The 115343-nt window shown below is 71.7% G+C and carries 96 protein-coding genes, 2 pseudogenes and 1 CRISPR repeat array (2 of these 99 running past the window's edge); of the genes and pseudogenes, 54 read left to right on the top strand and 44 right to left on the bottom strand.

The features are described 5' to 3' along the window. The 7 genes from tkt to ACIO1C_RS02445 all read left to right on the top strand — a co-directional run. Nucleotides 1-1247 carry the 3' portion of a transketolase gene (gene tkt, locus ACIO1C_RS02475; protein WP_401857482.1) on the top strand. The gene continues 1003 nt to the left of window position 1, outside the view, so only the last 1247 of its 2250 coding nucleotides appear in the window; its start codon lies beyond the left edge, outside the window; it ends in the stop codon at nt 1245-1247. 146 nt (nt 1248-1393) lie between these two features. After that, nucleotides 1394-1756, top strand: coding sequence for an STAS domain-containing protein (locus tag ACIO1C_RS02470; protein ID WP_401857479.1), 363 nt, complete (start codon nt 1394-1396; stop codon nt 1754-1756). Between the two features lie 71 nt (nt 1757-1827). Beyond that, the gene (locus tag ACIO1C_RS02465) at nt 1828-2478 is read left to right on the top strand and encodes a response regulator (RefSeq protein ID WP_401857476.1); all 651 of its coding nucleotides are present in this window, start codon (nt 1828-1830) and stop codon (nt 2476-2478) included. Further along, nucleotides 2475-3644, top strand: coding sequence for a PAS domain S-box protein (locus tag ACIO1C_RS02460; protein ID WP_401857473.1), 1170 nt, complete (start codon nt 2475-2477; stop codon nt 3642-3644). The genes ACIO1C_RS02465 and ACIO1C_RS02460 overlap by 4 nt, the downstream gene beginning before the upstream one ends. After that, complete coding sequence (locus tag ACIO1C_RS02455) at nt 3641-4045, top strand: response regulator transcription factor (protein ID WP_401857471.1); 405 nt, start codon at nt 3641-3643, stop codon at nt 4043-4045. The genes ACIO1C_RS02460 and ACIO1C_RS02455 overlap by 4 nt, the downstream gene beginning before the upstream one ends. Before the next feature lie 153 nt (nt 4046-4198). Beyond that, complete coding sequence (locus ACIO1C_RS02450) at nt 4199-4612, top strand: ATP-binding protein (protein ID WP_401857468.1); 414 nt, start codon at nt 4199-4201, stop codon at nt 4610-4612. A 57-nt stretch (nt 4613-4669) separates the two neighbouring features. Next, a complete protein-coding gene (locus ACIO1C_RS02445) occupies nt 4670-5221 on the top strand; it encodes a phosphatase PAP2 family protein (protein WP_401857465.1) in 552 nt (183 codons plus the stop codon). 54 nt (nt 5222-5275) lie between these two features. On the opposite strand, the gene ACIO1C_RS02440 is transcribed toward ACIO1C_RS02445, so the two are convergent. Then, nucleotides 5276-6835 (bottom strand): FAD-dependent monooxygenase, encoded by a 1560-nt coding sequence (locus ACIO1C_RS02440; protein ID WP_401857462.1) that lies wholly within the window; start codon nt 6833-6835, stop codon nt 5276-5278. 162 nt (nt 6836-6997) lie between these two features. On the opposite strand from ACIO1C_RS02440, the gene ACIO1C_RS02435 reads away from it, so the two are divergent. Further along, nucleotides 6998-7594 carry a TetR/AcrR family transcriptional regulator gene (locus ACIO1C_RS02435; RefSeq protein ID WP_401857459.1) on the top strand — a complete coding sequence of 199 codons (597 nt, stop codon included), beginning with the start codon at nt 6998-7000 and terminating at the stop codon, nt 7592-7594. A 40-nt stretch (nt 7595-7634) separates the two neighbouring features. Here the strand turns inward: ACIO1C_RS02435 and ACIO1C_RS02430 are convergent, their stop codons facing one another. Both ACIO1C_RS02430 and ACIO1C_RS02425 read right to left on the bottom strand, forming a co-directional pair. Next, the gene (locus tag ACIO1C_RS02430; RefSeq protein ID WP_401857457.1) at nt 7635-9431 is read right to left on the bottom strand and encodes a CHAT domain-containing protein; all 1797 of its coding nucleotides are present in this window, start codon (nt 9429-9431) and stop codon (nt 7635-7637) included. Continuing rightward, a complete protein-coding gene (locus ACIO1C_RS02425) occupies nt 9431-9850 on the bottom strand; it encodes a hypothetical protein (protein ID WP_401857454.1) in 420 nt (139 codons plus the stop codon). The genes ACIO1C_RS02430 and ACIO1C_RS02425 overlap by 1 nt, the downstream gene beginning before the upstream one ends. Nucleotides 9851-10341: 491 nt before the next feature. On the opposite strand from ACIO1C_RS02425, the gene ACIO1C_RS02420 reads away from it, so the two are divergent. Together ACIO1C_RS02420 and ACIO1C_RS02415 are read left to right on the top strand one after the other, a co-directional pair. After that, nucleotides 10342-11295, top strand: coding sequence for an SDR family oxidoreductase (locus tag ACIO1C_RS02420; RefSeq protein WP_401857451.1), 954 nt, complete (start codon nt 10342-10344; stop codon nt 11293-11295). A 2-nt stretch (nt 11296-11297) separates the two neighbouring features. After that, on the top strand, nt 11298-12143 hold the full coding sequence (locus ACIO1C_RS02415; RefSeq protein ID WP_401857448.1) for a helix-turn-helix transcriptional regulator: 846 nt from the start codon (nt 11298-11300) through the stop codon (nt 12141-12143). Between the two features lie 7 nt (nt 12144-12150). On the opposite strand, the gene ACIO1C_RS02410 is transcribed toward ACIO1C_RS02415, so the two are convergent. Then, complete coding sequence (locus ACIO1C_RS02410) at nt 12151-12921, bottom strand: TetR/AcrR family transcriptional regulator (RefSeq protein ID WP_401857446.1); 771 nt, start codon at nt 12919-12921, stop codon at nt 12151-12153. A 115-nt stretch (nt 12922-13036) separates the two neighbouring features. Between ACIO1C_RS02410 and ACIO1C_RS02405 the strand changes: the two genes are divergently transcribed. After that, nucleotides 13037-13351, top strand: coding sequence for a putative quinol monooxygenase (locus ACIO1C_RS02405; RefSeq protein WP_401857443.1), 315 nt, complete (start codon nt 13037-13039; stop codon nt 13349-13351). A 29-nt stretch (nt 13352-13380) separates the two neighbouring features. On the opposite strand, the gene ACIO1C_RS02400 is transcribed toward ACIO1C_RS02405, so the two are convergent. After that, nucleotides 13381-14010 carry a TetR/AcrR family transcriptional regulator gene (locus ACIO1C_RS02400; RefSeq protein WP_401857441.1) on the bottom strand — a complete coding sequence of 210 codons (630 nt, stop codon included), beginning with the start codon at nt 14008-14010 and terminating at the stop codon, nt 13381-13383. Between the two features lie 70 nt (nt 14011-14080). Here ACIO1C_RS02400 and ACIO1C_RS02395 point away from each other — a divergent pair, with 70 nt between their 5' ends. The 4 genes from ACIO1C_RS02395 to ACIO1C_RS02380 all read left to right on the top strand — a co-directional run bounded on the left by ACIO1C_RS02395 (nt 14081) and on the right by ACIO1C_RS02380 (nt 17507). Continuing rightward, nucleotides 14081-14959 (top strand): ketopantoate reductase family protein, encoded by an 879-nt coding sequence (locus tag ACIO1C_RS02395; protein WP_401857438.1) that lies wholly within the window; start codon nt 14081-14083, stop codon nt 14957-14959. 472 nt (nt 14960-15431) lie between these two features. After that, entirely contained in the window at nt 15432-15821 is a 390-nt protein-coding gene (locus ACIO1C_RS02390) for an SH3 domain-containing protein (RefSeq protein WP_401857435.1), read from the top strand. A 224-nt stretch (nt 15822-16045) separates the two neighbouring features. Beyond that, the gene (locus tag ACIO1C_RS02385; protein WP_401857432.1) at nt 16046-16609 is read left to right on the top strand and encodes a papain-like cysteine protease family protein; all 564 of its coding nucleotides are present in this window, start codon (nt 16046-16048) and stop codon (nt 16607-16609) included. Between the two features lie 10 nt (nt 16610-16619). After that, on the top strand, nt 16620-17507 hold the full coding sequence (locus ACIO1C_RS02380) for an LPXTG cell wall anchor domain-containing protein (RefSeq protein ID WP_401857429.1): 888 nt from the start codon (nt 16620-16622) through the stop codon (nt 17505-17507). A 105-nt stretch (nt 17508-17612) separates the two neighbouring features. On the opposite strand, the gene ACIO1C_RS02375 is transcribed toward ACIO1C_RS02380, so the two are convergent. Continuing rightward, complete coding sequence (locus ACIO1C_RS02375) at nt 17613-18026, bottom strand: DUF4190 domain-containing protein (RefSeq protein WP_401857426.1); 414 nt, start codon at nt 18024-18026, stop codon at nt 17613-17615. A 101-nt stretch (nt 18027-18127) separates the two neighbouring features. On the opposite strand from ACIO1C_RS02375, the pseudogene ACIO1C_RS02370 reads away from it, so the two are divergent. Next, nucleotides 18128-19246, top strand: a pseudogene (locus tag ACIO1C_RS02370) (5-methyltetrahydropteroyltriglutamate--homocysteine S-methyltransferase); the annotation flags it as partial. A 162-nt stretch (nt 19247-19408) separates the two neighbouring features. Further along, a complete protein-coding gene (locus tag ACIO1C_RS02365) occupies nt 19409-19999 on the top strand; it encodes an SRPBCC family protein (RefSeq protein ID WP_401857424.1) in 591 nt (196 codons plus the stop codon). 63 nt (nt 20000-20062) lie between these two features. Here ACIO1C_RS02365 and ACIO1C_RS02360 read toward each other — a convergent pair whose 3' ends face one another. Beyond that, nucleotides 20063-20662, bottom strand: a complete 600-nt coding sequence (locus ACIO1C_RS02360; RefSeq protein WP_401857421.1) for a TetR/AcrR family transcriptional regulator — start codon at nt 20660-20662, stop codon at nt 20063-20065. A gap of 108 nt (nt 20663-20770) precedes the next feature. Between ACIO1C_RS02360 and ACIO1C_RS02355 the strand changes: the two genes are divergently transcribed. The 3 genes from ACIO1C_RS02355 to ACIO1C_RS02345 are packed head-to-tail and all read left to right on the top strand — an operon-like array spanning nt 20771 to nt 23381. After that, the gene (locus tag ACIO1C_RS02355) at nt 20771-21643 is read left to right on the top strand and encodes an NAD(P)H-binding protein (protein ID WP_401857418.1); all 873 of its coding nucleotides are present in this window, start codon (nt 20771-20773) and stop codon (nt 21641-21643) included. Next, nucleotides 21643-22932 carry an alpha/beta hydrolase family protein gene (locus ACIO1C_RS02350; protein ID WP_401857415.1) on the top strand — a complete coding sequence of 430 codons (1290 nt, stop codon included), beginning with the start codon at nt 21643-21645 and terminating at the stop codon, nt 22930-22932. The genes ACIO1C_RS02355 and ACIO1C_RS02350 overlap by 1 nt, the downstream gene beginning before the upstream one ends. Next, nucleotides 22929-23381: a nuclear transport factor 2 family protein gene (locus ACIO1C_RS02345; RefSeq protein ID WP_401857412.1), complete on the top strand. Its 453-nt coding sequence runs from the start codon at nt 22929-22931 to the stop codon at nt 23379-23381. The genes ACIO1C_RS02350 and ACIO1C_RS02345 overlap by 4 nt, the downstream gene beginning before the upstream one ends. Nucleotides 23382-23451: 70 nt before the next feature. On the opposite strand, the gene ACIO1C_RS02340 is transcribed toward ACIO1C_RS02345, so the two are convergent. The 12 genes and pseudogenes from ACIO1C_RS02340 to ACIO1C_RS02285 all read right to left on the bottom strand — a co-directional run bounded on the left by ACIO1C_RS02340 (nt 23452) and on the right by ACIO1C_RS02285 (nt 39445). After that, the gene (locus ACIO1C_RS02340) at nt 23452-24543 is read right to left on the bottom strand and encodes a radical SAM protein (protein WP_401857410.1); all 1092 of its coding nucleotides are present in this window, start codon (nt 24541-24543) and stop codon (nt 23452-23454) included. Nucleotides 24544-24795: 252 nt separating this feature from the next. Next, nucleotides 24796-24915, bottom strand: a pseudogene (locus tag ACIO1C_RS02335) (pirin family protein); the annotation flags it as partial. Nucleotides 24916-25047: 132 nt separating this feature from the next. Continuing rightward, nucleotides 25048-25368, bottom strand: a complete 321-nt coding sequence (gene cas2e / locus ACIO1C_RS02330) for a type I-E CRISPR-associated endoribonuclease Cas2e (protein WP_401857407.1) — start codon at nt 25366-25368, stop codon at nt 25048-25050. Nucleotides 25369-25404: 36 nt separating this feature from the next. Then, complete coding sequence (cas1e, locus tag ACIO1C_RS02325; RefSeq protein WP_401857404.1) at nt 25405-26406, bottom strand: type I-E CRISPR-associated endonuclease Cas1e; 1002 nt, start codon at nt 26404-26406, stop codon at nt 25405-25407. Between the two features lie 6 nt (nt 26407-26412). Next, nucleotides 26413-27216 carry a type I-E CRISPR-associated protein Cas6/Cse3/CasE gene (locus ACIO1C_RS02320; protein ID WP_401857401.1) on the bottom strand — a complete coding sequence of 268 codons (804 nt, stop codon included), beginning with the start codon at nt 27214-27216 and terminating at the stop codon, nt 26413-26415. After that, complete coding sequence (gene cas5e / locus ACIO1C_RS02315; protein WP_401857399.1) at nt 27213-28058, bottom strand: type I-E CRISPR-associated protein Cas5/CasD; 846 nt, start codon at nt 28056-28058, stop codon at nt 27213-27215. The genes ACIO1C_RS02320 and cas5e overlap by 4 nt, the downstream gene beginning before the upstream one ends. Continuing rightward, a complete protein-coding gene (gene cas7e / locus ACIO1C_RS02310) occupies nt 28055-29278 on the bottom strand; it encodes a type I-E CRISPR-associated protein Cas7/Cse4/CasC (protein ID WP_401857397.1) in 1224 nt (407 codons plus the stop codon). Before cas7e ends, cas5e begins: the two co-directional genes overlap by 4 nt. 83 nt (nt 29279-29361) lie before the next feature. Continuing rightward, on the bottom strand, nt 29362-30042 hold the full coding sequence (casB, locus tag ACIO1C_RS02305; RefSeq protein ID WP_401857394.1) for a type I-E CRISPR-associated protein Cse2/CasB: 681 nt from the start codon (nt 30040-30042) through the stop codon (nt 29362-29364). A 200-nt stretch (nt 30043-30242) separates the two neighbouring features. Then, nucleotides 30243-31859 carry a type I-E CRISPR-associated protein Cse1/CasA gene (gene casA, locus ACIO1C_RS02300; protein WP_401857392.1) on the bottom strand — a complete coding sequence of 539 codons (1617 nt, stop codon included), beginning with the start codon at nt 31857-31859 and terminating at the stop codon, nt 30243-30245. Between the two features lie 330 nt (nt 31860-32189). Next, complete coding sequence (locus tag ACIO1C_RS02295; protein ID WP_401857389.1) at nt 32190-35108, bottom strand: CRISPR-associated endonuclease Cas3''; 2919 nt, start codon at nt 35106-35108, stop codon at nt 32190-32192. A gap of 132 nt (nt 35109-35240) precedes the next feature. Then, a CRISPR array of direct repeats spans nt 35241-37343; the repeat unit is 29 nt; unit sequence GTTCTTCCCGCGCAGGCGGGGGTGGTCCG. Nucleotides 37344-37550: 207 nt separating this feature from the next. Then, a complete protein-coding gene (locus tag ACIO1C_RS02290) occupies nt 37551-37676 on the bottom strand; it encodes a hypothetical protein (protein WP_401857386.1) in 126 nt (41 codons plus the stop codon). A gap of 803 nt (nt 37677-38479) precedes the next feature. After that, complete coding sequence (locus ACIO1C_RS02285) at nt 38480-39445, bottom strand: pirin family protein (protein WP_401857383.1); 966 nt, start codon at nt 39443-39445, stop codon at nt 38480-38482. A gap of 92 nt (nt 39446-39537) precedes the next feature. Here ACIO1C_RS02285 and ACIO1C_RS02280 point away from each other — a divergent pair, with 92 nt between their 5' ends. Next, nucleotides 39538-39906 carry a tetratricopeptide repeat protein gene (locus tag ACIO1C_RS02280; protein ID WP_401857380.1) on the top strand — a complete coding sequence of 123 codons (369 nt, stop codon included), beginning with the start codon at nt 39538-39540 and terminating at the stop codon, nt 39904-39906. Between the two features lie 82 nt (nt 39907-39988). On the opposite strand, the gene ligD is transcribed toward ACIO1C_RS02280, so the two are convergent. From ligD to ACIO1C_RS02255, 5 genes are all read right to left on the bottom strand, one after another. Next, nucleotides 39989-40927: a non-homologous end-joining DNA ligase gene (ligD, locus tag ACIO1C_RS02275; RefSeq protein ID WP_401857378.1), complete on the bottom strand. Its 939-nt coding sequence runs from the start codon at nt 40925-40927 to the stop codon at nt 39989-39991. After that, nucleotides 40915-43305, bottom strand: coding sequence for a phosphoketolase (locus ACIO1C_RS02270; protein WP_401857375.1), 2391 nt, complete (start codon nt 43303-43305; stop codon nt 40915-40917). The genes ligD and ACIO1C_RS02270 overlap by 13 nt, the downstream gene beginning before the upstream one ends. Before the next feature lie 68 nt (nt 43306-43373). Beyond that, nucleotides 43374-44765 carry an NADP-dependent succinic semialdehyde dehydrogenase gene (locus ACIO1C_RS02265; RefSeq protein ID WP_401857372.1) on the bottom strand — a complete coding sequence of 464 codons (1392 nt, stop codon included), beginning with the start codon at nt 44763-44765 and terminating at the stop codon, nt 43374-43376. A 141-nt stretch (nt 44766-44906) separates the two neighbouring features. Then, a complete protein-coding gene (locus ACIO1C_RS02260; protein ID WP_401858023.1) occupies nt 44907-45230 on the bottom strand; it encodes a WhiB family transcriptional regulator in 324 nt (107 codons plus the stop codon). Between the two features lie 232 nt (nt 45231-45462). After that, nucleotides 45463-46818, bottom strand: coding sequence for an NAD(P)/FAD-dependent oxidoreductase (locus ACIO1C_RS02255; protein ID WP_401857369.1), 1356 nt, complete (start codon nt 46816-46818; stop codon nt 45463-45465). A 319-nt stretch (nt 46819-47137) separates the two neighbouring features. On the opposite strand from ACIO1C_RS02255, the gene ACIO1C_RS02250 reads away from it, so the two are divergent. Further along, nucleotides 47138-47608 (top strand): DUF5709 domain-containing protein, encoded by a 471-nt coding sequence (locus ACIO1C_RS02250; protein ID WP_401858022.1) that lies wholly within the window; start codon nt 47138-47140, stop codon nt 47606-47608. 51 nt (nt 47609-47659) lie between these two features. Here ACIO1C_RS02250 and ACIO1C_RS02245 read toward each other — a convergent pair whose 3' ends face one another. From ACIO1C_RS02245 to ACIO1C_RS02225, 5 genes are all read right to left on the bottom strand, one after another. After that, entirely contained in the window at nt 47660-48190 is a 531-nt protein-coding gene (locus tag ACIO1C_RS02245) for an ATP-binding protein (RefSeq protein ID WP_401857366.1), read from the bottom strand. 245 nt (nt 48191-48435) lie between these two features. Further along, nucleotides 48436-48804 (bottom strand): hypothetical protein, encoded by a 369-nt coding sequence (locus ACIO1C_RS02240; RefSeq protein ID WP_401857363.1) that lies wholly within the window; start codon nt 48802-48804, stop codon nt 48436-48438. Nucleotides 48805-48873: 69 nt separating this feature from the next. Beyond that, nucleotides 48874-49407 (bottom strand): type 1 glutamine amidotransferase domain-containing protein, encoded by a 534-nt coding sequence (locus ACIO1C_RS02235; protein WP_401857360.1) that lies wholly within the window; start codon nt 49405-49407, stop codon nt 48874-48876. A 145-nt stretch (nt 49408-49552) separates the two neighbouring features. Further along, nucleotides 49553-50023, bottom strand: coding sequence for an SAV_915 family protein (locus tag ACIO1C_RS02230; RefSeq protein WP_401857357.1), 471 nt, complete (start codon nt 50021-50023; stop codon nt 49553-49555). 158 nt (nt 50024-50181) lie between these two features. Continuing rightward, entirely contained in the window at nt 50182-50709 is a 528-nt protein-coding gene (locus ACIO1C_RS02225; protein ID WP_401857354.1) for a winged helix-turn-helix transcriptional regulator, read from the bottom strand. Between the two features lie 103 nt (nt 50710-50812). On the opposite strand from ACIO1C_RS02225, the gene ACIO1C_RS02220 reads away from it, so the two are divergent. Further along, a complete protein-coding gene (locus ACIO1C_RS02220; RefSeq protein WP_401857352.1) occupies nt 50813-52264 on the top strand; it encodes an MFS transporter in 1452 nt (483 codons plus the stop codon). Nucleotides 52265-52273: 9 nt separating this feature from the next. Here ACIO1C_RS02220 and ACIO1C_RS02215 read toward each other — a convergent pair whose 3' ends face one another. After that, on the bottom strand, nt 52274-53305 hold the full coding sequence (locus tag ACIO1C_RS02215) for an amino acid ABC transporter permease (RefSeq protein WP_401857349.1): 1032 nt from the start codon (nt 53303-53305) through the stop codon (nt 52274-52276). Nucleotides 53306-53911: 606 nt separating this feature from the next. Here ACIO1C_RS02215 and ACIO1C_RS02210 point away from each other — a divergent pair. The 6 genes from ACIO1C_RS02210 to ACIO1C_RS02185 all read left to right on the top strand — a co-directional run bounded on the left by ACIO1C_RS02210 (nt 53912) and on the right by ACIO1C_RS02185 (nt 59460). Next, nucleotides 53912-55060, top strand: a complete 1149-nt coding sequence (locus ACIO1C_RS02210; protein ID WP_401857348.1) for an LLM class flavin-dependent oxidoreductase — start codon at nt 53912-53914, stop codon at nt 55058-55060. Beyond that, nucleotides 55057-55563, top strand: coding sequence for a GNAT family N-acetyltransferase (locus tag ACIO1C_RS02205; protein ID WP_401857345.1), 507 nt, complete (start codon nt 55057-55059; stop codon nt 55561-55563). The genes ACIO1C_RS02210 and ACIO1C_RS02205 overlap by 4 nt, the downstream gene beginning before the upstream one ends. Continuing rightward, entirely contained in the window at nt 55560-56501 is a 942-nt protein-coding gene (locus ACIO1C_RS02200; RefSeq protein WP_401857342.1) for an ABC transporter substrate-binding protein, read from the top strand. The genes ACIO1C_RS02205 and ACIO1C_RS02200 overlap by 4 nt, the downstream gene beginning before the upstream one ends. A 17-nt stretch (nt 56502-56518) precedes the next feature. After that, nucleotides 56519-57514: an amino acid ABC transporter permease gene (locus ACIO1C_RS02195; protein WP_401857339.1), complete on the top strand. Its 996-nt coding sequence runs from the start codon at nt 56519-56521 to the stop codon at nt 57512-57514. Nucleotides 57515-57594: 80 nt separating this feature from the next. Further along, nucleotides 57595-58347, top strand: a complete 753-nt coding sequence (locus ACIO1C_RS02190; protein ID WP_401858020.1) for an amino acid ABC transporter ATP-binding protein — start codon at nt 57595-57597, stop codon at nt 58345-58347. 123 nt (nt 58348-58470) lie between these two features. After that, nucleotides 58471-59460, top strand: coding sequence for an ABC transporter substrate-binding protein (locus ACIO1C_RS02185; protein ID WP_401857336.1), 990 nt, complete (start codon nt 58471-58473; stop codon nt 59458-59460). Between the two features lie 60 nt (nt 59461-59520). Here ACIO1C_RS02185 and ACIO1C_RS02180 read toward each other — a convergent pair whose 3' ends face one another. Both ACIO1C_RS02180 and ACIO1C_RS02175 read right to left on the bottom strand, forming a co-directional pair. Continuing rightward, on the bottom strand, nt 59521-60351 hold the full coding sequence (locus ACIO1C_RS02180) for a glutathione S-transferase C-terminal domain-containing protein (RefSeq protein WP_401857333.1): 831 nt from the start codon (nt 60349-60351) through the stop codon (nt 59521-59523). A gap of 156 nt (nt 60352-60507) precedes the next feature. Next, a complete protein-coding gene (locus ACIO1C_RS02175; RefSeq protein WP_327233060.1) occupies nt 60508-60618 on the bottom strand; it encodes a putative leader peptide in 111 nt (36 codons plus the stop codon). A gap of 385 nt (nt 60619-61003) precedes the next feature. On the opposite strand from ACIO1C_RS02175, the gene ACIO1C_RS02170 reads away from it, so the two are divergent. From ACIO1C_RS02170 to ACIO1C_RS02125, 10 genes are all read left to right on the top strand, one after another. After that, nucleotides 61004-62365, top strand: coding sequence for a bifunctional o-acetylhomoserine/o-acetylserine sulfhydrylase (locus ACIO1C_RS02170; RefSeq protein ID WP_401857330.1), 1362 nt, complete (start codon nt 61004-61006; stop codon nt 62363-62365). A 2-nt stretch (nt 62366-62367) separates the two neighbouring features. Continuing rightward, entirely contained in the window at nt 62368-63525 is a 1158-nt protein-coding gene (locus ACIO1C_RS02165) for a homoserine O-acetyltransferase (RefSeq protein ID WP_401857327.1), read from the top strand. Between the two features lie 214 nt (nt 63526-63739). After that, nucleotides 63740-65989 carry an APC family permease gene (locus tag ACIO1C_RS02160; RefSeq protein WP_401858018.1) on the top strand — a complete coding sequence of 750 codons (2250 nt, stop codon included), beginning with the start codon at nt 63740-63742 and terminating at the stop codon, nt 65987-65989. 162 nt (nt 65990-66151) lie between these two features. Further along, the gene (locus tag ACIO1C_RS02155) at nt 66152-66334 is read left to right on the top strand and encodes a hypothetical protein (protein WP_401857325.1); all 183 of its coding nucleotides are present in this window, start codon (nt 66152-66154) and stop codon (nt 66332-66334) included. Between the two features lie 92 nt (nt 66335-66426). Beyond that, nucleotides 66427-67089: a hypothetical protein gene (locus ACIO1C_RS02150; RefSeq protein WP_401857322.1), complete on the top strand. Its 663-nt coding sequence runs from the start codon at nt 66427-66429 to the stop codon at nt 67087-67089. An 83-nt stretch (nt 67090-67172) separates the two neighbouring features. Further along, entirely contained in the window at nt 67173-68096 is a 924-nt protein-coding gene (locus tag ACIO1C_RS02145; protein ID WP_401857319.1) for a DUF6895 family protein, read from the top strand. Next, the gene (locus ACIO1C_RS02140; protein ID WP_401857317.1) at nt 68093-69253 is read left to right on the top strand and encodes a serine hydrolase domain-containing protein; all 1161 of its coding nucleotides are present in this window, start codon (nt 68093-68095) and stop codon (nt 69251-69253) included. Before ACIO1C_RS02145 ends, ACIO1C_RS02140 begins: the two co-directional genes overlap by 4 nt. Nucleotides 69254-69402: 149 nt before the next feature. Further along, nucleotides 69403-69981, top strand: coding sequence for a hypothetical protein (locus ACIO1C_RS02135; RefSeq protein WP_401857314.1), 579 nt, complete (start codon nt 69403-69405; stop codon nt 69979-69981). 53 nt (nt 69982-70034) lie between these two features. Then, a complete protein-coding gene (locus tag ACIO1C_RS02130; protein ID WP_401857313.1) occupies nt 70035-70511 on the top strand; it encodes a cupredoxin domain-containing protein in 477 nt (158 codons plus the stop codon). 79 nt (nt 70512-70590) lie between these two features. Beyond that, nucleotides 70591-71097, top strand: a complete 507-nt coding sequence (locus tag ACIO1C_RS02125; RefSeq protein WP_401857311.1) for a hypothetical protein — start codon at nt 70591-70593, stop codon at nt 71095-71097. Between the two features lie 28 nt (nt 71098-71125). Here ACIO1C_RS02125 and nhaA read toward each other — a convergent pair whose 3' ends face one another. After that, nucleotides 71126-73015 (bottom strand): Na+/H+ antiporter NhaA, encoded by a 1890-nt coding sequence (gene nhaA, locus ACIO1C_RS02120; RefSeq protein WP_401857308.1) that lies wholly within the window; start codon nt 73013-73015, stop codon nt 71126-71128. A 174-nt stretch (nt 73016-73189) separates the two neighbouring features. Between nhaA and ACIO1C_RS02115 the strand changes: the two genes are divergently transcribed. From ACIO1C_RS02115 to ACIO1C_RS02105, 3 genes are all read left to right on the top strand, one after another. Further along, nucleotides 73190-74197, top strand: a complete 1008-nt coding sequence (locus ACIO1C_RS02115; RefSeq protein ID WP_401857306.1) for an iron-containing redox enzyme family protein — start codon at nt 73190-73192, stop codon at nt 74195-74197. A 6-nt stretch (nt 74198-74203) separates the two neighbouring features. After that, nucleotides 74204-74413, top strand: coding sequence for a CDGSH iron-sulfur domain-containing protein (locus ACIO1C_RS02110; RefSeq protein ID WP_401857303.1), 210 nt, complete (start codon nt 74204-74206; stop codon nt 74411-74413). 102 nt (nt 74414-74515) lie between these two features. Beyond that, nucleotides 74516-75670 (top strand): HoxN/HupN/NixA family nickel/cobalt transporter, encoded by a 1155-nt coding sequence (locus tag ACIO1C_RS02105; protein WP_401857301.1) that lies wholly within the window; start codon nt 74516-74518, stop codon nt 75668-75670. Here ACIO1C_RS02105 and ACIO1C_RS02100 read toward each other — a convergent pair. Next, nucleotides 75654-76142 (bottom strand): beta-class carbonic anhydrase, encoded by a 489-nt coding sequence (locus ACIO1C_RS02100; RefSeq protein ID WP_401857299.1) that lies wholly within the window; start codon nt 76140-76142, stop codon nt 75654-75656. The genes ACIO1C_RS02105 and ACIO1C_RS02100 overlap by 17 nt on opposite strands. A gap of 440 nt (nt 76143-76582) precedes the next feature. Here ACIO1C_RS02100 and ACIO1C_RS02095 point away from each other — a divergent pair, with 440 nt between their 5' ends. The 3 genes from ACIO1C_RS02095 to ACIO1C_RS02085 are packed head-to-tail and all read left to right on the top strand — an operon-like array spanning nt 76583 to nt 78175. Beyond that, nucleotides 76583-76825: a hypothetical protein gene (locus tag ACIO1C_RS02095; RefSeq protein ID WP_401857298.1), complete on the top strand. Its 243-nt coding sequence runs from the start codon at nt 76583-76585 to the stop codon at nt 76823-76825. A 19-nt stretch (nt 76826-76844) separates the two neighbouring features. Beyond that, a complete protein-coding gene (locus ACIO1C_RS02090) occupies nt 76845-77333 on the top strand; it encodes a hypothetical protein (protein ID WP_401857296.1) in 489 nt (162 codons plus the stop codon). A 56-nt stretch (nt 77334-77389) separates the two neighbouring features. Further along, nucleotides 77390-78175, top strand: coding sequence for a thioesterase II family protein (locus ACIO1C_RS02085; protein ID WP_401857294.1), 786 nt, complete (start codon nt 77390-77392; stop codon nt 78173-78175). Between the two features lie 97 nt (nt 78176-78272). On the opposite strand, the gene ACIO1C_RS02080 is transcribed toward ACIO1C_RS02085, so the two are convergent. The 7 genes from ACIO1C_RS02080 to ACIO1C_RS02050 are packed head-to-tail and all read right to left on the bottom strand — an operon-like array spanning nt 78273 to nt 98385. Beyond that, nucleotides 78273-80321, bottom strand: coding sequence for a beta-ketoacyl synthase N-terminal-like domain-containing protein (locus ACIO1C_RS02080; protein WP_401857293.1), 2049 nt, complete (start codon nt 80319-80321; stop codon nt 78273-78275). Further along, the gene (locus tag ACIO1C_RS02075) at nt 80318-83611 is read right to left on the bottom strand and encodes an amino acid adenylation domain-containing protein (RefSeq protein ID WP_401857291.1); all 3294 of its coding nucleotides are present in this window, start codon (nt 83609-83611) and stop codon (nt 80318-80320) included. Before ACIO1C_RS02075 ends, ACIO1C_RS02080 begins: the two co-directional genes overlap by 4 nt. Before the next feature lie 4 nt (nt 83612-83615). Next, nucleotides 83616-87620, bottom strand: a complete 4005-nt coding sequence (locus tag ACIO1C_RS02070) for an amino acid adenylation domain-containing protein (protein WP_401857289.1) — start codon at nt 87618-87620, stop codon at nt 83616-83618. Next, entirely contained in the window at nt 87617-92404 is a 4788-nt protein-coding gene (locus ACIO1C_RS02065; protein WP_401857287.1) for an amino acid adenylation domain-containing protein, read from the bottom strand. Before ACIO1C_RS02065 ends, ACIO1C_RS02070 begins: the two co-directional genes overlap by 4 nt. Continuing rightward, on the bottom strand, nt 92404-93456 hold the full coding sequence (locus ACIO1C_RS02060; protein ID WP_401857286.1) for a MupA/Atu3671 family FMN-dependent luciferase-like monooxygenase: 1053 nt from the start codon (nt 93454-93456) through the stop codon (nt 92404-92406). Before ACIO1C_RS02060 ends, ACIO1C_RS02065 begins: the two co-directional genes overlap by 1 nt. Then, on the bottom strand, nt 93441-97019 hold the full coding sequence (locus tag ACIO1C_RS02055) for an amino acid adenylation domain-containing protein (protein ID WP_401857285.1): 3579 nt from the start codon (nt 97017-97019) through the stop codon (nt 93441-93443). Before ACIO1C_RS02055 ends, ACIO1C_RS02060 begins: the two co-directional genes overlap by 16 nt. Then, a complete protein-coding gene (locus tag ACIO1C_RS02050; RefSeq protein ID WP_401857283.1) occupies nt 97003-98385 on the bottom strand; it encodes an MFS transporter in 1383 nt (460 codons plus the stop codon). Before ACIO1C_RS02050 ends, ACIO1C_RS02055 begins: the two co-directional genes overlap by 17 nt. Nucleotides 98386-98721: 336 nt before the next feature. On the opposite strand from ACIO1C_RS02050, the gene ACIO1C_RS02045 reads away from it, so the two are divergent. Beyond that, on the top strand, nt 98722-99162 hold the full coding sequence (locus ACIO1C_RS02045) for a hypothetical protein (RefSeq protein WP_401857281.1): 441 nt from the start codon (nt 98722-98724) through the stop codon (nt 99160-99162). Nucleotides 99163-99261: 99 nt separating this feature from the next. Continuing rightward, the gene (locus tag ACIO1C_RS02040) at nt 99262-99552 is read left to right on the top strand and encodes a hypothetical protein (protein WP_401857279.1); all 291 of its coding nucleotides are present in this window, start codon (nt 99262-99264) and stop codon (nt 99550-99552) included. A gap of 90 nt (nt 99553-99642) precedes the next feature. Here ACIO1C_RS02040 and ACIO1C_RS02035 read toward each other — a convergent pair whose 3' ends face one another. Further along, on the bottom strand, nt 99643-102654 hold the full coding sequence (locus ACIO1C_RS02035; RefSeq protein ID WP_401857277.1) for a BTAD domain-containing putative transcriptional regulator: 3012 nt from the start codon (nt 102652-102654) through the stop codon (nt 99643-99645). Nucleotides 102655-102928: 274 nt separating this feature from the next. Here ACIO1C_RS02035 and ACIO1C_RS02030 point away from each other — a divergent pair, with 274 nt between their 5' ends. Further along, nucleotides 102929-104296 (top strand): helix-turn-helix domain-containing protein, encoded by a 1368-nt coding sequence (locus ACIO1C_RS02030; protein ID WP_401857275.1) that lies wholly within the window; start codon nt 102929-102931, stop codon nt 104294-104296. Nucleotides 104297-104367: 71 nt separating this feature from the next. Beyond that, complete coding sequence (locus ACIO1C_RS02025) at nt 104368-105294, top strand: ornithine carbamoyltransferase (RefSeq protein ID WP_401857274.1); 927 nt, start codon at nt 104368-104370, stop codon at nt 105292-105294. A gap of 167 nt (nt 105295-105461) precedes the next feature. Here ACIO1C_RS02025 and ACIO1C_RS02020 read toward each other — a convergent pair whose 3' ends face one another. Then, nucleotides 105462-105674: an MbtH family NRPS accessory protein gene (locus ACIO1C_RS02020; RefSeq protein ID WP_161311378.1), complete on the bottom strand. Its 213-nt coding sequence runs from the start codon at nt 105672-105674 to the stop codon at nt 105462-105464. Nucleotides 105675-105815: 141 nt separating this feature from the next. Next, nucleotides 105816-106097: a hypothetical protein gene (locus ACIO1C_RS02015; protein ID WP_401857272.1), complete on the bottom strand. Its 282-nt coding sequence runs from the start codon at nt 106095-106097 to the stop codon at nt 105816-105818. A gap of 260 nt (nt 106098-106357) precedes the next feature. On the opposite strand from ACIO1C_RS02015, the gene ACIO1C_RS02010 reads away from it, so the two are divergent. The 5 genes from ACIO1C_RS02010 to ACIO1C_RS01990 all read left to right on the top strand — a co-directional run. Then, entirely contained in the window at nt 106358-106810 is a 453-nt protein-coding gene (locus ACIO1C_RS02010; RefSeq protein ID WP_401857270.1) for a cobalamin B12-binding domain-containing protein, read from the top strand. After that, nucleotides 106807-108309: a methylaspartate mutase gene (locus tag ACIO1C_RS02005; RefSeq protein ID WP_401857268.1), complete on the top strand. Its 1503-nt coding sequence runs from the start codon at nt 106807-106809 to the stop codon at nt 108307-108309. Before ACIO1C_RS02010 ends, ACIO1C_RS02005 begins: the two co-directional genes overlap by 4 nt. Next, nucleotides 108306-109322 (top strand): asparagine synthetase A, encoded by a 1017-nt coding sequence (locus ACIO1C_RS02000; protein WP_401857266.1) that lies wholly within the window; start codon nt 108306-108308, stop codon nt 109320-109322. Before ACIO1C_RS02005 ends, ACIO1C_RS02000 begins: the two co-directional genes overlap by 4 nt. Continuing rightward, nucleotides 109319-110587, top strand: coding sequence for a glutamate synthase-related protein (locus tag ACIO1C_RS01995; RefSeq protein ID WP_401857264.1), 1269 nt, complete (start codon nt 109319-109321; stop codon nt 110585-110587). The genes ACIO1C_RS02000 and ACIO1C_RS01995 overlap by 4 nt, the downstream gene beginning before the upstream one ends. 161 nt (nt 110588-110748) lie before the next feature. Beyond that, on the top strand, nt 110749-115343 hold the 5' portion of the coding sequence (locus tag ACIO1C_RS01990; RefSeq protein ID WP_401857262.1) for an amino acid adenylation domain-containing protein. Its footprint extends 6772 nt past the window's final position; 4595 of the gene's 11367 nt are visible here — the first part of the coding sequence; the start codon lies at nt 110749-110751; its stop codon lies beyond the right edge, outside the window.

Raw genomic sequence — 115343 nt, 5'->3', positions numbered from 1 at the left:
TCGGCGAGCGGGGCCGGGAGGAGCGGGCCGCCTGGCAGTCCGGCTACGACGCGTGGCGCCAGGCCAACCCCGAGCGTGCCGTGCTGCTGGACCGGCTCCTGGCCCAGCGGCTGCCCGACGGCTGGACGCGGGCGCTGCCCGAGTTCCCCGCCGACGCCAAGGGCATGGCCACCCGCAAGGCGTCCGGGGAGATCCTCACCGCGCTCGCCCCCGTGCTGCCGGAGCTGTGGGGCGGTTCGGCCGACCTGGCGGGCAGCAACAACACCACGATGGAGGGGGAGCCCTCGTTCGTGCCCTCCGAGCGGCAGACCGAGGAGTTCCCCGGCGGCCCGTACGGGCGGACGCTGCACTTCGGCATCCGCGAGCACGCCATGGGCTCGATCCTCAACGGCATCGCGCTCCAGAGCCTGACCAGGCCCTACGGCGGTACGTTCCTGACGTTCAGTGACTACATGCGGCCCGCTGTCCGGCTCGCGGCGCTGATGAAGCTGCCCGCCACCTACGTGTGGACCCACGACTCCATCGGACTCGGCGAGGACGGTCCCACGCACCAGCCGGTCGAGCATCTGGCCGCGCTGCGGGCCATCCCCGGCCTGGACGTCGTACGGCCCGGGGACGCCAACGAGACCACCGTGTGCTGGCGGACGATCCTGGAACACACCGACCGGCCCGCCGGGCTCGTCCTGACCCGCCAGAACCTCCCCGTCGTCGACAGGGCGGCGGGCGACGCGCCGGCGGACGGGGAGAGCGGTCCTTACGCCCCGGCCGAGGGGGCCGCCCGCGGGGGCTACGTCCTGGCGCACGGGTCCGGGGACGTACCCGACGTGATCCTGGTCGCGACCGGATCCGAGGTGCAGATCGCTCTGGACGCGCGGACCCGATTGCACCGGGAGGGCCTGTCCGTACGGGTCGTGTCCATGCCGTGCCGGGAATGGTTCGCCACCCAGCCCGACGCGTACCAGGACGAGGTGCTGCCGCCGGCCGTGCGGGCGCGCGTGAGTGTGGAGGCCGCGGTGGGGCAGGGCTGGCGCGAAGTGGTCGGCGACGCCGGCCGTATCGTCAGCCTGGAGCACTACGGGGCGTCCGCCGACTACGAGCGCCTGTACAGCGAGTTCGGCATCACCCCCGAGGCGGTCGCCGCCGCCGCGCACGCCAGCATCCGGGACGCGGCGGCGCCGCCGTACCCCGGCGGACACCAGCGGACCGCCGCGCCTTCCGAAGGAAGCACCGGCGACCTGTCGTCCTGATCCGCGCGGCCGCGCCGCGGTCGGTACTGTCTTCCGCTCCGAACCGCCGGGAATCGGTTCGGAGCGGAAGACAGTGCTCTGTTGACTTCCCCATCTAGTGCAGATTCACTAGTCGACAACTGGTGTCCACGCACTAAGCAGAGGTCATGATGCGACACGCGACGGCCTTCGTGGCTTCGCACGCCGTCACGCGCGCGGGCGACGCACGCGTCACCCTCACCGGCGAGCTCGATCACACCACCGCCCCTCAGGTACGCGAAGCGGTGGCGGCCTGCATGGCGGAGCGGCCGAAGAGCCTGCGCCTCGATCTGAACGGGGTCGGTTTCTGCGACTGCTCCGGGCTCAGCGTTCTGCTGGAAACACGGCTGTCTGTCCTCCTGGCCGGCGCGGATCTGGTGGTGGCGGGGATCGGCGCCCAGTTGGCGCGGCTGATCTCCCTGATCGGGGCCGGCGATATCCTGGCCGAGGGGCGTGTGAGTGCGGACTCGATCCTGGCTCGCAGCGAATGAGGACCGCCGGCCGTACGGGCCCGGTCCCCCCTGTCATGATCGTACGGCCCTCCACCAGCAAGGACACGCTCATGCCCACACCGCCAGGCCGACCGGTCCGCGTCCTGTTGGTGGAGGACCACGACATGGTGGCCGAGGCGATAGGCCTGGCTCTGGAGCGCTCCCCCGGTCTGGAGATCGTGGGGCGTTCGGCTTCGGTGGCGGCGGCGCTGGCCGACGCGGAATCGCACCAACCGGATGTTGTCCTGCTGGACCGGCGGCTGCCGGACGGCGACGGCATCTCCGCCATCGCCGGTCTGGAGAAGCTCGTTCCGCACGTGCGCGTCCTCGTCCTGACGGGCGAGGGCAGCGCGTCGGTGGCGGCACGGGTGGCGGAGGCGGGCGGGGCCGGTCTGTTGCTGAAGTCCAGCGGCCTGGGCGAGCTGGAGGACGCCGTACGACGCGTGGCGGCCGGCGAAATGGTCTTCAGCCAGGACCTGCTGGGCAACGTACTGGGGCGGTTGAGCGGCAGGACGCCGGTGCTCGGCGCCACGCTGACCCCCCGGGAGCGGGAGACCCTCGACCTGCTGGGCGAGGGGTTCACGACCTCGGACATCAGCGTCCGGCTGGGGGTCGCTCTCAACACGGGACGCAATCATGTCCAGCGCGTTCTGGAGAAGCTGGGGGCGCGGTCCCAGCTGGAGGCCGTGACGATCGCGCGCCGCGAGGGGCTCCTCACGTGACCCCGCACCCGCCGCCGCGGGAGCTGCCCCGGAAGCAGGCGGCTCCGCTGGCGGACGCGGCGTTCACGCTGCTCGTGCAAGGGGTGCTCGACTACGGCATCTTCATGCTCGATCCCCAGGGCTATGTGATCAGCTGGAACGCGGGGGCGGAGCGGATCAAGGGGTACTCCGCCGCGGAGATCGTGGGGAACCACTTCTCGGTCTTCTATCCGAACGAGGACAAGGCGTCGGGCAAACCGCAGTGGGAGCTGGAGACCGCCGTCGCCGACGGCAGACTCGAGGACGAGGGCTGGCGCATCCGTAAGGACGGCTCACGGTTCTGGGCGAACGTGGTGATCACCGCGTTGTGGGACGACAAGGGCCGGCTGGCCGGTTTCGGCAAGGTGACCCGCGACATGTCGGAACGGCGGGCCGCGCAGAACGCGCTCAGCGAACGGCGGCGGTTGTTCGACCACCTCGTCCAGGCCCAGGAGACGGAACGCCGCCGTATCGCCTGGGACGTCCACGACGACTCCATCCAGGCCATGGTCGCCGTGGGCATGCGGCTCCAGTTGCTGACGGAGCGGATACCGGAGTCGTACGCCGCGGAACTGGAACGCCTCGACCTGTCGGTGCGCGGCGCGATCAGCCGGCTCCGGAACCTGACCTTCCGGCTGCACCCGCCGGGGATCGACCGCAGCGGGCTGGTCGAAGCGCTCTCCAACCACCTGACCGAGGTGTCCGACTCCTGGAAGATGACTCCCTCGTTCGAGCACCGGCTCGACCGTGAACCCGGGCCCGAGACGGCCATCACCATCTTCCGTATCGTCCAAGAGGCGCTGCTGAACGTGTACAAGCACGCTCGCGCGAGCACCATCGCCGTCCGGGTCGAGTCGTCCGACGGGGGCATCGTGACCAGCGTCGCCGACAACGGCAACGGGGAGCCCATGGCGCGGGACGCCGGCCGCGATCATTTCGGGATCATCGAGATGCGGGAGCGGGCGGAGACGGCCGGGGGCTGGTGGTCGATGCGCAGCGAACCGGGGGTCGGGACAACGGTGGAGTTCTGGGTGCCGAGCCCGCCGGCCGCTGCGCGGGCGGAACCGGTGGGGCCGGTGAAGCCGGTGGACCCGGCGGACCCTGCTGACCCTGCCGACCCGGCGGAGCCTGCGGGCGAGCCGCGGTGACAGCGGTCCGCCCCGCCGGCAGCCCGCTGAGCGTGCTCCTCTGCGACGACAACGACATGCTGCTGGACATCCTGTGCGAGGTCGTGGACGCGCAGCCCGATCTGCGCGTCGTGGGCACGGCGTCGGACGGGGAGCAAGCGGTCCGGCTCGCCCTCCGTCATGAACCGGACGTGGTCGTCCTGGATGTCCGGCTTCCCGGCGGCGGTCCGCATGTCGCCCGGGAGATCGCACGATGCTCACCGAACAGCCGCGTCGTGGCGTTCTCCGCGTACAGCGACACGAGCTCGGTCGAGGGAATGATGCGCGCCGGCGTCTCCGCGTACGTCCTCAAGGGTGTCACCAACCGTGAGTTCCTCGGCGCGCTGCGCCGCGCGGGACAGGTCTCCGACGACGTTTGTTGAAGCTGGCCGGGACCCGGGGACCGCGCGGCCGACTGGCCCGGCCGAATGGGGGTAAAGGGCGAGGAGATCACAGCGCCGCGCCGGCGCGGACCGGCCCGCACAGGGGGAGATCGCATGCACGGGGTTCACGACACAGCAGACGGCCACAGAGTCATGACGCGGGCACCCCGGGGCGGTGCCGCCTTCGACGGGGAGCCGGGGATGATCGCGGCGGCGCGCCGCCTCACGCGCGAGTTCCTGACCCGGGTCCAGGGTGAGTACGGCGTCCCGGTGTCGTCCCGGCTGGTCGGTGATACGCAGCTGGTGGTGAGCGAACTGGTGACCAACGCGAGCAAGTACGCGCCCGGCCCGTGCCTGCTGGACCTCCAGCTCCTTCCCGACGCCGTCGAGATCACCGTATGGGACAGCGCGTCGGCTCTGCCGATCGCGCGGGCGGCCGAGCCGGGGCGTATCGGGCAGCACGGCATCGAAATAGTGCTGGCCCTGTGTGAAGGATTCGACGTCCGGCGCGAACCCGTCGGCAAGAGGATCAAGGTCCGTCTCGCCCTGACGGACGGACTTCACTGACCCGTGAGGGCGGCGGCTGATCCAGGAAGGCATCCCATCGCGGGGAGGGACAAGGACATGGGCAGGATCCTCGCAGTGGTGCGGCGGCACGACCACCGGCTGACCAGGCGGATCGCGGCGTGGCACCACCCGTGGATACGGACGGCCCTGCCGGCGGTGCAGGACGCGGCCGAACACACCGCGCTGTGGTGGGGAGCGGCCGCGGTCATGGCCACCACGGGCGGACGGCGGGGCCGTAACGCCGCGGGGGCGGGACTGGCCGCGATGGGCCTGGCGGAGGCGTTGTCCAACACGGTCGGCAAACAGCTGGTCGAGCGGCGCCGTCCTCCCAAGGAATGGATTCCGAACGCGGAAGTGGAGGAGCGGCCGACCAGTTCCTCCTTCCCCTCCGGTCACACGGCGGCGGCCATCGCCTTCGCGGCGACCGTCACCGTCGTATGGCCACCTGCCGGAGCCGTCTGCGTGCCTCCCGCGCTGGCGGTGGCGCTGGGACGGGTCCACAGCGGAGCCCACTACCCGACGGACATCGCCGCCGGAACCTTCATCGGCCTGGCGGCGACGGCTCTGGTCCTCACCGCCAAGCACCGGGCCACAGAACGCTGGCGGTGACCGTCCCCCGCCCCTTTTGATCGCTTGGCGAGCATCCCCTCACCTGGCGTTCCCTCATCCGGGGGGTGTCATGGTCAGAATGGCTCTTTGGGCGCGGGGCAGGAAGTCCCCGGTGGAGAGGTGACCGATGTGGCCGATGTAGCCGTCGGGACGGATGAGGAGCAGGGTGTCCTCGGTCAGTCCGTAGACACGCGCGGTCGTCCGGCGCGGGTCGGCCAGGACCTGGTCGGCGTGTCTGGCGTACCCGGCACCTTCACCGAGGGCGATACGGGTCAACGGAGCGCCGGCTTCGGGCCATTCGAGGCGGTCGAGGGCCTCGGCGGCACGGGTGCCGTACGCCAGCGCGGTGAAGTGCGGGCCCTGGAAGAGGTCGAACAGTCTGACCGGCCGTCCGTCGCGATCCGCCGGACGGGAGTCCGGGGCGCGGTCTCCCACCCGCAGCTTCTTCGTCGCGTCGCTGTGAGCGGGGGCGGCGAGCGGGCCGCCGTGGTAGGTCAGGGCGAGCTGCTGCTCGTCCTTGCCCCGGCGGATGCTCGAAGGGTCGAGCTTGGCGATGCCGTCGTACTTCTTGGTCGACAGGTTCAGCACGCTCTCCGCGATCGGCAGCCGCTCGGCCTCGTAACTGTCCAGCAGCGCGGCGTCGGCCCCCGCCAGGACCTGTGACAGCTTCCAGCCGAGGTTATACGCGTCCTGGAGGCCGGTGTTCAGCCCCTGGGCGCCGGCCGGGGTGTGCACGTGCGCGGCATCTCCGGCGAGGAAGACGCGTCCCCGCCCGTAGCTCTCCGCCAGACGGATGTTGGGCCGGAACACCGAGGTCCACCGGATGCCGGTCAGCGCGACGCGCCGGTTTCCGGTGTGCGAGCGGATCCGCTCATTGATCTGTGGCTCGGTGCTCGGCGGGTCCTCGTCTTCCGCCAGCCGGATCATCCACTGGAACAGGCAGCTGTGCGGGAGGGGGCAGGCGCCGACAAATCTGCCACCGGCGCCGGGCCACACGTGCCACCGGTCACGGGACAGGCCCGTGGTGGCGGCGTCCACGAGCAGTATCCGGTCCTGTTCGTCCGTCGAGCCGAGGAATCCGACGGCCAGTTGTTTGCGGACCCGGCTGAAACCGCCGTCGGCACCCACGACATGGCGGGCGACGATCCGCTCGATCCCGTCGGGCCCTTCCACATCAGCTGTCACAGCGCCGGGCCCCTGCACCAACTCGACCAGCTCCGTCCCGAACTCCACACGGCGGCCGAGGCTTTCCAGACGGGCGTGCAGGGCGCGGTCGGTACGGAACTGCGGGATCAGCCAGGTGTTCGGGTACGGAACGTCCACGCCGGCCCGCGCCTTGCGCACCATGCGCCAGGGCACGGTCACCGGCCCCAGATGAACACCGAGCGACGGGAAGCTGCCGCCACCTTCCAGGATGTCGTCAAGTGCCCCGAGATCTTCGAGCACTTCGAGGGAGCGCGGCTGAATCCCCTTGGCCCGCGAACCGTCAAAGGCGTGCGGTGACTTGTCGATGACGCGGAGGGAGTGGCCACGGCGTGCGAGATCGATCGCCAGGGCGGAGCCGGTCGGACCGGCCCCGACGATCAGGACGTCGACGGCGCGGAGATCGTTCACGTTCATAATGGCTACACTGTTGCCAGTATGCGCGTGGTGTCAAGTCGCGGGCATACTTCCGGGGTGCAGACATCACGTGAGCAACCGCGACGTAGCGGGCCACCCGCGCGGCGCTCTCCGGGCCGCCCACCGGTCCCCCCGGACCGGATCGTCGCCGCGGCGATGCGGATCGTCGACGAGGAGGGCGCCGAAGCCCTGTCGATGCGAACGCTCGCGAAGCACCTGGGCTCCGGTACGGCGACGCTGTACCGCCATTTCGACAATCGGGCGGAGGTTGTCGCCCAGGTGGCCGACCGGCTGTTCGGCATGATCGAAGTCGAGCCGCAGCCCGCCGCCACCGAGTGGCGCGAGGCCTGCCGCACCATGATGGAGAACGTGTTCGCGGTCCTGCGCCGCCATCGCAGGGTCGCGCCCCTCCTGATGGAGGAAACCCCTGCCGGCCCGAATGCGAGGGCGGTCCGCGAGCGCTGCGTCGGCATCCTGCTGGACAACGGTTTCCCGCCGAAGACCGCCGCACAGGCGTACGCGACACTGGCCCGCTACGTGCTGGGCTTCGCGATGCAGCTCGGAGAACAGGGACGGCCCGGCGACAAGTCCGCCGACGAGCGAGCAGCCACGCCCGTCCACCCCGCGGACCCGTCCCTGTACCCGGCCACGACGAGGGTGGCCGCTTTCCTTCCGGTGCCGCTGGAGGACGAGTTCTCCTTCGGACTCGGCCTGCTCATCGAGGGCCTCGCCCAACTCCGCGACGGCGTCTGACCTCGGAGTCGTACCTCCGGGGTGCCCCGGTCCCTGACCGTCACGCGCCGAAGTGGGTGAAGGAACCCCAGGCCGTGGGACGGGCTCCGGCGGCCGCCGCCTGTGTCACCGCTGTGCCGAGTGCGGCGGAGGGGAGGACTCCCCGCCGGAGTTCCTCGTGGAAGGTGGACATCAGCCGGATGGTCTGTTCGGAGTCCGGTACGGCCCAGAGCGCGGCGATCACGGAGCTTGCCCCCATGGCCAGCAGCGCGGCGGGGAAGCCGAGTTGTTCGCCGGGGAGCCGGATGCCGATGCCGGCCAGGTGGCAGGCGGACAGGACGACGGTGGTTCCGCGTCGCAGGTCGTGTCCGAGGAGCGAGGACAGGGGCAGTGGTTGGCCCAGGAGGATCGTGGACTCCAGTGGATGGTGCGCGTCGAGGGATCCGTGGCCGGCGAGATGGATGAGGTTGGCGGACGTCATCTGTTGGGCCAGGCCCTCCGGTGCCGGGCCCGTGGGGCGGGCGACGCCGCTGGAGGACCGGCCGAGACCGCGCAGGCGCTCCGGTCCTTGGGGGTCGGCTGCGGCCGTGTTCTGGTCCCGGAGGATCGTGGGGGTCACGCCGTGGACGGCTGCGATCGCGCGGGCCTCCGGCACGGTGAAGGGGATCGGTTTGCCGCCGGCCCCGTCGTGGTACCAGGGGTCGGCCACGATCAGGGGGTCGATGCGTGAGGGCCGGGGCCATGCCGCCGCGAACATCAGGGCGTTGCCGGAGGGGACGACGGTGAGGTCGAGGAGGCCGCATACGGGGATGCCGTCCACCGGCGCGGTGTACAGCGGCAGGAGGGCGCTCTGCCCCAGTGGTACGAGGGCGACGCGGCCCCCCATGAGGTCCGGCCAGGCGTCGAGTACGGGTTTCCACACCGCGTCCGTGACGGCGGCCTGCGCCTCGCGGACCGCCCGGTCACGGGCCTTGACCAGCGGCGGTTCCGCCGCCAGGGACGCGCGTAACGTGTCGAGTCGGGCCTGGACCGCCTCAAGTCCCAGGCCGGGCAGGGCGATGCTCTCGCACAACCGCCGGCCGCTCCCCGGCGCCTCCAGCCGTATCGCCGTACCGCCCCGGACTCCGGGTGCGAGGTAGAGGACCGAGCGCGACGTCTTGTCCGCGGCGAGCACGGCGGACACGGTGCGAGCCCCCGAGTGGAGAGCGTCTCCGCTCGACAACTCTTCGAGCGTCAGGTCCAGTTCCTGGACCATCATCAGGTCGGCGTGGGCCCGCAGGGCCACGACGGTGTCCACGCCGGTGGGCAGATCCAACTCCCGCTCGGCCGCGGCCCGCACACTGCGGCGGAGCCTGCGCACGCGGCGTTCGGCGCCCTCTCCGCCGAGAAAGGTGGACAGTTCGCGGGCGATGGTACGGTCATTCATCTGACGACCCGTCAGGCCTTCCGCGACCAGGTAGCCCACGAGCGGCACGCCGGAACGGTGCGCCACGTCCACGGACATGTCCGCCATCGCCTGGATGTCGGGCAGCGCGTCCTCGGGGAACGTCACGCCGTTCTTCGTGTTCTCGGCGTCGATGACGGCCACCGCGCTGACGAACAACAGGCTGGAGACGGACGCGAAGAACCACTGGCCCAGTTCGGCGTGCACGCCGAAAGAGATGCGGGCCGTCCGGAAGACGAGCCGGGCGAACGCGGGGTCACCTTGGACCATCTTGTCCATGCTGTGCCGCATGAGCCGCCAGATGTCGTCCGCCACGGCGGCGGACCCGTCGCGCCGTCCCCGTTCCTGCAACGCGTTGACGGCCTGTTGGATCCTGTTGAACTCAGCCTCCTGGGGTGACGTGAACAGCCCCATCACCCGGCCGCACGGGACGGGCCGTTCATCGCGGACACGACGGCGCCGGTGAGGGCCGCCGTATCAAGAACGGGCCTGCCGTCGGGTCCGGGGGCGGAGCGGATCTCGATACGGGTCTCGGCCCCGGCCTCGCCGGTGATCGTGAGGACGAGCGGCGGCGCAGGCCCGTCGACGGCGGCGCGGAACCCGAACCAGACGGCGGCTCTCTGGACGAATTCCTTGATCCGGTCACGGGCGAGGTAGACGCCCACCACGTTGGCCGTGACGGCCAGCCCCTCGTTGCCGAGGGACACCGCGGCCTGCGCCACCGACGCCCACTGGTCGCCGGAGCGGGATCCGGCTTCCACCTCGTCGAAGTCCGCCCTGTCGAGCAACTCCCAGAAATCATCCGGTACATGCACAAACATGTGGTCGCCCATGACGCCGAGGGTAGCCGTCCGCGCACGACCGGGAGGAGGTTTGCGCGAACCGCCCCGGCCCGGTCACCAGCCCGTCGGGCCGGGTGGCGCCGTACGGTCTCCACCTGTCCCGGCGCCACGGCCTCGACCGCTTCCCTTCCGGCCGCCGTCAGCTTGATCATGGTGGCGCGCGCGTCGGTGCTGCGGTCCCAGCCGATACGGCGGCCCCGGGTGCGCCGCATCTGGAGACAGGTGCGCCAGACGCGGTCCTCGCGTGGGTCCAGCCATCGGAGCTTGGCCATAGGACCAGGCCATCCGGTGATTGCTGACACGTCAGCATCGAGCCGCGCACCCGGCCCGGCAAGATTGTTTCGGTGTGGTGGTGCGGTGTGGCGGGGGGTGGTCGTCGTTATCCACGGACAAGCTGTCCCTGAATGTGGTGGTGGGAATCCGGCAGGCTGAGGGGGAGCCCAGGAATTCTCTCAGCAGGCAGCGCGAAGGAGCCGATCGAAATGGCCAGGACCACTTACGAGATCCCCGATCAGGCCGGGAAGCTGGCCGTGGTGACCGGTGCGAGTGACGGGCTGGGACTGCAGATCGCCCTCCGGCTCGCCTCGGCCGGGGCGGAGCTGGTGCTGCCGGTCCGCAACCCGGCCAAGGGCGCCGCGGCGGTCGAGCGCATCCGGGCCGCGGCGCCGCGTGCCAGGGTCACCACGAGGGACCTCGACCTCGCGTCCCTGGAGTCGGTGCGCGCCCTGGGCGACACCCTCCTCGCGGAGGGCCGGCCGATCGACATCCTGATCAACAACGCCGCGGTCATGACCCCGCCGACCCGGCATGAGACCCAGGACGGGTTCGAATTGCAGTTCGGAACCAACTTCCTGGGCCACTTCGCACTGACCGCCCGCGTCTTCCCCCTGCTGCGCGAGGCCTCCGCACGGGTGACGTCCCTGTCCGCGCTCGCCGCGCGTCTGGGGTCCTTCCAGTGGGACGACCTTCAGTACCGGGGCACGTACAAGGCGATGAAGGCGTACGGACAGTCCAAGCTGGCCCAGATGCTCTTCGCACTCGAACTGGACCGGCGCAGCCGCGCGGCCGGCTGGGGCATCGCCTCCAACACCGCGCACCCGGGCCTGACGGTGACCAACCTGCAGACCTCGGGGTGGAACATGGGCAGCGACAAGATCAGTATGCGTACGAAGAGCTTCCGGATGGCCCCGAGGATCCTCCCCTTCCTGGTCCAGTGGCCCGAGACCGGGGCCCTGCCCACCCTCTACGCGGCGACCGGCCCCGCCGCGCGCGGCGGCGCCTTCTACGGACCCGGCGGCTTCGGCCACTTCACCGGCGGACCCGCCGAACAACCCCTCTACAAGACCGCCGAAGACCCCGAGGCGGCACGCCGGATCTGGGCCGAGGCCGAACAACTCACCGACACCGCCTTCCCGGCGGTCTCGGCGGCCCGCTGACCATGGACCGCGACCAACTCGCCGACTTCCTGCGCACCCGCCGGGAAGCACTGCAACCCGAGGACGTGGGGCTCCCCCGGGGCAAACGCCGGCGTACCGGCGGACTGCGCCGCGAAGAGGTCGCGGCCCTGTGCGGCATGTCGGCCGACTACTACAGCCGCATCGAACACCACCGCGGCAGCCGCCCCTCCGAACCCATGCTCGCCGCCATCGCCCGGGGCCTGCACCTGTCCCTGGACGAACGCGACCACCTGTTCCGCCTGGCCGGGTACCCCACACCCGCCCGCGAGCTGCGCATGGAACACGTCGACACCGGCCTCATGCGCGTGCTGGACCGGCTCCAGGACACCCCGGCGCAGGTGGTCACGAGCCTCGGCGAAACCCTGCTCCAGACCCCGCCGGCCGTCGCGCTGCTCGGCGACGAGACCGGCTACACCGGCCTCGACCGCAGCATGTTCCACCGCTGGTTCACCCGCCCCGACACCCGCCGGATCTATCCGCGCGAGGACCACGACACGCACAGCCGGGCCTTCACCGCCGACCTGCGCTCCCTCGCCGCCCGGCACGGCCCCGCCAGCCGCGCCGCCGACCTCGCGCACAGGCTCCTCGACACCAGCCCCGAGTTCGCCCGGCTCTGGAGCGAGCACGAGATCACAGCGGAGCGCGGCCACCTCAAACGCGTCAGGACCGCCGAACTCGGCGTGATCGAGGTGTACTGCCAGATGCTCTTCGACCTCGATCAGGACCAGGCCCTGCTGATCTTCACCGCCACACCGGGCAGCGAGAGCCACGAAAAGCTCCAGCTGCTCTCCGTGATCGGCGCCCAGCAACTCCCCACCCGCCCGTGAGGAGTTGTCAGGAGGCGGGCGGGCGGGCCGTGATGCCCGCGACGATGAGGTCGATGCCGGCGACGAACTGCGCGCGGTCGTCGTGTGCGAGGCCCTGGTCCGCGAGCGCCCGGGTGAAGGGGTAGCCCTCGGGGCTGAGCTGTTTCCATGCCTCCGCCACGGTGCCCAGGTAGGCGCCGCGGTCGGCTTCCGGTCCGAGATCCCGGGCCCGTACGAGGTTCGCGGCGTTCTGTCCGGCGGCGCCGAGGATGTAGTGCATCAGGGCGGACGTCGCGGTGAACCAGCTGCTCGGGGGTACGTCCAGGGCGTACACCTGGCGGCCGATGGCCTCGAAGAGGCGGGTGGTCACCGGGCTGGCGGGGTGGTGGGAGAGCTGGGCGGTGAGCTGGGGGGCGAGCCACGGGTGCCTCTCGATGGCGTCGAAGAGGCCGAGGCCTACGTCGTGGATCCGCCCGGCCGTCCCCGCCGTCCCCGCCGTCTCCGCCATCCCCGCCATCCCCGCCGACCCTGCCGTCCCTGCCGTCTCCGCCGTCCCCGCCGACCCCGTGGCCAGCGCGACGGTGACGGCGTGGTCCGTGGCCGCGGCCAGCAGTTCGGTCTTGCCTGCCACATGCCAGTAGATCGCCCCGGGGCCGGTGGCCAGGCGTTCGCTGAGCGCCCGGAAGGTCAGTCCGCCCTCGCCCGCCGTGTCCAGCAGATCGACGGCGGCCTCGACGATCTGCTCGCGGGAGAGGGGGCTGGTACGCCGCTCGGGCTTCTTGCGCGTCGGTGGTGTCACGCCGCCATTTTGACATGACTGGAGCGCCGTTCCATACTCGCCATGGAACGGCGTTCCATCGACGCCGGGGCCGGGCTCGCACCCGACGCCCCGCCGCGAAACGGAAAGAGGAATCATGGCACTGCAAGATCAGCCCGCGTACCTCATCAGGATGCGCGCCAAGCCCGGACTCGGCGACAAGCTGTTCGCACTGGCCACGGAAGGGATGGAGAGGTCGGGGTCCTCCGACCGGTTCATCCTCGCCCGCGAGGACGCCGACCCCGACGTCCTGTGGAACATGGAGGTGTTCCGGAGCGTCGAGGCCAAGGAGGCGTACGAGAACAGCCCTCTCGCCGACGAGCTGCGCGACGAGATCATCGGCCTCCTCGCCGAGCCGCCCCGGCGGATCGAGGTCCACCCCTACTCCGCCCTGCCCGCCGACCCGGCCTGAGCGCGACGAGGGCGCCCACCGAACGGTCGTCAGGTCATGGTCGGTGGCGCGCTCATCGCCGCCGCCAGGAATGTGATGGCCCAGCGCCGGGCCGCCTCACCCTCCGCCGGGGACAGGCCCGCCGGGGGGTGCCGGTTGTAGACGTCGACGCGGTCCACCGCCGTCACGGCGAGGATCCCCCGCATCCGGAACCACAGCTCCTCCGCGGAAAGACCGGGCAGCGCGCGCCCGAAGGCCGCCAGGTACCGATCGCGGACCTCGTTCTCGGCCGGACCGGTCCAGCCGCGCATCTCCTCGGCCGGGTCGCCGATGATCGTCACGATCAGCCGGGACGTCCGGGCGCCACCCTCGTCACCGGCCGGCATCCCGTCGAACAGCGGCCCCGCGAAAGCCTCCACCAGTGCGGCGGCCGTCGGGGCTCGCGGCCCGGCGAGCAGCCGGTCGAGCCCGGCGCTCTGCGCGGCGTTGATGGGCCCGATCACGCGGCGCACGACCTCGCCCAGAAGCTCCGCCTTCGAGCCGAAGTGGTACGCGACGGCGGCCAGGTTCGCTCCGGCGAGGTCCGTGATCGCGCGGACCGAGGTGCCGCGGAAACCACGCTCGGCGAAGAGGTGCTCGGCCGCGTCGAGGATCTGGGTGCGGGTGTCGCGTGGCGCCATGGGCACGTACTATACATACGTTTGAATCAAACGAACGTATGATTGAAGCGTACGCGCAGAAGTGGGTGCCATGAAAGTGCTCGTATACGGCGCCGGGGTTCTCGGCAGCCTGTTCTCCGCCCGCCTGTACGAGGCCGGGCACGACGTCTCGCTCCTCGCCAGGGGCGAACGCCTGGCCGCCCTGCGGCAGTACGGCGTACAGCTCGCCGAGGGGGACGGCCCGGCCGTCAGGCGGGTGCCGGTGCCGGTGGTCGAGCACCCGGCCGGCGGGTACGACCTGATCGCCGTCTTCGTCCGCACCCACCAGGTGGACGCGGTGCTGGAGTCACTCGCCGGTCTTGGGGGCGACGTGCTGTTCCTGCTCAACTGGGCGGCCGGCGCGGAGCCGCTGGGCGCGGTCATCGGCCATGAGCGGGTATTGCTCGGCTTCCCCGCGGCCGGCGGCACGATGGACGGCGACGTGGTCCGCCACCGCGCGCCCGGCTTCGTGACCCGCCGGGTCGCGATGCCGGTCGGCGAACCCGACGGCCGTACCACCCCGCGACTGGAACGGATCGTGGGGGCGTTCCGCACCGCCGGGATCAACGCCAAGGCCGAGCCGCGGATGGATGCCTGGCTCAGGACGCACGCCGCGTTCGAGGTGCCACTCGGGCAGGCGGTGCACGCGGCGGGCGGCCCGGTGGCGCTCGCCGACGATCCGGACGCGGTCCGCGGCATGCTCCACGTCATGCGGCGGAACCTGGCGGCGCTGCCGACGCCGCCGGTCCCTCGCGGGTTCGTTGTGCTGCGGACCCTGCCGGAAGGGCTGCTCGTGGCCCTGCTGCGGCGCTTCCTGCGGAGCCCGACGGCCGTACACAGCGGACTCAGCGCCGCCTCGCCCGCGGCGGCGGCCGAACTGGAGCGGCTGGCCGAGCAGATGCGTGCCCGGGTGAGGGGCGGCGGGCGATAAGGGCCTGAGCCGTCGGCCCGGTGCCGCTCGGTACGGAGGTCCCCCTGGACGCCCCCGGCGCGGTCATCTGACGCGGCGGCGGCCGGACGGTGGGCGGGAGCCCGTCCTGCCGCTGGGGCGACTTCTCACCCCGGACCGGCAGCTGGACATCCGCGAGGAGGAGGTTCCGCACGAGGGCGCGGCCGTCACCCGCACCTGGCGGTACGCGCGGGGTCGGACTGACAACTCGCCGCCGGGACAAGGACGTTCAGGGGACGCGACTTCGACCCCATCCCGGGCCGAACGACAACAGGACGGGGAGGGCCGGGTAGTCGCGCCATTGAGCCGGACGGCGCCCCGCCGGTGGCGCCATCCGGGTGGGAACGGGCGTTTCCCGAGCGGGAACAGCGCCTCGCCGGGCTGTGCCCGTGCCATGAAGGTATCCAGCCGGGGAACGCAACCCGGAGTTCATCGACAGCAAGAGGAAACCGTCATGAGCGCACCGACCATCGCGCACCGGGCCATCTCCGTACTCGCCGGGGTTCTGCTGGCGGGGACGGCCCTGGCCGCCCCCGCCGTCGCCACGGGCCACGAGCCGGGCCCGGGCCCGGCGTCCTCCACCACGCAGGCCGAGCCCTCCGCGGCCGTCGTCTACAAAGGCCGGGTCATCGCGAGGCCGGCCGTCAACGTACGGCCGAACCCGAACAGCGGCAGGCCGCCCGTCAAATCCATCCCGTACGGCACCATCATCGAACTGGCCTGCAAGGTCAACGGTGAGCTCGTGGAGGGAAACCCCCGCTGGTATCTGCTGAAGGACAAAAGCGGCTGGGTCGCCGCCCGCTGGATCGAGAACGTCACCGCGGCACCGCACGAGTGCCCGTGACCCACTGACCGCCCGGCGCCCCCCGTCCTCGGCGGGGGGGGCGCCGGGCGCTGTCGGGCAGCCCTGGCAGACCGCTGCCCACCCATCCGCATGATGAGCCGACAAATAATCAGTAAGGGGTCAATTTCAGCAAGTCCCTTATATGTCTCCGACATGATGCGCTGTCATATTCCTGCCAGATTGCCCCGTTCATCTCGTTGTACCCATCAGGGGAAGGCAGGAAAATGGGCAGGTTCAGGTACGGAACCACCGCGTCGGCCATCGCGCTGGCCGCCTTGGGATCGCTCGTCGCCGCGGGAGGCACGGTTCACGCGGAAGCGGGCCAGGACACCATCACCATGCTGAAGCAGGAGAAGAGCCAGTGGTGCTGGGTCGCCTCCGGGCTGACCATCGCCAAGTTCCAGGGCTTCGGATCCACACAGACGGACTTCTGCGACCGGGCCCAGCCCTACTACGGCTGCAACAACCAACCCGCCACGCTCGACGACATGGCAAGGGGCTGGAGCAGCCTCGGCATGACCCATACCGGTTCGGGCCTGAGCAGCGCGGCCACGTTCGACCAGGTGCACACCGACGTCAAGGCGGCCCGGCCGATCGGTGCCCGCATCGGGTGGACGTCCGGTGGGGGCCACATGAATGTGATCTACGGCTTCGACACGTCGAACAACACGATCGCCGTGGCCGACCCGTGGCCGGACACCACCACGTACACGTGGTGGAAGTACGGCGACTACGTGAGCAACAGCTCGTCCAAGTGGACCCATTCCCGCATCGGTATCTCCCGCTAAGGCAGGCGACATGCGCGACACCAGTAACACCCGCGGCACCCGAATGTCCGGCAAGCGGGCGGCCCGCGTCTCCCGACTGTCCGTCGTCCTCGCGGTGAGCGCGTCCGCGCTGCTGTCCGTGGTCGGTCCGGCGTACGCGGCCCCGGCCAAGGACCCGCTCCCGGCGGACATCCCCGACTACCGGGCCGCCCTCGACGCGGTGAAGTCCGCCGACGTCCGCGACACCGTCTGCCGCTTCCTGCGTACTCCGGTACCCACCGGCGACGCCGGCGGTCCCGTACAGACGATCCCCGAAAGGGCCGAGCCCTGCCAGGGCCTCCCCGCCTTCACGATCAAGGACCCGCTGGCGCGGAACGAGATCACCCCCGGTTTCGCCGCCGGAACCGCCCAGCCACTGCCCACCGAGGCGATCACCCTGACAGGACTGGTCTCCTCACTGAGCACCACCGTCAACGGCCGCAACGCCACCGTCCTGCTCGCCCCCACCCAGGGCGGCGGCTGGCACCTGGCAGCCGTACGTGACGGCGACAGCGAGGCCGGATACGCCGGCAGGGCCACCGTGGGCACACTGGTCTTCACCGAACCCCAGATCCGCGGCTGGTACCAGCTCAAGCTCACCACCGTCGAACCACTCAACGACCAGGCCCGCCAAGGACTGGGCGGCAAGGCGTCGGTATCGCTCAGGGACTACCAGAAACTGGTCAAGGCCCGCTACGCCGACAAGCTGCCCGGCTCGGAGTACGACTCCAAGGGCTACTCCAGCGGCTACGACCTCCAGCGCGCGGAGACCGGCTCCTCACCCTCCACCCTGCTCCTCGCCGGCGGATCCGGCACGGCACTCGCCCTCGCGGGCGGCGCCACCGTACTCCTCCGGCGCCGACGCGCAAGCACCCTCTGAACCCACTCCCGTACGCCCCAGCGCTCCGTCCCGGCAGCCGGCCGGGACGGAGCGAGTCCCCGCCCGGCCCGAGCCTCTCGGGCCGGGCGGCAGGCCGAAGAGTGGTCAGTTGTTGACGTCGTCCGAGTAGTCGTCCGCACACTTGTCCTTCTCGGACTGGCTGTTCGCGTGATTCACACAGTCGTTGAAGTCCTTGAACTCGTCCGAGTTCAGCAGCGACACACCGACCGTGACGATCACCGCCGAAACGATCAGTCCCAGGGCCCCCAGCACCGCGCCGACGATGGCCATCGTGCGGCGGGGCGCCCGGCCGCCACGAGCGCGGCGCGCGCCGAGAACACCGACCACGATCGCCGCCAGGCCCAGCAGGATGCCCCCGATGACCGTCCAGAACAACACACATGCGGCGATCCCCAGAACCAGGGCGGCGACCGCGAGGCCGTTGCTCCGCGCGGGGGCCGGATCGGTGTGGAGTTGCCCGTCGTGGGCCGACTGCTGCGGGTAGTTGGGCATGGACATCGGTCTCACACTCTTCTCTTCTGCTCGTCGTCCCATTCGTGTCTCCCCCGTGTGCCCATCAACTGGCCCCGCACGCCTGTTCGTTGAGCCAGCTCGCACCTCATGGCGCGGCGGTCGAGGCCGACGCGCCGGACGGCTACCTCGCGATGCCGTTCGCGTGCGGATGTCCCGGTGACTTCAAGGAAGCCCTCGCTCTCGGTCTCACCGCCCGCCCGGTCCTCGTCGGCCCCGTCACCTACCTGCTGCTGGCCGAGCCCACCCCCGGTGTCGCCCCGGACTTCGAGCCGCTGACGCTGCTGGACCGGCTGCTCCCGGTGTACGCGCGGGTGCTCGCCGACCTGCGCGCGGCCGGCGCCGAGTGGGTCCAGCTCAACGAACCCGCCCTGGTCCAGGACCGGTCACCGGCCGAACTGAACGCCACAACCCGCTCCTACCGTGACCTCGGTACCGCCACCGACCGGCCCAGGCTGCTGGTGGCCTCGTACTTCGGGCGGCTCGGCGAAGCGCTGACCGTCCTGGCCGAGGCACCCGTCGAAGGGCTGGCGCTCGACTTCACCGAGTCGGTCGCGGCCAACCTCGACGCCCTCGCGGCCGTCGGCACCCTCTTCGGCCTCGCCGACCGCGTGGACGTCTCGGCGTCGTCCTCGCTCCCGCACGTACCGCTGGACGCCACCGCCGAGCGTGACATCGATCCGCAGATCGCCCGCCGGCTCGCCTTCGCCCGGCAAAAGACAAAGGAGATCGCCGTCCTGGCGCGCGGGCCGACCCTGGGTACGGACACCATCGCGGCCGAACTCGCCGCGAACCTGGCCTCCCGGGCCCGGTCGGCACTGACCCACGACCCTGCGGTAGGCGCCCGTACAGCCGCGATCACCGACGCCGACGGACGGCGCTCCCGGCCCTACACCGAGCGGATCGCCGCCCAGCGGGCGCACCTGGGCCTCCCCCTGCTGCCGACGACCGCGATCGGCTCGTTACCGCAGACCACCGAACTGCGCACGGCGCGCGCCGACTTGCGCACGGGCAAGATCGACACCGCCGGGTACGAGGACCGGATCAAGGACGAGATCCGGGAGGTCCTCTCCTTCCAGGAGAAGGCCGGCCTCGACGTGCTGGTGCACGGCGAGCCCGAACGCAACGACATGGTCCAGTACTTCGCCGAACAGCTGACCGGCTACCTCGCGACGGAGCACGCCGCACATGAACAGCGGGGAGCGAAGCGCCGTCGGTCGCACGAGCGGGGTCCGAGATGCCCCAGCGGGTTGCGTTCCTTCATAGCGGGAGTTACAGTCTCTAACATAAGTGAATGACAGTAACAAACGCCCGCCTTCCACCCGCACCCCGCGAGCGCCCACCCCGCTCCCGACTCGAAGGAACACGTCATGCGCGCTCTCCACGCCGCCCCGCTCGCCGCCCTCTCCGCAGTTCTGGTCGCCGCCGGCGCCGGTCCGGCCTTCGGGCACTCGGACAACCACTCGCACCATCGCCCCGGCACGTCCTCGCACAGCCGGTCGCTCACCTGTGCCGGCGTGCACCCCGACGAGACCGCACCGGTGATCACCCGCAAGAGCATCGTGATCGACGCGCCGCTGGACACGGTCTGGCAGGTGCAGACGGACGTCGAGAACTGGCCCGCCTGGCAGCCCAAGGTCACCTCGCTGACCAAGGACACGCCCGGCGCGCTGCGGCCCGGCTCGGTGTTCCGCTGGGCGACCGAAGGTCTGGACATCACGTCCACCGTCAAGAAGGCCGAGTACGGAAAGTGCCTGGCGTGGGGAGGCCCGGCCCAGGGCATCGACGCCATCCACGTATGGACCTTCATCCCCGTCAAGGGCGGCGTGCTCGTGCGAACCGAGGAGTCCTGGACCGGCGCACCCGTGGTCGCGAACGCCGCCGCCCTGCAGACGGCCCTCGACACGTCACTCCAGAACTGGGTCGACAACCTCAAGCACGAAAGCGAGAGCCACTCCTGACGCCTGATCACCCACCGGCATCGGCCGGGAGAGCGCGCCGCCCGGCCGACCGGGTTCACCCCCTCACGCGTCGGCGTTCTGCTGCACCGCGCCCATCGTCAGTTCGGTGAGCCGGTCGAGGTAGCTGTCGTCCACCGGCCGGGCATGGGTGAGGCGCCAGAAAACCGGTGCGATGGTCAGGTCCAGGACCAGGTCGACGTCGTCGGCGGCCAGCTCGCCCCGGTCGCGTGCCCGGTGCAGCGCGGCGCGGGCCCAGGTCACGCGCGGGCCCGTGACATGTTCCGCCACCGCCTGGGCGAGCAGCGGGTGGCGGTCGGACTCGGCGATCAGATCGGGCAGTACGGCCCTGATGCGCGGGTCGGTGAGCCAGTCGAAGGCCGCCTGCATCACCGCCCGTACGTCATCGCGCAGGGACCCGGTGTCCGGGGCGGGGCCGATCGGGATGCTGAGCTCAGCCAGCCCGTCGACGACCATCTCCAGCTTGGACGGCCAGCGCCGGTAGATCGCGCTCTTGCCGACATCGGCGCGCTTCGCCACGCCGTCGATCGTCAGGCGGGCGTAGCCCGACTCCACCAGCAGGTCGATGGCCGACTTGATGATGACATCGGTGACCGCCTGATTGAACACGGCAGAGCCTGTAGGGCTGCGTCGGGGCTTCGTCATGCGTTCATCCTAGCTCTGGACGGGACGGTATCGTCCCGGCCGTGCTACGGTCCAATGAAACGGACGGGACGGTATCGTCCCGTCCAGGTAAATGGGGAGGATCAGCTCATGCGGACTGTTCTTGTCACGGGCGGAACCGGAACCACCGGCCGTCGTGTCGCCGCCTTTCTGCGCACTCGGGGCGTCAAGGTGCGGACGGCCAGCCGCCATCCGGTGGCCGGCGACGACCAGCATGTGATCTTCGACTGGGCCGACCCCGGGACGTTCGCCGCGGCGGTGGACGGCGTGGACCGGGTGTTCCTGGTGGCCCCGCTCAGTGATTCCGACCCCGCCTCGGCCGTCGGTGGCTTCCTCGACACGGCCGTCGCGGCCGGCACCCGACGGGTGGCGTTGCTGAGCGCGTCCGCGGTGACCGACGGGCCGTCGGGACTGGGCGCCCTGCCGCCGTTGGTACGGGCCCGGGTCCCGGAGGTGGCGGTGCTCCGGCCCTCCTGGTTCATGCAGAACTTCGTCGGGAACCACCCCATCGCGGTCGGGATACGGGAACGCGGTCGGATCACCACCGCCACCGGTCGCGGACGGGTGGCCTTCATCGACCCGGACGACATCGCCGCCGTAGCCGGTCAGCTGCTGTTCGGCGAGTCGATCCCCGACGGTGAGCTGATCCTGACCGGCCCGCAGGCCCTGAGCTACGACGAGGCCGCCACCATGGTCGGGGAGGTCACCGGCACCCCGGTGCACCACACCTCGATCACGGCCGGGGAGCTGACCGCGGCGATCGAGGCCGGCGGAGTGCCCCACGACTACGCCCGGGTGCTCGCCGGCATGGACGAAGAGATCGCCGGAGGCAGCGAGGAGCGGATCACCACGACCGTGCGGGACGTGACCGGCCGGGCGCCTCGCTCGTTCCGTGACTTCCTGATCGACGCCCACCGGACCCACCCGGCCCACTCGGCCCACCCGGCGCGGGCGGTGGCCTGATGCGCCCCGTGCTGTTCGCCGACGACCGGCAGTTCTGGTTCGAAACGCTGCGGATTCTCGGACACGCCGCCTACGGCGGATCCGACATCGGGGAGGTGCTGACCACCGCCGAGGCGATCACTTCCGCCGACTACGACAGCTGGCACGACGCGTGGCGGGCGACCGCCGACCGGGTCGGCGCCGAGGCGGCGGCCGGCCTGGCCGCGGGGCACCGGGTCAGCGCCCGCGACGGCATGCTCCGCGCGGCGACGTACTACAGCACTGCCGAGTTCTTCCTCCACGGCGACCCCGGCGACCCCCGGATCAACGACGCCTACGAGCGCGGCGCCGCCTGCTTCGCCACGGCGGCGGGCCTGTACCGGCCCGCGATCGAGCCGGTGCGGATCCCGTACGAGGGAACCGTACTGGAGGGCTGGTTCTACCGGCCCTCCCTCGACGGGGCCCCGCGTCCGACGGTGGTGATGCACAACGGCTTCGACGGAAGCGCCGAAGAGCTGCACTACCTGGGCGGGCTGGCGGCCCTCGACCGCGGGTACAACGCGCTGTCCTTCGACGGCCCCGGACAGCCCAGCGCCATCCACCGCCGCGGCCTGGTGCTGCGCCCCGACTGGGAGCACGTGGTCGGCCCGGTCCTGGACCACCTCGAAACCCTTCCCGGTGTCGACCACGACCGGGTCGCGCTGATGGGGGTCAGCCTGGGCGGAATGCTCGCCCCACGGGCCGCCGCACACGAACCGCGCCTGGCCGCCGTGGTCGTCGTCGACGGTGTGTACGACGCCGCCGAGGCGCTGACCGGACTGCTGCCCCTGCCCCGGGCGGAGGTCGAGCGACGCGCCCGCGCCGATCACGACCCGGCCTTCGACGACCTGCTCGAACGCGCCGCGGCGGACAGCCCCACCCTGCGGTGGGCGTTCGGTCACGGCCGCTACGCCACCGGCAGCGCCACCTCGCGGGAGTTCCTCGCCCGCTACCTGGACTACCACCTGCGCGACGGAGTCGCCGAGCGCGTCAGCTGCCCGGTGCTGGTCTGCTCGGCGGGCGACGACCTGTTCTTCGCCGGCGACGGGACAACAAAGCCCCAGCCGCAGGAGCTGTACGACCATCTCACCGCCCCCGCGGACCTGCGGCACTTCACCGCGGCCGAAGGCGCCGACGCCCACGGCCACGCGGGTGCCGAACGGCTCGCCATGGCCCGGGTCTTCGACTGGCTCGACACCACCCTGGGCCACGCCGATGACGGCCGGCCCGACCACACCACCAGCGCTCAGCACCTTACGGAGATCTCATGAACCTGCGGGAAATCAGCGACCGGATCGAGATACAGGACGTCGTCCACCAGCTTGTCCGGGCCTTCGACCGCCGCGACTGGCACACCGTCGAGCACGTGCTCGCCGACAGCGTCGTCTCGGACTACACCGCGATGCTGGGCGGTGAAGCGCAGTCGCGCACCGGAGCCGAGCAGACCCGGCACTACCAGGAGCAGCTCGAACCCCTGGACGCGACGATGCACGCGGCCACGACGCTGCTGGTCGACCTCGACGGCGATCGCGCCACGGCGAGCGTCAACATCCTCACGTGGCTGCGCCGCGAAGCCGCCCACGACGGCCCGTTGTGGTCCAACGGCGCCGCCGGGGAGATCCAGCTGGCGCGCACCGAGGGCCGCTGGCGCATCAACCGGATCACCGTGCGGCCCGCCTGGGCCGAGGGCAATCGAGGCGTCCTCGACCCCGCCCGCTGAGCCGGAACCGACCGGCCCCGTAAGCGCGTTCAACCCGTCCGTCCCGCGCCCAGGCGCGATCACGGGGGCATCAGAACGTGGCCGGCGTTCCGCCTACAGCGTCCAAGTACCACACCTGTAGGAACCCGTCGTCGTCGACGCGAGCATTTTCGGGAAGCTGCCAGCCGGGGACCCAGGACACCCGCTCCTCGTACCGGTAGGCGGTCTGTATCAGCATCCGATTGTGCTCGTCCCGGCCGATGATCGACCCCTCGTACAGCGGCACCTTGCCGACATCCGTCATCAGCGTGAAGTGCGGGCGGATGCGGCCGGATGTCAGACCCGACGCTCCCAGCCGGCGGTGCAGTTCGAGGCCCTCGCCGACGGACGTGCGGTGGTGGTCCATGCCGCGGATCGGGACACAATGGAACAGGTAGTGCGCCTCGATTCCCATGTAGCGCAGTTCGTCGAAGAGCCCGACGAGGGTGTCGAGGCTGTCGTTGAGCCCGCGCAGCAGGACGGTCTGGTCGTAGATACGCGCCCCGGCCTCCTGCAGCGCCGTGTATGCCTCCCTGACCTCGGGAAACAGCTCGCCCGCGTGGTTGATGTGCGTGGCGATCTCGACCCGGAACGTCGAACGGCGTCGCAGCGCGTGCTGCATACGGGCATCGACCCGGCGCGGGTCCTGGAGCGGCACCCGGGTGGCGATGCGCACGATCTCGACCTGGGGCGCGTGTTCTTCCAGCGCGTCCAGCAGCCATTCGACCCGGTCGACCAGGATCAGCGGGTCACCACCGGTGACGAGCACTTCACGAACATCCTGGTTCTCCGGGGCCGTCCCGCAGTAGCGGGCAACGAGTTCGAGATCCTCACGGGAGAGCGTGGCGGTGTCGTACTGCCCGCGGATGCACCAGCGGCAGTGCGCGGCACAGATCGTTGTGGGCTCGACCAGCAGGGTCCGCCGGTACAACTTCTCGACACCACGCACTTCACGGCCCTCGAAGAGGGTGCTCATCTCCGACTGGTAGTGGCGGGCGACCTCAAAGGTCCGCTCGACGGCCTCGGAAGGGGAAATGGCGTACTGCAGGTCGAGGAACGGGAGCGGCTCACCGGCTTCCTCGATCTTCTTCCGCAAGTACGGGGAGAGCTTCTCGACGAAGACGCCGTCCTTGGCTCCGGCCATGGCTGTAGGGCCTGTCCTCTCGGGATCACTGAGCGGGAAATGGCGCCAAGCCGTTGAGGAAGGGCAGGGTGCACCGGCCCACGGAACCGGATGGAACGACCTGTTCGACAGCCTTGCGGTGCGTCAATCACCGTGCATCATCAGGTAGATGACGGGAAGTTACCGGCGGCTCATCAGAACACATATGCCAGGCGCATTGGATATGGCGTACCTCACGTTTCGACGCACGGAGACGTTGAGCGCAAGCAGTCGACGGCCGAGCGGGGGCATCCGGACGCCCGGGGGCAGTTCGGGGGTCGGCAGGCGCGTGCCGTCGTAGCCCTTCACCTCGCCGAAGCGGGCGCCCGTCGCCCAGGTCTCTCGGGCCTCTTCACGTGTGCATCAGCTGGATGATCTGCGCTCACGGCCCAAAGGGCTGCGATCACGGAGCTCGCCCCCATGGCGAATAGTGCCGTAACGGAGCCGAGTGGTTCACCCGGGAGCCGGATGCCCATGCCAACGGGCTCAGTCGGACGGAGCCGAAGGTGGGATCTCCTCGTCCTGAGGCCGGAAAGCAATGAGAGCAAGGCCGTCGAAGTCGACGGGAGTACGGCGCCGGTCGCCTGCGGTACGGAGGGCGAACCCCTGCTCGTTGGCTTCGGGATGGACGAGCACAGCGGCGCCGGGTCCCACGGACGCGGCGACAACGGCCCAGAGTTCGTCGCGGACACGGGCGGAGAGAGTGCCGACGTAGAGCCCGGGGGTGGGTTCGATCATCCATCGGGTGAGGGCGCCACGTACATGGTCGGGGACGGCGGTCGTGGACAGGATGGTCATGGCCGGCATGGCAGGACCTGTACGTCGGTGGTGTGGCAGGCGGGGTCATGGCGCATCGGGGGCCTCCTGCGGCGCGTAGTTGACTCCTGCGGGGACGGAACCGGCCGTGGGGTCCCAGAGGTTGACCATGTCGACGGCGTGGCCGTCCGCGAGGGGTTCGGCCTCGTCGGGGGCGAGGAGAGCCTGGACGTCGGCGACGATGCGAGGCAGGAGTTTGAACAGGCGGAGCTGTTCGCGGAAGCTGCGCCGGGCCGCGGCTTCGGGGTTCGGCTGGTCGTGAAGCGAAAAGGCGAGGGGAACGGTGAGTTCGGCCTTGTAGAGGTCTGCAATGTCGTACACAAAGGCGTGTTGGGTGCCTTGATGGACGAAGCCGAGGGCCGGCGAGCAGCCGAGGGCGACGAGCGCGGAGTGGACGATCCCGTACAGGCAGGTGCTGGCCGAGGACAGTGCGAGGTTGACGGGGTCCTGGGTGTCCCAGGAGTCCGGGTCGTAGGAGCGGCGGAAGCGGCCGATACGGTGTTGCTGGGCAAGGAGTTTGTACAGCGCCTTCATGCGCTGGCCCTCCATGCCGCGTAACTGTTCCAGGGTGGTTCCCGCGGGGACGGTGATCTGGAATCGGGACGTGTACATCCGCCGGGCGACGGCGAGTCTGCGGTCTGGATCGCTCCACTGGCGGACCTGGTGTTCCAGCCAGCGGGTGGTGAGAGCGGTGGGCACCGTGCCGGAGTAGCAGCGCACCCCGCCTGAGCCGGTACAGACGACGGTGGTGCCGTGGCGTGCGAACGTGGCGAGCGCGGGCTGGGTGATGGAGGTCCCGGGACCCAGTAACACACAGCTCAGGGAGGCTGTCGGCAGGTAGACGCGGGTGACGTCGCCGGCTTCGCCGGTGGTTTCGGCGCTGACGCCGGTGTCGTCCTGGACGATACGGACGATGTCCGCGTACAGGAAGGACAAGGAGTCACCAACCCGCGGCAGCATGGCCAGGGTGGGTGAGGCGACGCGGCGACGGGCGGAGGTCGGCGTGTGGGAGGAACGCGCAGCGGCCATGGCGCGTCACGCTCCCGGACCGGCGGGGGCGAGGCTGAGCAGGCCGCAACCGTAGGACTTGCTCCGCCCGATGCCGTCGAGGAGCGCGGAGCGCAGCGCGTCCGGCTCAGTGACCAGCGCGATACCTTCGAAGACGGTGACCGCCCTGTCGATACGCCGGCCCGTGCGCCCCGAAGCCCCTGCGTTTCCACCTGAAGCTGGGGGCAGGGACGGCGAGGGGACGGAAGGTGGTGTCGCAGGCCGGGCGGGGGTGTGCCAGGTGGTGGCGGCGTCGGCGGACCGGGACACCAGAGTGCGCACTGCGAGGCCCGCGGTGGTCGCGCGGTCGGTCCACCACTGGTCGGCTTCGGGCCCGTGGAGGGGGATGGTCTGTTTCCAACGGCCGGCGGTGCTGTTGGGGCCGCAGCGGCGTACCGCGTTGGCAGCGATCCGATAGCGGACGAGGAGGCCCGGGCGCAGGGCGGTGAGCAGTGTGTCCATGGGGCGGACTTCCGCGCGGGCGTAGTCGGCGGGAAGCCGGTCGGCCGAGGGGTGGGTACGGGTCTGGACCAGGAGGACCGGGTCGCCCGCGCCGTCGGTCTCCAGCCGGAAGAGGACGCCGGCCTGGGCCCGGGGAGCCTCGCCGAGGTGGTCGGGGGCGAGCTTCATGACCGTGCGGTGCAGGTCCGTGAGGTTGCGCAGGTCGCGCTGGACGGCGCGACTGCGGGGGTTCAGCAGCAGCCGGATCAGCCACGCTTCCCCGGGGGCCGGCTCAAGGACGCGCTGTGCGGCAGGTGTTGTGATTGTCGCCGCGGTGTCGGTGGTGGTCACGACGAGGCTCCTTGTGCTGGGAAGTGGTTGGCGATGGCGTCGAGGTAGGCGGTGCCGTAGCCCTTGCACAAGTCCACCGGCAGGGGCCGGGTCGTGCTGTGGGCGGAGCGCGCCCGGTGGACACGGTCGCGGGCGGTGAGGCGGACCGGTTCGTCGTTCAGCACGGTCTCCACGACAGGCGTCGAAGGGCCACCGGGGCCGACGGAACCGGCCGGGTGCGTGCGAGCCGGAAGGGGTTGGTCGCTGATGAAGCGGACATCCACCGTGCCGGACGGTGGCGTGGTCAGCGGGGGGCGACGTGCCAGCGGGATACGGTTCAGTTCGGCGGCCGGGTCCTCCAGGTCGGTGCCGAGCAACAGCAGCGCGCCGGGCGGGCAGGAGCGGCGTCCGAGGTGGAGTGGCCAGCGTGGTGCGGCCACGGCGTCGGCGCAGCGCCGGGCAAGGCCGCCGTCGGTGAAGTCGGCCGCGACGGTGAACGCGGCGTCGGAGAGGTAGTACCGATGGGAGACGATGGTCGCCGCGTCCGCACCACGGCGGCCACCCTTCGCGGTGGGCACGGTCAGGTGCTGCGGGTAGCCGCCTCCGACGGTGTGGAAGTCGCTCATGACCGTGCCGGGGCGGTCGACACGCACCGTGAAGCGGACCTGGGTCAACCGGGCGAACAGTGTGTCGGGGTCCGTTCCGTCGGCGACGGCCTGGGCGCGGGGAATGCCCAGCGCCGAGGCCACCAGGCCGATCAGCCCGGAGCGGGTCGGGTGGGCGGCGGTGTCGCGGTGGGTGAAGGCACTGTGCTCGCCCCACGACTGGAGGGGCGCGGCAAGGTGGAGGAGGAACCCGGTCATGCGGTGGCCGCCTGGGCGGCGGCAGGGTAGGAGACGTCGACCGCGCCTGCGATCAGAGCGGGGTACGAAGAGGCGGCGGCGCCGAGGCCGGTCAGGGGCTTGTCGTCCAGCCCGGCGTGAGCCGCGTACGGGAGTTCGGTGGTGCCCAGCAGCCGGTTGACACGAGTCGCGTACTCGCTCAGTGCCTGCCGGGACGGCAGTCCCCAGCCGTGCTCCCTCGCGCGTACGGGCTCCTCGAACGCGGCGGCCAGGGACAACGGTCGGTCGGGTCGTACCGCGATGTAAACCAGGTCCGGGTGGGTGTGGGGTGCCGTCGAGGTCTTCTTCGCACCGGGGACGGTTCCCAGGAACGCGGTGGCGAAGGCAGTGGCGAGGTCTCGGAGGGTATCGGCGTCCCGGAGATACGCAGCGTCGGTTGTAGGGGGTGGCGTCGCGGCACCGTCCTGCGGGCCGGTGAGGGAGGCCACGTTCGACGCGAGGTCGCGCAGGTCGAGGGTGGCGTAGCGGTAGAAGACACCGGTGCTGAACTCGCCGGTGTTCATGTGCGCGCTACCCGCGTCCTCGGCCCACTGGTTGACGTCGTCCACGGCGGTGAAGAAGTCGGCCTGTACGGAGGTTGCGTGCGTGGTGAAGGCGTGGGCCACCTGGACTGCCCCGTCGACACCTGCCCCGGGGATCTCGGCGAGCATGCGGCCGAACAGCGCGATGGAGCCGTTGCGGGAACGCAGGATCTTGTGGACAGCGTCCTTGGGGAGCAGCGGTTTCGCCGCGGCGGCCTTGCCGAGAGCCTTGGCCAGCACATCCCGGTGCTCCTCGGCGATGTCCGCGAGGGCGGACGCGGCGCTGTCGGGCAGGAACAACAGCGACGCGGTGGTGCGGTCGCCCTTCTCCAGAGCGAGCTTGGTCTCGGTCGAACGGATCACCTGCGCGCCGGCCATCGCGGCCAGATCCTCCGGCCATCCCCGCTCGACCAACTCCCGGAAGACCTGCTCGGGCAGCCGCCGGGTGCGCAGTGCCTTCTCTCCGATGCTCTCCTCGACTGCCAGACGCACCGGCCGCTTCCACGCCTGGCTGGAGACGCGGGTACGGGTGACACCGCCGAACGTCAGAACCTTGGGCGAGCCGAGATCGTCTCGGTTGACGTTGTTGTAGGGCAGGGTTTGCAGTACATGCAGATCGAGGAAACGGGGCGCCTGGGTGACGGCGGGTGCGGTGGGCATGGGGAGGATCCTTCTGGCGGGAGTGGACAGGGGCGTACGGACGGAGGGCGTACGCAGGGAGGGAGAGTGCGCGCTGCGCGGTACTACGTGGACGAAACCGTGGGATTTCGCTCGGCGGCCGTCTCCTGACGGCGCAAGGACCTGTAGAAGGACTGGAGCCATCGCGTGGCGACGGCATCTCTCCCGTAGCGCCACATGCTGAGGTCGTACAGCAGGCAGGCGTAGTCGGGGGTGACGCCGGACGAACCGAGCCAGCGGAACACGCCCGGCAGCATCCGGTGGGCGCCGTCGAGGTCCTGACGTACGAGCAGGTGCAGGCGTGACTCGGCAGCGCCCGACTTGAGTTCGTCGGGGCTACGACGCCCGACCGCGAGAGCGAAGCTCTCACCGAGGCTGATGCCGCGTGGGGGGAACGTCGTGCCGGCCGCGTCTGTCCCCTCCCCCGGCGACTCCCCCCGCATGCCGGGTTCCGTGGCATCCGCATGTTCCGTGGCCTCCGCATGAGCGTCGTCCTCGGACTCGCGTTGGGCCCGCGGACGGGCGGCGATGAGCGCGGCGACCGCGTAGTACGCGCGCTCTTTGTCCGCGTAGCCCCGGCCCTTGGGGTCCTCCCGGATCAACCCAGGTCGCAACAGGGCCGCGTGTACCCGGGCCGGGACCTCCATGACCGGCTTGCCCAGCCCCGCCCGCAGCGCGGACTGGGCGCCCGGCGACTCCCGGCACAGCTTGCGTACTCGGTCGACGAATTCTCCGTATCTGGCCAAGTCGGTCTCGGGTGACCGCGGTTGCTTTTCCGTGGACGACGCTCGGGGCGCCTTTGTGTCGTTGGGGTCGGTCGAGGGGTGGTCTCGTACGGGGTTCGCTTCGCTCATCGATTCCGCCGTCGGTTGTGTTGGGGGTGCTGCTCTGTTTGCCGGACCTGGTCCGGCTGCTTCGGAGTGTGAACCCGCAGATGGTCTTCCGCTCAGGCGCGATCGGGGGCGCGCAGCAGGCTCCTCACGAGTCCGCGTGCCTTCTCACGGGCCTTGGCCCCACGAGGAGTGGCGGCGATCGGAAGGGTCACCGCGTCGTACTCACGCAGAGCGATCCGCCCGAACACTTGGGGACTGCCTGCGAAGTCCCGGGCATGGAGGGACTCCCAGAAGCGCTGTTCCGCGGCGGGCCAGTAGGCGGCCAGCGCGAGCGCGGGCCAGGGGCCGCCACGTTTACGCCGTTCCTTGGCGGTGCCGCCGGGGCGATCGTTCTCGAACGGGCTGGTGTAGGAGCGCCACGCTGTCTGCAACGCGTGCTCCAGACGGTTGGCCGCCCTTTCCGCCGCCTCACGGCCCTGGCCGAGGCCCAGCCTGAGTTCGTTGTCCGCGTCGTCACCCGACGCCCTGAGCAGGGCGAACAGCGGTGGCGTGGAGCCGGTGAAGTACGTACGGTCGCGGGTCTGGCCGTCCTGGTCGAAGCCGAGGGATTGCACACGCAGCGCGTCCTCGACGTCTTGGGGCAGTTGGCTGTTCAAGTCGCTGAGTACGGAGGGTCGGTGGCCCGAATCGTCACGGGCCTCGGTCACCAGCGCGTCCAGGTCGCGCCACAACGCCCGGTCCGCGTCGGCCTCCCGGGGACGCTTGAGCAGATCCTTTCCCTCGTCCCAGAGGAGGTACGGGTCCTCGTGCGGGGGCCTGTTGACGCGCAGCGCCCACGTGATGTGCGCATCCACCACGCTGCGGCCGCCGGAGTCGGAAGTGAGGAGGACCGCGTGCCGGTGCTGCTCGGTGAGCGCGCCCAGCGGCCCCGTCGGTGCCGTCGGTACAGCCAGCGGGTCCCCCAACTCGTCCCGTTCCCAGGGACAGCTGTCAGTCGCGGCGTCACGTACCCGGGGCCATGTGTTCGGATACGGAAGCCCGAGCAGCAATGTTTCGAACAGCGAGCGCCCCACGGGATGATAGGAGAGCGCCTTCCGCAACGGCCCCGCGTAGGCGTTGCCGAACCGCTGCCCCGCCACGGTCCGCGGTGTGCATTGGCCCGAGGGGCCGTAGTAGAGCTGCGCCAGCAGGTGCAGCACCGCGTCGGCGGATGTCAGGGGAACCTGCTCCGCATCGGTGAAGTGCCCGAAGAACACCTGGTTGTTGCCCGCCGGCCGGGCCATCACGAGCTTGTTGACCCCCGAACCGCTCGGACACTCCTCGCGCAGCCGCGGATCCTGCATCCAGGGCCGCTCGGCATCGAAGAGGCGGAAACGGTCTGCGTAGCGGGTGAAGTACGCCTCCACCTCGCCCGGATCGAACTGCCCTCGCTCGTCGAGCAGTTCGTACCGGCGGGCGTTCCACTCCCCCGCGTTGTCCGCCCTGTGGAGACCGGTGATTCGTGCGGCGATGGCGTAGAGCACCCGTAACAATCCGGAAGCGGCGGGCGGCAGCGCGACGGCGAGTCCGAGGATGCGGTGCGCGTCCAGGAAGAGTCGCAGGAACCCAAGGCTGCGGGAGTCGGCCGGCTCGCCGGCGGCGGGCAGCATCGAGACCGGAACCCACGGCTCGGTTCGGAGGTCGTAGAAGTCGGGCAAGTTGAACTGCGCAGCGGGAAGTGGATGAGACACGAGCTGGTCACTCCGGTCGTCGTCACGTCGAACGGGTAAGTGCGTCGATCAGGCCGGCGCGTAGGGTGGGACGCGTCTCCGCGCGAGCGGAGGTGGGCCGATGCTCAAGGGCGTGCCGATCAGCGGCCGAGGCCACTCCCCACGGAAGTGGGGTCGCTACGGGTCTACATGACTGACCGTCAGGTGCGCCCGTAGCGGATGGCTTGGCCGTGGCCTCCGATACGTACGTTAGACCTGAACAGCTCCCACTCGCGGGAGAGTTGGCGAATCTCGTCAAAGATGCTTAAGGGCGTGCCCGGAGCTGATAAAGGAGGCCGTCGTACTTCCCCATCAGCTGAGCCGCTCGGTCACCAGCCCCAGCTCATGGTGGAGCGTCAGCCGCCGCTTCCCCAGTACCGGCCCCGTTGGCCCCTCCGGGCCTGTGGTGTGCGGCAACAGCACAACGCTGGCGAGGTTGGGCTCGTCCCGCCATTGGGTCGGTGGTTCGTTGGCGGCCGTACAGGCCCGACGCCAGTCGCCGTGTGCCAATGGCACGACGTAACCGAGGAGTTCGCGCACCAGGGCCCTGGAGAATCGTCCGCCCTGGACGTCACCACGCTCCGGCAGCGGGACTTTGTGGTGCTCGTCCAGCCACCGCCGTTGTTCCGCGTCCTCGAACACCGGCAAGGTCAGAACGGTATCCGCGCCCAGCCTCGTCGCGATGAGATCCTCGTCGGCGTGGCTGCTGGTGAGGTCGTCCATCGCGCGCACGTCGTCAGGCATGGGGATGGTCACCAACCTCGCCAGTCCCTCACGCGCCATGGTGTCGGTCAGCCGCGCGATGTCCTCCTGGAACAAGGTCTCGGGGGTCTTGGACGCGAATTCCGCGTCGTAGACGCCATCGACAAGTTCCTGGACATCACCGGGCACCTCCACGGGCCTACCGGCCCTGCCCTCCAACTGTTCGAGGGTACGGCGCAGCAGCGACGGGGAGTAGACGTCACCCCAGGACTCCGGAGTGGCGAACACACCTTCTCCATTGAGCGGGACGAGCACGGCCAGCCGGGGGCCCCGGCTCCAGGAGGGCCGGTACGGAGCGGTAGTCCGGTGCCGCCAGACCCGGCCGGCCCGCTGCAACAGCAGCGCCATCGGAGCGAGGTCGGAGACGATCAGGTCGAAGTCCAGGTCCAGGGACTGCTCGATCACCTGGGTGGCGACCAGGATTGTGCCGCGCGGCGGTGCGGGACGCCGTACGCCCTCCTTGCCGACACGTCCGAACCACTTCTCGGCCTCGCCGGTGATCTCGGACCTGCGCCGACCGGGGAACCGGGCGTGCAGAAGCCTCAGCCGGGGACCCTCCTGCGAGAGGGTGTCTCCCGCGTCCACCACCCGGTCGTCCCAGCCTTGATAGTCCGGCCCGTACTGCCGACTGAAGTGGTCACGCAAGGCACCGAACGTCTGCTGGGCCTCGCCGACCGTGGTACAGATCACGGCAACGCAGCCGCCGGCCTCCACAACGGGGTTCAGTTCTCGCAGCAGCGTGGCCAGTCTGCCGTCCGCGACCGCCGGGTCGTAGGTGTGGGCCACGGGCAGCAGGTCGATGGCGAGGCTGGAGGGCCGGTTCGTGCCGATCGGCCCGTTCGGCAGCGTGACCGCGGCGGTGACGGCGTCCGCGTACAGCCAGCCTGGGTATGAGGGCGCGGGCAGCTCGTACGAACCGGGCTTCCGTCCGGCGCCCGTGAGATACGCCTCCACCATCCCCGTGGCGGTACGCCCGGTCAGCGTCGCCGACAGCAGAATCACCGGGACCTTCATCGCCCCGAGCCAGACCAGCAACCGCAGCAGCAGGGCGTGGGTGAAGGCGTCGTACGCATGAGCCTCGTCGACCACCACCGTCTTTCCGGCCAGGCCCAGCTGGCGCAACGCGTTGTGCCGCAGCGGGAGTACCGCCATGAGCGCCTGATCGACCGTGCCGACCGACAGGGGAGCCAGCAAGCCCCGCCCGCGTGTGCGGAGCCACGAGCCGGCCGACAAAGACATCTCGGTTTGTGATGTGTCGTGTTCATCGGTCAGCGTGCGGGGCTCGGGCAACTCGTCCGGCGCGTAACGCTCGTTCAGATCGGCGGCGCCGTGGAGCAGCGTCAACGCCGTGTCCCCCAGGAGGTTGGCCCGGCCGAACGCGGCCATCCGTCCGTAGAGTTGATCGGCTGTCGCTCTGGTCGGCAGCAGAAACGCGATCCCCGGGCATCCCGCTGCCCGGCCCATCGAGGCGGCCGCGGCGAGCGCGACCTCGGTCTTGCCCTCCCCTGGCGGCGCCGTCACCAACAGCACACCCGGCCCACCCTCGAACACCCCCGCCTCGGTCAATTCCAGGTCCACGCTGACCTGCAACGGATGCGGCTGCTCGATCTCCGGAAAACTCCGGCGAAATCCCCCTACGGTGAACCGCGCCCGGCCCAGGCCCGCGTTCCTCAGCAGGGCGGGGGCCTCAGCCGCCGCGCGGGCGGCGTGGGCCCGTAGTGCGTCCAGCGACCCCAGGCCGCCCCCGGCGGTGGCGTCGGACTGCTGTCGGACCACGAAGCTGTCCTGGCTGGCCAGCCAGTCCGCCACGACCACGAGCCCAGCCACCACGACCGCCACTTCCACCGGCAGCCGCGCTCCGGCCGGCACCGCGGCCGGGTGCCCCAACACCTTTCGCAACGCGGCCACATGCTCGCTCCGCTGCACCTCCCAGCCCCGGGCACCCAACTCCGGATGATCCCGCAGCGGGTCGAACGCGTACCGTGCCTGCGGCAGTTCCGGATACCGCCCGTGATGCCCACCCACCATCTGAGCCACCCGCACGACCAACCGCCCCGCCAACGGCCCGCCACCCTCGGGATACCCCAGCCCCACAAGCAACGCGGGCAACACCCGGGCACTCGCCACCTGATGCCCCAACAACGTGTCGCCGTCGTCCCCCGCCGCCCGACCCGCGAAGGCCTCATCACCCAACAGCGCCGCAGCCGACGCGTGCCTGAGTGCGTCCCGCTGAAACTGGAACCCCCGCTGAATCTTCCCCACATCATGCAACCCGGCCCAGAACGCGACCATCGACCGCGCCTCGCCGGGCGCCACCCCTAACGCCCCCGCGACCGCCCGTTGCTGCGCCCCAGCCAGGAACCCGTCCCACAACGCCCCAGCCACCACCCCCGTATCCACCAGATGCCCAATCAACGGATAGGGCACCGCAAGCCCCCGCTCCTTACCCCACACCCGAACATCAACCATGTCTCCCTCTCCACGCCGACCGTCAGCAGATCTACGAATTGCACCATCCGCCTCTGACACACTGGCCACATGAGTCAGCGAGGGACGAGTCAAGGGATTGCAAAGCCCCTCGAAACCCCCAGCTCACGAAGTGTTCTTCCCGCGCAGGCGGGGGTGGTCCGATCCAGGCACGCAGAAGGGCCCGAGGGCGGAGGTTCTTCCCGCGCAGGCGGGGGTGGTCCGGAGCTGCGAGCGGCCGTGCCCGGCAGGGCGTAGTTCTTCCCGCGCAGGCGGGGGTGGTCCGTCGCTGCCGTTGTACTCGCCGATCTCGATGTCGTTCTTCCCGCGCAGGCGGGGGTGGTCCGAGAGGTGAAACATGTCGGTCCACGTGAGTCCGGTTCTTCCCGCGCAGGCGGGGGTGGTCCGGCGACCACGGGTGGGTCGACCGCCGGCGGTGCGTTCTTCCCGCGCAGGCGGGGGTGGTCCGCCGCCGCGTACGGGATCGAGGACCAGGGCGACGTTCTTCCCGCGCAGGCGGGGGTGGTCCAGGGCCGCCGCCAGCCTCACCGTGACGTCCGACGTTCTTCCCGCGCAGGCGGGGGTGGTCCGCACGAGGTGGTGGCCGCGCTCCTGGAGGCGGCGTTCTTCCCGCGCAGGCGGGGGTGGTCCGCACGGGTCTGCCGAATCTTGACAGTCGTCAAGGTTCTTCCCGCGCAGGCGGGGGTGGTCCTTGACGAAGCTGGCCTGGCTCGCGGGGGTCGGCGTTCTTCCCGCGCAGGCGGGGGTGGTCCGGACATCACGAGCGGCAAGACGAAGCCGACCCCGTTCTTCCCGCGCAGGCGGGGGTGGTCCGGCGGGCAGCGAGGAGCGGTACAAGTACCTCTCGTTCTTCCCGCGCAGGCGGGGGTGGTCCGATGTACGCGCAATCGGCGGGCATGGCCAATCCGTTCTTCCCGCGCAGGCGGGGGTGGTCCGCGCGCGCTGAGTCACGGTCAGAGTCTCGCCCGGTTCTTCCCGCGCAGGCGGGGGTGGTCCGTTCGCGGCGGGCGCGGCTGGTGCCGCCGGGAGGTTCTTCCCGCGCAGGCGGGGGTGGTCCGGGAGGCGCCGTGGCCACCCTGACCGCCTCGCTGTTCTTCCCGCGCAGGCGGGGGTGGTCCGCTCCAGCGGTCCGCCGACCAGTTGCGCAACGCGTTCTTCCCGCGCAGGCGGGGGTGGTCCGACGTTCAGCCGCGCGCAGCTGCTCGCCACCGTGTTCTTCCCGCGCAGGCGGGGGTGGTCCTATGGCCGCCCAGGCCGCCCAGGCCGCCGCCGCCGTTCTTCCCGCGCAGGCGGGGGTGGTCCGCAGGCGGGGCATCCGATCCCAGCATCCAGGAGGTTCTTCCCGCGCAGGCGGGGGTGGTCCGATCCGGCCGAAGGCGCAGACCGCGCTGGAGCTGTTCTTCCCGCGCAGGCGGGGGTGGTCCTCCGCCGGCGCCCAGGAGAATGGTGACGCCAGCGTTCTTCCCGCGCAGGCGGGGGTGGTCCGCTCGGGGGCGGGGCACGTTCGGACTGCCGCAAGTTCTTCCCGCGCAGGCGGGGGTGGTCCGACGCCGTCCGCAAGGGCCTGGGCCCGGCTGTAGTTCTTCCCGCGCAGGCGGGGGTGGTCCGCTGATCCAGAACATCGACGACGCCGTCCCGCTGTTCTTCCCGCGCAGGCGGGGGTGGTCCGTTGCCCGAGGCGTTCGCGCCGACGGCCGGGGCGTTCTTCCCGCGCAGGCGGGGGTGGTCCGGACGTCGCCGATCCAGTCGGCTGTGCGCAGGTGTTCTTCCCGCGCAGGCGGGGGTGGTCCGCGGACCCGTGCCAGTCTGGCCCGCTTGCGGTCGTTCTTCCCGCGCAGGCGGGGGTGGTCCGGTCGGACAGAAGACCGCCCGCTCGCAGGGCACGTTCTTCCCGCGCAGGCGGGGGTGGTCCGTCCTCGAAGAACTCGTTCATGAGCAGGTCGAGGTTCTTGCCGCGCAGGCGGGGGTGGTCCGATCGACGGGCTCGGCCTGCCGAACGACGCGGGGTTCTTCCCGCGCAGGCGGGGGTGGTCCGCTCGACGTCGCCGGGCTCTTCCTCACCGCGTGGTTCTTCCCGCGCAGGCGGGGGTGGTCTGACGCGGCCGGGGACGTCCTGCCCGGCGCCGCGGTCTTCCCGGGCGAGCTGGGGTGTTCCGCAGGCCGACGTGCCGGTCGCCAAGTCGGTGGTGGTCATCCCGCGCGAGCGGGGGCGTTCCGCGCTCGGGATCTTTGGAGGCGATGACGCACTGAGAGCGCTCCTGGTTTGGCTTTGGCGACTCGAACCACGTCGGGGCTGACCTCCACGATCGGCGCCAAGGCGCCTGCGTGTGCAGACACCTTCCGGTGCCGAGGTTTTGAGCTGGTTGCGGCTTCTTGGTTGACGACCGCGCCCCGAGAACAACTGGGGCGCCGTCGCCGGCCTGACTACTTGCCGTCGCCGTTGATCTTGTCGAGGCAGAACGTGTGGATGGCCCCGGTCAGCATGATGATCCACACGCCGACCGCAAACCACCCGTTGGCTTCGGGTTGGACAGTGGTGAAGCCACTCATGACGGCACTGGCCAATCAATAGGCGGCAGCAACGGGCCAGGCGATAACCTGCCTGGTGACGGCCACGATCAACGGTACGCATGTGAAGGCGGACATGCCGACAAGCGGGATGGCCGCCCAGGCGTAACGCTGCCAGTGTCGGCGGAACATGCGGGGCTGACCGTTTGCGTCCCGTCCGGTGCGGGCTTGTCATCCGCTCAGCATGCGATGTGTGGCCGGTTTGGGGCGCCCTTGTCTGAGGCAGTGACGAACAGCCGTGGGACTGGGCAGCCGTCGCCGCCTCCCCTGCCCGGATCAGGCCACGACAGAGTTATTTCAACGACCTGCTTGGAGTCTCCAACCAGCAAGGTTTGTTGCGACTTCGTTGGAATACGGAAAGGGTCTGAGCGTCACGTCGGGAAGCCGAAATGCAGTCCTCAATGCGACGTGCAGCAGACGGAACAGCCCAAGTGCGAGTTCGTTGAAGTTTCGATAGGGGGTCTCTCGCACACATCAGCCGCCCAAGTAGCCACGTAGGGAAGTCGCCAACGAAGCAAACGACCCTACGCAGCCAAGGCACTGGGCTGCGTCGGCCTCCTTCGTGCAACCGTTGGCCATCCGCGCGCACCCGCGTCCCGTCAAACCACGATCCGTCGTCCGTCCTTGTCGGAACTCAACAAAAGAGGGTGGACCCGAGGGCGAGTGGCCGCTCGTACCTCGATGCGGCCGTGATCGCGCCGCGTGCAGTGCCGACCGCTCCGGCTGGCCGGCTGGGGGCGTGGAGGGATTGGGCAGGCATTCTGCCCGGGGCGCGGAACACCAGGTCAGCGCACTCGTCCGCGCGATTTCAGCGGGACCGGGGGCAGTTCGGGAGCGGGGAGTGGGGGGCCGTCGTAGCCGTTCACCGTGCCGAAGCGGGTGCCTGATTCCCACTCCGCGCGGGCCTGTTTGATCTCGTCGTTGGATCGGCCGATGAAATTCCACCACATGACGATCTCTTCTTCGAACGGCTCTCCGCCCAGAAGCATCAGGCCCGCGTCCGAGTCCGCGCGGAGGGGAAGGTGGGTGCGGCCGCTGCCCAGGTAGAGCATCGAGCCGGGGAGTACCGGTACGCCGTCCACCTCAGCCGCGCCGGACATCGACAGGATCGCGTACTCGAAGTCCGGGTCCAGGGGGAGGTGGGTCTCCGCGCCCGCCGTGAGGGCGAGGTCGGCGCCCACCAGGGGGGTGTACGTCGTGCCCGGTGAGGTCGTGCCGTCCAGCGTGCCCAGGATGACCGTGGCCGTCAGGCCGGGGGCCGTGACGGTCGGGAGGTTCGCGTGGTGCTGGAAGTGCGGCTCCACGTTCCGGTACTGGTCGGGCAGGGCCACCCAGAGCTGGGCGCCGTGCAGGAAGCGGGCGTGGGGGCGTGGGCTCTCCTCCGAGTGGGAGATCGCCCGGCCCGAGGTCATCAGGCCCAGCTCGCGCGGGCGGACGGTCTGGAGGCTGCCGAGGCTGTCGCGGTGCAGCACCTCGCCCTCGTGCAGCCAGCTGACCGTCTGGAGCCCCATGTGCGGGTGGGGCGGCACCTGCATCCCGGACTCGTCGGCGATGTCGTCGGGGCCGTAGTGATCGACGAACGCCCACGCGCCGACCATGCGGCGGCCCAGGTTGGGCAGGAGTCTGCGGACCTCCGTGGACTCCCCCAGCTGGACCCGGCGCGGGCTCAGCAGCTCACGTACCGGCTCTGCCACGACAAACCCGCGACCGCCGCAAACAGTGACGGCGGCCTGACGATCAAGATTGCTCATGCCGCCCAACCTAATCCCGCGCGCGGGCCGACACGCCCGCCCGGCGAAAGTAATGGTGGAATGTTCAACCATGTTGGGCTGTTACGGATGTCATGAACGAGAACAGCTACTACGAGTACGGAACGGCCGCCGAGCGCTGGGACCGCGCCCAGCTGTTCTTCGACGCCAAGGAATACGGCACCGCCGCGCGCATCCTCGGCGCGCTCGTCGAGGAGGTCCCGGAGCAGGTGGCCCCGCGGCTGCTGCTCGCCCGCGCCTACTACCACTCCGCGCGCCTCGCCAAGGCCGAGACCGAGCTGCTCGCCGTCCTCGATCGCGATCCCGTGGAGCACTACGCCCGGCTGATGCTCGGCCGCACCCTGGAGCGCCAGGGCCGCGCCGCCGAGGCCGCCCCCCACCTGCGCCTCGCCGCCGCCTTGGCCGGCGACTTCCCCCGGGGGAGCAGGGAGGAAAGCGCGTAGAGGGTGGTAGGGGGTGGAGGAGGGGGCTGTGGCGGGCGCTGGGGTGGGCGCTGGGGTGGGCGCTGGGGTGGGCGCTGGGGTGTCAGGCGTTCAGTGTTGCCAGGCGTTTGCTTGCCGCCGTCAGTGACCTGCCCCTGGTCGGGACCCCCGACCACGGGCGGGTCTTCGCCTGGTCCAGGGCGTCCCGTACCGTCCAGCGCCTCGCCGTCACCTCCGGGTCCGCCAGCTGGTCCCAGCTGATCGGGGTCGCGACCGGGGCGCCTTCCCTCGCCCGTACGGAGAAGGGCGCCACGGCCGTCTGGGCGTAGCCGTTGCGCTGGATGTCCAGGTACAGGCGGCCGCCGCGCGCCCCCGTCCGTACCTCCGTCGTCAGCCGGCCGGGGTCGCGGGCCGCCAGCGTCTCCGCGACCTCGCCGGCGAACGCGCGTACCTCGTCGAAGCCGCTGCGCCCGTCCAGCGGGACGATCACGTGCAGCCCTCGGGAGCCGGTCGTCAACAGGGCGCTGGGCAGGCGCAGTTCGGCGAGGAGTTCGCCGAGCTGGGTGGCCGCGCGCCGTACGGGCTCGAAATCGTCCTCCGCCGGGTCCAGGTCGAAGACCAGCCGGTCGGGGGTGTCCGGGCGGTCCGCGCGGGACTGCCAGCGGTGGAAGGCCAGACACGCCTGGTCCGCGAGGAACACCAGGGTGGCGGTGTTGTCGCAGACGGTGTGGGTGACCGTCCCGCCCTTCTTCGCCAGCTCGGTCCTGCGCACCCACTCCGGATAGCTCTCCGGGGTGTTCTTCTGCATGAAGCGGGGTCCGTCGAGTCCGTCCGGGTGCCGCTCCAGCATGAGCGGCCTGCCCTTCAACTCCGGGAGCATGTACGGCGCGGCGGACCTGTAGTACTCCACCAGGTCCGCCTTCGTGAGGCCGGTGCCGTGGCCGGTGGAGGGGAACAGCACCTTCGCCGGGCGGTGGATCGGTACGGTCCTGTTCCCCGCCCGTACGGTCGCGGTCTCCGCCGTGTGTTTCAGCCCGACCACGTCCACTCCTCGACCTCGGGCAGGTCCGTGCCGTGCTCGCGGATCCACGCGTGGTGCCTGGTCCGTACGTCCGCCATGGCCTGGCGTACGGCGGCCGCCCGCACCGCCAGTCCTGGGACCCGGTCGATCACGTCCATGACCAGCCGGTACCGGTCGAGGTCGTTGCGTACCACCATGTCGAAGGGCGTGGTGGTCGTGCCCTCCTCCTTGTAGCCGCGCACGTGGAGGTTGGCGTGGCCGGTACGGCGGTAGGCCAGACGGTGGATCAGCCAGGGATAGCCGTGGTACGCGAAGATCACCGGCCGGTCGGTGGTGAACACCGCGTCGTACTCGGAGTCCGTCATCCCGTGCGGGTGTTCCGTGTTGGGCAGCAGCCGGGCCATGTCGACCACGTTGACGACCCGCACGGTCAGCTCCGGCAGGTGCTGCCGCAGCAGGTCGGCGGCGGCCAGCGTCTCCTGCGTCGGTACGTCCCCGGCGCAGGCGAGCACGACGTCCGGCTCGCGGGACCCGTCCTCCGTACCGGCCCACGGCCAGACCCCCGCGCCCCGTGCGCAGTGGGCCTTGGCCTCTTCGAGGGTGAGCCAGTCGAAGCTGGGCTGCTTGCCGGCCACGATGACGTTGACGTAGTCCCGGCTGCGCAGCGCGTGATCGGCCACGGAGAGAAGGGTGTTGGCGTCCGGCGGCAGGTAGACCCGTACCACTTCGGGGCTCTTGCTGAGGACGTGGTCCACGAAGCCGGGGTCCTGGTGGGAGAAGCCGTTGTGGTCCTGGCGCCAGACGTGCGACGTGAGCAGGTAGTTGAGGGACGCGACGGGTCGGCGCCACGGCAGCCGCCGCGAGGTCCGCAGCCACTTGATGTGCTGGTTGACCATCGAGTCGACGATGTGCGCGAACGCCTCGTAGCTGGAGAAGAGACCATGACGGCCCGTCAGGAGATAGCCCTCCAGCCATCCTTGGCACAGGTGCTCGGAGAGGACCTCCATCACCCGGCCGTCGTGCGCGAGGTGTTCGTCGGTGCCGAGCGTCTGCGCCTGCCAGGCCTTGCCGGTGGCTTCGTACAGCGCTTCGAGGCGGTTGGAGGCGGTCTCGTCCGGGCCGACGACCCGGAAGTTCCGGTGCGCGGTGGTGTCCTTCATGACGGCTTCGAGCAACCCGCCGAGAATGCGGGTGGGTTCGTGCAGGGCGGTGCCGGGCTTGTCGACCCGTACCGCGTGCTCCTCCAGCGCCGGGATCGGCAACTCCCTCAGCAGCAGACCGCCGTTGGCGTGCGGGGTGGCGCCGAGCCGCCGGGTGCCTTCCGGTACGAACGCCAGTACCTCGGGGCGGGGGGCGCCCGTCGCGTCGAACAGTTCCTCCGGGCGGTACGAGCGCAGCCACGCCTCCAGTTGGGCGAGGTGCGCCGGATTGGTCCGTACGCCGCCGAGCGGGACCTGGTGGGCGCGCCACGTCCCCTCCACCGGCAGCCCGTCGACCTCGCGGGGGCCGGTCCATCCCTTCGGGGTGCGGAGGACGATCATGGGCCAGCGCGGGCGGTCGGTGGTGCCGTTCTCGCGCGCGTCCCGCTGGATCTCGGCGATGCGGTCCAGCGCGCGGTCCATGGCCGCGGCCATCGCGCGGTGGACGGCGAGGGGCTCGTCGCCGGTGACGTGGATCGGCTCGTGGCCGTATCCGCGCATCAGCTCGTCGAGTTCGGCCTCAGGGATGCGGGCGAGCACGGTGGGGTTGGCGATCTTGTATCCGTTGAGGTGCAGGATCGGCAGGACCGCGCCGTCGTGCACGGGGTCGAGGAACTTGTTGGAGTGCCAGGACCCGGCCAGCGGCCCCGTCTCCGCCTCGCCGTCCCCGATGACACACGCGACCAGCAGCTCCGGGTTGTCGAAGGCGGCCCCGTACGCGTGCGCCAGCGAATAGCCCAGCTCGCCGCCCTCGTGGATCGACCCCGGGGTCTCCGGGGCCACATGGCTCGGCACCCCGCCCGGGAAGGAGAACTGCCGGAACAGCCGGTCCATGCCCTCCCGGTCCCGGCTCACATCCGGGTACGTCTCCGAATACGTGCCCTCCAGCCAGGAGTTGGCCAGGACGGCGGGGCCGCCGTGCCCCGGGCCCCACACGCACAACGCCGGCAGGTCCCGGTCCCTGATCACCCGGTTGAGGTGGGTGTGGACCAGGTTCAGCCCCGGGGACGTACCCCAGTGTCCCAGCAGCCGCGGCTTGATGTGCTCCGGCGCGAGCGGCTCCTGGAGCAGCGGGTTGCCCATCAGGTAGATCTGCCCCACGGCCAGGTAGTTGGCCGCCCGCCAGTGCGCGTCGAGGGCCGCCAGTTCCGAGGTGGTGAGAGCGGTGGGGCCCGCCCCGGTGGTCGCCTTGCGGAGCATGCTGGTCTCCCTGGTCTCCCCGGCCGTGGAACCAGGGGCTCGCTTCCGGATCAGGCGGATCAGGCGGATCAGGCCGAGTACCACACGGTGGTGATGTTGCAGAATTCGCGGATCCCATGACCCGACAGCTCGCGCCCGTAGCCGGAGCGCTTGACCCCGCCGAAGGGGAGGGCGGGATGCGAGGCCGTCATGCCGTTGAAGAAGACGCCGCCGGCTTCCAGGTCCCGTACAAAACGGTCCACCTCGGCCTCGTCCTCGGTCCATACGTTCGAACTGAGCCCGAACGGGGTGTCGTTGGCGAGCGCCACCGCCTCGTCCAGGTCCGCGACCCGGTAGAGCGTGGCCACCGGCCCGAACGTCTCCTCGTGGTGGATCCGCATGGCGGCGGTGATGTCGGCGAGGACGGTCGGGGCGTAGAACCACCCGCCCTCGACCTCCGCCGGGCGCTGCCCCCCGCACAGGGCGGTCGCGCCCCGGCCCAGGGCGTCCTCGACCAGTTCCTCCAGGTCGGCGCGGCCCTGCTCGGAGGCGAGCGGGCCCACGTCGGTGGACTCGTCCAGCGGGTCTCCGACGGTCAGGTCGCGCATCCCGGCGGTGAAGCGGGCGGCGAAGGCGTCGTAGACGTCCTCGTGCACGATGAAGCGCTTCGCGGCGATGCAGGACTGGCCGTTGTTCTGCACGCGGGCGGTCACGGCGGTCCTGGCGGCCCGCTCGATGTCCGCCGACGGCATGACGATGTACGGGTCGCTGCCGCCCAGCTCCAGGACCGTCCGCTTGACCTCGTCACCGGCGACGGCCGCGACGGCGCGGCCCGCCGGCTCGCTGCCGGTGAGGGTCGCGGCGGCGACCCGGGGGTCGCGCAGGATGTCCTCGATCGCGCCGGAGCCGACCAGCAGCGTCTGGAAGCAGCCCTTGGGGAATCCAGCCCTGCTGAACAGGTCTTCCAGGTACAGCGCGGTCTGCGGCACGTTCGAGGCGTGCTTGAGCAGGCCGACGTTGCCCGCCATGAGGGCCGGCGCGGCGAACCGTACGACCTGCCAGAGCGGGAAGTTCCACGGCATCACCGCGAGCACCACCCCGAGAGGGCGGTAGTGGACGCGGGCCCGGGACGCGCCCGAGTCCTTCACGTCGGCGTCGGACGGGTGCTCGTCGGCGAGCAGTTCCCCGGCGTGCTCCGCGTACCACCGCATCGACTTCACGCACTTGAGCGCCTCCGCGCGGGCGGCCGCGACCGGCTTGCCCATCTCGGTGGTCATGGTGCGGGCGATGTCGGGCGCGTCCTGTTCCAGCAGGTCGGCGGCGCGGTTCAGCAGCCGCGCCCGCTCGTCGAACCCGGTCAGGCGGTACTGCCGGAAGGCGGCGTCCGCGGTGGCGACACGCTGCTCGATCTCCTCGGCTCCCAGCGCGTCGAAGGTCTTGAGCGTCTCTCCGCTGGTGGGATTCACCGTCGCGATGGGCATGGGGCCATTCCTCCTCGATTCGACAGTCCGACCCTTCCGCGACCTGCCCGCGCCCGCAACACGGGCGAGGGGGCACAGCGGGCCCGGGACGGGGCGCGGGCCCGGGTCCTGAGCGCGCCAGGGGCTTCAGGGGCCGGGGGTTCAGGGGCGGCGGGAGCGGCCGGGTCCCGACTGCTGGGTGCCGCGGGCCGGGGCCGCCTGGGGTGTCCTGCGCCGGTCGCTCCTGCGGCGCAGACGGCGCCGCTCCTCCTCGTCCGTACCACCCCACACGCCGGAGGTACGGCCGGTCTCCAGCGCCCATTCGAGGCACTCGCGCTCCACGGGGCAGCGGTGGCAGACCTCCTTGGCGCGCCGGGCCTGTTCCGCGGCGGGGCCGGACTCGCCCACCGGGAAGAACAGCTCGGGGTCGGCGTCGACGCAGGCCGCTTGACGCAGCCACGCCCAGGTGTCGGTATCGGGGCCGATGCTCAGGGGTTCCGTAGGCAGCCGCACAGTCGGTCGTTCCTTTCGCTCGGTGGGCGGTGGGGGGTTCCTCTGTCTTCGCGTACCCCTCACGCCGCTGCGAAACGGAGACGGTGCTTCTGTTTCCCGGAACACGGCGGTTTCCGGACCGCACGCGGTCGTACGGCACCCGGTCCTACGGCACACGGCACTACGGCACACGGCCTTCCGGGCGGTTCACGAGGTGCCGGACGGTTCACGAGGTGCCGGACGGTCCTCCGGGCTTCTCGCCCGGTCCGCCCGGTCCGCCCGGGACCTTGGCCAGTTCGGGGGACGACGATTCGAGCGGTACCGTCCACGACCTGACGAGGCCGAGCTGGACGGCCTGGCGGGGCAGGACCGCGTCGAGCAGCCAGTCGGCGGCGACACGCACCCGGTTCCCCGGCATGGCGGCGAGGTGGTAGCCGCGCGTCACGGCGCCCGCCACCGGGCCCGACAGGGGCACTCCGAGCGGGTTGGCCGCCGCCTTGACCCCGCCGAGGTCCACCACGAAGCCCAGGTCGTGGTGGCTGTAGACCTCGCGCTCGCCGTAGCCGAGGGAGGCCGCGACATTGCGCCCGGCCACCTTCCCCTGGCGGCTCGCGTGCTGGGCCGTCATCGGGGTGTACTCCCCCGGCCTGGTGAGGTCCGGTACGGCGGCGGCGTCGCCGCACGCGAACACCTCGGGATGTCCTGGCACGTTGAGCTGCGGGTCGACCACGAGACGGCCCCGCTCGACGGGCAGTCCCACCCCGGACACGAGCGGGTCGGGGCGGACGCCCACACACCACACCAGCGTGCGGGTCTCGACGAACTCGCCGGTGTCCAGGGTGACTCCGGTCGGGGTCGCCTCCTTCACGGACGTCTTGGTCCGTACGTCCACCCCGCGTTCGCGCAACACGCGGTCGGCGGTGTCGGAGAGCCTGCGGTCGAGTTCCGGCAGCACCCGCGGCGCGACGTCCAGGAGCATCCAGCGGGGTTTCTCGCCCCGGCTCCACCGGCGCTGCTTGCGCATCAGGGCGTCCGTGAAGAGCTTGCCCTGGGCGGCGACCTCGGTGCCCGTGTAACCGGCCCCGACCACGACGAAGGTGGAACGGGCCTCGGCCTCCTTCGGGTCGGCCGTGGTCGCGGCCATCTCGATCTGGCGGGTGATGTGGTCGCGCAGGTAGAGCGCCTCCGGCAGACCCCGGAAACCGTGCGCGTACTCGGCGACGCCGGGGATCGGCAGCAGCTTGTTGACACTGCCCACGGCGAGGACGAGGCGGTCGTACGTCAATTCACCCCGCGCGCCTTCCGGGCCGGTGTACGTGACCCGGTGGCCCTCCAGGTCGACCCGGTCGGCCTCGCCGAGGACGAGCCGTACACGCGGCAGTGTTCCGGTGAGGGAGACCGTCACCCGGCGGGCCTCCAGGATCCCTGCCGCCACCTGGGGCAGGAGCGGGAGGTAGAGGAAGTAGTCGGTGGGGTTCAGCAGGACGATGTCGGCGGCGCCCCGAACCTTGCGGCAGACGGTGCGGGCGGCCTCGTAGCCGGCGAACCCGGCTCCGACGATGACAATGCGTTCTCGGCTCACGTTCGACTCCGGACAGTCACATATCGGGTCGTACCGTCGGACTGGTCACGTGCCCGCCACCGGCGCCGACAAACACCGCGGGGGTACGAAGACCTCCCTCCACAGCCCCCGACAGGGCCTTTCACCTGCCGTTTGACACGGCAGTGATTGGTGGGAGGGTGGTGGAGAAGGACGGCGCGAGCATCGCGCGAACTGCCGCTTGCCGAGGCTGCCGACGGGTACGGGCAGGTGGGTCCTGTCCGCCGGACAGGGTCTGGAAGCCCGTACAGAACGTCTACGGAGTGAGGAGACCGACGTGAGCGGCGACGGAGGCGAGACGATGGGCGACGAGGTGTACCAGCCCAACCACGACGACGGTGACGGGGTGTTCGAGGACGAGGGCATCCTCGATCCCGAGGACACCCTGGTGGACCGCGGGTCCGACCCCTTCGACGAGGGTTGGTCGCCGCCCGAGCGGCCGCTCGGTGTGGAACACACCGGGACGACCGCCTCGGAGCAGCTCGCGGGCGAGTCGCTGGACCAGCGCCTCGCCGAGGAGATCCCCGAGCGCGGGGCCCCGTTCGGGGACGGCATCGGCGATCTGGCCTACGGCGAGGGCGAGCTGGTGGACGACGAGGTCGGTGACGGCCGGTCCGGGCGGCTGGTGGCGCCGGACGAGGGCGCCCACGAGGACGCCGAGAACGACATGGTCGCCAGCGATGTCGGCATCGACGGCGCGGCCGCCTCGGCGGAGGAGGCCGCGGTGCATCTGGTGCCGGAGGAGGACGACGAGCCCGAGGCGTACGAGTAGGGCCGTACACATACGAGTTGAGCCGTACGAAGCGAGTCGGCCCGCCGGCGTTCAGGCCAGGGCCGACGCGAAGGACTCACGGGCCGGGGCGGGCGCGCCGAACGGCACGGGTTCCGGGGCGGGTGCGCGGCGCAGCTCGGCCGTACCGACACCGGTGACCGGGATCCGGGGCACGCGGAAGATGTCCTGCGGGGACTCGACACTCCGGGTGAACCAGACGACTTTGCCGCCGGCCGTGGGACAGGTCCCCCAGCTGTCGCTCAGCGCGGCGACGCGCGCGAGCCCTCCGCCGCCCGCGGTGAGCAGCCGGGGCAGCCGGGGGCCGTTGTCCTCCACCGAGGCCGTGAGGTGGCGTCCGCGCCAACGCAGTTCCACCACACACGTGCCGGCCTGTCCGACGTGCCGGTGGACATTGGCCATGAGTTCGCCGAGGCCCTCGCAGACGGGGTCGACGTGCAGGTCGAGTTTCCAGTGCTTGAGATGGGCGGCGACGATGCGCCGCAGCTGGGAGAGACGTTCCGGAGAGGCGTGCAATTCCACCGTGTAGCGCCGGCCGTCGTGCCGGTCGAGTGGAACTGTCATGTCGGGGCTCCTCACAGAGAGGCCCTCATGCTTCACCACGTTGTACCAACGACCCCCGAGTACGAAGCGTGAGCGGCATTCACTTCTGGGTCAACACCAGATTGCCGCCGTCGCACGGGACGCGCAACACGAACGGGGGACGACCGTACGGGAAAGAGGCCGGCCGGGGGAGAAACGCGCCCATGCCGGAGGGCCGGTCCCCGCGCACTCGCGGGGACCGGCCGTGTGCCCGTGCGGGCGCCCGGCTACCTGCTCTCCAGGCGGAGCTGGACCTCCTCCTCCTGGTCGCCCGAGGCCGTGCCCACGATCCGTACGGAGAAGGCGGCGGTCAGTGCCCTGCGCAGGCTGTCCACATCGGTGTAGGCGCCCTGGAGGGTGGCGCTGACGGGCGCGGACAGCCGCGCGGCGGCCGGCTCGTCGCGTACGTCGGCCGCGTCGAAGGTGGCGGTCCACACGGCGGGCCTGCCACCGGAGGCCGCCTGTGGTACGTCGTCGGCCGGCCGGTCGGACCCGAACGCCGTCCTGAGCGCGGAGAACACCGTGTGCGCGTCGTCCTGGTCCTGTCCGCTGAGTGCCACGACGACGTGCGCCGTCGGCTGGTCCGCAGTCTTCACCTGAAATCGCCCTCTCTCCGTCTCTGCTCCCCGTTTCCTCCCGGCACCCCCTGCCCTCCCCTGCCTCGTTCAGCCGCCGAACTCGGGCACGAAGGTGGCGTTGAACGCCTTGAGGTCACCGGGGTTCCGGCTCGTGATGAGGGTGTTGGGCCCGGAGGTGCAGACCTGGACCTGTTCGTCGACCCAGGTGGCGCCCGCGTTGCGGAGGTCGGTCTGGAGGCTGGGCCAGGACGTCAGCGTCCTGCCCCGTACGACATCGGCCTCCACGAGCGTCCACGGGGCGTGGCAGATCGCGGCCACCGGCTTCCCCGCGTCGAAGAAGCTCTTCACGAACGCGACGGCGCCGGGGTCCGTGCGCAGGGCGTCCGGGTTGGCGACGCCGCCGGGCAGCACCAGTCCGTCGTAGTCGGCCACGGAGGCCTCGGAGACCGTCAGGTCGACGGGGAAGGTGTCCGCCTTGTCGAGGTGGTCGAACGCCTGTACCTGACCGGCCTCCGTCGAGATGAGCACCCGTTCGCCGCCCGCCTCGCCGACGGCCTGCCAGGGTTCGGTGAGTTCCACTCGCTCCACGCCTTCGGGAGCCACGAGAAATGCCACACGCATGAGGTACACGTCCCTTCGTCTTCACCGGAGCAATGTCTCGCGCCTGCCCGCAGGCGCTCTCCTCACACAGGAGGCGCGGGCAGGCGCGGAAGAGTCCCGCAAGCGGAAGAAGTCCCGCAAGAAGAGTCTGGTGGACGCGGGCCGATCAGGCGCGTCGAGCGGCCGGTCGCGCCGAGGGGGCCATCCGGTGACCGGGCTGGAGCGGCGGGAGGGCGCCGGCGGAGGGCCTGCGGGCCCCGTACGGGCCGGCGGTCTGGACCGGGAGGGGAAGGACGGGCAGCGGGCCCGTGACGGCGACGGGGACCGTGACAGGAGCGGTGGCCGGGGCCGTGGCCGGGGCGGCCAGCTGCGGGTCGAGGGTGAGGGCGGTGACGCCGAGCGGCTCGGTGAGGGCCCGCACGGCGTGCTCCGAGAGCTTGATCCAGGCCTGCTGGGGGCCCAGGGTCGCGGCCAGTCCGGTCGCGGTGGTGAAGGCGACCGCCGTCCGGGCGCCCAGGGCGGTACGGAAGAGACGGACGCTGAAGCCTGCGGATCCCGGCCGGACCGGGACGAACAACGTTCCGGCCGGGGTCGGATGTGAAGGCTCCGGATCCTCGCTGTTCTGATGCTCCGACATGGTGTCGCTCCTGAGGACAGAATGACTGCCCCGGTCCGCGGGTCGGGAGCGGGGCATACCAAGGATGGTATGCCCGTACGGCGCACTCCGGTCCCGGTCGCTGACGCGCCCTTGATCCACCGGGCCCTTCCTCTGACGCGGGCTTGACGTCCGGACGGTCACTCCTGGGGGCGGGACACCCGCGCCTCGACCGTGCCGCGCCTGACCGGACCGCCGCAGTGGCGGCAGACGTGGTCGATCTCCAGCTGGTGCCCGCACTCGTGCCGGAGCGTCAACGCCGGTTCCTCCACGGCCCACTTGTCGCCCCACTGGAAGAGCGAGAGCAGCACCGGATGGAGCTCCCGGCCTGCTTCGGTGAGGTGGTACTCGTAGCGCGGCGGGTGCTCGCTGTACTGCCGTCGCTCGATCACCCCGGCCGCTTCGAGCTTGCGCAGGCGGTCGGCCAGGATGTCGCGGGAGGCGCCGGTGTAGCCGGCGATGCGGCCGAAGCGGTGGACGCCGTATCCCATCTCGCGGATGGCCAGCAGTGACCAGCGCTCACCCAGGACGTCGAGCGAGGCGGCGAGCGAGCACGGCCGTACGGCGAGGGGCTGGCGCGCCATGAGGGACATCCCGCCGCCGGGCTCCCCCGCGGCAGCGACCTCTTCTTTCGCCCCCGTCGTCCCGGACCCTTCCTTCGTCTCCATGCGCTCCACCCTAACCGGTGGTCGGTTGTCTTTTCCAACAGACCGCTGTTAGCGTCCACCAGGTAAGTTGGAAATCACAACAGACTCTTTGAGGGGTCCCCCCATGTCCACTCCCCCGTCCGTCCCCGACGAGCAGGCCGCGGCCAGACGGCATGCCCTGCGGGTGCTGGCCCTGGGCAGCCTCGGCGTGTTCGTGGTCTTCCTCGACACGACGATCGTGAATGTCGCCTTCGAGACGATCAGCCGCAGCTTCGACACCACGACCGGACATCTCGCGTGGGTCCTCAACGCCTACAGCCTGGTCTTCGCGGCCATGCTGATCCCGGCGGGACGCCTGGCCGACCGGTACGGGCGCAAGCGGATCTTCCTCATAGGGCTCGCCGGGTTCGCCGCGATGAGTGCCCTCTGCGGTCTCGCGCCGAACGCCGGATTCCTGATCGCCGCCCGGGCCCTGCAAGCCGTCTTCGCGGCGCTGGTCGTACCGACCTCGATCGCGCTGATCCTGCCCGAGTTTCCCGCCGCCCGGCGGCACGTGGCGGTCGGCACGTGGGGCGCGATGGGCGCGGCGGCGGCCGCGCTCGGCCCCACCATCGGCGCGCTCCTCACCGAGTACGCGTCCTGGCGGTGGATCTTCCTGGTGAACGTCCCGATCTGCGCCGTCATGATCTTCTTCGGGGCCCGGCTGCTGCGCGAGTCCCGCGACCCGCAGGCGTCCGGCATCCCGGACCCGATCGGTGTGGTCCTGGTCGCGGCCGTCCCCGCGCTGCTCAGCTTCGCCATCATCGAAGGGCCGTCCCGGGGCTGGTCCGACCCCTGGGTGATCGCGGGCTTCGTCCTGGCGGCGGCCCTGCTGCCGGTCTTCGTCCGGCGCTCCGCCACCGCCGCCCGGCCGGTGATGGACCTGGCGCTGTTCAAGGTCAGGCAGTTCCGCCTGGTCAACGCGGCGACGCTGCTGTTCGCCACGGCCTTCTACGGCATGCTGCTCAGCAACATCATCTTCCTCCAGACCGAGTGGCACTACTCCGTGCTGCGGGCCGCGCTGGCCAGTACACCGGGACCGCTGGTGGTCACCCTGATCGCCCGCCCCGCGAGCAAACTGGCGGGCTCGATCGGGTACCGCCCCGTACTGCTCGCGGGAGCCGTCAGCTGGGCCGCGGGCTCGGCCGCCTTCGCGCTCGCGGTCACCTCGTCACCGCACTGGGCGGCGCACTGGCTGCCGGCGAGCGTGCTCATCGGGATCGGCATCGGGCTGACCCTCCCGGTGCAGTCCGGCGCGGCCGTCGAATCACTTCCCCCGGCGCGGTACGGACTGGGCTCGGCGGTCAACGCCAGCTTCCGCCAGCTCGGCGCGGTCCTCGGGATCAGTGTGTTCGTCGCCGTGCTCGGCACCCCGGGCCCGGCGTCGGCCGTCGACGCCTTCCACCGGACCTGGTGGGTGTTCGCCGCCATCGGCCTGGCGGCCGGCGCGGTCCTGCTCGTCCCCCGGCTCAGGCGCGGCGCACCCGCCGGGGAGGCCCCGGCGGCGCCCGTACCCGCCGAGGCCCAGGCACGCTGAGGGCGGCCGTCAGCTGCCGGACGGGCCCTTGCCGGGGCCGCCCGGCAGTGGCGGCGCGTCGGACGCGGTGGCCTTTCGGAGGCGTACGGTCAGCAACGCGCCCTGACGGCGCAGCCGTTGCAGGGGGGTGGGCGGCAACTCCCTTGCCGCGCCCCGCGCGTAGTACCGCTCGACGTAGAACTGACCCGCCGACAGCACACTGGTGACGGCGATGTACCAGATGGTCGCCACCATCAGCAGCGGGATGACCTGGTACGTACGGTTGTAGATCAACTGCACGGAGAACAGCAGGTCCTGCACCGCGAGGACGCTGACGATGCTGGTGCCCTTGAGGGTGCCGATGAGCATGTTGCCCGCGGTGGGCACGATCGACCGCATCGCCTGCGGTACGACGATCCGGCGCAGCACCCGCCACCGGCCGATGCCCAGCGCGGCGGCGGCCTCGGTCTGGCCCGAGTCGACGGACAGGATGCCGCCCCGCACCACTTCCGCGGCGTACGCGGCCTCGTGCAGGGTGAGCCCGATCAGCGCGGTGAGACTGGCGCCGAAGAGGTTCACGGTCTTGACGGTGAGGAATTCGGGGCCGAACGGGATGCCGAGGCCCAGCGTCGGGTAGAGCGCGCCGATGTTGAACCAGAACAGCAGCTGCACCAGGAGCGGGGTGGAGCGGAAGATCCACACGTACCCCCAACTGATCGTGCGCAGCACGGGGTTGGCGGACAGGCGCAGGACGGCGAACACCGTGCCGATGAGGAATCCGAGGACCATCACGGCCGCGGTCAGCCAGAGCGTGAGCACCAGCCCGTCCAGGACGGCCGGGGTGGTGAAGTACTCCCCCACCACGGACCACTGGAACCGCTGGTTGCGGACGACCGAGTTGACGACCATGGCGAGGGCCAGGAGGGCGGCGACGGCGGAGAGCCACCGGCCGACGTGGCGTCGGGGCACGATGCGGGTGAGGTCGTCGGCGGACGGGGGGACGTCCGCGCGGCGGGGCGACGAGGCGCCGGCCGCGGGCAGGACGTCGGGAGAGACGGACATGGAGGGGCTCCCACGGGAGAGGTGGTCGGCGGTGGCCAGCGGGTGTCATCACGCGCACCGCGTCCCTCAACACGGCCGTCACGTCCCGGTGTTCCCACCGGACCGTCATCCCTTCGATCGTACGTGCGGAAACGGGAGGTCTGTCAAGAAGTCCTTTTCCGCCCGACCACAGTGCGAACGCCGGTTGACTTCCCCGTACGCACCATGCTCAATTGGCTCCATGCAGAAGCAGCTGCCGTTGGTCACCCGCGGACACATCGACTTCGGTCGAGTGTGGTCCGCCTCTTGTTGCGCCTGACCCGGCAGCGGGCCGCCTGACCGGCCCCTCCCTCCCTCGGTGATCCCCTCGCGGGCCGAGACTCCTCTCCTCACCGGGCGCGCGCTGCCGTCGACCCCGTCGTTCCCCTGACGCTCGTCACGCCTCGTCACGTCATCACGTCGTCGCGCCCGCCCGGTTCCACTCCGCTCGGTCCCACCCTGCCCGGTCCCACCCTGTCGGGTCTCTCCCTGCTCCGGATCCGCTCCCGCGGTCCTGAGGCATGACCACGACCGGGATCTCCCTCCCTTTCTCCCCTCTTCACTTTCCTTCCGCGCGAAAGGTCCGCCATGCCTGTGGAGTTCCTCGGGATAGCCGCCACCCACGACGGTTCGGAGACACATCCCCGCTCCGGTGCCTCGTTCGACAAGGACTACACACTCAAGCTCGCACGGGCCCATGAGGACCACGGCTGGGACCGGGTGCTGTTCGCGTACGGGTCCGGCTCACCGGACCCGGCCCCGGCCGCCGCGTACATCGCCGCCCGCCTGGACAAGCTTCAGATCCTGCTGGCGCACCGGCCGAACGTGTCGTACCCGACCTTCGCGGCGAAGACGTTCGCCACTCTGGACCAGATCAGTGACGGCCGCCTCACGGTCCACTTCATCACCGGGGGCAGCGACCAGGAGCAGGGACGCGAGGGGGACACCCTCACCAAGGACCAGCGGTACTCCCGCACCCGCGAGTACATCGAGATCGTGAAGCGGATCTGGACCTCGCACGAGCCCTTCGACCACGAGGGCGAGCACTACCGGTTCCACGACTTCGTCAGCGATGTCTTCCCGGTCCAACAGCCCCGGCCCGACGTCTCGTTCGGCGGATCCTCCGACGCGGCCCACGCCGCCGGCGGCGCCGAGGCGGACATCTACTGCCTGTGGGGCGAGCCACTGGAGAAGACCGCCGAGCAGATCGAGACGGTGAAGGCCGCGGCGCGCGCCGCCGGCCGTACGACCCCGCCCCGGATCCAGGTCGCGTTCCGGCCGATCATCGCTCCCACGGAGGAGCTCGCCTGGGAGAAGGCGCACCGCACGGTGGCCACCATCAACGCCCGCAAGGAGCAGGGGGGCGCGCTGGTCAGGCGGGGCCGGGGGGCGCCGGAGAACACCGGCTCGCAGCGGCTGATCGCGATCGCGGAGGCGGGCGAGCGGTACGACCGTGCGCTGTGGACGCCGACCGCCGCCGCCACGGGCGGCGCGGGCAACTCCAACGCGCTGGTGGGCACACCGGAGACGGTCGCCCAGGCACTGCTCGACTACTACGACCTGGGTGTGGACATCCTCTCGGCCCGTGGTTACGACCTGCTGGGCGACGCCATCGACTTCGGACGCCATGTGATCCCGCTGGTCCGCGAAGAGGTCGCGAAGCGGGACGCCGAGCGTGCCGTGCGCGCCGAGAGTGCCGAGAGCGGCCCGCGGAGACTGGCGAAGGCCGGGCGATGACCTCTGTCGCCGAACCGGGCGGGCTGACCTGGGTCACGGCCGCTGTCACGGACCCCCTGGCCCAGCCGATGCTGCGGGAGCTGGGGGACGAGTACTCCGCGCGGTACGGCAAGGACGCGCACGCCGAGATGGCCCGTTATCCGGCGGAGGAGTTCGACCCGCCGCACGGCGCGCTGCTGCTGTTGCTGGAGCGGGGTGAGGCGGTCGCCGGAGGCGCGTTCCGCCGCTACGACCCCACCACGGCCGAGCTGAAGCGCATCTGGACCCACTCCGCCCACCGGCGGCGCGGCCTGGCCCGGCGGGTTGTCGCCGAGCTGGAACGGGTCGCCGCCGCGCGCGGCTACCGGCGGGTCCACCTCACCACCGGGCCGCGCCAGCCCGAGGCCAAGGGCCTCTACCTGCACACCGGTTACACACCGCTGTTCGACACGACGGCCGACCCCGAGACCATCGGGCCGCTCCCGTTCGAGAAACACCTCGCTCCGTCGAGGGGAAAGAGATGACACCCGTGCGCGCTCAGGTATCCGCCGTTCTCACGGCCGTTCTGCTGCTGCCCGCCCTGGCGGCCTGCGGTTCGGACGACACGTCCGGCAAGGAATCGGCGGGCGCCGCGTCCGCCGCGCCCTCGGGTGACGTGGTCGCCGCGCTCAAGAAGGACGACGCGCTGGCGAAGCTGCTGCCCGCGGACGTCCGCGAGCAGGGCTCGATCAAGATCGCCGCGTCGGTGGGAGCGGCGCCCAGCGCCTACTTCCCGGACGCGACGGGGAAGAAGCCGGTCGGCCTGGACATCGACATCGCCGACGGGGTCGCCAAGATCCTCGGGCTGCGGCTGGAGCGGGAGGAGGCCAGCTTCGAGGCGATCCTGCCCGCGCTCGGCAGTGGCAAGTACGACGTGGGGACCGGCAACTTCGGTGTCACCGACGAGCGTCGCAAGACGATCGACTTCGTCACGTACATCAACGACGGGCAGGGCTTCGCGGTCAGCGAGAACGACACGACCACCAAGAAGGTCACGAAGCTCGACGAGCTCTGCGGCAAGACCGTCGGGGTCGGGGCGGGCACCACCTTCGAGGCGACCCTCAACGCGAACAAATCCGTCTGCGCGCAGGCGGGCAAGAAGCCGTACACGGTCAAGGTCTACTCGGACACCGGCGCCGGCCTCACCAGCCTCCAGCAGGGCCGGATCGACATCGAGATGTCGACCATCAACGGGCTGCGCTACCAGGCGGCCCAGCCGGCGGCCGGCATCAAGTTCCTCGGCGAGTTCCACCGGCTCGACGTGGGATTCGCCTTCAAGAAGGGCTCTCCGCTGCTCCCGGCGTTCGAGGGCGCGGTCAACGAACTGATCGCCGACGGCACGTACAAGAAGATCCTCGAACGGTGGGGCACCCAGGACTCCGCCATCGAGAAGTCCGAGATCAGTCCCCCCGAGAAGAAGTAGCGGCAGGAGCGCCCACCATGGAAACCGCAACCGGCACCGCGCACGCCGCGCCGCCACCAGGATCTCTCGTACCACCCGGAACCGCCCCGGACGGCGAGGAGCTCGCCACACTGACAGTGGTGCCCGCCCGCCACTACTGGCGGTGGGCCGCGGGGGTCGCCGCCCTCGTCGTCGTCGCCCAGTTCGTCCACGGCCTGGCCACCAATCCGGGCTGGGACTGGCACACGTTCTCGCTCTACCTGACGGCCGACAGCGTGCTCAAGGCCGTCTGGGTGACCCTCCAACTCACCGCGTACGGAACGGTCCTGGGCTTCGCGCTCGGGATCGTCCTGGCCTTCATGCGGCTGTCGCGCAGTGCGATCCTCCAGACCGTGGCCTGGACGTACATCTGGGCCTTCCGGTCCATCCCGCTCATCGTGCAACTGCTGTTCTGGTTCAACCTGGCCTATCTGTACAAGGAGCTGGGCGTCGGGGTCCCCTTCGGTCCCGTGCTGTGGAGCTTCGACACACTGAATCTGGTCGGCGCCCTCTCGGCCGCCGTCATCGGTCTGGCGCTGCACCAGGCCGCGTACGCCGCCGAGATCGTGCGCGGCGGGATCATCTCCGTGGACGGCGGGCAGCTGGAGGCGGCCGCGGCGCTGGGCATCCCCCGGCTGCGGCAACTGCGCAGGATCCTGCTGCCGCAGGCGATGCGCGGCATCCTGCCGAACGCCGCCAACGAGGTCATCTCCCTGTTCAAGGGCACGTCGATCGTGTCCGTGATGGCCATCGGCGAGCTGTTCTACCAGGTGCAGGTGGTCTACGGCCGCAACGGGCGGGTGGTCCCCCTGCTGATGGTCGCCACCGCCTGGTACATCCTGCTGACCACCCTGCTGTCCGTCGTCCAGTACTACGTGGAGCGGCACTTCGCGCGGGGCCACGAGCGCACTCCCCCGCCCACCCCGCTCCAGCGTGCCCGCACGTTTGTCCTCAAGCTGCGGGCCACCGCCGCCACCGGAGGTTTCCCGCGATGAGCAACAGCGACCGTACGAGTGTGGACCCGGGCGCCGGCAACGGTACGGGCGCGGGCGCCGAGAAGGCCGGCGGCGGTCTGATGGTCGACGTGCGCGGCGTTCACAAGAACTTCGGCGCCCTCGAAGTACTGCGCGGGGTCGACCTCCAGGTCCGCACCGGCGAGGTCACCGTGGTGCTCGGCCCGTCCGGCTCGGGGAAGTCGACGCTGCTGCGCAGCATCAACCACCTGGAGAAGCTCAACAAGGGCTACATCAGCATCGACGGCGAGCTGATCGGCTACCGCAGGGCCGGCAACAAACTGCACGAGCTCAAGGAGCGCGAGGTGCTCAAGCAGCGCCTCCACATCGGGTTCGTCTTCCAGAACTTCAACCTCTTCCCCCACCTGACCGTGGTGGAGAACATCATCGAGGCGCCCGTCTCGGCCCTGCGCGTCCCGCGCAAGCAGGCCCTCGCACAGGCACGGGTGCTGCTGGAACGGGTCGGGCTCGCCGACAAGACCGACGTGTACCCGCGTCAGCTGTCCGGCGGCCAGCAGCAGCGGGTGGCCATCGCCCGCGCCCTGGCGCTGGAGCCGAAGGTGCTGCTCTTCGACGAGCCCACCTCGGCGCTCGACCCCGAACTGGTCGGCGAGGTCCTCGACGTCATCAAGGACCTGGCCCGGTCGGGCACCACCATGATCGTCGTCACCCATGAGATCGGCTTCGCCCGTGAGGTCGCGGACACCGTCGTTTTCATGGACGGCGGAGTGATCGTCGAGCAGGGGACGCCGGCGGAGGTGCTCGACCGGCCCCGGCACGAGCGCACCAAGGCCTTCCTCTCGAAGGTCCTCTGACCCCTCCCGCCCGTCCCTGGCCCCCGCACGCCGTCCCTGTCTCCCGTACGCCGTCCCTGTCTCCCGTACGTCCCAGTTTTCCGTCCTCCCTTTCTGATCACCGTCCCCGTCAAGGAGCCCACCGTGTCGCCCCGTCGCGCCTTTCGTCCCGCAGCCGCCCTGCTCGGCCTCGTCACCGCCCTCACCCTCACCGCCTGCGGCGACCCCGCCGACGACACCGTGAGCAACGCCGCGCCCGCCGCGAAGGGTGCCAAGAAGGCCGAGTTCGACCTGAGTCCGAACCAGAAGCGCATCACCACGCCCAAGGTCGACGCCGTCGCCGCCCTCCTGCCCGCGGCCATCCGCGAGCGCGGCACACTGGAGGTCGTCAACTCGGCGGGCTCCGCGCCGCCACTCGACTTCTACGCCACCGACGACAAGACCGTGATCGGGGTGGAGACCGACATCTCCTCGCTGATCGCGAACGTGCTGGGGCTCAAGCTGGAGTCCAACACCGTCGACTGGGCGAACATATTCGTCGGGCTCGACAGTGGTAAGTACGACCTCGGCATCAGCAACATCACCGTCACCGAGGAGCGCAAGGAGAAGTACGACTTCGCCACCTACCGTCTCGACAACCTCGCCTTCGAGGCCAAGAAGGGCTCGGGCTGGAAGGTCGACGGCCCCAAGGACGTGGCGGGCAGGACGATCGGGGTCAGCTCCGGCACCAACCAGGAGAAGCTGCTGGTCACCTGGAGCGAGGAGAACGTGAAGAAGGGCCTCAAGGCCACCGACATCAAGTACTACCAGAACTCCACCGACTACTACCTGGCGCTGAGTTCGGGCCGCCTGGACGCCTACCTCGGCCCGAACCCGGTCGCCGCGTACCACTCCGCCTCCACCGGTCAGACGGAGGTCATCGGCACCTACTCCGGCGGCGGGGCCGACGTCCAGGGCAAGATCGCGGCCACCACCAAGAAGGACAACGGCCTGATCAAGGCGGTGCACGAAGCCCTCAACACCGTCGTCAAGAACGGCAGTTACGGAAAGGTCCTCAAGCGCTGGGGCCTCTCCAACGAGGCCGTCACGTCCTCGGAGCTCAACCCGCCCGGGCTGCCGAAGACCAACCAGTGACGGCAGGCCGGTGACAACCGGCCGGTAGGTGTACCGGCCGGTGTCCGCACCCGGCCGGTCTCAGCCCAGCTGCCCCGTGCCCGTGCCCGGCGAACCCGCCGGACACGGGCACTGCGCGTGGTACTTGAGGGCGATGGCCGCCAGGTCCAGATGCGCGCCGAAGGCGGGCCGCGCCGCCAGCCGGCGCGCGTAGTCCCACAGGCGCGGGTAGTGCGCGACACACCGCGCCGCCACGGTGTCCAGGTGCGGCCGGTGCACAGTGTCCAGATACACCAGCGTCACCCACAGCTGGACGTCGGCGGCGGTCGGCGCGTCCCCGCCCAGCGCGAACTCCCGCCCCTCCAGGCCCTCTTCGAGCGTGTCCAGCGCGGCGAAGAGCGTGTGCAGGGCGCGGTCCCTGGCCTCGGGATCCGTGGCGGGCCGCCCCGCGATCCCCGCGTTGACGCCGATGTCCCGCTCGCACAGCAGGGCGAGGGCCTCGATCTCCTCCTCCGTCCCGCGCGGGCGCAGTTCGGGACCCGAGCCCCCGAACCGCACCGACAGGTCGCGCAGGATGTCCGGGACGTACGTGCTGACGATCCGCCCCGTCCAGCCGTCGCTGAGCACGGGTGCGGCGGCCGGCCCCGGGTGGTGGTGCGAGGTGGCCTCGTACAGCGGGAGAAGCGCGTCGTACCCGCCGCCGGGACCGTCGGGCACGGCGGGGAGCAGGGTCACGGGGAGCGTGTCGCCGAGGTCGAGCAGGCTGTGGGTGACGGCGATCTCCAGACAGGTGGGACAGGCCGGGGACAGGTGGAGGCGGTAGCGGCGCGGCACGGCGTAGTGGCCGCTGCGCGCGTCGCACCCGATCCTGCCGCGGATGGAGGATGCGACGGCGGGCGAGGTGAGGGACATGCGTCTCCCTGCGGTGGATGCGTACGGACGGACGGACGCTCACGACACGCACAGGGGCAGGGCGGACCACGGGCCGGGCACGCGGGCGCGGGAGAGCGCGGCGCGTGGTGCTACCGGTCGGAGGAGGGCGTGCCTGTGCCGTGTCGGCTCGGAGGATTACGCGGCGCTGCAGACACGGAGCAGGTCGATGTGGCGACGGGAGGTCAGCAGGGGCAGCGACCGGGCCGTACCGGCCCCGCGATCGATGTCCAGCCCCGAACGACCCATTTGTCCCTACCCGTTCGCTAGATGCCCACAGTCGAGTGTCCGGCCGCCCGGAGGCCCCGTCAAGGGTGCCCGCACACCTCGGCCGGGCCGTCTCGCATGGTGAGAGCGGGGGCGGGGGCCGGCGGGCGGAACACGGCGTGTGTGACGGGGGGTGTGCCGCGTGTGAACGGCGTCCGTGTTGTGTTGCCGAGGCATGTCGGGTTCGTGGCCAGACCGGCCGGGCGCTTCCGTGTGCCGTACACCTTCTCTATCGTCCATGGTCAGGCGTGAACATCTCCCACCGCCACCCTCCGTCTCCCACCGCCGCCCGCCGTCTCCCTCCCTCCCTCCCTCCCTCACCACCCGTCATCACCCGCCGCCCGAACCGAACTGTGCGAGGCAAACCATGAGTCAGCCCGTCGACTCCGTCACCGCGGGGCACACCCCCGAGGACATCTCCGGCCAGGAGCCCGCCGCGGCCTGGTCCTTCGAGACCAAGCAGATCCACTCGGGCGCCGCACCCGATCCGACGACCGGCGCCCGCGCGACGCCGATCTACCAGACGACGTCGTTCGTCTTCAAGAACACCCAGCACGCCGCCGATCTGTTCTCCCTCGCCGAGCCGGGCAACATCTACACCCGGATCCACAATCCGACCCAGGACGTCCTGGAGCAGCGGATCGCCGCCCTGGAGGGCGGGGTGGCGGCCGTCGCCCTCGCCTCGGGGCAGGCCGCGGAGACCCTCGCGATCCTCACCCTGGCGAGCGCCGGGGACCACATCGTCTCCAGCACCTCGCTGTACGGCGGTTCGTACAACCTGCTGCGCCACACGCTCCCCCGGTTCGGCATCGAGGTGTCCTTCGTCGACGACCCGGACGACCTCGACGCCTGGCGCGCGGCCGTACGCCCGAACACCAAGGCCCTGTTCGCCGAGACGCTGGGCAACCCGCGCGGCAACGTCCTCGACATCCGGGGGGTGGCCGACGCGGCGCACGACGCCGGGGTACCGCTGATCGTGGACAACACCGTGCCGACGCCGTACCTGCTGCGTCCGCTGGAGCACGGCGCGGACATCGTGGTCCACTCGGCGACGAAGTTCCTCGGCGGGCACGGCACCACCATCGGCGGTGTGGTGGTCGACGGCGGTACGTTCGACTTCGGCGCGCACGCCGAGCGGTTCGCGGACTTCCACGCGCCCGACCCCAGCTACCACGGCCTCCAGTACTGGCCGGCCCTCGGCCCCGGCGCCTTCGCGATCAAGCTCCGGGTCCAGCTGCTCCGCGACCTCGGTCCCGCGCTCTCCCCGCACTCCGCGTTCCTGCTGCTCCAGGGCGTCGAGACACTCAGCCTGCGCGTCGAGCGCCACACGTCCAACGCCCTGGCGCTGGCGCAGTGGCTGGAGCAGCGCGACGAGGTCTCGGCCGTCCACTACGCGGGACTGGAGTCCAGCCGGTGGTACGAGGCCGGGCAGCGCTACCTGCCGAGGGGCGCCGGCGCGGTCCTGGCCTTCGAGCTGCGGGACGGCGTGGAGGCGGGCAAGCGGTTCGTGGACGGCGTCGAGCTGTTCAGCCACCTCGCCAACATCGGTGACGTACGCAGTCTGATCATCCACCCGGCGTCGACCACCCACAGCCAGCTCGACGAGGAGCAGCTGGTGGCCACCGGCACCGCGCCCGGTCTGGTGCGGCTCTCCGTGGGCCTGGAGAACGTCGACGACCTCAAGGCCGATCTGGAGGCCGGGTTCCGCGCCGCCAAGGCGGCGTCCTGACGATGTCGGTCGAACCGGCCACGCGTCCCCTCCCGCCGGCCGCCGCCGGTTGGCAGGAGGGGGATCCGCCGGGCCGCCGCTCCTGGGTGACGCTGGAGCGCCCTCTTCCTTTGGAGGCGGGCGGTTCGCTGCCCGGCGTACGACTCGCGTACGAGACGTGGGGGCGCCTCGCCCCCGACGCCTCGAACGCGGTGCTGGTCCTGCACGCGCTGACGGGAGACAGCCATGTCGCGGGACCGGCGGGACCGGGGCATCCCACCGGCGGCTGGTGGGATGCCCTGGTCGGCCCCGGGCTGCCGTTCGACACCGAGCGGTGGTTCGTGGTCGCGCCGAACGTGCTGGGCGGCTGCCAGGGTAGTACGGGCCCCTCGTCGGTCCGTCCCGGGGCGGCCCGTCCCGGTGAGCGCTGGGGGCCCGGCTTCCCGTATCTGACGCAGCGGGACCAGGTCGCCGCCGAGGCGGCCCTGGCCGACGCCCTGGGCATCGACCGCTGGGCCGCGGTCGTCGGCGGTTCCATGGGCGGGATGCGGGCGCTCGAATGGGCCGTCGGCCGCCCGGAGCGTACGGGCTCCCTGCTGGTCCTCGCGTGCCCCGCCGCGGCCTCCGCCGAGCAGATCGCCTGGGGCGCCGTCCAGATCGAGGCCATCAGGTCCGACCCGGGCTGGCGCGGGGGCCGCTACCACGACGCCCCGGCCGGCGCCGGACCGCACCGCGGTCTCGGGGTGGCCCGTCGGATCGCCCATGTGACGTACCGCAGCGAGCCCGAACTGGCCGCCCGGTTCGGGGGCACCCCGCAGCCGGGCGAGCATCCCTGGCGGGGCGGGCGCTACCAGGTCGCGTCCTACCTCGACCATCACGCGGCCAAGCTGGCGCGCCGGTTCGACGCGGGCAGCTACGTGACGCTGACCGAGGCGATGAACGGCCACGACGTGGGCCGGGACCGGGGCGGCGCCGCCGCCGCGCTGCGCCGGGCCACCATGCCCGCGCTGGTCGCCGGTGTGGACTCCGACCGGCTGTATCCACCGTCCCAGCAGGCGGAGCTGGCCGCCGCGCTGCCGGGCGCGGACCGGCCGAGGGTCGTCGAGTCGCCGTACGGACACGACGGCTTCCTCATCGAGGCGGAACAGGTGGGCGCGCTGGTGAGGGAGTTGCTGGCGTGAGGTGACCAGGGCATGTCCCGCGGACGGGCAGCGGCGGCCGTACGCCCGAACGGGTGATCGGCCCCGCTGTCCGGGTGTCGCGCGCGGCGGGAGGGACCGGTGGCGACCCCGGCGGAAGACACTCGCGGATGTGACGGACACAGAGGGTCAGGACGGGCGGGGCAAGGAGAGCGCAGGCGCGCCGCACGGCGGCGCGGCCGGAGGCGCGGTGATCATGCCCAGGCTCGACGCCGAGCAGTCGGGGCTCCTGCGGCGGGTCGGTGAGGAGTGGGGGCGGGTGTCCGCGCCGCCCGAGGCCTGGCGCCGCGTCCTGCCGGTGGACCCCGATGTCGGCAGCTACCCCGAGCCGGGCCAGATCGTCCCGGCCCGGTTCGGACGGGTCGTCAGCGTCCCCACGCTCAGCGGCGGACCGACCACGGCCGAGGCCGGCGGCGGGAGCGGCGGGGGCGAGGCGGAGACCGGCGCCGAGTGGCAGCAGCCCGGCGGGGTGGCGCTCCGCCTCCGGCGGACCCTCCTCGGGGCTCCCCTCGCGAACACGGCGATCGTGCGCGAGCGGATGCGCAAGCTGGTGGCGCTGCCGGTGCTCTCGGCGGACGCCCTGTCGTCGGTGGCGTACGGCCCCGAGGCGATGCTGCTGGTCCTGGTGCTCGCCGGGACCGCCGGGCTCAACGCGTCGGTGCCGGTGGCGCTCGCGATCGTGTTCCTCATGCTGGCCGTGGGGTTGTCGTACCGTCAGACGATCCGCGCGTATCCGATGGGCGGGGGCTCGTACATCGTCGCGACGGACAACCTGGGACGGATCCCGGGACTGATCGCGGCCGCCGGTCTGATGACCGACTACATCCTCACCGTCGCCGTCTCGGTCTCCTCCGGCATGGGCGCGGTCACCTCGGCGATCCCGAGCCTGTCCCCGGAGATCGTCCCGATCGGCGTGCTGGTCATCGCCATCCTCCTGGCCGGCAACCTGCGCGGGGTGCGCCAGGCGGGCGCGCTGTTCGCCGCGCCCACCTACGCCTTCATCATCGCTATCCTCGCGCTGGTGGCCACGGGCCTGTACAACGCGGCGGGGCGGGACTTCACCCCCACACCGCACCCGGTCGTGAACGCGACCGAGGGGCTGGGCGTGCTGCTGGTGATGAAGGCCTTCGCCTCCGGAGCCACGGCGATGACCGGGATCGAGGCGATCTCCAACGCCGTCCCCGCCTTCAAGCCGGTCGCCTGGCGCAACGCGCGCACGACGCTGTCGTGGATGATCGTGCTGCTCGTCGTGTTGTTCTCGGGGGTGATCGCCCTGATCCACTACGAGGGCATCGTGCCGCAGACGGCGGAGACCGCGCTGTCCCAACTGGCCCATCGCAGCTACGGGTCGAACGGGTTCTACGTCTTCACCCAGGCGGCGACCGCGCTGGTGCTCCTGCTCGCCGCGAACACCGCGTACAACGACTTCCCCCGGGTCCTGTTCCTGCTGGCGCGCGACGACCACGCGCCACGGATCTTCCTGCGTCTGGGCGACCGGCTGGCGTTCTCCAACGGGATCATCCTGCTGTCGGTGGCCGCCGCGCTCGTCTACATCGCCTTCGAGGGCAAGACGGCCTCCCTGATCCCGCTGTACGCCGTCGGGGTGTTCCTCGCCTTCACCCTGTCGCAGTGGGGCATGGTCGTGCACTGGTGGCGCAAGCGCAATCGCCACTGGCGCAAGAGCCTGTGCTTCAACGCCACCGGCGCCGTCCTGTCGGCGGCCGTCTTCATCACGGCGGGCATCACCAAGTTCACGGCCGGGGCGTGGCTCGCCATTCTCGCGGTGGGCGCGTTCCTGCTGGTGACGACGCGGATCCACCGCCACTACGCGAGGGTGCGTCAGGCGCTCCGGCTGCACCCGCAGATGATCGAGATCCCCGGGCACTCGATCACGCCCCACTCGCGCCCCGACGGCGCCACCGGCCCCGGCGCCGGGGCCGCCGCCCGCGCGCCCGCCCCGCCGGGTCCCGCCGCTCCTACGGGAGCCGACCCCACGGCCTCGGCGGGCCGGGAGCGGGACGCGGAGACGGAGGACACCCCGGAGGAGATCCGGCATCTGTCCGTCGTGCCGATCGACGCACTGCACCAGGCGAGCATGCGCGCCCTCGCCTACGCCGCCTCGCTCCAGCAGCCCGTGCTGGCCCTGCACGTCAGCCCCGCCGAGGAGGAGGCCGAGCTGTTCCGGGAGTCGTGGCGGCTGTGGGGGGACCGGCTGCCGCTGGCGGTCGTCGTCTCCCCGTACCGCGCGATCGTGGCCCCCATGATCGGCTACATCGAGTCCCTGCACCGGCAGCGGCCCGATCTGACGATCACGGTGATCCTGCCGGAGATCGTCGTACGCCACTGGTACCACCGGATCCTGCACAGCTATCTCGGGGGACGGCTGCGGCGGTCGCTCCGGCCCCTGCCGAAGATCGTCGTGACGACGGTCCCGTTCCACGTCTAGTGGGGTGTCCGGGGGCCCGGTACCCGGGGCCACCGCTGGTTCGGGATTGAACTTCCGTATTGAAACATCAACTATCCGCACAATTGGCCGATTTGCCCAGCTATGTCTAGAGTTGACGGTGTCATTGCCGTACGGGCAATCGCGTCTACACGAGGAGCTGACATGCTTTCTCAGACCATGAGGGCCGGAGAAATCACCCTTGACGGGCACGCGTTGGGGGTGGCCATGACCGAGCCCGAAGCCCCGCAGAGCGACGCGCCTGTGTACTCGCCCGAGGCCGTGGGAGCCTTGCTTCTCCTGCTGCTCCTCTCGCCCAAGGAGCCGAAGGAACCGAAGGGCCGGTGATTCCGGACCGGTCGCGGACCACATACCAGGAATCGGCGGCCGGCCTGGCACGACGTGCCCTCGATGCCCTCCGGGGCACCGGGGGCACGGCCATGGTCGCGGAACACGTCGAACAGGCGGAGGATCCGGGAGCGGCGCTGGCCGCCATCCGGATCCTGGGCGCCGACACCTTCGCCCCCGTGCTGCTGACGGGCGAGGCACTCGCTCCCCAGGACGCGGAGGCCGTCGCCCTGTCACTGACCGCGCTCCCGCCCTCGCGGGACGTGGCGCCCGCACCGCCCGCCGGCCCCGAAGGGCCCTGGCTGATGGCGTGGCGGGACTGGGGCACGGCGACGGTGCTGGCCCTGCTCACCGACGGCGGTACGGGCGTTCCGCCGACGGTTCCGGCGCCGCTGCCGCCTCCGGGTCCCCCGCAGGGGGAGCCCGCAGGGAGCGGCACGGGCGCGGAGGGCTGGCCCGGCTGGTCGGTCCGGATGGGCCAGCTGTCCACGCTGGCGCTGCCCGGACTCGACGGACCCATTCACGACGCGGCCCGCGCCGCCCCCCTCGCGCTGGCGCGCGGCGCCACCCGGGCGGTGCTGCGGCGCGACTACCCCACCGCCGCGCGGATCGCGCGCTGGCTGGCGTGGCTGCACACGGACGGGGTGCCCCTGGCGCTCGATCCCGCGCCGCTGGTCGAGCACATCGAGGTGATGGCGGGCGGGGACCGGCTCGCGCTGGACACGGCGATCGCCCGCCGCCTGATCACGAGCTGACGGCGATCGCCCGCCGCCTGACGACGAGCTGACACCACCTCACGAGCGACACCCGACCACGACCGGATCGGACCGAGACCCCGATGGACATGTCCGTCACCCCCCTGGCTCACCAGGTCACGTCCAAGGCCCTGACCTGGCTCCACGCCCACCGCGAGCACGGCGCGCTGCCCGAATACAGCACGGCACAGCTGGCCGAGCCCAACAGCGTCTACAAGCCGCTCGGCGAGACCGCGCTCGCCGCCTCGCTCGTCGTCCGCGAGGCGGTGGCGGGCACTCAGGAGCTGCGGATCGCCCGCGAACTGCTCGACTTCTGCTGGGAGCAGCTCGGCGAGGGCGCCATGCTCCACGAGCGGCTGCTGCGGTATCCGATGATGAGCGACCCGCTGGAGACGTACACCCACTTCGCCCGGAGCGGTTACCGCCACCGCGCGCTGGAGCGGCTCGTGGCGCACACCACCTCGCTGCGCTCGGCGCGGGCGGCGGAGGTCCTGCCGAACCGGCGCCTCGCCGTGGCCAACGCCGCGCGCGTCGCGGGGCTCGACCGGGGGCCGATTCCCTTCGACTGGGACGCGCTGAGACGGGAGACCTGGCTGGGCTCGTTCCCGGAACCGTGGCTCGTCGACTGGGTGAACGCGTACAACATGACGCACAGCGTCTTCCACTGCACCGACTGGGGGCGCCTGCCCACCGGTCTCGGCGCCGATCTCAGCGCGTACGTCGGAAACTGGCTGCCGGTGTGGACCGACATCTGGGCCGAGATCGGTGAATGGGACCTGATGGCCGAGCTGATGATCGTCGGCAGCTGTCTTCCGGAACCGCACTGCGACGCCGGGGATTGGGAGCGGCTGGCGTCCCTCCAGCACGAGGACGGGCTGTATCCCCGTGACGCGCAGCCCGTCAGTGACGATCCCGGCGAGCGCTTCTCCGACCAGCACCATCCGACGGTGGTCGCCGCGGTCGCGGGCACTCTGGCGCTCTCCCGTACGCTCGGCTCCCGCCCATGACCGACGGGCGGCCCGGGATCCGCGACACGCCGGGCACGGCCCGTCCGTACGACACCGGCACCCCCACCGACGCGCCTCCCGGGGCGTGGGCCCTCGGTCCCGCCGGTCCGGTCGCCGCCGCCGCACGGGGCGCGAGCGGCGTCGCGGTGGCGCTGCGGCACGGCCACCGGCGGGCCGTCGTCACGTACGGCAGGACCGCCCGGGAGGGCGGGGCGCCGGTGACCGCCGACACCCGGTTCGAGACCGGCTCCCTGACGAAGTGTCTGACGGCGCTGCTGTTCGCCGAGCGCGTGGCCCGCGGCGAGGTCGCCCACGGCGATCCGCTGACCCGCTTCCTGCCCCCGGACGCCGTACCCGAGCCGCGCGGCGGGCCCGTCACCCTGCTCCATCTGGCCACCCACACCTCCGGTCTGCCCCGGCTGCCGCCCGGTCTGTTCGGCAGCGCGACAGGGCGCCGGCTGAGCAATCCGTACGCCCGGTTCGACACGGACGACCTGCTGGACGCCCTCGCCAGGACCCGGCTCCGCGCCCGGCCAGGCGAGCGGATGCGGTACTCGAACTTCGGGGTGGCTCTCCTCGGCCACCTCCTCACCGGGACGGGCGAGGGGCCCACGGCGGACGGCACGGCGCGGTACGGGGACCTCCTCGCGGCCCGTGTCCTGGACCCCCTCGGCCTGCACGGCACGTCCTGCGTCCCCGGCCCTCCGGGAACCACGGCCACCGGCTACGGGCACGGCGGCGCCCGCGCGCCGTGGGAGATCCCGGGTCTGCCGGGCGCGGGAGCCGTCCGCTCCACCGCCCGCGACCTGCTGACTCTCCTCGACGCGCACCTCGAAGCCCATCCCGGCGCCCCGCCAGGAGCCCCTCCGCCCACCGCGCCCCTCCCCCTCCGCGCGGCCCTGGCGGACGTCACCCGTCCACGGCTCGCGCTGCGGGGCGGTGCCAAGCGGCTGGCTCTCGTCTGGAACATCCGGGTGCGGGCCGGCGGCGACGTGTACCACCACTCCGGCGGTACGAGCGGCTTCACCGCGTTCGCGGGGTTCTGCCCGCGCCGGGGCACCGCGCTCGTCGCGCTCGCCAACACCACCCCCGACGCCGGTCACGGCTTCATCCAGAGCGCGTACGAGGCCCTGTTGGCCCTGGGCGCGCGGGGCTGACGACCCGTGAGAGCGGTCCGGTACGGCCGGACGGCCGAAGCGCGGTGGCCGGGTCGCGCGGGCTGTCCTCCACTGGGAATGTGCGACCCCGATCGAGCGGGTCGTGTGCTGCCCGGACCGGGCGGCCCCCCTCTCCCGAGGAGCTCACCATGACGCCGTACCGCACCAGAGTGCTCACCGCAGTCTCCGCCACCGTGCTGATCGCCGGGGCGGTCACCGCCTGTTCCGGCAGCGACAACGGCGGCGGCTCGACCTCTGGCACCGCCGAGACCGCTTCCGCGGCCGCCGCCACCTCGGCGCCCCCGGCCGCCGAAGTGGCCGCCTCCACGTCGCCCTCCGCCGCGGCGAAGGTGAACTCGTCCAAGGGCCCGCTCGGCACGATCCTCTTCGACCACAAGGGCCGGACGCTCTACGTGTTCGACAAGGACAAGACGTCCAAGTCCACCTGCGAAGGGGGATGCGCCACGGCGTGGCCGCCGTTCACCGTGACCGCGAAGCCGACCGCGGGCAAGGGCGTGAAGTCCAATCTGCTCTCCACCAGCACCAGGAGCGACGGCAAGAAGCAGGTCACCTACCACGGCCACCCCCTCTACCGCTTCTCCGGCGATCCGCAGCCCGGCAACACCAACGGACAGGGTGTCAACGCCTTCGGCGCCAAGTGGTACGTCATGGGCACCGACGGCAAGCAGATCACCAAGAAGTCGCAGAACCCGGGCACCGGTTACTGACCCCCGGCTCCCGCCCTCCCGCACCACCTCCCGTCCGATCCCCGGAGACCTTCATGCCGTCCCGTCGCTCCGCCCGCCTCGCCCTGGCACTCGCCTTCGCCTGTCTCACCGCTGTCGCGGGCTGTTCCGACAGCGGCAACAACAGCGGCTCGTCGGATTCCTCCTCCGCCCCCGCGTCGTCGGCGCCCGCATCCTCGGCCCCCGCGTCGTCGGCCCCCGCGTCGTCGCCGCCCGCGTCGTCGTCCCCGCCGTCGTCGGCCTCACCGTCGAGCAACGCCAAGGCGAAGATCAGCATCAAGAACTTCAAGTTCATGCCGGACAAGCTCACCGTGGCACCCGGCACGAAGATCACCGTCACCAACAACGACACCACCACCCACACGCTGACCGCCATCACGGACAAGGCGTGGGACACGGGTGACATCGCGCCCGGCAAGTCGGCCACCTTCACGGCGCCGACCAAGCCGGGCGCGTACAAGTACATGTGCACCATCCACCCCTTCATGAAGGGGACGCTCACCGTCCGCTGACCCTCTGCTTTCCCGGCACGGTTTCCCCGGCCGTTTCCCCGGCTGAGGCTTCCCCGGCCACGGTGCACCTGGAGACGTCATGGCAACAGACCCCACCGCCGTACCCCGCCGTACCCGCCTGGTCCGCAGGCTCGTCAGGGAGGCCGCACGGCTGCTCGCCGCCGTCGGTCTGGCGCTGGACTCCTATCTGCACGCCCACCTGGCCGACCGGTACGACCTCGTCAGTGCCGACATCAGCCAGGGGACGCTCTTCCGCATCGAGGCCGGTTTCGCCGCGGCGGCGGCACTGCTGATCCTGCTGTGGCGGCGGTGGCCGGCCGAGCTGTTCGCCTGGTCGGTCGCCGCCGGAGGACTGACACTCCTGCTCATCTACCGGTACGCCGACATCGGGGCGTGGGGACCGTTCCCCGACATGTACGAGCCGATCTGGTACGGCGACAAGGTCTTCACTGTCGTCGTCGAGGCGGTGGCCGTCGTGGCCACGTCTTATCTGCTGGTGACCAGCTTCCTGATGTGGTCCAAGCGCGGTCGGCCGCGCGGGCGCGGACGCCGGCGCGCCCACGCGGCCGGGGGCCGCCGGGTCTGACCCGGGGCGGGGCGCCGGCTCCCCGGGTTCAGTCCCCCGGGGCCAGCGCGGCGCGCTGCCTGGCCGCCCGTACCGCCGCCGAGAGATGCCCGATGTCGTACGCGCCCCGGTGGCGCCGCCCGTTGATGAAGAACGTCGGCGTCCCCGACACCCCGCTGAGGTCCGCCGAGTCCACATCCTCGCCGACCCGCGCGGCGCCCATGTGCTTGCGCAGGTGCTTGCGGAAGCGCTCCACGTCCAGGCCCAGCTCTTCCGCGTAACGGTGCAGGTCCTGCGGGCGCAGCGCCTCCTGATGGTCGAGCAGCACGTCGTGCATCTCCCAGAAGGCGCCCTGCTCGGCCGCCGCCTCGGACGCCTCGGAGGCGAGCTGGGCCTGCGGGTGGACGTCGGTCAGCGGCAGGTGCCGCCAGACGTACCGTACGTCCCCGAAGTCGGCGAGCAGGTCGCGGATCACCGACTCGGCCCGGCCGCAGTACGGGCACTCGAAGTCGCCGTACTCGACCACCGTGACCGGCGCGTCCCTCGGGCCGCGCACCTTGTCTCGGTCGGGATCGACGGGGACGGCGAGGTCGACGATCTGTTCGGACGTGCCGAGCAGGGCGCGGTTGCGCCGCTTCCGGGGCAGCAGGCCGATGACGGCGGTCACCGCCCAGGTGACGAGGAAGGCGCAGATCAGGGCGGAGAGGGTGCCGATCTTCGCCTCCTCCAGCTGGTCCCCGTGGAACGCCAGGGTCGCGATGAGCAGCGACACCGTGAAGCCGGCCCCGGCGATCGTGCCGCCCGCCGCCGTCGCGCCCCAGCCCACCGGGGGCCGCAGTTTCCCGCCGCTGAGGCGGGTGGCCAGGTAGGAGGCGGTCAGGATGGCGACCGGCTTGCCGACCACGAAGCCGACCAGGATCCCGAGGGTGATCGGCGAGGTGAACGCCTGGGACAGCTCGTGGGGGGTGATCCGGATGCCGGCGTTGGCCAGCGCGAACAGCGGCACGATCACATAGCTGCTCCACGGGTGGTACATCCGCTGGAGCCGCTCGTTCGGCGAGACCGCCGAGGCCAGCCCGATCCGCGCCGACCGCTCCAGCTCCGGGGTCGGCTGTTCGCGGAAGCGGCGGAAGAGCCCGCTCGCGCGCTCCAGGTCGGAGCGCGACGCCGGGTAGGCGAAGGTGAGCAGCCCCATCGCGAGCCCGGTGACCACCGGGTCGACCCCCGATTCGAGGAGAGCGATCCACACGCCCACGGCCAGGACCGCGTACACCGCGCCCCGCCGCAGGCCCACCCGGCGCAGCACCACGATGACGATCAGCAGGCCGACGGCGGCGAAGACGGCCGCCATGTCGACGTTCTCGCTGTAGGCGACGGCGATGACGGCCAGGGCCACGAAGTCGTCGACGACCGCGACGGAGAGGATGAAGGCGCGCAGCCCGCCGGGCAGGCGTCTGCCGAGCAGGGCGAGCATGCCGAGGGCGAAGGCGGTGTCCGTGGACATCGCCGCGCCCCAGCCATGCACGCTGCCGTCTCCGGCGTTGATGGCGAGGTAGATCGCGACGGGGAGCGCCATGCCGCTGATCCCGGCGACCAGGGGCAGCGCGACGCGGCGCCTCTCCCGCAGCTCGCCCGTGTCGAACTCGCGGCGTGCCTCCAGGCCGACGACGAAGAAGAAGATCGTCATCAGCCCGCTGTTGATCCACGCCCGCAGGTCCATCGACAGGCCGTAGGACCCGATCCTCACGGACAGGCCGTTGTGCCAGAAGGTGTCGTACGACGAGAGGTCGATGTTCGCCCAGATCAGGGCGGCGATCACGGCCACCAGCAGGACGGCGGCGCTGCCCGTCTCGGTGCGCAGGAACGTCCTCCAGGGGGTGCGCACCTCGGCGCACTCCGTCCGCCCCGCGTAGCCGGACTCCGGTGTAGCTTCCGTCACGTCGCGATTCTCTCCTCCCGGTGCGGTCCTGGTGCGGCTGCGCCACGGACCGCACGGCGTGAAACTCATGTGGGTGGTGGCTCATTCCCGTCCGGCCTTCAGGCAGCTGGGCCAAAACGCATCAAATACTGTTTTTACGGTCAGCCTGCGGAGGTCAGCGGGTAGAGGTGTGTCATGGCAATCGACACACACGGTCCCGCGCTGCCGGCCGCGCGCGGTGAGCTGTCCGCGGCGGTGATCGGCTTCCTGCGCGACGGGACGCCGCCGCCCGGCCGTGCGGGCGCGCGCACGGCGGATCCGTACGGGGACGACCTCCAGCTGGCCCTGTACGTCTGCTACGAACTGCACTACCGGGGCTTCGCGGGGGTGGACGCCTCCCTCGAATGGGACCCGGCCCTGCTGGCGGCGCGGGCCGGCATGGAGGAGCGGTTCCTGGACGCCCTGCGCCGGGACGCCCCCCGGCACGACGACCCCGAGGAGGCGATGGCGGAGCTGCTGGTCGAGCCGGCGCGGGACGGGGGGACGGGAGTCTCGGTCTTTCTCCAGGACGAGGGCGAGCTGTGGCACGTACGGGAGTACGCGGTCCACCGCTCGCTCTACCACCTCAAGGAGGCCGATCCGCACGCCTGGGTGCTGCCGAGGCTGTGGGGCCGGGCCAAGGCCGGCATGGCGGCGGTGGAGTTCGACGAGTTCGGGGCGGGCCGGGCGGAGCGGGTGCACGCGCGGCTGTTCGCGGAGCTGATGACCGATCTGGACCTGGATCCCACGTACGGCCGCCATCTCGACGCGGCGTGCGCGGAGATGCTGGCCACCGTCAACCTGATGTCCCTGCTGGGGCTGCACCGGGAGTTGCGCGGCGCGCTGGTGGGGCACTACGCGAGCGTCGAGATCACGTCGTCGCCCGGTTCCCGGCGGCTGGCGCTGGCGATGAAGCGGACGGGGGCGGGACCGGCGGCGGAGTTCTTCCACACCGAGCACGTGGAGGCCGACGCCGTGCACGAGCAGGTCATGCGGCACGAGGTGGTCGGGGGGCTGCTGGAGGAGGAGCCGCACCTCGCGCCCGACGTCACCTTCGGGATCGACGCGACGACCCACCTGGAGAGCCGTCTCGGCGAGCGCCTCCTGGGGTGCTGGCGGGCGGGCCACACGTCGCTGCGCACCGGCCCGGGCAAGGGACGGTGACCGCCCGTGGCGCGCGATCCCGCTGAGGAGCCGGAGCCCGTCCGGCTCCGCGTGCAGCGTGACGGTCCGCTGCTCGTCGACGGCCCGGTGACGGTGGAGCTGGACGACGGCACGACCGCCACCTCGGACCGGTTCCGGGTCGCGCTGTGCACCTGCCGGCGCAGCCGGCGCTTCCCGTGGTGCGACACGAGTCACCGGAGACGTACCCGCGGCTGATCCCGCCCGGCGGCTTCCCCGGCTTTACTGCGACTTTGTTGCAGTTGCGGTTCATGGGCCATTGGGTGGATGGAGCGTACACGGACCGAGGAAAGCAGCTCCATGACGACCACCTCCACCCCGCCGCGGCCCGCCACCGGATCGCGGTGGCGGCGGCTGCGCGCCTCGATGACCCGTGAGGAGTGGACGCGGCTCGGCGGGATGGGCGCCTTCGTCCTGGCGCTGCATGTGATCGGCTGGTTCACGCTGGTGGCGATCGTGGCCCCCGAACACCACAGCGTCGGGACGAAGTCGTTCGGCGTCGGCATCGGCGTGACCGCGTACACGCTGGGCATGCGGCACGCCTTCGACGCCGATCACATCGCGGCCATCGACAACACGACCCGCAAGCTGATGAACGAGGACAAGCGGCCGCTGTCGGTGGGTTTCTGGTTCTCCCTCGGTCATTCCAGTGTGGTCTTCGTCCTGGCCTTCCTGCTGTCTCTGGGCGTGAAGGCCCTCGCGGGACCGGTCAGCGACAACAGCAGCCGGCTGCACGACACCACCGGCCTCATCGGGACGACGGTCTCCGGGGTCTTCCTCTACCTCATCGCCGGGATCAACCTCCTGATCCTGGTGGGGATCTGGCGGGTCTTCCGGAAGATGCGGTCCGGGCACTTCGACGAGGCGGAACTGGAGGAACACCTGGACAACCGGGGGCTGATGAACCGGCTCCTCGGGCGGGTGATGAAGTCGATCACCAAGCCGTGGCAGATGTATCCCCTGGGGCTGCTGTTCGGCCTGGGGTTCGACACCGCCACCGAGATCGCGCTGCTGGTGCTGGCCGGGTCCGGCGCCGCCTCCGGGCTGCCGTGGTACGCGATCCTCTGCCTGCCGGTGCTCTTCGCCGCCGGGATGTCCCTGCTGGACACCATCGACGGCTCGTTCATGAACTTCGCCTACGGCTGGGCCTTCTCCAAGCCGGTCCGCAAGGTCTACTACAACCTCACCATCACCGGTCTGTCGGTCGCCGTCGCGCTCATCATCGGGACCGTGGAACTGCTCGGCCTGCTCACCGAGAAGCTGGGGCTGCACGGTGTCTTCTGGGACTGGGTGGGCGGGCTCGATCTCAACATCGTCGGATTTGTGATCGTCGGACTCTTCTTCGCCACCTGGATCGTCGCGATGGCGGTGTGGAAATTCGGCCGTATCGAGGAGAAATGGACGGCCGGACTCCACGACGGCGGCGGAGAGAAGGGCGTCACTTCACTTCGTTGAGCCGGCCGCGGGCCACGTCGAAGACAAAGCCCCGGACGTTCCGCTTGTGCGGCACGAACGGGCTGGCCCTGATGCGGCGCACCGACTGCTGTACGTCGTTCTCCTCGTCCCGGAACGCCTCCGGGGCCCACGACGGACGGATGCTGGTGTCCTCCTCGATCTGCTGCTTGAAGGCGTCGTCCGTGAAGGTGACCATGCCGCAGTCCGTGTGGTGGATGAGCAGGATGTCCGTGGTGCCCAGCAGTCGCTGACTGATCGTCAGGGAGCGGATGACATCGTCGGTGACCACGCCGCCGGCATTGCGGATGACGTGCGCCTCACCCTCCTCCAGGCCGAGGACGCGGTACACGTCGATGCGCGCGTCCATGCAGGCGACAACCGCGAGCCGGCGGGACGGGGGGAGGGAGAGCGGCCCGCTGAAGGCGGCAGCGTAGGACTCGTTGTTGGCCAGGTACTCGTCGGTGACAGTCACGTCTGCCCTGCTTCCTCTTGCCGGAACCGTCACGATAAGGCGCCGGAATTCGCCACAGAAGGCGACGTTCCACCTGGCCACAGGAATGCAACACGATGTCAACAATCGGGACATGTCCGACACCGAACCTCTGAGGTCGCTGAACTCCCTTGACGGCGTGTCGGCTCCGGCGGCCACCATGGTCCACGGTTCGAGAACGGGGTGAACGCATGCGGCGGAAGGAGTACAACGACGAGCGTGGCAAGGGGGACGCGCCCGTGCGGGGTGGCGGCGGCCCCGCCCGCTGAGCGTGCGCCGGTACGCCGGGGCGATCGCCGGCACACCGTACCGACCAGGCAGCCCCGCCCGTACGAAGGTGCCGCCGCAACTGCCGATCCGGGGCGTTCCCGGGTCCTACCGTCAACTCCTGTACGCGTCAGACGACTTCATGGAGGAGACGAATGAACAACAACCTTCGTACGGCAGCGGCGGCCGTGGCGCTCGTGACCGGGCTCGTGACGGCGGGCGGCACCGCCTCCGCCGCCGCGGCCCCGCGTCCCGAGCGCATCACATCGCAGGAGCAGCTCGCGACGAGCATCGCGCAGGCGGTCGCCACCGCGCAGGAGAAGGGGGACACCGGTGGCGTCATCACCGTCGGGATGATCTCCGAAGTCACCGCGAGCATCCGCGCCCTTTCCTGCTGACGAAATGGAGGTGAGCACCGTGGACAGCTCAGCGGACCGTGCTCAGGACGTGCGGGAGACCCCCGTCGCCTGGTGTCCGAGCGGCGATGCGAGCCGCCCGGAGAGCGTTGTCCTCGGCGTCCGGTCGGGGGACGGCGATCAGGTCGTCTACCTGGCGGAACCCGTACCGGCGGCCGACGTACTCGGCAGCATCCCGGAGGGAATCGCACCCAGCCGGGTGCTCCGGTTCGCCTCGCACTGCGTGTCGGACTGCGCGAACCGGGTCGGCGAGGCCTGCGGTCTGATCGAGCGCATCAAGACCGTGCCGGCCGCGACCGGCGCGAGCGCCGTGCCACGGTGCCACCTCCGACCGCACTGCAAGTGGTGGAACCAGACAGGAGTCGAGGCCTGCCACCGCTGCCCGGCCATTTCCACCCTCAACTCCCGCGACGACGAACTCACCGTTCTGGTCGCGGACCCCGCCACCACCCGTGAACAGCTGGAAAGCTGGGTCGCAGCGGGACGGTGAGCGGGCCCGGTACCGGATCAGGACCGGGACCGATCCCATACGAGAGAAGGGATGTTGTGGACAACTGGACACGGTGTTTTCGCCCGGCTCCCGAAGCCGGGGCGCAGTTGCTGTGCTTCCCGCACGCCGGTGGCTCGGCGGGCGCCTATCTGCCGCTGTCGATCGCGGTCGGGGGGACGGCGGAAACACTGGTCGTGCAGTACCCCGGGCGGCACGACCGCTTCGCCGAGCCGTTCACCGAACGGCTCGGCGAAGTGGTGGACGCCGTCGTGGCCGGACTCCCCGCGGGCGGGGACCGGCCGTTGGTGCTGTTCGGCCACAGCATGGGCGCGATCCTGGCGTTCGAGACGGCGCGCCGGCTCGAACGGGAGGGGCGGGGGCCGGTGGCGCTGTTCGTCTCGGGGCGTGAGGGTCCGGCGCTGGCCCAGCGGATACGGCTGCCGAACCCGCCCAGCGACGAGGACCTGATCGGGGAGATGCGGCTGCTGTCCGGCACGGAGGACGAGTTGCTCAGCAACCCGGACATCCTCGAACTGGCGCTGCCGCCGCTTCGCGCCGACTACGCCATGCTCTTCGCCCACACCCACCGCCCGGGGCCCGCGCTGGGCTGCCCGGTCACCGCGCTGACCGGGGACAACGACCCCCGGGTGGACGTCGAGCGGGTACTGGCCTGGGAGCGCGAGACCGAGGGCCCGTTCGAGCGGCACGTGCTGCCCGGCGGGCACTTCTTCCTGGGCGACCACCTGCCGTACGTGGCGGATCTCGTCGCCGCGTCCGTGGCGGGGGCCGGGCGTCAGGACCGTACCGCCACCCGTACGGGCACCGGCAGCACGTCCGTCTGAGGCTTCCGCCGCCGCAAAGGGCCTGGGGCCGAATCCCTTCCGGGATCCGGCCCCAGGCCCTTGGCGTGCGGTCAAGCCGTGTGGCGTCGGGCGTCGCTCACTCCGCTTCGAACTCCGAGAGCAGGGCGTCGAGCGAGTCGTCCCCGCCGCGGGCCGCCGCGATCCGGCGCGCCATCTCATGCAGGGTCAGCTGCTCCAGGAACAGCGTGATGGGGACGTCGATGTCGAAGTCGTCCCGCAGGCACCCCACCAGGTGGACGGCGGTCAGCGAGTCGCCGCCGGCCGCGAAGTACGTCATCTCCGGGTCGTCCGCGTCCTCCAGGCCCACGGCGTCGGCGAGCAGCGCGCGGACGGCCTGCTCCAGGCCGGCGCCGGACTCGCCCGCTTCCTCGGGCTGTTCCGGCCGCTCCTCGCGGACCGCGCGGTGGGTGAGGTCGAAGGCGCCGAAGCTCTCGCCCGCGAAGGGGTACGCCGGCAGGGCGACCCGCCGGCCGCCGCCCGCCTCGGGCACGGGACCGCCGCTGAGCCAGGTCTCGCCCAGCGGGTCGAGCCCACCGGCGGCCAGGGCGCCCCCGGCCAGTTCGGCCAGCCCGGCCGCCGCGCCCGCCAGGTCGCCCGCCCGCACATAGCCGCGGACGTCCATCGGGGCGCGCCCCACCCGCAGCGTGTGGGCGGTGTCGGCGAGGGACGGGGCGCTGGGCGCCCGCAGCGCCGCCGCCAGCCGGCCGGCGAGGGCGGCGAGATCCTCCCTCGTACGGGCGGACAGCAGCAGGACCTCCGGTACGGACCCGGCGTCCGGCTCCCCGGCGGCGGCGCGCCCCGGCGCCTGCTCCACGACGACGTGCACGTTGGTGCCCCCGATGCCGACCGAGCTGACGCCGGCCCGGCGCGCCCCGAGTTCGGGTTCCGCCCAGGCGGCGGCCCGGTCGACCACGTGGAACGGCGAGTCGTCGAAGGCCATGTCGGGGTGCGGGCGGCCGGCGTTGGCGTTCGGCACCAGGGTCGCGTGCTCCAGCATGAGGACCGACTTGATCAGGGCGGCCACGCCCGCGGCGGCGTCCAGGTGTCCGATGTTGGACTTCACCGAGCCGATGCCGATCCGGCCGGTGCCCAGCGCCCCCTTGAACGCGGCGGTCGCCGCCGCCGCCTCGACGCGGTCGCCGAGCGCGGTGGCCGTACCGTGCGCCTCCAGGTACTGGGCGTCGGCGGGGTCGAGCCCGGCGGCGGCCCAGGCCTCCACGATCGCCGCGGTCTGCTGGTCGACGCCGGGGGCGGTGAACCCGACCTTGGTGGCGCCGTCGTTGGTGACGGCGCTGCCCCGGATGACGGCCCTGATCGGGTCGTTGTCGGCGAGCGCGTCGGACAGCCGCCGCAGCACGACCACTCCGACCCCGTTGCCGGGTACGGTGCCGCCGGCCCGCTCGTCGAAGGGGCGGCAGCGACCGTCGGGCGAGAAGATCCCGCCCTGGGTGTGGACGTACCCGCGCTTGCGCACCGTGTCCACGGCGACGCCGCCGGCCAGTGCCGTGTCGCATTCGCCGAGCAGCAGCGACTGCACCGCGAGGTGGACGGCGGTCAGCGAGGTCGAGCAGGCTGTCTGGACGGTCAGGCTCGGGCCCTCCAGACCGAGGCGGTAGGAGATCCACGGGGCGAGGAACTCGCGGTCGGTGAGGATGCGGACCTGGAGCGCCCCGATCGACGCGGCGAGCCGGGGGTCGGTCGCGGCGGCCAGCATGTGCTCGGTGGAGCCGCCGCCGACGTACACGCCGGTGCGCGCGGATCCCCCCTGCGGGTTGCGGCCGGCGTCCTCCAGGGCGGCCCAGGCCGTCTGGAGGAGCAGCCGGTGCTGGGGGTCGAGGGCGGTGGCCTCGGTGCGGTTGAAGCCGAAGAGTTCGGCGTCGAAGCGGTCCGCGTCCGGCAGGAAGCCCTTGGCCGGTACATAGTCGCGGCTTCTCACCTCCCGGGCGTCGGCGCCGTCGGCGAGGAGTTCGTCCTCGGTGAAGTCGGTCACCGAGCAGACCCCGCCGAGCAGGTTGCTCCAGTAGGCGTCCAGGTCGGGGGCGCCGGGGAAGCGCCCGCTCATCCCGACGACCGCGATCGCGGACTCGGCCGGGGTGGTGTCGGTGGCTGCTGCCTTCTCGGTCATCGTGTGGAGCCTTTCCGGGAGCTGAGTCGGTGGGCGGCGGCGGTGCGGCGTGCGTGCCGGTCGACGCCGCGCGCGGCGGCCGTCTCGGCGGGGTGTGCGGGGGCGGGGGCCCGCCCGGTGGGCGCGGCGTTCGCGCGGTCGAGGTGGGCGGCGAGGGTGACGACGGTGGGGTGGCGGAACAGGTCGACCAGGCTGATGTCGCCCAGCTCCGGCCGCTCGCGCAGGGCGGACAGGACGCTGAGCATCCGTACCGAATTGCCGCCCAGGTCGAAGAAGTTGTCGTGGACGGCGACCCGGTCGAGGGTCAGCACGCGCGCCCACACCCCGGCCACGAGCCGCTCGGTGGGGGTGCCCGCGACGGCGGGCGGGCCGTCCTGCGGGAACGGGAGGACGGCGGGTGCGGGGAGCCGGGCCCGGTCGATCTTGCCGTTGCGGCTGAGCGGCATCTCGTCGAGGCGTACGAACACCTCGGGCACCATGAAGCCGGGCAGCTTCGTGACGAGATGGGCGCGCAGCGCGGCGTCCGGGGGCGCGGCCCCGTCCCGGCCCACGACATAGGCGACCAGGCGCTGTTCGGTGCCGGTGCCCCGGACGGTGGCCGCCGCGAGGGCGACGCCCGGGGTGGCGGCCAGCAGGGTCTCGATCTCGCCGAGTTCGATGCGTACGCCGCGCAGTTTGACCTGGAGGTCGCTGCGTCCGAGGTAGTGGATGAGGCCGCCCGCGTCGATGCGGCCGAGGTCGCCGCTGCGGTACATCCGGGTGCCCGGCGCTCCGTGCGGGTCGGCGACGAACCGTTCCGCGGTCATGCCGGGCTGTCCGATGTAGCCGCGTCCCAGGGAGGCGCCCGCGATGTAGATCTCGCCGGCGACCCCGGCGGGGACGGGCCTGAGCAGCTCGTCCAGGACGTAGACCCGGGCCCCGGCGACCGCGCCGCCGAGCACCACGGGCTCGCCGGGCACCAGGTCGGCGGTGGTGGCGTAGACGGTGACCTCGCTGGGGCCGTACGCGTTGACGATCCGCCGTCCCGGCGCGCTGAGCCGCTCGACCAGCTCGGGCGGGCAGGCCTCGCCGCCGACCCCGACGGTCCGCAGGTCGGGCAGCTGTCCGGTGAGGTCGGGCAGCAGCATCGCGGCGGACGGCGGCAGGAACACATAGGTGATGCGGGACTCCCGCAGCTTGTCCAGGAGGGCCTCGCCGATCCGTTCGTCCTCGCTCGGGATGTGCAGCTCCGCGCCCGCGACCCAGGGGAAGAAGAGGTCGGAGACGGCGACGTCGAAGCCGAACGACACAAATTGCAGTACCCGGTCGTCCGCGTCGACCGGGAAGGAGTGCCGCACCGCGCGGGTGAGGTTGACCAGGGCCCGGTGCTCGACGGCGACGCCCTTGGGGACGCCGGTGGAGCCCGAGGTGAACAGGACGTAGGCGAGGTCCTCGGGACCCGGCGCCCGGACGGGACCGGTGGGGGCCGCCCCCGGCAGGACGGGGTCGGTGACGGCCGGCCGGTCGAGGCGGACGCACGGCACCTCCAGGCGCTCCCCCTTCTCCGCCGTCCCACGGGCGGTCAGGAGCAGTCCGGTGCCGGAGCTCTCCACCATGTGGCGGAGCCGGGCGTGCGGGTGGGCCTGGTCCAGCGGGACGTACGCGCCACCGGCGCGCAGGACCGCGAGGGCCGCGATGCCCTGGTCGGCCGAGCGGGGCAGGAGCAGGCCGACGCGGAATCCCGGCCGTACGCCGGCGGCGCGCAGCCGGGCCGCCAGGGCGTCGGCCCGGGCGAGCAGGTCGCGATAGCTGAGCCGGAGATCGCCGCTGACCAGGGCCGTGGCGTCGGGGCGTGCCGCCGCCAGGTCGGCGATCAGGTCGGGCACCAGGCGGTCCAGGGGCGCGGCCTCCGCGATGCGGTCGGCGCCGGCGATGGTACGGCGGCGCTCGTCGGCCGGCACCAGGTCGACGGAGGACAGCGGGGCGGACGGGTCGGCGAGGAGGCCGTCCAGCAGGGTCCGGAAGTTGACCGTCCAGCGGCGTATCGTCGCGGCGTCGAAGAGGTCGGCGCGGTAGATGAACTGGGCGGCCAGGTCGGCGCCCCAGCGCTCCACGAAGAGGAGGAAGTCGAACTTGGCGGTGTCAAGGGTGAGGGCGAGCCGCTCGGTGTCGGCGCCGGACAGGTCCAGCGCGACCTCCGCCTCGTCGTCGTAGGTGAGCGCCACCTGCACGACGGGGTCGTGACTGGTCTCGCGGACCGGGGCGAGGGCGTCGACCACCGCCTCGAACGGGGCGTCCTGGTGGGGCCTGGCCGCCAGCAGGGCGGCACGGATGCGGCCGGTGAGCCGGTCGAGGGACGGGTCGCCCGACACGTCGACGCGCAGCGCCAGGGTGTTGGTCAGCATGCCGATCATGCCGCCCAGTTCGGGCCGGTCGCGGCCCGACACGGGGAAGCCGACGACGAGGTCGTCGCGGCCCGAGATCCGGGCGAGGAACGCGGTGTACACCGCGAACATCGTCATGAACGGAGTGGCGCCCTGGCCCGCGGCGACCTCCGCCAGGCGTTCCCTGATCCCGGCGTCGAGCAGGAAGCGCTCGACACCGCCGGCGGACGTACGGACCGGAGGGCGGGGCCGGTCCAGCGGCAGTTCCATGACGGCGGGCGCGCCGCGCAGGCGCTCGGCCCAGTGCGCCGCCGCCTCCTTGAACGCGCCGTCGGCCTGGCGCTCCCGTTGCCAGGCGGCGTAGTCCGCGAACTGGAGCGGGAGGCCGGCCGGGTGGTGCGGCGGGCCGCCGGTCCCGTGCCCGTACGCGGCGGACAGCTCGTCCAGCATGAGGCCGAGGGACCAGCCGTCGCAGACGAGGTGGTGGGCGACGAGCAGCACCCGGTGGGTGCCGTCGTCGACGGCGTACACGGTGCAGCGCAGCAGGGGTCCGGCGCCGGTGTCGAAGGGGCGGGCGGCCTCCGCGCGGACCAGGGCGTCCACCCGGCCGGCCGGCACGTCCCGTTCCACCGTGAACCCGGCCCGTCCGGCGGTGGAGACGATCTGCGCCTGGGTGCCGTCGGCGGCGGTACGGAAGACGGTCCGCAGCGACTCGTGGCGGGCGACGAGCGCGTCCAGCGCGCGGTGGAACGCGGTGGTGTCGAAGGGACCGCGCACGGCGAACGCGGCGGGCACGTTGTACTGGGCGGTGCCGGGGTCCATCTGGTCGAGGACGAGCAGGCGGCTCTGGGCGTCGGAGGCGGGGAACTCGTACTCCTCGCCCGCCCAGGCGTGGAGGTCGATGAGATCTACGGTGTCGGTGGTCATCGGTTCAGTCCCCTCGGAGGGCGGTTTCGAGGACCGCGGCGATCTCGGCCGCCGGGCCCGGGGTCAGTACGTCGCTGTGGGCGCAGGGCAGGTCGTGCACCGTGAGCGCGGCGGCCACGCGCTGCCAGGCCGCGGTCTTCTCGGCCGGGGTGGGCCAGGTGTCGCGGGTGGCGGAGAAGAGGGTCACGCGCCCCTCGTAGGGGGTCGGGCTCCAGTGCCTGACGACCCGGGTGTGGTGGGTCCCCACATCGACGAGGGCGTGGAGCTGAGGGTCGGTCAGCGCGTCGAAGCCGCTGCGGCGGACCGTGGCGAACACCTGCGCGCGGTCGAGCGGTCCCGGCGGCACGGGCAGGTGCGGGGCGTGGCTCTGGAGCAGGATGTGCAGCAGTTCGTCCTCGACGGCCACCGGGTCCAGCGGGGTGCCGAGGATGGTGTCCGGCATCGGCATGGCGTCCACCACGGCGAGCATCCTGACCTCCTCCCCCGCCCGGCGCAGCCGGACCGCCATCTCGTGGGCGAGCGCCCCGCCGAAGGACCGGCCGAGGAGCAGGTACGGGCCGTGCGGCCGGATTTCGCGCAGGCGTTCCACGTACAGGTCGGCCATCCCGCCCATGGAGGGCGGGAGCCGGTCCACCCCGGTCAGCAGGGCCGGGCTCTGGAGGGTGTGCACCGGGCGGGCCGGGTCGAGGTACGGGAGCAGGTTGGCGAACGACCAGCCGAGGCCGAGCCCCGGGTGCACGCAGAAGAGCGGGATGCGGTCGCCGCCGGCCCGCAGGGTGAGCACCGGCTCCAGGCTGTTCCCGGTCGGGTCGTCGGAGGCGGCGGCCGGCCTGGTGCGCTGCCGGGCGGACCGCAGGGGGATGCGCGGGGCGCGGCCGTTGGCGGCGGCCGGTGCGTCGAGGCGGGCGGCGAGGGCGGCCGGGGTCGGCGCGTCGAACAGGACCGAGACGGGGATCCGTACGTCGAGGACCGTCTCGATCTTCGACTTCAGCCGCAGCGCGGTCAGCGAATGGCCGCCGGCGGTGAAGAAGTCGGTGTCCGGGCCGACCGCGGGGAGGCCGAGCACCGTACCGAACAGGGCGCACAGCTCCCTCTCGCGTTCGGTGCGCGGGGCCCGGGAGACCGCCTGCTCCCCGGTGGGTCCCGGGGCGGGCAGGGCGGCGCGGTCGACCTTGTGGTGGCGGGTGAGCGGCACGTGGTCGATGCGGGCCCAGACGGACGGGACGAGGTGCGCGGGCAGGTGCCGGGCCGCGTGTTCGCGGACCCGGGCGAGGGTGCTGTGCCACTGCTCGTCGCGGGTGGTGTCCGTATCCGTGCCCGTCGCGTCGGAAGCGCCTTCCTCCAGGAGCAGCCAGGCGGCGAGGAGTTTGCCGCCGGTCGCGTCGAGCCGGGCGCCGACCACGGCCCGCGCCACTCCGGGGCAGCCGGCCAGCGCGGCCTCGACCTCGGCGGGTTCGACGCGGAAGCCGCGGATCTTGACCTGGTCGTCGGCGCGGCCGGCGAACTCCAGGACCCCGACGGTCGTACGGCGGGCGAGGTCGCCGGTGCGGTACATGCGGCTGCCCGGTGGTCCGTAGGGATCGGCGACGAACCGCTCGGCGGTGGCCACCGGGCGCCCGAGGTAGCCGTGGGCGAGGCCGGTGCCGGCGAGGTACAGCTCGCCGGTGGCGCCGGCGGGCATCGGGCGCAGCGCGGCGTCGAGGACGTAGGCGCGGGTGTTGTCCAGGGGGCGGCCGATGGGGACGGCGCCCGGGTCGGCGTCGGACTCCTGGATTCCGGTGGGTGCAGTGTGCGCGGTGTGCGCGGTGGCGAACACCGTTGTCTCGGTGGGTCCGTAGCCGTTGACCACCACGGCGCCGGGGCAGTGCTCCTGGATCCGGCGCACGGTGTCCCGCGCCAGGACGTCACCGCCGGCCCACACCTCGCTGAGCCCCGAGAGCGCGTCCGGCGCGATCTCCGCGACGGTACGCAGCAGTTCGGGCGTGAGCATCAGCGCGGTGACCCGGCGATCGGGTACCACGCGCTTGAGGAGGTCGGGTGTGACGGCCTCGGCGGGGGCGACCACCACGGTCCCGCCGTTCAGGAGCGGGATCCACACCTCGTAGGTCGAGGCGTCGAACGTGTACGGGTTGTGGAGCAGCACCCGCCGGTGCGCGCCGCCCGCGAACCGGCCGTCGGCGGCCAGTTCGGTGATCGCACGCTGCGGGACGACCACCCCCTTGGGCTCTCCGGTGGAGCCGGAGGTGTAGATCACGCAGGCGGCGGACTCCGGAGGGGCCGGGACTCCGTCGAAGTCGACCGGTCCTGTCCGCTCCTCCTCGATGTCCAGCACCGGGAGATCCGGGGGCAGCCGGACCGGGTAGGCGCCCAGGGTGAGGGCGAGGACGGGCGCCGCGGCCTTCACCAGGCGGGCCAGCCGCTCCGACGGCTGGGCCGGGTCGAGCGGCAGCCAGCAGGCCCCCGCCTTGAGGACCGCGAGCTGGGCCACGACCACGGACGCCGAGCGGGGCAGCAGGAGGGCCACCGTGTCCCCCGGCGCCACACCGGCCCGGACGAGCCGGCCGGCCAGCCGGTCCGACGCGGCGTCGAGCCGCGCGTAGCTGAGGATCTCGCCGTCCGTGTCGACGGCCGGCGCGTCCGGCGTACGGGCCACCTGCGCGGCGAACCGCCCCGTCATGGTGGCGGGTTCGGCGACGGCGCGGGCCGGTCCTGCGGCGAGGGCGAGGAGCCGGTCGTGTTCCGCCTGCGGAAGGGCGTCGATGTCCTGCGCCAACTGCTTTGGATTCTCGGCGAGTTGTTCCAGTACGCGGACGATGCTGCGGGTGATCGCGGTGGCGGAGATGCCCCGGCGGCAGCTCACCGACAGGAGCATCCGGTCCTCGGCGACGGCCGCGATGGTGACCGGGTAGTGGGTCGCGTCCGTCACCGTCACCAGGCGTACCGTGTCGGGCCCGTCCTGGCTCTCCGGCGCCTGCGGGAAGTTCTCGAAGGCAAGGATGGAGTCGAAGAGTTCACCGGCCCCCACGGCCCGCTGCACCTCGGCGACGCGGGCGTGGTGATGGGCCAGCAGCCGGGACTGCTCGTCCTGGATCCGGTGGAGCAGCGCGCCGGCGCTCTCGCCGTCGCGGAGTTGTACCCGTACCGGCAGGGTGTTGATGAACAGGCCCACCATCGACTCGACGCCCGGCAGGTCGTGCGGGCGTCCGGAGACGACCGCGCCGAAGACCAGGTCACGGGCGCCGGTCAGCCGGGCCAGGACCAGCGCCCAGGCGACCTGCACCACGGTGTTGAGGGTGACGCCCGCCTCGGCGGCCCGTGCGGTCAGCGTCCCGGTGAGCGCGGTCGGCAGGCGCAGCTGGATCCGGTCGGGCGCGGTGTCCGGGCCGTCCGGTGCCAGCAGCGCGGGCCGTTCCAGGCCGTCGAGCGCCTCGGCCCACGCGGTGTCGGCCTTGTGCTGGTCCTGGCCGCTCAGCCACACCAGATAGTCGCGGTAGGGCACGGGGGGCGGCAGCGGGCGGCCCGCGACGAGGGCCGTGAGGTCCCGTTCCAGGATCGGCAGCGACCAGCCGTCGAGCAGGATGTGGTGGAAGGACACGATCAGTTCGGCGCCGGTGTCGTGCCGTAGGAAGGTGGCGCGGACCAGGGGCGGGCGGGCCAGGTCGAAGCGGAGCGCCGCGTCCTCGCGCAGCGCCTCCTCGGTCCGTACGGTGACGTCGTCCGGGCCCAGTCCTGTCAGGTCCACCTCGGTCCAGGGCAGGCGGACGGCCTTCGGGACGACCTGGACGGGCCGGTCGAGGCGCTCGTGCCGGAAGCAGGCGCGCAGGTTGGGGTGGCGGGCGAGGAGGGCGCCGGCCCCGGCCCGTACCGCGTCCGTGGCGACGTCGCGTCCGATCAGGAAGCGGGCCTGCACCAGGTAGGGGTCCGGGCCGCCGGTGTCCCGGGCGGCGTGGAAGAGGAGTCCTTCCTGGACCGGGGAGAGTGGTAGTACGTCCGCGATGCGCGCGTTCATCGTCGTCCCCCTTGGTGGGCGGAGGCTCCGGAGCCGTCCGTGCCGTCCATGTCGTGGATGCCTCCGTCGGGATCGGTGTCGCTGTCCGTGTCGAAGTCCGCGTCGAAGTCGCCGAAGTCCATGTCCTGGCCGAGGAGTTCCAGCTGGTCGCCGGTGAGGTCGACCAGCGGGAAGTCGGACGGGGTGTGGACGGCCTCGCCGTCAGGACCGCGGTGGTCCGCGAGGACGCCGAGCGCCTCGGACCAGGCCGCCGCCAGCGCGCGTACCTCGTCCTCGGTGAACACCCCGGCCGCGTAGGAGAAGCTCGCCTCCAGCAGGAGCTCGCCGTTCTCCTCGCGGGACAGTACGTCCACCTCCAGCGCGTGCCCGAGCGGCACGGCGTCGGGGCCGACGTCGAGAAGCCGTCCGCCCGCCGCGTCGGACTCGGCGAACCTGCCGAGGTAGTTGAAGCGGACGTCGGGCACGGGGAGCGCGGCGAGGACGGGCCCCGTCGTGGGGTGGAGGTAACGCAGCAGGCCCCAGCCGAGGCCGCCCGCGGGCACGCCCCGCAGTTGTTCCTTGACACTCTTGAGCGCCTCCCCCGGCCGGCCGCCGGGCCGCACGGCGGCGGCGCCGAGGTCCAGGCGGACCGGGTACTGCGTGGTGAACCAGCCGACCGTGCCGGACACGTCCACCGGCGCGGAGATCACTTCGCGGCCGTGGCCCTCCAGATGGACCAGCAGAGCGGATCCGGTGCCCCGCCGCTCGACGGCCGCCGCCGTCAGCGCGGTCAGCAGGACCGCGTCCGGGCGGCAGTTGAAGGCACCCGGCAGGGTGACGAGCGCGCTCCTGGTGAGGTCGGGGCCCAGCTCGACGGTGAGGGTCTCCCGGCGCTCGCCGGCCCCCCTCCCGTCGGCGATCCGGGCCGTCTCGTCCGCCAGCTGTCTTTCCCACCAGGGGAGTTCGCCGACCCGCCGGTCGGCCTCCTGGGACAGCAGCCGGGACCAGCGGGTGAACGAGGTGGTCTTCGCGGGGGCCGGGTCGCCCTCGTCCCGGTGGCCGAGCGCCGCCGCGAGTTCCTGGCCGATCACCCGCCAGGACAGTCCGTCGACGGCCAGGTGGTGCACGGTCAGGAGCAGGGCGCCGGGGCGGCCGGGCCCCGCGTCGAGCCAGACGGCGCGCAGTATCTCGCCGTCCTCGGGACGGAGTGCGGTGGTGACCGCCAACGCGCGGGCCCGGGCGAGGAGATCGGCGTCCGGGGAGACGGCCACCCGGAGGGTGCGCGCGTTGCCCGGCAGCTCTTCGACAGGCACCTCCAGCTCCCAGTCGTCGGGAGCGTGCCGCACGAGGCGCATCCGCAGCGCGGCGTGGCGCGCGGCCAGGCCGGTGACGGCCTCCGTGAGCGCTCCGCGGCCGGTGCCCGCGGCCACCGGGAAGACCATGGACTGGGTGAACGCCGAGGTGTCCGGGCCCTGTTCGCGCCACCAGCGCATCACGGGGGTGAGCGGCAGCCGCCCGTACCCGGTGTCCTCCTCCCGGGGGAGGCCGGCGTCGGGGGTGCGGGCGAGCACGGCCAGCCGGGCGGGTGTGCGGACGGTGAACACGTCGTGCGGGGAGAGCACCAGACCGGCCGCCCTGGCCCGTACCGCGAGCTGGATGGCCATGATGCTGTCGCCGCCGAGACGGAAGAAGTCGTCGTCCGGGCCCGCCTGTTCAAGGCCGAGGAGGCCGGCGAAGAGGCCGCAGAGGATCTCCTCGCGGGCCGACCCCGGGGCCCGTACGGTCGCGTCGGAGCGCTGCGCGGGCGCCGGCAGGGCGGCCCGGTCGAGCTTGCCGCCGGACGTCAGGGGCAGTGCGTCGAGGGCCACCACGGCGGCGGGGACCATGGCCGCGGGCAGGCGCCCGGCGGCGTGGAGCAGGAGCGCGTCCGGGTCGATCTCCCGCCCGGGGACGGGGACGGCGTACGCGACGAGCTGCGCGACCCCGGCCCTGCTGTTCCGTACGACGGCCACCGCGCGGTCCACGGTGGGGTGTTCGGTGAGCGCGGCGGCGATCTCGCCCGGTTCGATACGGAGTCCGCGCAGCTTGATCTGCTCGTCGCCGCGCCCCAGGTAGTGCGTGGTGCCGGCGGGATCGCGGTGGGCGAGGTCGCCGGTGCGGTACATGCGGCTGCCCGGCGGCCCGTACGGATCCGCGACAAACCGCCCGGCGGTGAGCGCGGCGCGCCCCAGGTAGCCGCGGGCGAGCGCGGGCCCCGCCAGGTACAGCTCACCGCTGACCCCGGCGGGCACCGGGCGCAGCCGCTCGTCGAGGACGTAGGCGCCGGTGCCCGGCAGCGGGGCGCCGATGGGCGGGGCGCTCCCGTCGGCGGCGAGGGGCGCGGAGAGGGTGGAGACGACGGTGGCCTCGGTGGGGCCGTACGCGTTGTGGAGGCGGCGGCCTCCGGTGGCCCAGCGGGCGATCAGGTCCGGCGGGCAGGACTCCGCGCCGACGAGGAGGGTGCGCAGCTCCGGGTGGGGCCCGGCGGGCACGGTGGCGAGCACGGACGGCGGGACGAAGGCGCAGGAGACGCGGCGCTCGGTCAGTACGTCCCCGAGGGCGTCGCCCACGAGGGGGCCCCGGGGCGGCAGGACGAGGGTGCCGCCCGAGCCGAAGGCCAGGCACATCTCGCCGACGGAGATGTCGAAGGACGGCGGCCCGAGCTGGAGCACCCGGCTGCCGGCGCCGAGGGCGATGCCGTCCACGAGACCCCGTGTGAGGGCCGCCACCCCGGCGTGGGTGACGACCACGCCCTTGGGGGTGCCGGTGGAGCCGGAGGTGTGGATGACGTGGGCCGCGCCGGTGGGGTCGGGGTGGCCGGGCGGCAGCGACGGTTCACCCGCCCGGTCGTCCTTGTCCGGGACCGCCCAGGCCTTCTCGTCCAGGACCAGGGTCGTGAGGTCCGTGCCGAGTGGCTCGGCGCCGGGCGCGGTGACCAGGAGTACGGGGGCGGCCTCGGCGAGGACGCGGCGGACGCGCTCGACGGGGTGCGCCGGGTCGACGGGCAGGTACGCGGCGCCGGCGCGCTGGGCGGCCAGTGCGGCCACCGGCCAGTCGGTGCCCCGGTCGAGGGCGAGGGCGACGATCCGGCCGGGTCCTGCTCCGTCCCGTACCATCCGGTGGGCCAACTGGTCGACACGGTCGGCCAGTTGGGCGTAGCTGAGGGTCTCTCCCCCGGATTCGAGGGCCGGCGCGTCCGGGGTGAGAGCCGCCTGCCGGGCCACCAGCTCGGGCAGTGAGGCGGGGGCGGGCGCGGCGGGCCCCGCCGCGTCGGCGAGCAGCTGCCCGCGCATGGCTGCGGGTACCAGGTCGATGTCGCCGACGAGCGCGGTCGGATCGGTGGTGATCCGACGGAGGAGTTCGACGTAGCACTCGGTCCAGCGGGCCACGACCTGCGGGTCGAAGACGTCGGTACGCAGCCCGAAGCTGCCCTCCATGCCGTCGTCGCAGTCCTTCACCACGCCGACGAGGTCGTGCTCGCCGCCGGTGTGGATGCGCTCGGGCTCCGCGAACTCCTTCATCACGGAGACGCTGGGCTGCTGCGTCAGGTGCATGAACACCCACTGGTACAGCGGGGCCCGGCCCGCGCTGCGCTCCGGGGCGGCGGCCGACACGATCCGGCCGACCGGGACGTCCGCGTTGGCCATCAACTCGGGGAAGTCGACGGCGAATCCGGCGAGCACGTCGGCGAAGGAGCGGTCGGACCGCACCCGCCACCGGGTCGGGACGGCGTTCATGACGTACCCGATGACCTGGTCGAGGCCCTTGGCCGCGCGGTTGGCGATCGGGGTGCCGAGGATCAGGTCGTCGGCGCCGCTGACCCGGTGCGCGAGGACGGCGAAGGCCGCCATCAGGACGACGTAGACGGAGGCGCCGCGCTCGCGGGCCAGGGCGCGCACGGCGGCGGCGGTCGGCGCGTCGATGTGGAAGGGGACCTGGGCGATGCCGTCGCCCGAGGTGACGGGGGTGCCGCCGCCGCCCGGCACGGTGAGCGGCCCCGGCGGTTCCGCGAGGTAGCGGCGCCAGAAGTCGAGCCGGGCACCGAAGACCCCGGACTCCGCCAACTCGTCCTGCCAGGACGAGAAGTCGGCGTACTGGACGGCGGGCCGGGTCAGGGGCGGCTCCTTGCCGTCGCGCAGGGCTCCGTACGCCTGGGCGAACTCGTTCTGGAGCACGTCGAACGACCACCAGTCGCTGATGGTGTGGTGCAGGCTGAGCATCAGGGTGGAGCGCCGCTCGTCGACCCGGACGAACCGGGCCCGGATCAGCTTGTCCCGGCCCAGGTCGAAGGGGCGGGCGCGGAAGGTCTCGAAGGCCGCGTCGATGGTCGTGTCGGTGCCCCGCAGGTCCTCGCGCTCCAGGTCGAAGGCGCCGTCGTCGGGGAACTCGACACGCAGCCCGCCCGACGCGTCCGTCCTGATCCGGGTGCGCAGGATGTCGTGGTGACGCTGGATCAGCGTCAGGGCCGCCTCCAGGTGCGCCGGGTCGACGGGCTTGTCGAAGTGGTAGGCGGAGCACAGGTTGAGCGCGGCCGTGCCGGGATAGAGCGAGTCGTACACCCACAGGTCGTGCTGGGCGGGGCTGAGGGGCACCGGCCTGCCGGGGTCGCGCGGGGGTATGACGGCGGGTATCTCGCGGGCGCGTCCGGCCTCCAGGAGGCGGCGCATCAGGCGGACCCGCTGCTCCCTGCCGAGGGCGCCGAACCGGTCGGCCATGGAAGGGATCGCCGCGCCGGGAGCCGCGCGGAACAGGGTGGGGGCACTCATCACAGGGTCTCTTTCAGTTCGGCCAGCCGGTGCAGTCCGGCCAGTACGTCGTCCCGTCCGATTCCGAAGTCGATGAAGCAGGCGACCTCGTCGACGCCCAGCTCGGCCAGATCGGCGAGCATCTTGGCGCAGTGGCCGGGTGAGCCGAGGAGACTGCCCCAGCTCAGGTAGCGCTCGAACGCGAACTCGGCGAGCATCGCGGCCTGTTCGTCGGTGAGCCGCGCGGTCGCGGCGTCCGCCGACCGGTTGGCGGCGGTCTGGCGGACGTACGAGGCGAGGTAGGCCCTGAGGGGCGCGCCGGCCTGGCGCCGGACCTCCGCGTCGTCCGTGCCGACATAGGTGTGGGCCATCAGCGTGACCCGGCCGTGCGCGTCGGTGCCCCGCTGGTCGGGGGCCCCGGCGCAGGCGGTGCGGTAGCGGGCGATCCGGTCGGCGAGTTCGTCCCTGCTCTGTCCGACGGTCGCGCCGAGCACTCCGGCGCGCAGCCGTCCGGCGGCCTCCCAGGTCTCCGGGTTGCCGGACGTGGTGACCCACAGGGGCAGGGTGTCCTGCACGGGCCGGGGCTGGGGCACGACGGAGACCGGTGTGCCCGTGCCGTCGGGGTACTCGGCGGGCTCGCCCGCCCACAGCGCCCGCAGCCGGGGGATGGTCTCCAGGGCGGTCCGCCTGCGGTCCGCGTACTGCTCGGGGGCGAGGGTGAAGTCCTTCGAGTGCCAGCCGGTGGCGACGGACAGGCCCACCCTGCCGTGCGAGAGGTTGTCGACGACGGCCCAGTCCTCCGCCACCTTCAGCGGGTGGTGGAGCGGCAGGACCACGCTGCCCGCGCGGATCCCGATCCGCTCGGTGGCGACGGCGAGCGCCGCGCCGAGCACCGGCGGGCTGGGGAACACCTGTCCCACCTGCTGGAAGTGGCGTTCGGGGGTCCAGATGGCGTGGAATCCGAGCCGGTCCGCGGTTCTGGCCACGGTGAGGATGTCCTCGTACGTCTCGGCGTGCCGGGTCTCCCCGGCGGTGGTGCTGTCCGCACCGAAGAACATCACACTGAGGTCCACTGCCACTCCTCCTGTTGGGTGCCGGGCCGGTTCGGGGTCTCGCGCTGTCGCGTCGGGGCGTCGTGCGGTCGCACCGGGGTCTCGTGCTGTCGCGGCACCCGGGGGCGGCGGGTGATGGGGACCGCCACGGGTCCGGTCCCGGCGGCCGGCCGCTCCAGCTCGGCGGCGAGGGCGGCGATGGTCGGCGCGGCGAAGAGCTGGGCCGCGGTGACGGGTCGTTCGTCGGTGCTGAGGCGGGCCGCGACCCGGACCGCGCGCAGCGAGTTGCCGCCGAGCGTGAAGAAGTCGTCGTGCAGTCCGGCTCCCGGCACGCCGAGGACCTCGCACCACACGGCGGCGGTCCGCCGCTCCAGGTCGGTCAGGGGGCGCGGGTCGCTCCCGGAGGGCGGAGAGGGCCGCGTGGGTACGGCGACGAGGTCGCCCACGCCGGCGCGCCGGGGCGGCGCGGCGAGGCCGAGGCGGGAGAGCGGGGTGGCGGGGTCGGCGGCCGCCGCCTCCAGGGCGTACGGGAGGGTGTCGGCGAGCCAGTGGACGAAGCCCGCGTCCAGTGTGTCCTCGCGGTACTCGAAGGTGAGTGTCAGTCCGTCCGATGTGCCGTCGGCTGTGGTCGAGTCGGTCACGTCCACGAGCAGTTCGAACCGGGCGGCGCCGGTACGGACGACCTCGACGCCCTCGTCGGCGCCGGGCAGCGCGACCTCGGCGCGCGCGTTGTTCTGGAGGGCGAGGACCACGTCGGTGAACGGCTGGCGGCCGGGCGTGCGCGGCGGGTTGAGGGCGCCGACCACGTCCTCGAACGGCACGTCCTGGTGGGCGAAGGCGGTGAGGTCGGTCTCCCTGACGCGGGCGAGCAGCTCCCCCGCCGTCGGATCGCCGGACAGGTCGGTGCGCAGGACCAGCATGTTGACGAAGAACCCGACGACGTCCTCGACACTGCCGTCGCCGGACCGGCCGGCGACCGGGGCGCCGATCGCGGTGTCCTCGTCGGCGCCGGCCCGTACCAGCACGGTGGCCAGCGCGGCGTGCAGGGCCATGAAGAGGGTGGCGCCCCGCGCGCGGGCCGCGTCGACCAGGCGGGCGTGGGCCCCCGCGCCGAGGTGGCGTACCACCACCCGGGCGGCGGGGCCCGGGACGGCGGGGCGTCCGGTGCGGCGGGGCAGCAGCGGCCCGTCGGCGGCCAGTCCGTCCAACTCCTTGCGCCAGTAGGTGAGCTGGCGGGCGGCGAGCGCGTGCGGGTCGGCCGGTGAGCCGAGCCGGTCGAGCTGGTGACGGGCGTGTTCCGCGTACGGGACGGGGAGCGGCGGCAGTACGGAGATGTCCTGGCCGTCCTCGATCCGCGCGCGGTAGGCGCGGGACAGGTCGCGGAACAGCGGGCGCAGCGACCAGCCGTCCCCGGCGATGTGGTGGACCAGCACGAGGAGCGCGTGCTCGTCGGGGCGCTCCCGGGTGGTGAACAGGGTGGCGCGCAGCGGGAGTTCGGTGCGCAGGTCGAAGAGGTGGCCTGCCTCGCGGCCGATCTCCCCCGCCACGTCGGCGGCGGGCAGCCGGACGTGCTGGAAAGGAGGCCGCGCCTCGGCTCCGGTCCGTACGCTCCGTACGGGGGAACCGTCGGCCTCGTCGAAGACGGTACGGAGCACCTCGTGCCGCTCGGCGACGTGCGCCAGGGCGTCGCTGAGCGCGTCCGGGTCGACGTCGCCCCGCAGGCGGACGAGCATCGGCAGGTTGTACGCGGCGCCCGCGCCGATCCGGTCCAGGAACCACAGGCGGTGCTGGGCGTGCGAGACCGGGAGCGCGGCGGAGCCGGGCGCGGTGGACGGTACGGGGGACGACCGGGGCGCGGTGTCGACGTACGGGGCGAGGAGCGCCGGGGTGGGGGACTCGAAGAGCGTGCGGAGGTCGAGTTCGGCGCCGAGGGTGGCGTGGATCCGGCCCAGCAGCCGGGCGGCGAGCAGCGAATGGCCGCCCAGCGAGAAGAAGTTGTCGTCCGGGCCGACCGGGCCGGTGCGCAGGATCTGGGCGAAGAGCCCGCGGAGGGCGGCCACGGTCCCGCCCGCCTCCGGGCGTTCCGCGCCGGCCGCCGCGCGGCCGGGCTCCGGCAGGGCGGCCCGGTCGAGTTTGCCGCTGGGGGTCAGCGGCAGCGCGTCCAGCGGGACGAAGACGGCCGGTACGAGGTAGTCGGCCAGGACGGTACGGGCGTAGGCGCGCAGCTCGTCGGCCGGGGGCGCCTGACCCCGTCCGCCGCGCGGGACGACGTACGCGGTCAGCTGTCTGTCGCCGGCCGGGTGTTCGTGGGCGACGACGGCGGCCCGGTCGATGTCCGGGTGGCGGGCGAGGACGCTCTCGACCTCGCCGGGCTCGACCCGGAAGCCCCGGATCTTCACCTGGCTGTCGGCCCGGCCCAGGTAGGCGAGGACGCCGTCGGCGCCCCGGCGTACGAGGTCGCCGGTGCGGTAGAGGCGCTCGCCCGAGGGGGCCGCCACAAAACGTTCGGCGGTCAGCGCGGGCCGGCCCCGGTAGTCGCGGGCGACCCCCGCCCCGGCGGCGTACAGCTCACCGGTCCCGCCGTCCGGCACCGGGCTCAGTTCCTCGTCGAGGATGTGCAGCCGTTTGCCGGCCAGCGGGCGGCCGATGGGCACGGGACCACCGTCGCGCACGTCCTCCGGGGTCACCGGGTGGACGGTGAGGAAGATCATGCACTCGACGGGCCCGTAGCCGTTGCTCAGCCGCAGGCCGGGGTGGCGCTCCAGGGCGCGGGCCGCGTGCGGCGCGGAGAGGGCCTCGCCGCCCACGATCAGTTCCCGCAGTCCGTCGAGCGCCTGCGGGTACTCGTCGACGATCACGTTGAAGAGGGAGGACGAGAGGTAGAGGGAGGTGATGCCGTGCTCGGCGACGAGCCGTGCCATCACGAAGGGTTCGGGGCGCCGTCCGGGGTGCAGGACGCAGGTCCCGCCGTTGAGGAGCGGGCCCCACAGCTCCAGGGCGAACGCGTCCCAGGACAGCGGTGCGCACTGGAGCCACACGGATCCGGGGCCGAAGGAGGCGAAGTCCTGGCCGGTGAGGGTGGCGGTGACGGCGTGGTGCGAGGCGGCGATGCCCTTGGGCCGTCCGGTCGATCCGGAGGTGAACATCACGCAGGCGATGTCGCCGGGGCGGACCGGGACCGTGCCGCGCGCCGGCGGCGGCGGCGCGGACGGGGCGTCCTCGACGTGGACCCGGGGGACGCCCAGCGCGTCGGGCTCGGCGTCGCGGGTCGACACGACGGCGGCGATCTCCGCGTCGGCCGCCATGGCGCGCAGCCGTTCGGCGGGGAAGGCCGGGTCGAGCATCACGTATCCGGCGCCGGCCTTGAGGATGCCGAGCACGGTCACGACCAGCGCGGTGGAGCGCTCCAGGAACACGCCGACCGTGTCGCCGTGCCGGACGCCGCTCGCCACGAGCAGACCGGCCAACCGGTCGGCGCGGGTGTCGAGTCCGGCGTAGTCGAGACGTTCGTCGCCGTGGATCAGGGCCGTCGCGCCGGGCGTCCGTACCGCCTGGTCCTCGAACAGTTCATGCGTGCACTTCATCGCGCTCACCTCCTGGATGGCTGCTCTCCTCGCGGGGCGCCTCGCGCGCTTCCGGCACGTCGTGCTCCTTCCGCGCTTCCGGCTCTTCCGGTACGTCGAAGTCGAGCAGCAGTACGTCGATGTCTCTGATGGAGCGGCTGGCGAGGCCCCACAGGGCGATCGCGGTCCCGCCGATGCCGGCGAGGAACAACATGGCCGCCATGCCGCTGCCAGGACCGTCGCCGACGAGTGGCCCGAGCACGGTGAAGATCCCGGAGCCGTCGGCGGCCGCCGGTTCGAAAACGTGGTCGGCGAGCGGTCCCGAGACCGCCATGGCCAGGGGTACGGAGATCTGCGACAGGAACATCACCGCGCCGAAGACCCGGCCCTGCCACTCGTGGGGGACCTTGGTCTGCACGATCGCCTGCATGGACGCGTTGACCGTCGTCATGAGCAGGGCGCCGATAAGGATCGCCACACACCAGCCGGCCACTCCGCCGGCCAGGCCCATCGCGACGAGGCCGGACAGGCACATGCCGACCACGCCGAGCATCATGCCCCGGCCGCGGTTCCTGGGTCCGCCCCAGGCCGCCATCAGCAGGGCGCCGGCCACTCCGCCGACACCGATCGCGCTGTTCACGGCGGCGAGCGCGCCGGTGTCGGCGCGCAGCAGCACCATCGGCGAGATGAGGGCGAAGCCGAAGACCATGACCAGGTTGACCAGGCAGAAGTTGACGATCAGGTCGCGCAGGCTGGGCACCCGGAACAGGTACCGCAGCCCCTCGACCGCGTCGGCCGTGATCCGCCGCCGTGGCGCTCCGGTGGTGTCCTTGACGACGATGTCGCCCTTGAGCCGTACGACCCTGATCCCGATGAGCGCGAACGCGTAGCTCGCCACGTCCACCAGGAGCGTGGGGCCGATGCCGAAGACCGCGACGAGGAGACCGCCCAGGGCGGGTCCGCCGATCCCGGCCGCGCTCTTGGCGCCGGCGAGCAGGCCGTTGGCGCGGCCGAGCTGGTCCTTGCGGACAAGGAGGGGAACGGCCGAGGACAGGGCCGGGAACTGGAACGCGGCACACACCCCGAGCAGCACGGTGGCCGGATATATCTGCCAGGACTGGAGTGCGCCGAGGTAGTGGAGGAGGGCGAGGGAGCCCACGACGACCAGGCCGCCGGCGTCGGCCAGTTGGAGCGCGGCCCGCTTGGAGATCCGGTCGACGATCGCACCCGCAATGGGACTGAACACCGCCTGGGGGAGCATCGCGCACAGGGAGAGGATCGTGACGGCGGTCGCCTGTTCGCCGGTCGACCACACTTCGATGATGAAGGCGAACCGGACCGCCGCGCTGCCCACCAGGGACACCGCCTGACCGGACCAGACGAGCATGAGCGGCCCCATCCCCGCGAAACTGCCGGGAATGTCCGCTGTTTTCCGGGCGGCCTTCACGATCCGGGTCCCCTGCCCACCGGGGCCCGGTACGCCGTACCGCGGCTTTCGAACGGGTTGGTTGCCACGCCTCAATCCCCCAGGGTTTTCGCTTTCCACGCGGATCACCACGGATCCCTGCCTGAATCGAACGGGGTCAGCATGCGTCGGGGGATTACCTCCGCGTTCCCTTCGCGAACACCGGAACGGGAAGAGCGCGGGAACGGATCGGGACGCCGGCGGGACCCGGGCGGGCGAGGGTTGTCACGTAGTTGTCTGCACAGAAGGAGTACTCCCGTGAAGAACCCCAGGGATCATTCGCCGGACAGGGCGAATCTGCGCCACGCCCTCCAGGACCTGTCCACCGTCGAACGGTGGGCCGAGCGCGTGGCGTCGGGTGGCCGTCCCGAGCCGTACGCCGCGCAGGAGTCCCTGGACGGGCCCCAGTTCAGTGTCGAGACCGAGACCGAGAACGGCATGCACACCGTGGCCGGGATCGTGGCGCTGCCGCCCGCGCCGGAGACCGGTACCGCGGGCTTGGACGAGACGGAGCGCGCCGTGCTCCGCTCGCTCGTGAGATCGCTGCTCGACCTCGCCGGCCATGAGTCGGGCCCGGCCCGTACCCATGTGGTGCTCACCCCCGGCGGACCCCGGGTGGCCGCGTGCCAACTGGGTCCGCACTACCTGGTGTTGGACCGTTCCCGCGACCGTTCCCGCGACGGTTCCCCGGGCCGGTAACGGGGCGGGAACGGTCAGGGAACGCCCGCCAGCAACATCAGTGGTGTCGGGAAGCGGAACACCGCGAACACCCACAAACACCAACTTAGGGGCGGGACCATGGGACGTAGGCTTGCTGGACTCTTCGGGATCATCGCGGCAACGCTGGCCTTCGGCTTCGGCACGGTGGCGGAGGCGGGACACACGCAGGGCCCCCAGAGTTCCCAGCAGGTTGTCGCCGACGACAAGGGCCCCACGATCACCGGCCCCGGCGTCCCCGCCGACGACAAGGGACCCACCCTGGTCCCGGCGGACGACAAGGGCCCGACCGTGGTGCTCGCCGACGACAAGGGTCCGACCGTGATCGCCGTCACCAACGACGACAAGGGCCCCACGTCCGCCACTCTCTGAACCGCTCCCCGCCCCACCCGCTCCCCCCCGAACAGCTGAGCCCCGTACCGGAGTTCCGGTACGGGGCTCGGTGCTGTCCGGGGCGTGCGGTCAGGTACGGCGGCGGTCCGCCGGCACTCCCATCTCGGCGAAGAGCTTCTCGGCGGCCGCCCGGTGCACACCGGCTTCCGCCGTGTCGCCCAGGGCGTCGGCCATGCCCGCTAACGCGTAGGCCTCCTCGATGCGGTAGCTGATGGCCGCGGAGAGGTCGAAGGCGTGCTTGTGCAGGGCCAGGGCCGCCACCGCGTCCCCCTGGCGCAGCCGCAGCCGGCCGACCGTGTTCTCCACCTTGGCGCGCCGCAGCGGCGAGGAGTTGGTCCGCATCAGCCGGAGGGCGTGCTCCGCGTGGTCCGGGGTGCGGGGCGGCTTGCCGAGCCGGTCTTCCACATCCGCGGAGAGCGCCAGGGTCAGCGCCAGGTTCACCTGGTTCCCGGTGTCCCCGTACAGCGCGCGGGCCTCGGTCAGGCAGCGGTCCGCCTCGTCGTACTCCCCCAGGCCGAGGTGGGCGAGGGCGAGATCGGTGATGGCTCCGGGCAGTCCCTCGTGCTGTCCGAGCTGGAGGCTCAGTTCGGCCGACCGCTGGGCCGCGTCCCGTGCCTCCTCGTACCGGCCCCACTGTTCGTAGAGCGTGCTGAGGATGGTCAGGCTCTCGGCCTCCGCGCGCGGGATGCCGAGCGAGCGTTCGTGGGCGATCGCCGTCTCCATGTGGCCCAGTGCCTCGGCGAAGTTGCCGAGCAGGCTGTTGAACTGGCCGAGGATGCTCTCGCTGTGGGCCTGCGTGTGCCGGTCGCCGAGGCGGATCGCGACGTCCCTGCTCTCCCGGGCGGCGTCGAGCCCTTCGGAGAAACGGCCGAGTTTCCAGCAGGCGACGCCGAGGTTGGACAGGCTCACTCCCAGCAGCGCCAGATCCTGCAACCGCTCGGCGGCGGCGACCGCGATCCGGCCCAGTTCGCCGAACTCCTCCAGGTGTCCACGCGCGTTGAGCTGGAAGACCAGGTTGCGGGCGAGGCACACGACGTACCGGTCGTGGCCCCGTCTCTCCGCGAGCGTGACGGCCGCGAGGAGCGCCGTCTGCTCGCGCAGGAACCACTCCTGGGCCCGGTCGGCGGTGCTCAGATCGGGCAGTTCCGCCGTGGAGGGGAGCAGCCCGGTGGGGCGGTGGCGCCGCCCGGAGTAGAGGAGGTCGCACGCCACTTCGGTGGCGGTCAGGTAGTAGCAGAGCAAACGTTCCACCGCGACCGCGTCCTCCCCCTCCGCCGACTCGCCGAGCTGGCTCTGCGCGAAGCTGCGCACCAGGTCGTGGAAGGTGTAGAGGCCGATCTCCGGCTGCTGCACGAGGTGGACGTCGAGCAGCATTTCGAGCAGGTCCTCCGCCTCGCGGGTGCCCGAGCCGAGCAGGGCTCCCGCCGCGTGGACGTCCATGTCGCCGCCCGGGTGGAGCGCCAGCGTCCGGAACGCGGTGCGGCACTCGTCGTCCAGGGCCTGGTAGGACAGACGGAGGGTGGCGGAGACGCTGCGGGCGCCGGAACTGAGTTCGTCGAGTCTTCGGGTCTCGTCGCGCAAACGTTCCGCCAGGTACTGGAGGGTCCAGCGCGGGCGGTTGCGCAGGCGGGCGGTGGCGATCCGCAGGGCGAGCGGGAGGTGGCCGCAGAGCCGGGCGAGTTCGGCGGCGGCCTCCGGTTCCGCCGCCACGCGCTGGGCGCCGAGGGTCTCCGCCACCAGCGTGGCGCTCTCCTCGGGCGGCATCACGCCGATGGAGATCCACTGCGCGCCGTCCAGGTCGACCAGGCGGGCGCGGCTGGTGACCAGGACGAGGCAGCCCGCGGAGGCGGGCAGCAGCGGGCGGATGCCGGCGGCGTCGCCCGCGTTGTCGAGGAGGATCAGCAGCCGTCTGCCGATCAGGGTCGCGCGCCACAGGGCGGTACGGGCCGGTACGTCGTCGGGGATGCGGTCGCCCGGGATGCCGAGGGCCCGCAGCAGGCTGTCGAGCGCGGTGCCGGCGGTCACGGGCTGGTCGCCCGGGGTGTAGCCGCGCAGGTCGATGTGGAGCTGGCCGTCGGGGTAGTCGGGGGCGAGGCGGTGCGCGGCCCGTACGGCGAGGGAGGTCTTGCCGCAGCCGCCCATGCCGTCGATGGCGACGATCTGCGGGCCCTGTTCACTGCCCTCCCCGGCGCAGCGCAGGATCTCCGCCAGTTCCCGTTCGCGTCCCGTGAAGTCCGACAGGTCGTACGGGAGGGTGCTGGGCGGTTCCGCCGGCAGCGGTACGGGGGCGGCGGGCGCGGGCGCGGGTCCCGGCCCCGCCAGTTCGGGGCTCTCCCGCAGGATTCCCTCGTACAGCTTGGTGAGTTGGGGACCCGGGTCGATGCCGAGTTCCTCGACGAGCAGCTCGCGGACCTTGCCGTACTCCTCCAGCGCCTCGGCCTGGCGCCCGGATCGGTAGAGCGCCACCATCAACTGGCCGCGCAGGGTCTCCCGCAGGGGATGTTGATTGACCAAATCTTTTAAGTCCACGACCAGTTCCGCGGCCTCTCCGAGCGCGAGATGGAGCTCGAAGAGCTGTTCCGCGGCCGTGAGCCGGCGTTCCTCGATGGAGGTGGAGGCCGCCTGGATCACCGGTCCGCCGCTGCCGGAGAGGACCGGGCCGCGCCAGAGGGCGAGCGCTCCGCGCAGGATCTCGGCCGCTTCGGCGGGCCGGCTCTCGGCGGCGGCGATCTTCGCTTTGCGCGTGAGGAGACCAAATTCGGCCAGGTCGATTTCGCACTGTTCGAGGGCGACGCGATAGCCGGGGCCGTCGGTGAGAAGGACGTCGGCGCCGCCCGGTATCCGCCGTCTCAGATCCGCTATGGCCTTGCGTACTTGGTGGGAGGCCGTGGTCGGCGGCTCCTCGTCCCAGGCCGCCTCGACCAGTCGCGAAACGGGAAGCACCTTTCCCGGATCCAGAAGCAGAGTGGCCAGAACTCGCTCCTGAATCACTCCTCCCAGCCGCAGTCGTGTCCCGTTGGACCAGCCCTCGATCGGGCCAAGAATGTTGAATCGCAGCCGATCCCCTGCCGCTGTTGTCATGCGGCCTCCCTCCCCCTCAGCTCTGCACACACGCAGACCCTCCCCAGCGCGAAGCGATCGTAGCCCCTGCCAGGAAAAGCGCGGTACTGCGCCGGGAAGAGTTCGGGAATGGCGCGTTGCAAGCTGTTCATCGACGGCGGGCCTTCGCCGCCGCGGAGGATACAGAGCGTGAGCAGACCGGGGAAAGACCGGTCCGATCCGGTGCGTTCGGACCGTCCTGGGAGATCGCGTCACCGGCCATCGCATTACCGAGATTTTGGGGACCAAGGAGAGAATGATGAATTCCCAGACGGCGCCCGGTCTTGACGTACTGCTCCAGAATGCGCGCAGGCGGGCCGGGCTCACTCAGGAACAGCTCGCGGGGCTTTCCACCGTGAGCGTACGGGCCATTCGGGACCTGGAGCTGGGCCGCGTGCAACATCCCCGCAAAGAAACTCTGAGACTCCTCGCCAATGCCATGCGGCTGACCGACGCGCGGCGCATCGAGCTCGAACTCGCCGTCGACGCCCAGGCCGTGGGGCGGGTATTCCAGGACATATACGGAGCAGACCTCGCGGTGCCGCCCGCGCCCCTGCGCCCCCTGGTGGGCCGCCGCCCCGAACTGGAGGCGCTCACGGCCCGGTTGTCCACGGAACACGAGCGTCTGCTGACACTGGTGGGGCTGCCGGGGGTGGGCAAGACCCGACTGGCCCAGGAGGCCGCTTCGGTGCTGCACGCCCGGGACCGCGTGCCGGTGCTCTGGGTCGCCATGGACGGCGCGGCCGAGACCACGGGTGCGGCGGCGAACAGCCCGCTGTCGACCATGACCGGGTGGGTACGGTCACTCGCCCGGGACGGCGAGAAACTGGACGAACTTGCCACGGTCATAGGGCACAAGCCCACCTTGATCATACTTGACGGTTACGACTCGTCACCCTCCGCGATCAGGCCGCTGCTGAACCTGCTGCGCGTCTGCGAGCGCGTGAAAATCCTCACGACCACCTGCCGGCCGGTCCAGCTGCCCGGCGGCCGGCTGCTGCCGCTGGCCCCGCTGCCCGTGCCCGCCCCTTCCGACCTGGCCGCTTCCCTCCCGGGCGACTCCCTCGTCACGGACCGGCCCGCCGTGGAACTGATGCTGTCGCATGTCAGCCACATGCGGCCCGACTTCCTCCCCACGGACACCGTCACCACCACCGCGGCCCACATCTGCCGCGCGCTGGACGGCATTCCGCAGGCCCTGGAGGCCGCGGCCTCCTGGCTGCTGCTGTACTCCCCCGAGCAGCTCCTCGACATCGCCCGGACCGTGCCGCTGGTCCTGGTCGACGGGGTCACGCCCACCGACCCCGCCGCCGGTCCCGCCCTGAGCGACCGTCTCGCCGCGGCGGTGACCGGGCTCGGCCCGCGGGCGACGGCCCTGCTCCGTACCCCGGTCGATCCGTGGACGGTGGACGACGCGGCCCGCGCCAACGGCACGTCCCTGGCCGAGACCGCCCGCGACGCGCACGCCCTGCTGGTACGCGGTCTGATCCGCCAGCTCCCCACGACGCCGGGCGGCCCGGTGGGCTTCACGGTGCTCAACCTGGTCCGCGCGGCGCTCGCGGCGGAGCAGGAGCGGGAGCGGGAGCGGGAGCGCGGCTCCCTGGTCGACGCGCTCGTGGAGTAGGCCAAACCCTCCCGCCCGCTCCCCGTCCCTCCTTCCTCTTCCTCCCCTCTCTCGCGAAAGGCCTCGCCCCCATGCGCAACCTGATCTCCCTCGCCGACCTCACCCCCGCCGAGCTGCACCACCTCGTCGGCCGGGCCGTCGAGTTCGGCCGTGACGGCATCCGCGCGGAGTCGCTCGCCGGGCGCCAGGTCGGCGTCTACTTCCGCAAGTCCTCGACCCGTACCCGTACGTCGTTCTGGAGCGGCGCGACCCGGCTCGGCGCCGACGTGATCACGTTCGGCCCGAACGAACTCCAGCTCAGCACCGGGGAGACGGTGGAGGACACCGCCCGGGTCCTCGGGCAGTACCTCGACGCGCTCGTCGTCCGCACCAACGGGGACGTGGAGGAGATCCGCCGGCTCGGCAGCAGCCCGGATCTGGCCGTCGTCAACGCCCTGAGCCTGGACGAGCACCCGACCCAGGCGATCGCCGATCTCGCCACGCTCACCGAGCGGTTCGGCTCGCTCGACGGGGTGCACCTGCTCGCCGTCGGCGAGGGCAACAGCTCCGGGGCCGCCCTCGCGCTGGCCGCCGCGCTCACCCCCGGCCTGCGGCTCACCCTGCTGTGCCCGCGCGGGTACGAGGTGCCCAAGGACACCCTGGACCTGGTGGCCGAACTCAGCGACGGCAGGGCCCTGGTGAGCCAGGTCGTGACGGCCGGCGAGGTCGAGGGGCCTGTGGACGCGGTGTACACGAGCCGGTGGCAGACCATGGGCGTGACGAAGGAGAACCCCGACTGGCTCAGCGACTTCGACGGGTTCCAGATCAACCGCGCCTTCCTGGACCGCTTCGGCGGCCCGCGGACCGTCTTCCTGCACGACCTGCCCGCGGTCCGGGGCGAGGAGGTCACCGACGAGGTCCTCGACGGTCCTTCGAGCCTGGCCTGGCGGCAGGCGCACCACAAGATGACGGCGGCGGCCGCGGTCCTGGAGTGGTGTGTGGTGGGCGCCCAGGACTGACCGCGCCTCTCCCCGCGCCTTCCGCCCCCGGCCGTTCAGGCCGGGGGCGCCGCGCGTGCCGCTCCCGCGACTCTCCGCCGGGGGAAAGACCGCCGTAGCGTAAAGGGCGGGTACGAGGCTTTTCGCGCCTCGTACCCGCCCTTCGGAAACGGGAGGAACCGGTGGGATCAGCCACCCATCGCCGCGACCACCGAACGCGGCCGCATATCGGTCCAGTTCGCCTCGATGAATTCGCCGCACTCCTCCTTGCTGCCCTCGTCCCTCATCAGCTCCCAGCCGGCGGGCTGCTGGATCCGGGCCGGCCACAGCGAGTACTGGCCTTCTTCGTTGGCCAGCACCACATAGCGGCCGTTGGAGTCCTCGAACGGATTGGTTGCCATGTTCTCCACCTCGGTTGGACGAAGGTAAACGTTCGGTCGTGGGGTGCGCCTGAGTTGTTCGGCTGAGTCAAAGACTAGGAGCCGGGCGCCGGTCCACCGGGCAGAAGTCCAGGCAGATCGGCGGCACCACGGCCGCCCCCGTCAGGCGAGCATCCGGGCCCTCTGGTGCGCGAGGGTGAGCGCGACCCCGGTGGCCACGGTCGCCGCGCGCACCGCCCCGAGCGCCTCGCGCACCAGCTCGGAGCGCTCCAGCGGCAGGCCCTCGAACCCGGCCTGACCGGCACGGACGATGTTCAGCGCGGCTTCGAGCACGGCGATCTGGGCCTCCCCCAGCGCCTCCCGCCGGTCGACCCGCTCCCGCACCTCCTCCAGGACGTCCGCGAGTACGTCCGCCACCAGGACACTGTGGCCGGTCTCTGCCATGTCATCACTCCTCGGTCGTTCGCCGGCGGTCGGTACGGAGCCGGAGGCTGAATTCTGCGAGCGCAGTGCGATCAGTCTCGCGCCCCCGGGGCCGTCCGGCACGGTCCTGACGCGCAACTGCTCCTTTCCTGCCGGGCGGTTGCCGCACGGGGCGCCGGAATCCGGTCCCCGGCGAATCTACGGTGGTCTCCGAAAGGAAGTTCCGGCACGGCAGGGCCTCCTTTTCCCCTTGTCATCCAATGATGTGGACGAAGCGAACTATGAAGCCTGCGGAATGGGCGGCTCGTCATCGATCCGGGCCGCTGGATGTTGTTGTCACCGGACTCCCCTCCGATGCGCACACCTGGAATCTCATTTACATCCAATTGCTGCTCGAAGACCTCGGGCACACGGTGGTCAATCTCGGTTCCTGTGTGCCCGAGGACGAGATCGTCGAGTCCTGCTGCAAGTTCCACCCAGACCTGCTGGTGGTCAGCAGCGTCAACGGGCACGGCTTCAACGACGCCGGGCCGCTGATCGGCGCGATCCGGTCCCGCTGGGAACTGGCCCGGCTGCCCGCCGTCATCGGCGGGAAGCTCGGGGTCTCCGGCGGTCAGCAGGACCAGACGGACGAGCTGATGAGGGCCGGTTTCGACGCGGTCTTCCAGGACGGCGTGAACATCGCCGCCTTCGAGTCGTACGTCGGCTCACTGTCCAGAGAGGTGGAACGATGACCGCACCGGTCCGTACGGACGTCCCGCCCCCCGCCGCCGCACCGGCCGGCCGGATCGCCGCTCACCGGCGCCCGCCGTCCTTCGGCCGCTTCGTCGCCGAGTCGCAGGCCCGCGGCACGCTCGTGGTCCAGCCCCGCATGGGGTTCTCCGACCCCGCGCTGATGCGGGCCGGACTGCTGGCCACCAAGGCCGCGGCGGACGGCGTCGTCGGCACGATGACCATCGACAGCTATACGCGGGTCAATGACGAACCGTCGGCGGTCAGGGCCCTGAACGGCGGAGTCCCCCTCAACGGCTTCCCCCTCACCTCGTACAGTCCGCACACCTCGCACTGGGTGCTGGACGGCGTCCGCGACGCGGGCTTCCCCGTACAGATCCGGCACGGCTCGGCGCGCCCCCAGCGCATCGTCGCCGCCCTGGCGCGGCTCGGCCTGGACGCGACGGAGGGCGGTCCCGTCTCGTACTGCCTGCCGTACGGGCGCACCCCGCTCCTGGACTCCGTACGGAACTGGCAGGAGACCTGCGACTTCCTGGCCGGTCTGCGGGGCGCCGGGGCGGAGCCGCACCTGGAGACCTTCGGCGGCTGCATGCTCGGCCAGCTGTGCCCGCCCGGTCTGCTCGTGGCGATCAGCGCCCTGGAGGCGCTGTTCTTCCACCGGGCGGGGCTGCGCAGCATCTCGCTCAGCTACGCCCAGCAGACCAGCCCGGCGCAGGACCGGGACGCGGTGCACGCGCTGCGGCGGCTGGCCGGCGAGCTGCTGCCGGACACCGACTGGCACATCGTCCTCTACACGTACATGGGGCTGTACCCGCAGACCCGGCGCGGTTCCCTGGACCTCCTGGAGCGGTCGGCCGAGCTGGCCGTGGAGACGGGGGCGGCGCGGCTGATCGTGAAGACGACCGCCGAGGCGCACCGCATCCCGACGGTCGCGGAGAACGTCGAGGCCCTGCGGGTCGCCTCGCGGGCCGCGGCCCGGCACCGGACGGGGAACGGCACCCGGCGGGTGTCCGGGCCGGCCCCGGGCGCGGACCCGGCGGACAACGCGGTCTACGCGGAGGCCCGCGCCCTGGTGGACGCGGTGCTCCACCTCGACGGGGACCTGGGTCAGGCCCTGTTGAAGGCCTTCGCCCGCGGCTACCTCGACGTGCCGTACTGCCTGCACCCGGACAACGCGGGCCGCAGCAGGAGCCACATCGACGCGTCGGGGCGGCTGGCCTGGTCCGAGATCGGGGCGATGCCCATCGGGCATGTGACCGACCGGGGGCGGCGGCTCACGGCCGCCGGGCTGTTCGAGGCGCTGTCGTTCGTGCAGCGCCGGCACGACCGGGTCGTACGCCCGGCCTCTTCCTCCCCGCCTTCGCCCTCGCCGGCGCCTTCGTACGCGCATTCCTCGTCGTCTTCCCGGCCCCCGCTTCCGCCCTCTTCCCGGCCCCCGCTTCCCACGGCGGCCCGTCGCCCGGCAGCCCACCGTCAGCACACCCAGGAGGTAGCACCATGACCAGCACGATCGCTGCGCCCGACGGCCGCACCGCGCCCCCGTTTCCGACCTCTCCCGACCAGCACCTGATGGCGGAGCCGACCCGGGCCACGCTGCGGGTGCAGAGCAGGATGCTCGCCGCGACCCGGGCCTTCCTGACGGGCCAGGGCTTCCAGGAGCTGCTGCCGCCGGTGATCGGGCCGGTCACGGACCCGGGCATCCGGGGCTCCAAACAGGTGGACATCGATTTCTACGGTCACAAGTACAAGCTGATGACCAGCGCGATCCTCTACAAGCAGGCGTCGCTGATGGCCTTCGACAAGATCTTCTACATCGCGCCCAACGTGCGCCTGGAGCCGCTGGAGACGGCGGTCACGCACCGCCATCTCGCGGAGTTCCACCAGATCGACGTGGAGATCAGGGACGCCCGCCGCGAGGACGCGATGGAGCTGGCCGAGCGGCTGGTGGCGTACGTCGTCGGCGAGGTCGTCCGGGAGATGCCGGGCGAGCTGGAGCTCCTCGGCCGGGACAAGGACGCGTTCCGGGAGGTCGTCCAGGGGGCGTTCGCCAGGACCACGCACGCGGCGGCCACCGCCGACCTGGTCGCGCTGGGCCACCCGCAGGACCCGGGCGCCGAGATCGACTGGGAGGGCGAGGAGATCCTCTCCTCGAAGTCCAGCCGGCCGTTCTTCGTCGTCGACTACCCCAAGGGGTCGCGCGGCTTCTACGACCAGGAGGACGCCGAACGCCCGGGCGTGCTGCGGAACTTCGACCTGATCGCCCCCGAGGGCTACGGCGAGCTGGCGAGCGGCAGCGAGCGCGAGCACGTCTACGCGGCCCTGGTCACGCGGATGCGGGAGACCGGCGAGAACCCGGCCAAGTACGGCTGGTACCTGGACCTGGCCCGCCGTGGCATCCCCGCCAGCTCCGGGTTCGGCATCGGCCTGGAGCGGTTCACCCGGTACGTCACCGGCCGCACGGCCGCCTGGGAGGCAAGCGCCTACCCGAAGCTCCCCGGAGTGGTGTCGGCATGAGCACCGTACTGACCGCCGCCGGGTTCCCCGAGGAACAGGTGCGGCACCGGGCCAGGAACGGGGCGGCGGCCGTGTTCCCCGCGCTGGAGTCGTACGGCTCAGGACTGCTGGGCGCGGCGCCGGCCGGCCACGATCCGTACGACCTGCTGGAGCGGGCCAGGATCGTCCCCCCGGTGTTCATGCCGGAGCGGCTGAAGAAGCTCATCGACCTGGCCAGGGAGCCGCTGTACACGGACGTCGAACTCGACACGGTGATCGGCGGGTTCACCTCGCGGCTGCCGCTGTACGTGTCGGCGTTCGGCTCGACGCGGGCCGCCAGCCACGACCTGGGCGAGGCGGCGGGACGGCAGGCCGGGCGGCTCGGCATCCCGATGGTCATCGGGGAGAACGTGGTGCCGGTCAACGGCTACCGCGCCTCGTCCGGCTCCGACGCCTCCCCGCTGCTCGGCCGGATCGCCGCCTACACGGCCGCCGCCGGTGAGGAGTACGGCGGGGTGGTGGTCCAGCAGTCCACCGAGGACGCGGACGCCGAGGTGTGGAACCTGGTCTACAGCGACCCGGTCACCGAGCCGCTGCTCGCCACCGGGCGGCTGGCCTTCGAGCTGAAGGTCGGCCAGGGCGCCAAGCCGGGCCTCGGCGGTCTGACGGTCCTGGGCCGCGAGGCCGCGGGCCGGGTGGCCGAACAGTACGCCACGGACGCGGTGTTCGGCGCGGACACCGACGCGGTCCTGCGGATCAGCAGCCCCGGCACCTTCACCGAGGAGATCCTGCGCCAGCAGATCCGGCTGATGCGCAACAACTTCCCCCGCGTGAAGGTGTGGGTGAAGCTGCACCCCGGCCGTGACGTGGCGCTCGCGGCGGCCACCGCCTGGTCGGCCGGCGCGGACTCCGTCACGGTGGACGGCGCGGAGGGCGGCACCGCCTGGGCGCCGAACGCCTTCCTGGGCCAGGTGGGACTGCCGCTCGGCGAGTGCCTGGCCCGCATCGGGCCGACCAGCCACTGCCTGCTCGCCAGCGGGCGGATCTGGGAGGGGGGCAGGGCCACCAAGGCGCTGGCGCTGGGCGCGCGCGCCGTCGGACTCGGCCGGGCCGCGCTGCTCGCCGTGGACGAGGACGCCGACTCCGGTCTCGTACGGCTGGCGGAGAGCATCGCCCTGGAACTCCGCCTGCTGATCAGCTCCTTGGGCAAGTACCGCGTGAACGCCCTCGAAGCGGACGACGTACTGCTGCCCCCCGGGGCCGCGTCGGCCCCCCGTACCGGCTGACTCCGCACGCTCCTCCTCGGCTTCGCACACGACTTCGCACACGGCTTCGCACCCTGTTTCGTACGCGACTTCGCACCATCCGCACGTCATCCACCGTGGCTCCGTCGGTCTCCCGGCACGCCGCGAGACCACGAGATCCGAGCTACCAAGAAGGTGTCGAGATGTCCCGACCGCAAGAAGATCCAGCTCTCTCCCCCGGCGCCGGCGTGCCCGCGCGCGTCGCCGCGTACAACACCACGGCGCTGGCACTCCCCGAGGGCGCGCTGCACGATCTCTTCGCCGCGCAGGCCGCCCGCACCCCGGATGCCGTCGCCCTCGTCCAGGAGGACCACCGGCTCACCTACCGGGAGCTGGACCACGCGGCCAACGCGCTCGCGCACCGGCTCATCGGCGCCGGTGTGCGGCCGGGCGACGCGGTCGGCCTCCTCTTCAACCGCTCCTTCGCCTATGTGATCACCGTCCTCGCCGTGATGAAGAGCGGCGGTGTGTACGTCCCGCTGGACCCCCGCCAGCCCGCCGAACGGCTCTCCTGGATCCTCGGCGACACCGGGGCCGTCCTGCTGGTCACGGACCGCCCCGAGGAGGAGACGGGCTTCGCGGGCGACCTGACCGCCCTGCGGCTCACCGGCGCGAGCGCCACGACCGCGACCGCCGACGTCTCGACCACCGCGCCCGCGGTCACGGTCCACCCCGACCAGGCGCTGTACGTGATGTTCACCTCCGGCTCCAGCGGCACCCCCAAGGGAGTCGTCAACACCCACCGAAACGTCGTGGAGTTGGCCCTCGACCCCGGCTTCGGTGCCACGGCGCACGAGCGGGTCCTCGCCTACTCGCCGCTGCCCTTCGACTCCTCGACGTACGAGCTCTGGGTCCCGCTGCTGCGCGGCGGGCTGGCCGTCGTGCTGTCGGCGCCGAAGATCGACATCGGTGAGCTGGGCGAGGCCATCGCCCGCCACGGGGTGACCGCCGCCTACTTCACGACCGCGCTGTTCGACGCGATGGCGGGCGAGGCGATCGACGGGCTCGCGCTGCTGCGGGAGATCTGGACCGGCGGCGACGTCCTGTCCGCGACCGCCCTCCAGCGGGTGCTGGACCACTGCCCCGACACCACGGTCGTGCACGTGTACGGACCCACCGAAGCCACGGTCTTTTGCAGCTACCAGTCCTTCACGCCCGAGGTCCGCACCCTCGACCGCCTGCACCTGGGCGTCCCGATGGCGAACACGTCCATGTACGTGCTGGACGCCGGGCTGCGCCACACCGCCCCCGGCGAGACCGGTGAACTCTACGTGGCCGGGCCGCACTTGGCGCAGGGGTACGGCCGGCTGCCGGCCATGACCGCCGAACGGTTCACCGCCGACCCGTACGGCCCCGCCGGCACCCGGATGTACCGCTCCGGCGATCTGGCCGCCTGGAACGAGCACGGTGAGATCGTCTTCCTGGGCCGCGCCGACCAGCAGGTCAAACTGCGCGGCAACCGCATCGAACTCGGCGAGATCGAGACCGTGCTGACCCGCCACCCGTCCGTCGCGCAGGCCGCGGTGATCGTCCGCGAGGACCGCCCGGGCGACAAGCGCCTGGTGGCGTACGCCGTGCCCGCGGTGGAGGGTGTCCTGGACGCCGCCGAGCTGCTGCGGCACGCGGGCGGGGAACTGGTCGAGTACATGGTGCCCTCGGCGGTCGTCCCGATGGGGGCGCTGCCGCTGACACCCAACGGCAAGCTGGACCGGCGCGCCCTGCCCGCCCCCCGGGTCGGCGCGGCCCCGAACGGCCGGGCGCCGCGCAACCCCGTCGAGGAGGTGCTGTGCGGCCTGTTCGCGCACACCCTCGGTCTGCCGTCGATCGGCATCGACGACGACTTCTTCGGGGTCGGCGGCCACTCGCTGCTCGCGACGCGACTGGTGAGCCGGGTGCGCACGGCCCTCGGAGTACAGCTGACCCTGCGGGAGTTCTTCCTCTACCCGACCGTGGCACTGCTCGCGGAGTACGCCGCCACGAACGGCGGCGAGCCGGCCCGCCCCGCCCTGACGGCCCAGGAGCGTCCCGAGCCTCTCCCGCTCTCGGCGGCCCAGCGGCGGCTGTGGTTCCTGGACCAGTTGGAGGGCCCGTCGGCGACGTACAACATCCCGCTCGCCGTGCGGGTGCGCGGTGAACTGGACCTGGCCGCGCTGGAGTCGGCGTTCACCGACGTGGTGGGCCGGCACGAGAGCCTGCGTACGGTGTTCGGACAGGCCGGCGGGCAGGACGGGGGCCAGGCGTACCAGCGGGTGCTGCCGGCCGACGGGGTCCGGACCGGGCTGCCGCTCACCGCGGCGACCGAGGAGACCGTGGGCGCGCTGCTCACCGCCGAGTCCGAGCGGATCTTCGACCTGACGTCCGATCTGCCGTTCCGGGCACGGCTGTTCGCCCTCGGCGAGCGGGAGCACGTCCTGCTGGTGGTGATGCACCACATCGTCTCCGACGGCTGGTCGTACCAGCCGCTCATGCGTGACCTGAGCACCGCCTACACCACCCGCTCGCGCGGCGAGCGGCCGAGCTGGGAGCCGCTGTCCGCGCAGTACGCGGACTACGCGCTGTGGCACCGGGGCCTGCTCGGCGACCCGGCGGACGAGGAGAGTGTCGGGGTCCGTCAACTGGACTACTGGAAGCGGACGTTGGCGGACCTCCCGGAGGAGGTCACCCTGCCCGCCGTACGACAGCGGCCGGCCGCCGCCTCGTACCGTGGCGCCACCCACACCGTGCACTGCCCCCCGGACGTCCACTCCGCGCTGGCGGACCTGGCGCGCGAGTCGGGTGCTTCGGTGTTCATGGTGGCCCAGGCGGCGGTGTCGACACTGCTGTCCCGGTCCGGCGCCGGGCACGACATCCCGCTCGGCTCCCCGATCGCCGGCCGCACCGACCAGGCGCTCGACGACCTCGTCGGCTTCTTCGTCAACACCCTCGTGCTGCGTACGGACCTGTCGGGCGACCCGAGCTTCCGCGAGCTGCTCACGCGGGTCCGGGAGACGGACCTCGCGGCCTGGGCCCACCAGGATCTTCCCTTCGACCGGCTGGTCGAGGCCCTGAACCCGGACCGGTCGGCGGCCAGGCACCCGCTGTTCCAGGTGATGCTGACGCTGACGGACGCGGCCACGCCGACGCTGGTCGCCGACGGCCTGGACACGGAGTCGGAGTTCACCTGGCTGCGGTTCGCCAAGTTCGACCTGACGTTCTCGTTCGCCGAGCACCGGTCGGAGGACGGCCGGCCCGGCGGTCTGGACATCACCATCGAGTACGCCACCGACCTGTACGACGCGCCCACCATCGAGGCCACCGGCGACCGGCTGGTCCGGCTGCTGAGCGGAGCGGTGGCCGCGCCCGATCTGCCGGTCGGAGAGGTGGAGTTGCTGTCCGCGAGCGAGCGCGGGCTCCTCCTGGAGGAGTGGTCCGGCGCGGCGACCGGCGTCCCGGACCTGGGCCTCGCGGAACTCTTCGCCGCGCAGGCCGCCCGCACCCCGGACGCGATCGCCGTCGTCGCCGACGACCGTGAGCTCACGTACCGCGAACTCGACGCTCTCGCCAACCGGACCGCCCACCACCTCATCGCTGAGGGGGTCCGCCCGGGCAGCCGGGTCGCGCTCCTGCAAGAGCGTTCACTGACCGCCGTGGTCACCACGCTCGCCGTGGTCAAGGCGGGTGCCACGTACGTCCCCCTCGACACCCGCTACCCGAGCGACCGCGTCCAGCTGATCACCGAACAGTCCGCCCTCACCCATCTCCTCACCGACCGCGACCCGGGGCATCTCACACTGCCTTCCGGCATCACCACCCTGACCACCGGGACCCACAGCACCGACACCACCGACCCGGCCGTGCCGGTCCACCCCGACCAGCCGGTCTACGCCATGTTCACCTCGGGCTCGACCGGTGTGCCGAAGGGCGTCGCCGTCACCCACCGCAACGTCGCGGACCTCGCCGCCCAGACCATGTACGCCAACGGCCACCACACCCGCGTGCTGTTCCACTCCGCCATGGCCTTCGACGCCTCCACCTACGAGATGTGGGTCCCCTGGCTCAACGGCGGCACCCTCGTCGTCGCACCCGCAGGACACCTCGACACCGCCACGTACCAGCGCCTCCTCACCCAGCACTCCATCACCGCCCTCTGGATGACGGCGGGTCTGTTCCGGCTCATGGCGGAGGAGGCACCCGAGGCCTTCGCAGGGGTACGGGAAGTCTGGGCGGGCGGTGACGTCGTGCCACCGGAAGCCGTACGCCGGATCCACGAGCACTGCCCGGACACCACCGTGGTCAACGGCTACGGCCCGACGGAGACCACCACCTTCGCCGCCACCCACCGCATCCACCGCCCCCTCGACCACCCCGGCACCCTCCCCATCGGCGAACCCCTGGACAACCACCGTCTCTACGTCCTGGACGACCGTCTGCGGCTCGTCCCGCCCGGCACCCCCGGCGAGCTGTACATCGCCGGCGCGGGCCTGGCGCAGGGCTATCTCGACCGCCCGGCCCTCACGGCGGACCGCTTCACCGCCGACCCGTACGGTCCGGCGGGCACCCGGATGTACCGCACGGGGGACCTCACCCGGTGGAACGAGGAAGGGTCCCTCGAATACCTCGGACGGGCCGACCAGCAGGTCAAACTGCGCGGCTTCCGGATCGAACTCGGCGAGATCGAGACCCTTCTGACCACGGATCAGACGGTCGGCCAGGCGACCGTCACCGTCCGCGAGGACCGCCCCGGCGACAAGCGCCTCGT

Origin of the sequence: Streptomyces sp. NPDC087420 (assembly GCF_044744165.1) — a bacterium.
Taxonomy (GTDB): Bacteria; Actinomycetota; Actinomycetes; order Streptomycetales; family Streptomycetaceae; genus Streptomyces.
Note: the sequence above shows the minus strand (reverse complement) of the source record. Positions and strands in the feature narration are given on the sequence as shown.

Coding starts and splice junctions, on each gene's coding strand:
- ACIO1C_RS02010 (WP_401857270.1), top strand. CDS start 106,358: ATGAAGCCTGCGGAATGGGCGGCTCGTCATCGATCCGGGCCGCTGGAT.
- ACIO1C_RS02435 (WP_401857459.1), top strand. CDS start 6,998: ATGCGGATCGTCGACGAGGAGGGCGCCGAAGCCCTGTCGATGCGAACG.
- ACIO1C_RS02400 (WP_401857441.1), bottom strand. CDS start 14,010: ATGGCGCCACGCGACACCCGCACCCAGATCCTCGACGCGGCCGAGCAC.
- ACIO1C_RS02465 (WP_401857476.1), top strand. CDS start 1,828: ATGCCCACACCGCCAGGCCGACCGGTCCGCGTCCTGTTGGTGGAGGAC.
- ACIO1C_RS02065 (WP_401857287.1), bottom strand. CDS start 92,404: ATGAGTGCCCCCACCCTGTTCCGCGCGGCTCCCGGCGCGGCGATCCCT.
- ACIO1C_RS02055 (WP_401857285.1), bottom strand. CDS start 97,019: ATGAAGTGCACGCATGAACTGTTCGAGGACCAGGCGGTACGGACGCCC.
- ACIO1C_RS02015 (WP_401857272.1), bottom strand. CDS start 106,097: ATGGCAGAGACCGGCCACAGTGTCCTGGTGGCGGACGTACTCGCGGAC.
- ACIO1C_RS02075 (WP_401857291.1), bottom strand. CDS start 83,611: ATGACCACCGACACCGTAGATCTCATCGACCTCCACGCCTGGGCGGGC.
- ACIO1C_RS02385 (WP_401857432.1), top strand. CDS start 16,046: ATGGGCAGGTTCAGGTACGGAACCACCGCGTCGGCCATCGCGCTGGCC.
- ACIO1C_RS02155 (WP_401857325.1), top strand. CDS start 66,152: ATGCTTTCTCAGACCATGAGGGCCGGAGAAATCACCCTTGACGGGCAC.
- ACIO1C_RS02235 (WP_401857360.1), bottom strand. CDS start 49,407: ATGCGTGTGGCATTTCTCGTGGCTCCCGAAGGCGTGGAGCGAGTGGAA.
- ACIO1C_RS02125 (WP_401857311.1), top strand. CDS start 70,591: ATGGCAACAGACCCCACCGCCGTACCCCGCCGTACCCGCCTGGTCCGC.
- ACIO1C_RS02450 (WP_401857468.1), top strand. CDS start 4,199: ATGACGCGGGCACCCCGGGGCGGTGCCGCCTTCGACGGGGAGCCGGGG.
- ACIO1C_RS02265 (WP_401857372.1), bottom strand. CDS start 44,765: ATGCCCATCGCGACGGTGAATCCCACCAGCGGAGAGACGCTCAAGACC.
- ACIO1C_RS02210 (WP_401857348.1), top strand. CDS start 53,912: ATGCCTGTGGAGTTCCTCGGGATAGCCGCCACCCACGACGGTTCGGAG.
- ACIO1C_RS02345 (WP_401857412.1), top strand. CDS start 22,929: ATGAACCTGCGGGAAATCAGCGACCGGATCGAGATACAGGACGTCGTC.
- ACIO1C_RS02005 (WP_401857268.1), top strand. CDS start 106,807: ATGACCGCACCGGTCCGTACGGACGTCCCGCCCCCCGCCGCCGCACCG.
- ACIO1C_RS02030 (WP_401857275.1), top strand. CDS start 102,929: ATGATGAATTCCCAGACGGCGCCCGGTCTTGACGTACTGCTCCAGAAT.
- ACIO1C_RS01995 (WP_401857264.1), top strand. CDS start 109,319: ATGAGCACCGTACTGACCGCCGCCGGGTTCCCCGAGGAACAGGTGCGG.
- ACIO1C_RS02470 (WP_401857479.1), top strand. CDS start 1,394: ATGATGCGACACGCGACGGCCTTCGTGGCTTCGCACGCCGTCACGCGC.
- ACIO1C_RS02140 (WP_401857317.1), top strand. CDS start 68,093: ATGACCGACGGGCGGCCCGGGATCCGCGACACGCCGGGCACGGCCCGT.
- ACIO1C_RS02105 (WP_401857301.1), top strand. CDS start 74,516: ATGACGACCACCTCCACCCCGCCGCGGCCCGCCACCGGATCGCGGTGG.
- ACIO1C_RS02095 (WP_401857298.1), top strand. CDS start 76,583: ATGAACAACAACCTTCGTACGGCAGCGGCGGCCGTGGCGCTCGTGACC.
- ACIO1C_RS02285 (WP_401857383.1), bottom strand. CDS start 39,445: ATGAGCAATCTTGATCGTCAGGCCGCCGTCACTGTTTGCGGCGGTCGC.
- ACIO1C_RS02390 (WP_401857435.1), top strand. CDS start 15,432: ATGAGCGCACCGACCATCGCGCACCGGGCCATCTCCGTACTCGCCGGG.
- ACIO1C_RS02360 (WP_401857421.1), bottom strand. CDS start 20,662: ATGACGAAGCCCCGACGCAGCCCTACAGGCTCTGCCGTGTTCAATCAG.
- ACIO1C_RS02250 (WP_401858022.1), top strand. CDS start 47,138: ATGGGCGACGAGGTGTACCAGCCCAACCACGACGACGGTGACGGGGTG.
- ACIO1C_RS02225 (WP_401857354.1), bottom strand. CDS start 50,709: ATGGAGACGAAGGAAGGGTCCGGGACGACGGGGGCGAAAGAAGAGGTC.
- ACIO1C_RS02340 (WP_401857410.1), bottom strand. CDS start 24,543: ATGGCCGGAGCCAAGGACGGCGTCTTCGTCGAGAAGCTCTCCCCGTAC.
- ACIO1C_RS02080 (WP_401857293.1), bottom strand. CDS start 80,321: ATGACCGAGAAGGCAGCAGCCACCGACACCACCCCGGCCGAGTCCGCG.
- ACIO1C_RS02395 (WP_401857438.1), top strand. CDS start 14,081: ATGAAAGTGCTCGTATACGGCGCCGGGGTTCTCGGCAGCCTGTTCTCC.
- ACIO1C_RS02145 (WP_401857319.1), top strand. CDS start 67,173: ATGGACATGTCCGTCACCCCCCTGGCTCACCAGGTCACGTCCAAGGCC.
- ACIO1C_RS02020 (WP_161311378.1), bottom strand. CDS start 105,674: ATGGCAACCAATCCGTTCGAGGACTCCAACGGCCGCTATGTGGTGCTG.
- ACIO1C_RS02025 (WP_401857274.1), top strand. CDS start 104,368: ATGCGCAACCTGATCTCCCTCGCCGACCTCACCCCCGCCGAGCTGCAC.
- ACIO1C_RS02430 (WP_401857457.1), bottom strand. CDS start 9,431: ATGGGGCTGTTCACGTCACCCCAGGAGGCTGAGTTCAACAGGATCCAA.
- ACIO1C_RS02350 (WP_401857415.1), top strand. CDS start 21,643: ATGCGCCCCGTGCTGTTCGCCGACGACCGGCAGTTCTGGTTCGAAACG.
- ACIO1C_RS02200 (WP_401857342.1), top strand. CDS start 55,560: ATGACACCCGTGCGCGCTCAGGTATCCGCCGTTCTCACGGCCGTTCTG.
- ACIO1C_RS02130 (WP_401857313.1), top strand. CDS start 70,035: ATGCCGTCCCGTCGCTCCGCCCGCCTCGCCCTGGCACTCGCCTTCGCC.
- ACIO1C_RS02150 (WP_401857322.1), top strand. CDS start 66,427: ATGGTCGCGGAACACGTCGAACAGGCGGAGGATCCGGGAGCGGCGCTG.
- ACIO1C_RS02195 (WP_401857339.1), top strand. CDS start 56,519: ATGGAAACCGCAACCGGCACCGCGCACGCCGCGCCGCCACCAGGATCT.
- ACIO1C_RS02290 (WP_401857386.1), bottom strand. CDS start 37,676: ATGAGTGGCTTCACCACTGTCCAACCCGAAGCCAACGGGTGGTTTGCG.
- cas7e (WP_401857397.1), bottom strand. CDS start 29,278: ATGCCCACCGCACCCGCCGTCACCCAGGCGCCCCGTTTCCTCGATCTG.
- ACIO1C_RS02220 (WP_401857352.1), top strand. CDS start 50,813: ATGTCCACTCCCCCGTCCGTCCCCGACGAGCAGGCCGCGGCCAGACGG.
- cas2e (WP_401857407.1), bottom strand. CDS start 25,368: ATGCCGGCCATGACCATCCTGTCCACGACCGCCGTCCCCGACCATGTA.
- ACIO1C_RS02230 (WP_401857357.1), bottom strand. CDS start 50,023: ATGTCGGAGCATCAGAACAGCGAGGATCCGGAGCCTTCACATCCGACC.
- ACIO1C_RS02295 (WP_401857389.1), bottom strand. CDS start 35,108: ATGGTTGATGTTCGGGTGTGGGGTAAGGAGCGGGGGCTTGCGGTGCCC.
- ACIO1C_RS02355 (WP_401857418.1), top strand. CDS start 20,771: ATGCGGACTGTTCTTGTCACGGGCGGAACCGGAACCACCGGCCGTCGT.
- ACIO1C_RS02405 (WP_401857443.1), top strand. CDS start 13,037: ATGGCACTGCAAGATCAGCCCGCGTACCTCATCAGGATGCGCGCCAAG.
- cas1e (WP_401857404.1), bottom strand. CDS start 26,406: ATGGCCGCTGCGCGTTCCTCCCACACGCCGACCTCCGCCCGTCGCCGC.
- ACIO1C_RS02365 (WP_401857424.1), top strand. CDS start 19,409: ATGCGCGCTCTCCACGCCGCCCCGCTCGCCGCCCTCTCCGCAGTTCTG.
- ACIO1C_RS02175 (WP_327233060.1), bottom strand. CDS start 60,618: ATGGGTCGTTCGGGGCTGGACATCGATCGCGGGGCCGGTACGGCCCGG.
- ACIO1C_RS02445 (WP_401857465.1), top strand. CDS start 4,670: ATGGGCAGGATCCTCGCAGTGGTGCGGCGGCACGACCACCGGCTGACC.
- ACIO1C_RS02040 (WP_401857279.1), top strand. CDS start 99,262: ATGGGACGTAGGCTTGCTGGACTCTTCGGGATCATCGCGGCAACGCTG.
- cas5e (WP_401857399.1), bottom strand. CDS start 28,058: ATGACCGGGTTCCTCCTCCACCTTGCCGCGCCCCTCCAGTCGTGGGGC.
- ACIO1C_RS02070 (WP_401857289.1), bottom strand. CDS start 87,620: ATGAACGCGCGCATCGCGGACGTACTACCACTCTCCCCGGTCCAGGAA.
- ACIO1C_RS02115 (WP_401857306.1), top strand. CDS start 73,190: ATGGCAATCGACACACACGGTCCCGCGCTGCCGGCCGCGCGCGGTGAG.
- ACIO1C_RS02170 (WP_401857330.1), top strand. CDS start 61,004: ATGAGTCAGCCCGTCGACTCCGTCACCGCGGGGCACACCCCCGAGGAC.
- ACIO1C_RS02000 (WP_401857266.1), top strand. CDS start 108,306: ATGACCAGCACGATCGCTGCGCCCGACGGCCGCACCGCGCCCCCGTTT.
- ACIO1C_RS02190 (WP_401858020.1), top strand. CDS start 57,595: ATGGTCGACGTGCGCGGCGTTCACAAGAACTTCGGCGCCCTCGAAGTA.
- ACIO1C_RS02420 (WP_401857451.1), top strand. CDS start 10,342: ATGGCCAGGACCACTTACGAGATCCCCGATCAGGCCGGGAAGCTGGCC.
- ACIO1C_RS02180 (WP_401857333.1), bottom strand. CDS start 60,351: ATGTCCCTCACCTCGCCCGCCGTCGCATCCTCCATCCGCGGCAGGATC.
- ACIO1C_RS02165 (WP_401857327.1), top strand. CDS start 62,368: ATGTCGGTCGAACCGGCCACGCGTCCCCTCCCGCCGGCCGCCGCCGGT.
- ACIO1C_RS02380 (WP_401857429.1), top strand. CDS start 16,620: ATGCGCGACACCAGTAACACCCGCGGCACCCGAATGTCCGGCAAGCGG.
- ACIO1C_RS02035 (WP_401857277.1), bottom strand. CDS start 102,654: ATGACAACAGCGGCAGGGGATCGGCTGCGATTCAACATTCTTGGCCCG.
- ACIO1C_RS02160 (WP_401858018.1), top strand. CDS start 63,740: ATGCCCAGGCTCGACGCCGAGCAGTCGGGGCTCCTGCGGCGGGTCGGT.
- ACIO1C_RS02375 (WP_401857426.1), bottom strand. CDS start 18,026: ATGTCCATGCCCAACTACCCGCAGCAGTCGGCCCACGACGGGCAACTC.
- ACIO1C_RS02280 (WP_401857380.1), top strand. CDS start 39,538: ATGAACGAGAACAGCTACTACGAGTACGGAACGGCCGCCGAGCGCTGG.
- ACIO1C_RS02215 (WP_401857349.1), bottom strand. CDS start 53,305: ATGTCCGTCTCTCCCGACGTCCTGCCCGCGGCCGGCGCCTCGTCGCCC.
- ACIO1C_RS02415 (WP_401857448.1), top strand. CDS start 11,298: ATGGACCGCGACCAACTCGCCGACTTCCTGCGCACCCGCCGGGAAGCA.
- ACIO1C_RS02135 (WP_401857314.1), top strand. CDS start 69,403: ATGACGCCGTACCGCACCAGAGTGCTCACCGCAGTCTCCGCCACCGTG.
- ACIO1C_RS02425 (WP_401857454.1), bottom strand. CDS start 9,850: ATGGGCGACCACATGTTTGTGCATGTACCGGATGATTTCTGGGAGTTG.
- ACIO1C_RS02270 (WP_401857375.1), bottom strand. CDS start 43,305: ATGCTCCGCAAGGCGACCACCGGGGCGGGCCCCACCGCTCTCACCACC.
- ACIO1C_RS02205 (WP_401857345.1), top strand. CDS start 55,057: ATGACCTCTGTCGCCGAACCGGGCGGGCTGACCTGGGTCACGGCCGCT.
- ACIO1C_RS02050 (WP_401857283.1), bottom strand. CDS start 98,385: ATGCTCGTCTGGTCCGGTCAGGCGGTGTCCCTGGTGGGCAGCGCGGCG.
- ACIO1C_RS02245 (WP_401857366.1), bottom strand. CDS start 48,190: ATGACAGTTCCACTCGACCGGCACGACGGCCGGCGCTACACGGTGGAA.